The organism is Rhizobacter sp. Root1221 (assembly GCF_001425785.1).
Classification (GTDB): Bacteria; Pseudomonadota; Gammaproteobacteria; order Burkholderiales; family Burkholderiaceae_C; genus Rhizobacter.
Genome location: NZ_LMDI01000034.1, coordinates 1 through 112,478, shown reverse-complemented (window position 1 = coordinate 112,478; position 112,478 = coordinate 1). Strand labels below are relative to the sequence as shown.

General features: G+C 69.1%; 102 protein-coding genes and 1 riboswitch (1 of these 103 running past the window's edge). Of the genes, 52 read left to right on the top strand and 50 right to left on the bottom strand.

Going from position 1 to position 112,478, the window contains the following annotated elements; genetic code table 11:
• Both ASC87_RS21395 and ASC87_RS21390 read right to left on the bottom strand, forming a co-directional pair.
• Positions 1 to 1,717: the 5' portion of an ATP-binding protein gene (locus tag ASC87_RS21395; RefSeq protein ID WP_056667081.1), read on the bottom strand. Its footprint begins 1,571 nt before the window's first position; only the first 1,717 of its 3,288 coding nucleotides appear in the window; it begins with the start codon at positions 1,715 to 1,717; the stop codon falls past the left edge of the window.
• A gap of 32 nt (positions 1,718 to 1,749) precedes the next feature.
• Entirely contained in the window at positions 1,750 to 4,380 is a 2,631-nt protein-coding gene (locus tag ASC87_RS21390; RefSeq protein ID WP_082568823.1) for a TonB-dependent receptor, read from the bottom strand.
• Between the two features lie 213 nt (positions 4,381 to 4,593).
• On the opposite strand from ASC87_RS21390, the gene ASC87_RS21385 reads away from it, so the two are divergent.
• A complete protein-coding gene (locus tag ASC87_RS21385; RefSeq protein WP_056667078.1) occupies positions 4,594 to 5,820 on the top strand; it encodes a DUF445 domain-containing protein in 1,227 nt (408 codons plus the stop codon).
• Between the two features lie 12 nt (positions 5,821 to 5,832).
• On the opposite strand, the gene ASC87_RS21380 is transcribed toward ASC87_RS21385, so the two are convergent.
• Positions 5,833 to 6,963, bottom strand: coding sequence for a glycerophosphodiester phosphodiesterase (locus tag ASC87_RS21380; RefSeq protein ID WP_056667075.1), 1,131 nt, complete (start codon positions 6,961 to 6,963; stop codon positions 5,833 to 5,835).
• A gap of 94 nt (positions 6,964 to 7,057) precedes the next feature.
• Between ASC87_RS21380 and ASC87_RS21375 the strand changes: the two genes are divergently transcribed.
• Both ASC87_RS21375 and ASC87_RS21370 read left to right on the top strand, forming a co-directional pair.
• Positions 7,058 to 8,272 carry an MFS transporter gene (locus tag ASC87_RS21375; RefSeq protein WP_056667071.1) on the top strand — a complete coding sequence of 405 codons (1,215 nt, stop codon included), beginning with the start codon at positions 7,058 to 7,060 and terminating at the stop codon, positions 8,270 to 8,272.
• A gap of 413 nt (positions 8,273 to 8,685) precedes the next feature.
• Positions 8,686 to 9,660 (top strand): hypothetical protein, encoded by a 975-nt coding sequence (locus ASC87_RS21370; protein ID WP_056667068.1) that lies wholly within the window; start codon positions 8,686 to 8,688, stop codon positions 9,658 to 9,660.
• Positions 9,661 to 9,722: 62 nt separating this feature from the next.
• On the opposite strand, the gene ASC87_RS21365 is transcribed toward ASC87_RS21370, so the two are convergent.
• A complete protein-coding gene (locus ASC87_RS21365) occupies positions 9,723 to 10,556 on the bottom strand; it encodes a c-type cytochrome (protein ID WP_056667065.1) in 834 nt (277 codons plus the stop codon).
• A gap of 59 nt (positions 10,557 to 10,615) precedes the next feature.
• Between ASC87_RS21365 and ASC87_RS33320 the strand changes: the two genes are divergently transcribed.
• From ASC87_RS33320 to ASC87_RS21350, 3 genes are read left to right on the top strand one after another with little or no spacing between them, the layout of a single operon-like run.
• Positions 10,616 to 11,008: a cytochrome c family protein gene (locus tag ASC87_RS33320; RefSeq protein WP_056667061.1), complete on the top strand. Its 393-nt coding sequence runs from the start codon at positions 10,616 to 10,618 to the stop codon at positions 11,006 to 11,008.
• On the top strand, positions 11,005 to 11,910 hold the full coding sequence (coxB, locus tag ASC87_RS21355; RefSeq protein WP_056667057.1) for a cytochrome c oxidase subunit II: 906 nt from the start codon (positions 11,005 to 11,007) through the stop codon (positions 11,908 to 11,910). The genes ASC87_RS33320 and coxB overlap by 4 nt, the downstream gene beginning before the upstream one ends.
• Positions 11,907 to 14,414, top strand: a complete 2,508-nt coding sequence (locus ASC87_RS21350; protein WP_056667054.1) for a cbb3-type cytochrome c oxidase subunit I — start codon at positions 11,907 to 11,909, stop codon at positions 14,412 to 14,414. The genes coxB and ASC87_RS21350 overlap by 4 nt, the downstream gene beginning before the upstream one ends.
• Here the strand turns inward: ASC87_RS21350 and ASC87_RS21345 are convergent.
• A complete protein-coding gene (locus ASC87_RS21345) occupies positions 14,404 to 15,519 on the bottom strand; it encodes a metallophosphoesterase (RefSeq protein ID WP_056667621.1) in 1,116 nt (371 codons plus the stop codon). The genes ASC87_RS21350 and ASC87_RS21345 overlap by 11 nt on opposite strands.
• A gap of 88 nt (positions 15,520 to 15,607) precedes the next feature.
• Between ASC87_RS21345 and asd the strand changes: the two genes are divergently transcribed.
• The 3 genes from asd (at position 15,608) to ASC87_RS21330 (ending at position 19,037) form a co-directional block, all read left to right on the top strand.
• Positions 15,608 to 16,453, top strand: a complete 846-nt coding sequence (gene asd / locus ASC87_RS21340; RefSeq protein WP_056667051.1) for an archaetidylserine decarboxylase — start codon at positions 15,608 to 15,610, stop codon at positions 16,451 to 16,453.
• 11 nt (positions 16,454 to 16,464) lie between these two features.
• A complete protein-coding gene (locus ASC87_RS21335; protein ID WP_056667046.1) occupies positions 16,465 to 17,571 on the top strand; it encodes a ChuX/HutX family heme-like substrate-binding protein in 1,107 nt (368 codons plus the stop codon).
• Between the two features lie 68 nt (positions 17,572 to 17,639).
• Positions 17,640 to 19,037 (top strand): lyase family protein, encoded by a 1,398-nt coding sequence (locus ASC87_RS21330; protein ID WP_056667043.1) that lies wholly within the window; start codon positions 17,640 to 17,642, stop codon positions 19,035 to 19,037.
• Between the two features lie 5 nt (positions 19,038 to 19,042).
• Here the strand turns inward: ASC87_RS21330 and ASC87_RS21325 are convergent, their stop codons facing one another.
• The gene (locus ASC87_RS21325) at positions 19,043 to 19,456 is read right to left on the bottom strand and encodes a copper chaperone PCu(A)C (RefSeq protein ID WP_056667040.1); all 414 of its coding nucleotides are present in this window, start codon (positions 19,454 to 19,456) and stop codon (positions 19,043 to 19,045) included.
• A gap of 54 nt (positions 19,457 to 19,510) precedes the next feature.
• Between ASC87_RS21325 and ruvB the strand changes: the two genes are divergently transcribed.
• Positions 19,511 to 20,566, top strand: coding sequence for a Holliday junction branch migration DNA helicase RuvB (gene ruvB, locus ASC87_RS21320; protein WP_056667037.1), 1,056 nt, complete (start codon positions 19,511 to 19,513; stop codon positions 20,564 to 20,566).
• Between the two features lie 190 nt (positions 20,567 to 20,756).
• Complete coding sequence (locus tag ASC87_RS21315) at positions 20,757 to 21,758, top strand: tripartite tricarboxylate transporter substrate binding protein (protein ID WP_056667034.1); 1,002 nt, start codon at positions 20,757 to 20,759, stop codon at positions 21,756 to 21,758.
• A gap of 24 nt (positions 21,759 to 21,782) precedes the next feature.
• Here ASC87_RS21315 and ASC87_RS21310 read toward each other — a convergent pair whose 3' ends face one another.
• The 5 genes from ASC87_RS21310 to ASC87_RS21290 all read right to left on the bottom strand — a co-directional run bounded on the left by ASC87_RS21310 (position 21,783) and on the right by ASC87_RS21290 (position 26,876).
• Positions 21,783 to 22,457 (bottom strand): histidine phosphatase family protein, encoded by a 675-nt coding sequence (locus ASC87_RS21310; RefSeq protein WP_056667031.1) that lies wholly within the window; start codon positions 22,455 to 22,457, stop codon positions 21,783 to 21,785.
• Positions 22,454 to 23,080, bottom strand: a complete 627-nt coding sequence (locus ASC87_RS21305) for a YbhB/YbcL family Raf kinase inhibitor-like protein (protein WP_056667026.1) — start codon at positions 23,078 to 23,080, stop codon at positions 22,454 to 22,456. The genes ASC87_RS21310 and ASC87_RS21305 overlap by 4 nt, the downstream gene beginning before the upstream one ends.
• A gap of 20 nt (positions 23,081 to 23,100) precedes the next feature.
• Complete coding sequence (locus ASC87_RS21300; protein WP_369820782.1) at positions 23,101 to 23,421, bottom strand: DUF1840 domain-containing protein; 321 nt, start codon at positions 23,419 to 23,421, stop codon at positions 23,101 to 23,103.
• A gap of 93 nt (positions 23,422 to 23,514) precedes the next feature.
• Complete coding sequence (locus ASC87_RS21295) at positions 23,515 to 25,599, bottom strand: bifunctional diguanylate cyclase/phosphodiesterase (protein ID WP_056667018.1); 2,085 nt, start codon at positions 25,597 to 25,599, stop codon at positions 23,515 to 23,517.
• A complete protein-coding gene (locus ASC87_RS21290) occupies positions 25,596 to 26,876 on the bottom strand; it encodes an HD-GYP domain-containing protein (RefSeq protein WP_056667015.1) in 1,281 nt (426 codons plus the stop codon). Before ASC87_RS21290 ends, ASC87_RS21295 begins: the two co-directional genes overlap by 4 nt.
• A 404-nt stretch (positions 26,877 to 27,280) precedes the next feature.
• On the opposite strand from ASC87_RS21290, the gene pcaF reads away from it, so the two are divergent.
• On the top strand, positions 27,281 to 28,483 hold the full coding sequence (pcaF, locus tag ASC87_RS21285) for a 3-oxoadipyl-CoA thiolase (protein ID WP_056667011.1): 1,203 nt from the start codon (positions 27,281 to 27,283) through the stop codon (positions 28,481 to 28,483).
• 40 nt (positions 28,484 to 28,523) lie between these two features.
• Here the strand turns inward: pcaF and ASC87_RS21280 are convergent, their stop codons facing one another.
• The gene (locus ASC87_RS21280; RefSeq protein WP_056667008.1) at positions 28,524 to 30,692 is read right to left on the bottom strand and encodes an IgaA/UmoB family intracellular growth attenuator; all 2,169 of its coding nucleotides are present in this window, start codon (positions 30,690 to 30,692) and stop codon (positions 28,524 to 28,526) included.
• Between the two features lie 124 nt (positions 30,693 to 30,816).
• Here ASC87_RS21280 and ASC87_RS21275 point away from each other — a divergent pair, with 124 nt between their 5' ends.
• Positions 30,817 to 31,119: an antibiotic biosynthesis monooxygenase gene (locus ASC87_RS21275; protein WP_056667005.1), complete on the top strand. Its 303-nt coding sequence runs from the start codon at positions 30,817 to 30,819 to the stop codon at positions 31,117 to 31,119.
• On the opposite strand, the gene ASC87_RS21270 is transcribed toward ASC87_RS21275, so the two are convergent.
• From ASC87_RS21270 to ASC87_RS21255, 4 genes are all read right to left on the bottom strand, one after another.
• Positions 31,120 to 32,097, bottom strand: coding sequence for an AEC family transporter (locus ASC87_RS21270; protein ID WP_056667002.1), 978 nt, complete (start codon positions 32,095 to 32,097; stop codon positions 31,120 to 31,122).
• A gap of 27 nt (positions 32,098 to 32,124) precedes the next feature.
• Positions 32,125 to 34,965 carry a hypothetical protein gene (locus ASC87_RS21265; RefSeq protein WP_235582235.1) on the bottom strand — a complete coding sequence of 947 codons (2,841 nt, stop codon included), beginning with the start codon at positions 34,963 to 34,965 and terminating at the stop codon, positions 32,125 to 32,127.
• Positions 34,966 to 35,433: 468 nt separating this feature from the next.
• Positions 35,434 to 35,808: a hypothetical protein gene (locus ASC87_RS21260; RefSeq protein ID WP_056666997.1), complete on the bottom strand. Its 375-nt coding sequence runs from the start codon at positions 35,806 to 35,808 to the stop codon at positions 35,434 to 35,436.
• A 48-nt stretch (positions 35,809 to 35,856) separates the two neighbouring features.
• Entirely contained in the window at positions 35,857 to 38,445 is a 2,589-nt protein-coding gene (locus tag ASC87_RS21255; RefSeq protein ID WP_056666995.1) for a DNA topoisomerase III, read from the bottom strand.
• A gap of 139 nt (positions 38,446 to 38,584) precedes the next feature.
• Here ASC87_RS21255 and ASC87_RS21250 point away from each other — a divergent pair, with 139 nt between their 5' ends.
• Genes ASC87_RS21250 through ASC87_RS21240 form a run of 3 tightly spaced genes read left to right on the top strand, consistent with a single transcriptional unit; the run spans position 38,585 to position 40,642 of the window.
• Positions 38,585 to 39,085: an SET domain-containing protein gene (locus tag ASC87_RS21250; protein ID WP_056666992.1), complete on the top strand. Its 501-nt coding sequence runs from the start codon at positions 38,585 to 38,587 to the stop codon at positions 39,083 to 39,085.
• A 4-nt stretch (positions 39,086 to 39,089) separates the two neighbouring features.
• Complete coding sequence (locus ASC87_RS21245) at positions 39,090 to 39,992, top strand: biotin--[acetyl-CoA-carboxylase] ligase (protein ID WP_056666987.1); 903 nt, start codon at positions 39,090 to 39,092, stop codon at positions 39,990 to 39,992.
• Positions 39,986 to 40,642, top strand: coding sequence for a hypothetical protein (locus ASC87_RS21240; RefSeq protein ID WP_056666983.1), 657 nt, complete (start codon positions 39,986 to 39,988; stop codon positions 40,640 to 40,642). Before ASC87_RS21245 ends, ASC87_RS21240 begins: the two co-directional genes overlap by 7 nt.
• Before the next feature lie 78 nt (positions 40,643 to 40,720).
• Here the strand turns inward: ASC87_RS21240 and gap are convergent, their stop codons facing one another.
• Both gap and tkt read right to left on the bottom strand, forming a co-directional pair.
• Complete coding sequence (gene gap / locus ASC87_RS21235; protein WP_056666981.1) at positions 40,721 to 41,719, bottom strand: type I glyceraldehyde-3-phosphate dehydrogenase; 999 nt, start codon at positions 41,717 to 41,719, stop codon at positions 40,721 to 40,723.
• Positions 41,720 to 41,776: 57 nt separating this feature from the next.
• Complete coding sequence (gene tkt / locus ASC87_RS21230) at positions 41,777 to 43,813, bottom strand: transketolase (protein WP_056666978.1); 2,037 nt, start codon at positions 43,811 to 43,813, stop codon at positions 41,777 to 41,779.
• Positions 43,814 to 43,912: 99 nt separating this feature from the next.
• Here tkt and speD point away from each other — a divergent pair, with 99 nt between their 5' ends.
• Complete coding sequence (gene speD / locus ASC87_RS21225; RefSeq protein WP_056666974.1) at positions 43,913 to 44,278, top strand: adenosylmethionine decarboxylase; 366 nt, start codon at positions 43,913 to 43,915, stop codon at positions 44,276 to 44,278.
• 251 nt (positions 44,279 to 44,529) lie between these two features.
• Positions 44,530 to 45,249, top strand: coding sequence for an N-acetylmuramate alpha-1-phosphate uridylyltransferase MurU (murU, locus tag ASC87_RS21220; protein WP_255359129.1), 720 nt, complete (start codon positions 44,530 to 44,532; stop codon positions 45,247 to 45,249).
• Here murU and dmeF read toward each other — a convergent pair.
• A complete protein-coding gene (gene dmeF / locus ASC87_RS21215; protein WP_056666968.1) occupies positions 45,221 to 46,165 on the bottom strand; it encodes a CDF family Co(II)/Ni(II) efflux transporter DmeF in 945 nt (314 codons plus the stop codon). The two genes, murU and dmeF, sit on opposite strands and share 29 nt — an antisense overlap.
• Before the next feature lie 185 nt (positions 46,166 to 46,350).
• Here dmeF and ASC87_RS21210 point away from each other — a divergent pair, with 185 nt between their 5' ends.
• Positions 46,351 to 47,211, top strand: a complete 861-nt coding sequence (locus ASC87_RS21210; RefSeq protein WP_157604182.1) for a hypothetical protein — start codon at positions 46,351 to 46,353, stop codon at positions 47,209 to 47,211.
• Positions 47,212 to 47,267: 56 nt separating this feature from the next.
• Positions 47,268 to 48,647: an aminopeptidase P N-terminal domain-containing protein gene (locus ASC87_RS21205; RefSeq protein WP_056666963.1), complete on the top strand. Its 1,380-nt coding sequence runs from the start codon at positions 47,268 to 47,270 to the stop codon at positions 48,645 to 48,647.
• Here ASC87_RS21205 and ASC87_RS21200 read toward each other — a convergent pair.
• From ASC87_RS21200 to ASC87_RS21160, 9 genes are all read right to left on the bottom strand, one after another.
• Entirely contained in the window at positions 48,592 to 50,268 is a 1,677-nt protein-coding gene (locus tag ASC87_RS21200) for an FAD-dependent oxidoreductase (protein WP_082568820.1), read from the bottom strand. The two genes, ASC87_RS21205 and ASC87_RS21200, sit on opposite strands and share 56 nt — an antisense overlap.
• Complete coding sequence (locus tag ASC87_RS21195; RefSeq protein WP_056666956.1) at positions 50,250 to 51,800, bottom strand: polyamine aminopropyltransferase; 1,551 nt, start codon at positions 51,798 to 51,800, stop codon at positions 50,250 to 50,252. The genes ASC87_RS21200 and ASC87_RS21195 overlap by 19 nt, the downstream gene beginning before the upstream one ends.
• 90 nt (positions 51,801 to 51,890) lie before the next feature.
• On the bottom strand, positions 51,891 to 52,112 hold the full coding sequence (locus tag ASC87_RS21190; protein ID WP_056666953.1) for a DUF350 domain-containing protein: 222 nt from the start codon (positions 52,110 to 52,112) through the stop codon (positions 51,891 to 51,893).
• A gap of 46 nt (positions 52,113 to 52,158) precedes the next feature.
• On the bottom strand, positions 52,159 to 53,754 hold the full coding sequence (locus ASC87_RS21185; protein ID WP_157604181.1) for a DUF4178 domain-containing protein: 1,596 nt from the start codon (positions 53,752 to 53,754) through the stop codon (positions 52,159 to 52,161).
• Positions 53,755 to 53,818: 64 nt separating this feature from the next.
• Complete coding sequence (locus ASC87_RS21180; RefSeq protein ID WP_056666950.1) at positions 53,819 to 54,865, bottom strand: SPFH domain-containing protein; 1,047 nt, start codon at positions 54,863 to 54,865, stop codon at positions 53,819 to 53,821.
• A 72-nt stretch (positions 54,866 to 54,937) separates the two neighbouring features.
• Positions 54,938 to 55,633, bottom strand: a complete 696-nt coding sequence (gene epsI, locus ASC87_RS21175) for an exosortase-associated protein EpsI, B-type (protein WP_056666947.1) — start codon at positions 55,631 to 55,633, stop codon at positions 54,938 to 54,940.
• Entirely contained in the window at positions 55,630 to 56,541 is a 912-nt protein-coding gene (xrtB, locus tag ASC87_RS21170; protein ID WP_157604180.1) for an exosortase B, read from the bottom strand. Before xrtB ends, epsI begins: the two co-directional genes overlap by 4 nt.
• 7 nt (positions 56,542 to 56,548) lie before the next feature.
• Entirely contained in the window at positions 56,549 to 57,472 is a 924-nt protein-coding gene (locus tag ASC87_RS21165) for an EpsD family peptidyl-prolyl cis-trans isomerase (RefSeq protein WP_056666945.1), read from the bottom strand.
• 208 nt (positions 57,473 to 57,680) lie between these two features.
• Positions 57,681 to 58,181 (bottom strand): FxDxF family PEP-CTERM protein, encoded by a 501-nt coding sequence (locus ASC87_RS21160; protein WP_082568818.1) that lies wholly within the window; start codon positions 58,179 to 58,181, stop codon positions 57,681 to 57,683.
• 270 nt (positions 58,182 to 58,451) lie between these two features.
• Here ASC87_RS21160 and ASC87_RS21155 point away from each other — a divergent pair, with 270 nt between their 5' ends.
• Positions 58,452 to 59,597 carry an FAD-dependent monooxygenase gene (locus tag ASC87_RS21155; RefSeq protein WP_235582234.1) on the top strand — a complete coding sequence of 382 codons (1,146 nt, stop codon included), beginning with the start codon at positions 58,452 to 58,454 and terminating at the stop codon, positions 59,595 to 59,597.
• Here ASC87_RS21155 and ASC87_RS21150 read toward each other — a convergent pair.
• On the bottom strand, positions 59,554 to 60,411 hold the full coding sequence (locus ASC87_RS21150; protein WP_082568817.1) for a carbon-nitrogen hydrolase family protein: 858 nt from the start codon (positions 60,409 to 60,411) through the stop codon (positions 59,554 to 59,556). The two genes, ASC87_RS21155 and ASC87_RS21150, sit on opposite strands and share 44 nt — an antisense overlap.
• 220 nt (positions 60,412 to 60,631) lie before the next feature.
• Here ASC87_RS21150 and glnE point away from each other — a divergent pair, with 220 nt between their 5' ends.
• The 3 genes from glnE to ASC87_RS21135 are packed head-to-tail and all read left to right on the top strand — an operon-like array spanning position 60,632 to position 64,915.
• Entirely contained in the window at positions 60,632 to 63,421 is a 2,790-nt protein-coding gene (glnE, locus tag ASC87_RS21145; protein ID WP_082568816.1) for a bifunctional [glutamate--ammonia ligase]-adenylyl-L-tyrosine phosphorylase/[glutamate--ammonia-ligase] adenylyltransferase, read from the top strand.
• Positions 63,421 to 64,017, top strand: a complete 597-nt coding sequence (gene rrtA / locus ASC87_RS21140) for a rhombosortase (RefSeq protein ID WP_157604178.1) — start codon at positions 63,421 to 63,423, stop codon at positions 64,015 to 64,017. Before glnE ends, rrtA begins: the two co-directional genes overlap by 1 nt.
• Positions 64,010 to 64,915: a DMT family transporter gene (locus tag ASC87_RS21135; protein ID WP_056666934.1), complete on the top strand. Its 906-nt coding sequence runs from the start codon at positions 64,010 to 64,012 to the stop codon at positions 64,913 to 64,915. The genes rrtA and ASC87_RS21135 overlap by 8 nt, the downstream gene beginning before the upstream one ends.
• On the opposite strand, the gene ASC87_RS21130 is transcribed toward ASC87_RS21135, so the two are convergent.
• From ASC87_RS21130 to ASC87_RS21120, 3 genes are all read right to left on the bottom strand, one after another.
• A complete protein-coding gene (locus ASC87_RS21130; RefSeq protein WP_056666932.1) occupies positions 64,912 to 65,346 on the bottom strand; it encodes a ribosomal protein L7/L12 in 435 nt (144 codons plus the stop codon). The two genes, ASC87_RS21135 and ASC87_RS21130, sit on opposite strands and share 4 nt — an antisense overlap.
• 61 nt (positions 65,347 to 65,407) lie before the next feature.
• Positions 65,408 to 65,881 (bottom strand): D-glycero-beta-D-manno-heptose 1-phosphate adenylyltransferase, encoded by a 474-nt coding sequence (gene rfaE2 / locus ASC87_RS21125; protein WP_056666929.1) that lies wholly within the window; start codon positions 65,879 to 65,881, stop codon positions 65,408 to 65,410.
• Between the two features lies 1 nt (position 65,882).
• Positions 65,883 to 66,764 carry a ferritin gene (locus tag ASC87_RS21120; RefSeq protein ID WP_056666925.1) on the bottom strand — a complete coding sequence of 294 codons (882 nt, stop codon included), beginning with the start codon at positions 66,762 to 66,764 and terminating at the stop codon, positions 65,883 to 65,885.
• A gap of 179 nt (positions 66,765 to 66,943) precedes the next feature.
• Here ASC87_RS21120 and ASC87_RS21115 point away from each other — a divergent pair, with 179 nt between their 5' ends.
• Positions 66,944 to 67,510 (top strand): glutathione peroxidase, encoded by a 567-nt coding sequence (locus ASC87_RS21115; RefSeq protein ID WP_056666922.1) that lies wholly within the window; start codon positions 66,944 to 66,946, stop codon positions 67,508 to 67,510.
• An 888-nt stretch (positions 67,511 to 68,398) separates the two neighbouring features.
• Here ASC87_RS21115 and corA read toward each other — a convergent pair.
• The gene (gene corA / locus ASC87_RS21110; protein ID WP_056666919.1) at positions 68,399 to 69,361 is read right to left on the bottom strand and encodes a magnesium/cobalt transporter CorA; all 963 of its coding nucleotides are present in this window, start codon (positions 69,359 to 69,361) and stop codon (positions 68,399 to 68,401) included.
• Positions 69,362 to 69,898: 537 nt separating this feature from the next.
• Between corA and hpf the strand changes: the two genes are divergently transcribed.
• The 3 genes from hpf to hprK all read left to right on the top strand — a co-directional run bounded on the left by hpf (position 69,899) and on the right by hprK (position 71,895).
• Complete coding sequence (gene hpf, locus ASC87_RS21105) at positions 69,899 to 70,237, top strand: ribosome hibernation-promoting factor, HPF/YfiA family (RefSeq protein ID WP_056666916.1); 339 nt, start codon at positions 69,899 to 69,901, stop codon at positions 70,235 to 70,237.
• 211 nt (positions 70,238 to 70,448) lie between these two features.
• On the top strand, positions 70,449 to 70,919 hold the full coding sequence (locus tag ASC87_RS21100; RefSeq protein ID WP_056666912.1) for a PTS sugar transporter subunit IIA: 471 nt from the start codon (positions 70,449 to 70,451) through the stop codon (positions 70,917 to 70,919).
• A gap of 25 nt (positions 70,920 to 70,944) precedes the next feature.
• The gene (gene hprK, locus ASC87_RS21095) at positions 70,945 to 71,895 is read left to right on the top strand and encodes an HPr(Ser) kinase/phosphatase (RefSeq protein WP_056666911.1); all 951 of its coding nucleotides are present in this window, start codon (positions 70,945 to 70,947) and stop codon (positions 71,893 to 71,895) included.
• A 36-nt stretch (positions 71,896 to 71,931) separates the two neighbouring features.
• On the opposite strand, the gene fur is transcribed toward hprK, so the two are convergent.
• A complete protein-coding gene (fur, locus tag ASC87_RS21090; protein WP_056667609.1) occupies positions 71,932 to 72,360 on the bottom strand; it encodes a ferric iron uptake transcriptional regulator in 429 nt (142 codons plus the stop codon).
• A gap of 151 nt (positions 72,361 to 72,511) precedes the next feature.
• Between fur and ASC87_RS21085 the strand changes: the two genes are divergently transcribed.
• The 9 genes from ASC87_RS21085 (at position 72,512) to ASC87_RS21045 (ending at position 81,647) form a co-directional block, all read left to right on the top strand.
• Positions 72,512 to 73,069 (top strand): outer membrane protein assembly factor BamE, encoded by a 558-nt coding sequence (locus ASC87_RS21085; protein ID WP_056666907.1) that lies wholly within the window; start codon positions 72,512 to 72,514, stop codon positions 73,067 to 73,069.
• Positions 73,066 to 73,875, top strand: a complete 810-nt coding sequence (dapB, locus tag ASC87_RS21080) for a 4-hydroxy-tetrahydrodipicolinate reductase (RefSeq protein ID WP_056666905.1) — start codon at positions 73,066 to 73,068, stop codon at positions 73,873 to 73,875. The genes ASC87_RS21085 and dapB overlap by 4 nt, the downstream gene beginning before the upstream one ends.
• A 20-nt stretch (positions 73,876 to 73,895) precedes the next feature.
• Positions 73,896 to 74,552 (top strand): MotA/TolQ/ExbB proton channel family protein, encoded by a 657-nt coding sequence (locus ASC87_RS21075; protein WP_056666902.1) that lies wholly within the window; start codon positions 73,896 to 73,898, stop codon positions 74,550 to 74,552.
• 23 nt (positions 74,553 to 74,575) lie between these two features.
• Positions 74,576 to 75,007 carry a biopolymer transporter ExbD gene (locus tag ASC87_RS21070; RefSeq protein WP_056666898.1) on the top strand — a complete coding sequence of 144 codons (432 nt, stop codon included), beginning with the start codon at positions 74,576 to 74,578 and terminating at the stop codon, positions 75,005 to 75,007.
• A 71-nt stretch (positions 75,008 to 75,078) separates the two neighbouring features.
• On the top strand, positions 75,079 to 77,376 hold the full coding sequence (locus ASC87_RS21065; RefSeq protein ID WP_056666895.1) for an ATP-binding protein: 2,298 nt from the start codon (positions 75,079 to 75,081) through the stop codon (positions 77,374 to 77,376).
• 154 nt (positions 77,377 to 77,530) lie between these two features.
• Positions 77,531 to 78,412: a transglutaminase family protein gene (locus tag ASC87_RS21060; RefSeq protein WP_235582233.1), complete on the top strand. Its 882-nt coding sequence runs from the start codon at positions 77,531 to 77,533 to the stop codon at positions 78,410 to 78,412.
• 16 nt (positions 78,413 to 78,428) lie between these two features.
• Positions 78,429 to 78,508: riboswitch (S-adenosyl-L-homocysteine riboswitch) on the top strand.
• 86 nt (positions 78,509 to 78,594) lie between these two features.
• Positions 78,595 to 80,022, top strand: coding sequence for an adenosylhomocysteinase (ahcY, locus tag ASC87_RS21055; protein WP_056666892.1), 1,428 nt, complete (start codon positions 78,595 to 78,597; stop codon positions 80,020 to 80,022).
• Between the two features lie 18 nt (positions 80,023 to 80,040).
• Positions 80,041 to 80,805, top strand: a complete 765-nt coding sequence (locus tag ASC87_RS21050) for a TlyA family RNA methyltransferase (protein WP_056666889.1) — start codon at positions 80,041 to 80,043, stop codon at positions 80,803 to 80,805.
• 8 nt (positions 80,806 to 80,813) lie between these two features.
• Positions 80,814 to 81,647 (top strand): methylenetetrahydrofolate reductase, encoded by an 834-nt coding sequence (locus ASC87_RS21045; RefSeq protein ID WP_056666886.1) that lies wholly within the window; start codon positions 80,814 to 80,816, stop codon positions 81,645 to 81,647.
• Positions 81,648 to 82,139: 492 nt separating this feature from the next.
• Here the strand turns inward: ASC87_RS21045 and ASC87_RS21040 are convergent, their stop codons facing one another.
• On the bottom strand, positions 82,140 to 82,712 hold the full coding sequence (locus ASC87_RS21040; protein ID WP_056667605.1) for a 5-formyltetrahydrofolate cyclo-ligase: 573 nt from the start codon (positions 82,710 to 82,712) through the stop codon (positions 82,140 to 82,142).
• A 44-nt stretch (positions 82,713 to 82,756) separates the two neighbouring features.
• On the opposite strand from ASC87_RS21040, the gene ASC87_RS21035 reads away from it, so the two are divergent.
• Complete coding sequence (locus tag ASC87_RS21035; protein WP_056666881.1) at positions 82,757 to 83,140, top strand: TfoX/Sxy family protein; 384 nt, start codon at positions 82,757 to 82,759, stop codon at positions 83,138 to 83,140.
• Positions 83,141 to 83,191: 51 nt separating this feature from the next.
• Positions 83,192 to 83,800: a hypothetical protein gene (locus ASC87_RS21030; RefSeq protein ID WP_056666879.1), complete on the top strand. Its 609-nt coding sequence runs from the start codon at positions 83,192 to 83,194 to the stop codon at positions 83,798 to 83,800.
• Between the two features lie 5 nt (positions 83,801 to 83,805).
• Here ASC87_RS21030 and ASC87_RS21025 read toward each other — a convergent pair whose 3' ends face one another.
• Positions 83,806 to 84,345 (bottom strand): 5-formyltetrahydrofolate cyclo-ligase, encoded by a 540-nt coding sequence (locus ASC87_RS21025; RefSeq protein WP_056666876.1) that lies wholly within the window; start codon positions 84,343 to 84,345, stop codon positions 83,806 to 83,808.
• A gap of 45 nt (positions 84,346 to 84,390) precedes the next feature.
• On the opposite strand from ASC87_RS21025, the gene ASC87_RS21020 reads away from it, so the two are divergent.
• Genes ASC87_RS21020 through ASC87_RS21005 form a run of 4 tightly spaced genes read left to right on the top strand, consistent with a single transcriptional unit; the run spans position 84,391 to position 89,341 of the window.
• Positions 84,391 to 86,448: a lytic transglycosylase domain-containing protein gene (locus ASC87_RS21020; RefSeq protein WP_082568814.1), complete on the top strand. Its 2,058-nt coding sequence runs from the start codon at positions 84,391 to 84,393 to the stop codon at positions 86,446 to 86,448.
• On the top strand, positions 86,445 to 87,398 hold the full coding sequence (locus ASC87_RS21015) for a complex I NDUFA9 subunit family protein (protein WP_056666873.1): 954 nt from the start codon (positions 86,445 to 86,447) through the stop codon (positions 87,396 to 87,398). The genes ASC87_RS21020 and ASC87_RS21015 overlap by 4 nt, the downstream gene beginning before the upstream one ends.
• A 27-nt stretch (positions 87,399 to 87,425) precedes the next feature.
• Positions 87,426 to 88,109 carry a glutathione S-transferase family protein gene (locus ASC87_RS21010; RefSeq protein ID WP_056666871.1) on the top strand — a complete coding sequence of 228 codons (684 nt, stop codon included), beginning with the start codon at positions 87,426 to 87,428 and terminating at the stop codon, positions 88,107 to 88,109.
• Positions 88,106 to 89,341 (top strand): multifunctional CCA addition/repair protein, encoded by a 1,236-nt coding sequence (locus ASC87_RS21005; protein WP_056666869.1) that lies wholly within the window; start codon positions 88,106 to 88,108, stop codon positions 89,339 to 89,341. Before ASC87_RS21010 ends, ASC87_RS21005 begins: the two co-directional genes overlap by 4 nt.
• An 82-nt stretch (positions 89,342 to 89,423) precedes the next feature.
• On the opposite strand, the gene ASC87_RS21000 is transcribed toward ASC87_RS21005, so the two are convergent.
• Positions 89,424 to 89,618, bottom strand: a complete 195-nt coding sequence (locus ASC87_RS21000; RefSeq protein ID WP_056666865.1) for a DUF2905 domain-containing protein — start codon at positions 89,616 to 89,618, stop codon at positions 89,424 to 89,426.
• Positions 89,619 to 89,625: 7 nt separating this feature from the next.
• Positions 89,626 to 90,735, bottom strand: a complete 1,110-nt coding sequence (locus ASC87_RS20995; RefSeq protein ID WP_056666862.1) for a class I SAM-dependent methyltransferase — start codon at positions 90,733 to 90,735, stop codon at positions 89,626 to 89,628.
• Positions 90,736 to 90,753: 18 nt separating this feature from the next.
• On the opposite strand from ASC87_RS20995, the gene ASC87_RS20990 reads away from it, so the two are divergent.
• The 4 genes from ASC87_RS20990 to ASC87_RS20975 are packed head-to-tail and all read left to right on the top strand — an operon-like array spanning position 90,754 to position 93,467.
• Positions 90,754 to 91,539: an SDR family oxidoreductase gene (locus ASC87_RS20990; protein ID WP_056666860.1), complete on the top strand. Its 786-nt coding sequence runs from the start codon at positions 90,754 to 90,756 to the stop codon at positions 91,537 to 91,539.
• A gap of 1 nt (position 91,540) precedes the next feature.
• Positions 91,541 to 91,939: a dihydroneopterin aldolase gene (locus ASC87_RS20985; RefSeq protein ID WP_056666858.1), complete on the top strand. Its 399-nt coding sequence runs from the start codon at positions 91,541 to 91,543 to the stop codon at positions 91,937 to 91,939.
• Between the two features lie 2 nt (positions 91,940 to 91,941).
• Positions 91,942 to 92,850, top strand: a complete 909-nt coding sequence (gene ttcA / locus ASC87_RS20980; protein ID WP_056666854.1) for a tRNA 2-thiocytidine(32) synthetase TtcA — start codon at positions 91,942 to 91,944, stop codon at positions 92,848 to 92,850.
• Between the two features lie 23 nt (positions 92,851 to 92,873).
• Complete coding sequence (locus ASC87_RS20975) at positions 92,874 to 93,467, top strand: DUF4136 domain-containing protein (protein WP_056666852.1); 594 nt, start codon at positions 92,874 to 92,876, stop codon at positions 93,465 to 93,467.
• Positions 93,468 to 93,518: 51 nt separating this feature from the next.
• On the opposite strand, the gene ASC87_RS20970 is transcribed toward ASC87_RS20975, so the two are convergent.
• Positions 93,519 to 94,352: a DUF6279 family lipoprotein gene (locus tag ASC87_RS20970; protein WP_157604176.1), complete on the bottom strand. Its 834-nt coding sequence runs from the start codon at positions 94,350 to 94,352 to the stop codon at positions 93,519 to 93,521.
• 40 nt (positions 94,353 to 94,392) lie between these two features.
• On the opposite strand from ASC87_RS20970, the gene glmU reads away from it, so the two are divergent.
• Positions 94,393 to 95,766, top strand: coding sequence for a bifunctional UDP-N-acetylglucosamine diphosphorylase/glucosamine-1-phosphate N-acetyltransferase GlmU (gene glmU / locus ASC87_RS20965; protein ID WP_056666846.1), 1,374 nt, complete (start codon positions 94,393 to 94,395; stop codon positions 95,764 to 95,766).
• A 74-nt stretch (positions 95,767 to 95,840) separates the two neighbouring features.
• On the opposite strand, the gene ASC87_RS20960 is transcribed toward glmU, so the two are convergent.
• The 4 genes from ASC87_RS20960 to tsaB all read right to left on the bottom strand — a co-directional run bounded on the left by ASC87_RS20960 (position 95,841) and on the right by tsaB (position 100,538).
• Positions 95,841 to 98,279, bottom strand: coding sequence for a bifunctional diguanylate cyclase/phosphodiesterase (locus ASC87_RS20960; RefSeq protein ID WP_056666843.1), 2,439 nt, complete (start codon positions 98,277 to 98,279; stop codon positions 95,841 to 95,843).
• 221 nt (positions 98,280 to 98,500) lie between these two features.
• On the bottom strand, positions 98,501 to 99,334 hold the full coding sequence (locus tag ASC87_RS20955) for a uracil-DNA glycosylase family protein (protein WP_056666839.1): 834 nt from the start codon (positions 99,332 to 99,334) through the stop codon (positions 98,501 to 98,503).
• Positions 99,334 to 99,819, bottom strand: coding sequence for a ribosomal protein S18-alanine N-acetyltransferase (gene rimI, locus ASC87_RS20950; protein WP_056666835.1), 486 nt, complete (start codon positions 99,817 to 99,819; stop codon positions 99,334 to 99,336). Before rimI ends, ASC87_RS20955 begins: the two co-directional genes overlap by 1 nt.
• On the bottom strand, positions 99,816 to 100,538 hold the full coding sequence (tsaB, locus tag ASC87_RS20945) for a tRNA (adenosine(37)-N6)-threonylcarbamoyltransferase complex dimerization subunit type 1 TsaB (protein WP_056666831.1): 723 nt from the start codon (positions 100,536 to 100,538) through the stop codon (positions 99,816 to 99,818). The genes rimI and tsaB overlap by 4 nt, the downstream gene beginning before the upstream one ends.
• A gap of 74 nt (positions 100,539 to 100,612) precedes the next feature.
• Between tsaB and dacB the strand changes: the two genes are divergently transcribed.
• Positions 100,613 to 102,028, top strand: a complete 1,416-nt coding sequence (dacB, locus tag ASC87_RS20940; protein WP_056666828.1) for a D-alanyl-D-alanine carboxypeptidase/D-alanyl-D-alanine-endopeptidase — start codon at positions 100,613 to 100,615, stop codon at positions 102,026 to 102,028.
• A 16-nt stretch (positions 102,029 to 102,044) separates the two neighbouring features.
• On the opposite strand, the gene ASC87_RS20935 is transcribed toward dacB, so the two are convergent.
• The 4 genes from ASC87_RS20935 to purE all read right to left on the bottom strand — a co-directional run bounded on the left by ASC87_RS20935 (position 102,045) and on the right by purE (position 105,687).
• Positions 102,045 to 102,995 (bottom strand): hypothetical protein, encoded by a 951-nt coding sequence (locus tag ASC87_RS20935; protein ID WP_056666825.1) that lies wholly within the window; start codon positions 102,993 to 102,995, stop codon positions 102,045 to 102,047.
• Between the two features lie 52 nt (positions 102,996 to 103,047).
• Positions 103,048 to 104,028, bottom strand: a complete 981-nt coding sequence (locus ASC87_RS20930; protein ID WP_056666822.1) for an L-threonylcarbamoyladenylate synthase — start codon at positions 104,026 to 104,028, stop codon at positions 103,048 to 103,050.
• 14 nt (positions 104,029 to 104,042) lie between these two features.
• Complete coding sequence (locus tag ASC87_RS20925) at positions 104,043 to 105,143, bottom strand: 5-(carboxyamino)imidazole ribonucleotide synthase (protein WP_235582242.1); 1,101 nt, start codon at positions 105,141 to 105,143, stop codon at positions 104,043 to 104,045.
• 79 nt (positions 105,144 to 105,222) lie between these two features.
• On the bottom strand, positions 105,223 to 105,687 hold the full coding sequence (gene purE / locus ASC87_RS20920) for a 5-(carboxyamino)imidazole ribonucleotide mutase (protein ID WP_056666814.1): 465 nt from the start codon (positions 105,685 to 105,687) through the stop codon (positions 105,223 to 105,225).
• Between the two features lie 111 nt (positions 105,688 to 105,798).
• Between purE and ASC87_RS20915 the strand changes: the two genes are divergently transcribed.
• A complete protein-coding gene (locus ASC87_RS20915) occupies positions 105,799 to 106,740 on the top strand; it encodes a tetratricopeptide repeat protein (protein ID WP_056666809.1) in 942 nt (313 codons plus the stop codon).
• 120 nt (positions 106,741 to 106,860) lie between these two features.
• On the opposite strand, the gene ASC87_RS20910 is transcribed toward ASC87_RS20915, so the two are convergent.
• From ASC87_RS20910 to fba, 3 genes are all read right to left on the bottom strand, one after another.
• Positions 106,861 to 107,967, bottom strand: coding sequence for a hypothetical protein (locus ASC87_RS20910; RefSeq protein WP_056666806.1), 1,107 nt, complete (start codon positions 107,965 to 107,967; stop codon positions 106,861 to 106,863).
• Positions 107,968 to 107,971: 4 nt separating this feature from the next.
• Entirely contained in the window at positions 107,972 to 108,880 is a 909-nt protein-coding gene (locus ASC87_RS20905; RefSeq protein WP_157604174.1) for a phosphoribosylaminoimidazolesuccinocarboxamide synthase, read from the bottom strand.
• A gap of 99 nt (positions 108,881 to 108,979) precedes the next feature.
• The gene (gene fba, locus ASC87_RS20900; protein WP_056666800.1) at positions 108,980 to 110,044 is read right to left on the bottom strand and encodes a class II fructose-bisphosphate aldolase; all 1,065 of its coding nucleotides are present in this window, start codon (positions 110,042 to 110,044) and stop codon (positions 108,980 to 108,982) included.
• A 278-nt stretch (positions 110,045 to 110,322) separates the two neighbouring features.
• On the opposite strand from fba, the gene ASC87_RS20895 reads away from it, so the two are divergent.
• On the top strand, positions 110,323 to 111,339 hold the full coding sequence (locus tag ASC87_RS20895; RefSeq protein WP_056666797.1) for an ATP-binding protein: 1,017 nt from the start codon (positions 110,323 to 110,325) through the stop codon (positions 111,337 to 111,339).
• Between the two features lie 155 nt (positions 111,340 to 111,494).
• Entirely contained in the window at positions 111,495 to 112,331 is an 837-nt protein-coding gene (locus ASC87_RS20890) for a YdiY family protein (RefSeq protein ID WP_056666794.1), read from the top strand.
• The last annotated feature ends 147 nt before the right edge of the window (positions 112,332 to 112,478 follow it).

Genomic DNA, 112,478 nt, shown 5'->3' with positions numbered 1-112,478 from the left:
TGCGCTCGTGCGAGGCCATCACTTCCGCGTCGTCGGCGATCTGCCGCTGCGCGAGCGCCGCAGGGAGCAGCTCCAGGTCGGATTTGCCGGCCATCGCATCGGCGGAGTGCCCACGCGCCTGTGCATGGGCCTGGTTCACCACCAGGTAACGGCTGCCGGTGTCCTTGAACCACGCCCACATGGGCAGCATGTCGATCAGGGTGCGCAGGTAGCGTGCCTGCTGGCGCAATTCGCCCGTTCGCGCCTGCACGCGCTGCTCGAGGCCGGCATTGAGCGCGCGCACGTCGTTCTCGGATTGCCGCAACTGCAAGTTGAGCGCCTGGAGTTGGTGATGCGAATGACGCAGCCGCGCCATGAACACCGCACCACCCGCGAGGACGAACACCACCGCCGCCAGCAGGGTCCACAGCCAGCGCTGCTGCAGTTCGCGCTGGCGCAGCTGCGCCACCTGCTGCTCGTTGCGCCGCGTGAGCTCGTCGATCGCGCGCTGCTTGCCTTCGGTTTCGTAGCGCCTGATCATCTGCACCATGCGCTCGCCAGCCCCTTCCTTGGTCATCTGGGCGGTCAACTGGCGCGCCTGGCTGCGCAGTTCGTAGGCGCGCTGGAAGTCGCCCGCGCTCGCCGCAATGTCCGCCAGGCGGTTCGCGCTGCCGCTCTTGTAGATCGCAAACCCGAGTTCCTTGGCGATCTCGTAGGCGCGCTCGGCCACGGCCTTGGCGCCAGCCATGTCCCCCAGGGTCTGGCGATTCTCGCTCTCGAAATTGAGGCCGAACCATTGGCCGATGCGGTTGGGATAGGTCCGGAAGATGGCCATGGCCCGGCCAATCTCCACCGCCGCTTCGGCATGACGCTTCTGGCGGCTCAGGTTCGTCGCCAACTGGTAAAGGCCGAACGCCTCGGCAAAGGGCCCCCCGACCTCCCGGAACATCGCCAACGCCGTGCGCGACAGCCGCTCACCATCCACCAGGTCCCCGCTTGCCAGTGAGGCGCCGGCCAATCCCGACACGGCAAACCCCTCGAGCATCTTCGACTGCGCTGCCTTGGCCTGCTCACGCATGTGCTGATAGTGTTCCCGCATCTCTGCGGGCCGCCCGCTTTGGTCGTAGGCAACGGCCAATCCCTGGTGGGCGTAGGTCATGGCCAGCGCGTTGTTCGACCTCCGGGCGATCTCCATGGCCTGCACGGCAATCGCGGCCGTTTCGTTGAACTGCTCGAAACGCCGGTACATCACGGTCGTGCGCAGCATGGCTTCGCCCAGGAGGTCGGGCCTGTCGATGCCTTCGAGCACGGTCACGCTGTGCTGCGTGGCCCGGACCAACTCGTCGAGCCTCCCCTGGTTGATGGAGTTCAACGCGGTGTTGAGGTCGGCTTCGGCCTGGCCGATGCGGTCGCCCTGGCTGGCCGCGATGTCGAAGGCTTCCTTGGCGTGCTCGGCCGCAGCGTCCGTCAGGCCCAGGTAGGTCTCGGTTCGCGACAACACGTTGAGCACGCGCGCCCGGTCGACCGCGGAGGCATCTTGCGGCAACGAAGCCTGCAGGCGCTGGGCCTCCTTGTAGGCGCCGGGCACATCGTTCTCGGCCAGCAGGCGCACGCGGGCCGCCTCGGCGCGCCACTCGTCGATCGTGGCCCCACGCGCGGCGCTGCCGAGCCATGGCAGCAACGCCACGGCCAGCATCAGGATCATCTTCAGCCGCAGGCCGGCCCTGCTGCTGGTCATTCTTGAGGGCATCAATGCACGATGTGGCGGACTCACCAGAACCTCACGGTCAGCGCCCCGATGATCTGGCGATCGTTGAGCCACACGCTTTGGGGACGCGTGTCCGCGCCATAGTAGGAGCGACGCATCGTGCGCAACAGATTGGTGCCCTCGAGGGTCAGCGTGACCTGCTCGTTGTAGCGATAGCGCAGCGACGCATCGACCCAGGCATAGGCGGCGGTATACGAAGGCACCTGTCCGAGCCCGACGATGTTGGTGAGGCCGCTGAGGAATTTGCTGCGCCAGTTGTAGGCGACACGCGCCGAAATCCTGCCCATGTCATACATCCCGATCAGGTTCACGCTGTGGCGCGACAGGTTCTGCAGCGGCATGGAGGCGCCACCCGGTGCCAGCGAGGTGCGGCTGTCGACATGAGTGTAGTTCGCCTGCAGGCCGAGGCCCCGCAGGGGTTCCGGCAGCGCATCATAGAACTGTTGGTAACCCAGCTCGAACCCCTTGATGTCCGCGGGCAGGCTGTTGCGCGGACGGGTGACGCGATAGGTTTCGCCGTCGTGCACCTCGTCGCTGCTTTCATTGGCGACGAAGCCGTCCACCTTCTTCCAGAACAGCGTGCCGTGGACCGCGGTGGTGGGACTGAAGTAGCGCTCGACCGCGAAGTCGAGGTTGGTCGCGCGCACCGGCTTGAGTTCCGGGTTGCCGGCCAGGCCCTGGTTGAGTTCGGGGTTCACCGGGTTGCGCAGCAAGGACAGCGACGGTGACATCTGGTCGAAGTTCTGCCGCGTGATGGTCTTGGACGCTGCCGCCCGCAGCACCAGGCCCCCCTGGCCGGCGTAGCGCAGCGACATGCTTGGCAACCAGTCGGTATAGCGGCTGTCGACGTCGATCGGCGCCACGCCACCGGCTCCGGGCATCGATTGGAAGCCCGACGACGATTCCTGCGTGCGCACCACACGCAGGCCCATCTCGCCTTCCAGCGGCAGCGTGGGCGCCTTGAGGCGGGCCGTCAGGTAGGTGGCCTGGGTCCTTTCGTCGAAGTTCCAGGTGCCCAGCGGTCCACCGGCATCGGGCAGCGGCGTTGCCAGCCCGATCGCCTCGCGCAGTGCCCCGGGGTCGCGCGCCAGGTCAAGGTTGCCCACCATGAACTCCGACAGGCTCTGCGAGCCCTCGCCCGGCATGAAACCATAGGGGTTCGGCATCACCAGCGTCGGGCGATCGGCCGCCGACAGGCCGGTGATGGTGGCGTCGCCGAAAATCAGGCCCGTGCGATTGGAGGCGCGGCGCCGCGCCACGCGCACGCCGGCCGACACCGACTTGAGCACCCCGGCAGTGGCCTCGTGCTCCAGGTCGAGCCGCCAGGCGGTCAGTGCGCCATCGAACGGCCGCTTGCGGAAGGCATGGCTGGCGAAGCTGAAGTTCGCCGGATCGTTCAGGTTGGTGCCGCTCACGCTGGTGCCGGGCACACGCGTCGTCAGGTCGTGGGTGAAGGCGGCGGCCGTGCCGCCAAACAGCGGCCCGCTGAAGAACAGGTCGTTGAAGCTCCTCGTATGGCTCACGTCGCCCGTGACGCGCAGCGCGTCGCCCTGCCAGTCGCCCCCCACCGCGAACTGGCGCGTGCGGTCGACCGTGTCGCGTGCAAAACTGAGGACGGACATCGGCGCATTCGTCCAGGTCACGCGGCTCACGTCGTTGGTGCCGGGGAACAGTTCCAGGCTGCCGGGTTCTGCCGTGCCGGATGCGCCGACATTGATCTGATGCGAGTCCTGCCGCGTGTGAAGCTGCGCATAGCTGGCCTCGGCATGCCACTCGAGCGCCGGCGTCGGCCGCCACTGCAGCACGAGATCGGCCGCGGAACGCCGGCGCTCGCCGATGCTGCGGGTCTCGGAGGTGCCGCTCGGCGCGACGATCGTCTGGCCGGCGACCAGGTTGGTGCGCGGCACAGGCGTGCCGCTGCTCTTCTGGTCCTCCCGAAATGCGCGCCGCTGATGCGCCAGGCTCAACAGCGCGCCGAACTCCCCCGCGGACTCGAGGTTCCAACGCTGGCTCGCCAGCACGGACACCTGGGGTTTGGCGGTCCCGACGAGGTCGCCGTGCACCATCCGTGCCGATGTCACCAGCGTGCGGCCAGCGAAGTCGAACGGCCGCCGCGTGCGCAGGTCGATCGTGCCCCCGATCCCCCCCTCGAGTTGACCGGCCGTCGACGTCTTGAAGACATGGATGGCCGAGAGCATCTCGGACGGAATGTCGGCGAAGTCGAGCGCCCGCCCGGGGCCGGCCGTGAACACTTCGCGGCCGTTCAGCAATGTCACGACCTGGCTCAGGCCGCGGATCGAAACCGTTCCGCCCTCGCCCCGGTCGCGCGTGATCTGCACCCCGGTCACGCGCTGGAGCGCATCGACCACGCTGAGATCGGGCAACCTCGCGATGTCGTCGGCCACCACGGCATCCACGATTTCCATCCGCTGCCGCTTGGTGTCCTGTGCGGTAGCCAGGCTCGAGCGCACGCCGGTCACGACCACCCGGGGCAGTTCGGCGCTGTCGATGGGATCGCTGGCAGCCACCGGAGCAGCAGCCGCCGGCTGGGCACGTGACTCGCCCGCGTACTCCAGGGCCAGCGCGGCTGCAACGCACCCATACTGCCAAAACCGCGAGGAAGTGCTGCGCATCAAACTTTTACCTCTGACAACGACCTTATCTGTTCAAGCCGTGCGTTCCAATCGGGGAAAGTGAGCATCAACATGAATCTTGACGGACAGGATGGCGCAGGTCCGCCACGCGATCGTGCGCTCCGCAATGCCGTTCATCAGGCACCTCAGGCACCTCAACGCCATTCGCCGGAGCCGCCGTTGCCGACACACCGTTCCAACGACCTCGCTCGAATGAAGTGGATCGCGATGGCGCTGCTGGCCGGCGCCGCGATCGTCTACGCCGTCGCGTCGCTGCTGCAGGCGCGGCACCCCGCCTGGGGTTACGTGGCCGCGTTTGCCGAGGCGGCGATGGTGGGTGCGCTGGCCGACTGGTTCGCGGTGGTGGCACTGTTCCGCCACCCGCTCGGGCTGCCCATCCCGCACACCGCCATCATCCCGAGCAACAAGGACCGCATCGGCGAGAACCTCGCGGTCTTCATCTGCTCGAACTTCCTCGGCACGGCGCAGGTGCTGGAGAAGCTGCGCGGCTTTCGCGCCGGCGACAGGCTGGCCGGCTGGCTGGCCAACCCGGCCCATGCGCAGCAGGTGTCGGTGCACCTCGGCGCGCTGCTCACGCATGCGCTGCGGGCCCTCGACGACGAACCGGTGCGCCACTTCTTCCGCACCACGGTCATCGCGCGGCTGGACCGGGTCGACAGCACGCGGCTGCTGGGCGAGATGCTGGACGTGATGACCGCCGACGGCCGCCACCAGCAGGTACTCGACGCGGCGCTGAGGCAGCTGGGCCACGTGCTCGACGACGAGACGCTGAAACGCGAGGTGGCCGAGGTGGTGGCCGCCGAGGTGAAGTACCTGCGGTTCGTGGGACTCGACAACGCGGCCGGCCGGTTCGCCACCGAAAAAATGGTGGCGGGCGTGGTGCGCCTGATCGGCGAGATGGGGGCCGACGCCGCCCACCCGCTGCGCCAGCGGTTCGATACCTTCATGGGCGGGTTCATCAACGACCTCAAGCACGACCCGGCGATGCGCGAGAAGGGCGAGCGCCTGAAGGCCGAATTGCTGGGGCACCCGCAACTCGCGGCCTACCTGCACGGGTTGTGGAGCCAGGTGATCGAGTGGACCCGCCAGGACCTGGCGCGCGACGATTCGACGCTGCGCGCGCGCGTGGCCGACGCCACCCGTGCGCTCGGCGAACAGCTGCAGAAGGACGACGCCATGCGCGGCTGGATCGACGCCCAGCTGCTGGCCACCGCACCGCGCTGGATCGACCACTACCGCGAGGACATCCGCCGCTACATCGTGGACCGCGTGGCCAGCTGGAACGCCGACGACATGACCGGAGAGCTCGAACGCAACATCGGCCGCGACCTGCAGTTCATCCGCATCAACGGCACGCTGGTGGGCGGGCTCGCGGGCCTGCTGATCCACACCGTCACCGAACTCCTGCGGGGCGGGTGACGGCAGCGTGCGTCACTTGAAGCTGTCGATGGCCTGGCGGCCGAGGAACGGCTGGTCGGTGAAGAACCCGTCCATCCCCAGGCGCAGGAACGCATGGATCTGCCCGGCGAGGTCGCCGTAGGCGGCCGGGTCGGCGCCCGCATCGAACTCGTTCGGCAGGAAGGCGTTTTCGGCCCGGAACGTCCAGCCGTGCACGACGAGGCCGGCCTGATGGGCGTCGGCGACGAGGGTGGTGGGTGTGCCGAGGCGGCCGTTGACGAGCGGGATCATCAGGTTCGTGTTCACGCCCACGCCCTGGGCGTAGGTCGCGATGTCGGCCAGGCCGGCGGGCTTGGCCAGGTCGGCGTACGTGCGCGGGTCGCCGCTGAGCACGAAGTCGTATGGTTTGCCGGACCCGTTGAGCAGCTGTGCGAGGGGCACGCGGGTCAGGCGGGCGAGCTTGCGCAGGTTCTGCGTCTCGAACGACTGGATGATCACCGGGGCGTTCTTGCCGGTGTAGCCGTAGCGGTGGAGCAGGCGCACGAGCGGTTCCTCGAGGGGTTGGCCGATGCCCTGGAAGTAGCTCGGGTGCTTGGTCTCGGGGTACACGCCCACCGGGCGCTTGCCGCGGCGGCCGTCGTTCGCGCGGGCCACCAGCTGCAGCACCTCCTCGAACGTGGGGATCTCGAACTGGCCATCGAACCGGGCGTTGGCCGGGCGCACCTGGGGCAGCCGCTCGCGGGCGCGCAGTGTCTTCAGCTCGGCCAGCGTGAAGTCCTCGACGAACCAGCCGGTGATGGCCGTGCCGTCGATGGACTTGGTGGTCTTGCGGTCTGCGAACTCGGGGCGGTCCACCACGTCGGTGGTGGCCTCGCGCACCGTACCGTCGGCGTTCAGGATCGCGATGGCGTTTTCGTGGCGGGCCACGAGCACGCCATCCTTCGTGATCACGAGGTCGGGCTCGACAAAGTCGGCGCCCTGCTCGATGGCCAGCCAGTACGACGTGAGCGTGTGTTCAGGCACGTAGCCGCTCGCGCCGCGGTGGCCGATCAGCAGCGGCTTGGCCGGCACCGGGGGACGATCGTGGCCGTGGGCAGAGGCAGGGGTGACGAGGGCGGCGGCCAGCGCCAACGCGGCGAACGAACGGAGGGAGCGGAGGTTCATCGGTGGGTTCCTCGGGTGCGGATCTCGGGACGATACGAGGCCCCGGTGACGGCGGCATGACCTATCCTGCACCCCCTCCCCGGAAACCTCAAGCATGTCCCGCCCCGCGCTTCGCACGATCTTGCCGCTGTCGCTCATCACCTGCACCAGCATGCTCTCGATGGACCTGTACCTGCCCGCGGTGCCCTCGCTGCAGGCGGCCATCGGCACGAGCGTGACCCTGGCCCAGGCCACCATCGCGGTGTTCCTCGCCGGGCTGGCGGCGTCGCAGCTGCTGTGGGGCGAGGCGCTGACCCGGCTCGGCCCGCGCCGCTGCGTGATGCTGGGGGTGGGTGGCCTGGCCGCGGCCAGCGCCGGCTGTGCGCTTGCGCCCGACATCGGCTGGCTGCTCGTGATGCGGTTCGTGCAGGGCGCCGCGGCCGGGGCCGCCACGGTGGTGGCCCCGTCGGTGGTGCGGGCCACGCTGGACGACATCGACGCAGTGCGCGGCCTGGCCGCCATCTCGATGATCGAGTCGATCATCCCCGCGGCCGGGCCGGTGCTCGGCGCCGCGCTGCTGCTCGTGACCGACTGGCGCGGCACGTTCTGGGTGCTCGCGGCCGTCACGTTCGCGGTGATGCCGTTCGTGGTGCGGGTGGCGCCGCGCGAAATGCCCGGGCTCGATCGCACGGTCAAGTCCGGGTACGCCCTGATCCTGTCGAACCGCAAGTTCGTGCGGGTCGCGTTGTCACATGCGTTGTGTTTCGGTGCGCTGCTGACGTTCGTCGCCAGTGCGCCGCAGATGGCCGTCAACGCGTTCGGTCTCGGCAACGCGGCGTTTGCCACGCTGCAGGTGTGCAGCGTGGCCACGTTCATGGTGATGGCAAGCCAGTCCGGCCGCATCGCGAAGGCCCTCGGCCCGGCCGGGGCCATCCGCCTCGGGGCCGCCTTGCACGTGGCGCTCTGCGCGGCGCTGCTCGCCGGGTCACTGCTCATGCGGCTGCCGTTTGCGGTGGTGGTGCTGTTCTGGTGCGGCTTCTGCGGCGCCCTGGCCGTCCGCGGCCCGGCAGCGTTCAGCGAGGCCCTGGCGTTGCCTCCGTCGCAGATGGGGCGGGCGTCGGCGATGATGATGCTGGCCATCCTGCTGGCCGGTGCGTTCGGCACGCAGGCCGTGGCGCCGTTCCTTGCCGGACCGTCCACCGCGCCGCTGGCCTTCGCCATGCTGGTGCTGTGCGGCGCGAGCGCGTGGCTCGTGTCGCCTTACCCCGGACAGCGCCTGCGGCACAGGGAAAATGCCCCGGGATCGGCTCATGACCATTCAGCCGATTAGGTCAATTGTCTCAAAGCGTATTCGACGTGAGTATTTCCTCGACCGTATTCCGATAAAACACGGAATTCCCATCTCCCCGATGAACTGTCAACCCCTGGCGATTAGGGGGACCGGCCGGCCGAAGCCCAATGTAGAGTCAAGAATACCTCGCCACAGGATGCGCCACGGCGGGCGCCCTTGATATTCAATCCCGGAACACGAGATCCGACGCCGGAAATATTCGACTCGTTCATTCTGTCTGGCTCGGATGGCGCTGGTATTCAAAAGCAGGGAGGAAATAATCTCCTGATATGGTCAACCAGCACGGCAGATGCAGTTTGAAGGACAGATCATGGCAGCAACAGGATTTCCCCCATCACCCATTCTGAGTGGCTGTCGCCTGCGCGGCGGGGCGCTTTACCGTGGTGAGTAGCGTGGCGAAGGCCCAGGACGCGCCAAGCCCCTTCATCTTCACCGACGCTCACATCGGCGCGATCCTGTCACCAACCACTTGCGTGCGACTGCTCGCCGCCGCCATGGCGCGGGCAGGTTCCCGGCCGCAGGCCGTGAGGCACGTCGAGCAGGCCTCGGGGCATGCGAAGGTGTTCGGCTGGGGGGATGCCCCAGGGGGCGACGACGGGCATCACGGTTTTCGCTGTTACTCGAGCCAGCAGGCACACGGCCGGAACATCGATGTCTCCACGCTCTATCGCACCTCCGATGGCGCGCTGGTTGCGCTCCACGTCGGACGCGAATTGGGGGCTTGGCGCAACGGTGCGGCAGGGGCGCTGGCTGTCCAGGCCGCCTGCGGCGCCGATGACACGCCGCTGGACCTCCTGATCATCGGCGCCGGCTTGCAGGCGTACACGCAGCTTGCCTGCATCGCGGCAAGCCGGCCCGTGGGATCCGTCCGCATCGTTTCGCGAAGCGACGTTGCCGTGGCGCGATTCATCCGCCGATGCAGCGAAACACTGTCACTGGACGTGTTGCCAGCGGGCCCATCGGTCGATCCGCGCGGTGCTGATGTGATCGTGTGCGCCACATTCGACGGACGCGACCTGTTGAAACTCCAGCGGCTGGATGACGTGGTGCACATCAATGCCATCGGTGCCAAGGCGTTGGCACGCAGCGAGATCGGTCGCGAGGTGTACGCCGCCATGGACTTCCGCCTCTGCGACAACCTGGCGCAGCTCGCGTCCGACTGGGACACGCTGGAGGTCAGTGCGTCGGGTTGCAAACTGGCCGATTTCGCAGCACTGGGGCCCTCACTGCCACCCATTCCTCGCGGCCGGTCGATCTTCCTTTGTCGAGGCATCACCGGCTTCGAGGTCGAGCTCCTGGCCTCGATGCACACGGCCAGCGCGAAAGCGGCCTACCCACTCAGGGCTGCAGGTGTCCCGTCATGGTGAACACCCGGCTCCTGCGCAGCGCCAACTGATCTGCCTGCGCTGGCATCGGCCAATGACCGGCGTCATTTCAATCCGAGCAGGTAGTCCGCCATCTGGCGGGCGTGTTCGTTGCCCACCTGCAGCGCCGGCATCGCGGTGCCGGGCTTGACCGACGCCGGGGACTGGATCCACCGCACGAGGTTCTCCCGGGTGTTGGGCACCACGCCGGCGATGGTGGTGCGCCGGCCGAATCCGGCGAGCGGCGGCCCCACCAGGGGTTCGGAATCGACGGCGCCGGGGATGTCGTGGCATGCGGTGCAGGCGTGCTGGCGCAGCGCGAGGAGCGCCTGCTCACGCGCGCTGCGCTCGTGCGCTGGCAGCGCGCGGGCCGGGTCACCGGCGGGGCATGGGCCCGCCGAAGCCGCCAGCGTGCCGTAATCCGCCGCGCTGAGCGCGGGCAGGCGGTCCAGGAACGCCACCACGGCCCACAACGTCTGGTCGGTGAAACGAAACTCCCACGCCGGCATGCCGCTCATCTTGATGCCGTGGCGGGTGATCCAGTACAGCTCACGCGGCCGCCAGCGGCGCGTGGCATCGACGAGCGGGCCCGGCAACGGCTGCATGCCCTGGCCCGCGGCACCCTGGGCCACGCCGGGTGCCCCATGGCACACCACGCAGTGGTCGCGGAAGCAGGCCGCCCCCTCGGCCACAAGCGCCGGGGCGGCGAGGGGTGGTGGCACGATGTCCGCCGCCCTCCGGCGCACCGATGCATGCATCGTGGACTCCATCAGCGAGTACAGGAACTGCGTGTGCTCCTTCGTGGCGCCCACGTCATACAGCCCGGACGTCACAACGGCCGTGGCGGCACCGGCCGTGGCCACGGCGGCGGCAAGCGTGCCCCACAGGATCCTGCTCATGCCGGCATGCCAGCAAGACACGCGCCTCCCGGGCACGCCAATTGTTCCTGGACACTCAGATGACCGACTTCCGCCCCTGCCTGCCGCTGGCCCTGCTGCTGGCCCCGCTGCTGCTGGGCGCGTGCGGGCGCGCGGACCCCGCCCCGGATGCGCGCTACACCCGCGTCGACGGTGCCGACGCGCCCCGCGGCCAGCGCCTGCTGGCGCAGTACCAGTGCGGCCGGTGCCATGTGATCCCCGAGGTGCCCGCGGCCGCCGGCACCGCCGGCCCGCCCCTCACCGCGTGGGGACGCCGCAGCTACATTGCCGGACAAGTGCAAAACGAGCCGCAAATGTTGCAGCGCTGGTTGCGTTCGCCCGCCTCGCTGGTGCCCGGCACCGCGATGCCGGACCTCGGTGTCACCGGCACCGACGCACGCGACATGGCGGGTTACCTCATGGCCCTGCGATGAACCCGGCGTCCACCCAGGCAGACGTGCTGGCCGAGGTGGCCTGGGTGCTCATCGGCGGCGGCACGCTGGTGTTTGCCGCCACGATGGCCGTGCTCGCGATGGCGGTGCGCCGGCGCACCGGTCCGGTGTCCACCCGCCGCTGGATCGTCGGGGCGGGGCTGGTGGTGCCCGGGGTGGTGCTCGTCGCGCTCGGTGCCTACAGCACCTGGCGCACCGCGGGCCTCGACGCCCCCGCGCCACCGGGGGCCCTCGTGGTCGGGGTCACCGGGCGATCCTGGTGGTGGCAGGTGCAGTACACCGACCCCACCACCGGCCGCCCGGTGGCCACCGCGAACGAACTGCGGCTGCCGGCGGGGCGCCCGGTGCACCTCGGGCTGGCGAGCGACGACGTGATCCACAGCTTCTGGGTGCCCGCGCTCGGCGGCAAGATGGACCTGGTGCCGGGCCGCGTGAACCGCCTCGTGATCACGCCCCACACCCCGGGCACCTACCGCGGCGCCTGTGCCGAGTTCTGTGGCGAACAACACGCGCGCATGGGGCTTCACGTCGTGGTGCTGCCACCCGCCGACTTCGACCGCTGGCTCGCCGGGCAGGCACAAGCCGCCGCCCCGGCGGTGTCCGCATTGGCCGAGCGCGGGCAGCGCCTGTTCTCCAAGCGCGCCTGCGCACAGTGCCACACGGTGCGCGGCACTTTCGACGGCGGCACGGCGGGCCCCGACCTGACCCACGTCGCGAGCCGCCTGCACCTTGGTGCCGGCACCCTGGCCAACGGGCCCGGCGCGATGGCCACCTGGGTGGCGCACGTGCAGCGGCTCAAGCCCGGCGCCCGCATGCCGTCGAACGCCCACCTGCCTCCGGCCGACCTGGACGCCCTGGGCGCCTACCTCGAGGCGCTGCGATGACCCTGCCCAACCAGCTGCCCCGCCCGCCCGGCGAACTGCCACGCCTCGAGGCCGTGTGGCGGATGCCCTCCGGCTGGGGCCGTTTCACCGCCGTCAACAACACGTACATCGGCAAGCTGTACATCGCCACCGCGTTCGTTTTCCTCGTGCTGGCCGGCGTGCTCGCGCTGCTGATGCGCGCTCAACTGGCGTTGCCCGGCGGCCAGCTGATGGGCGCCGGCACGTACCACCAGGTGTTCACGATGCACGGCACCGTGATGATGTTCCTGTTCGCGGTGCCGGTGGTGGAGGCCGTGGCGGTGTACCTGCTGCCGAACATGCTCGGCGCTCGCGACCTGCCGTTCCCGAGGTTGTCGGCCTATGCGTACTGGGCCTATGCGTTCGGGGGTGCGGCCTTCTTCTGCACGCTGTTTTTCGGTGTCGCGCCCGATGGCGGCTGGTTCATGTACCCGCCGCTGACCAGCCGCGTGCACTCGCCCGGGCTCAATGCGGACTTCTGGCTGCTGGGCATCGGGTTCATCGAGATCTCGGCCATTGCGGGCGCCATCGAGCTGATCGTCGGCATCCTGATGACCCGCGCGCCAGGCATGACCCTCGCGCGGATGCCGGTCTACGCGTGGGCGATGCTGGTCGTGGCGCTGATGATCGTGTTCGCGTTCCCCGCGGTGATCGCCGGCACCATGCTGCTCGAACTGGAACGGGCCTTCGACTGGCCCTTTTTCATCGCCGAACGCGGCGGTGACCCGCTGCTGTGGCAGCACCTGTTCTGGTTCTTCGGCCACCCGGAGGTCTACATCATCTTCCTGCCCGCGGCCGGGCTGGTGTCGGCGATGCTGCCGGCGCTGGCCCAGACACCCCTCGTGGGCCACCGCGCCATCGTGTGGGCGCTCGCCGCGGTGGGCCTGATCAGTTTCCTGCTGTGGGCCCACCACATGTTCACCGCGGGGCTCGGCGGGTTGTCGATGAACATCGTGTCGGCCGCCAGCCTGGCGGTGGCCCTGCCCACGGCGGTGCAGGTGTTCGCGTGGATCGGCACGCTGTGGCGCGGCACGGTGCGTTTCGACACCCCCACGCTCTACGTGCTCGGGTTCCTGTTCACGTTCGTGTTCGGCGGGCTGACCGGCGTGATGGTCGCCATCCTGCCGTTCGACTGGCAGGTGCACGACACCTACTTCATCGTCGCCCACCTCCACTACGTGCTGATCGGCGGGGTCCTCTTCCCGATCCTCGGCGCGCTGTACCACTGGGCTCCCCTGGCCAACGGGCACCGCCTCGGTGAACGCACGGGGCGCCGCGCGTTCTTGCTCGTGTTCGCCGGGTTCCATCTGGCCTTTTTCCCGATGCACATCGCCGGATTGATGGGCATGCCGCGGCGGGTCTACACGTATGCGCCAGGCCTGGGCTGGGACCTGCCGAACCTGCTGTCGTCGGTAGGCGCGGTGGTGCTTGCGGCCGGCATCGCCGTGGTGCTGGTGGACGCCGTGCGCACCTTGCGCCGGCCGGACCAACCCCACGGCAACCCGTGGAACGCCCCTACGCTCGAATGGCTGCCGTCGGAGAACTACGGCACCCGAAGCATCCCGCAGGTCACGTCGGCCGACCCGCTTTGGCACCAGCCCGGCCTCGCGAACGAGGTGGTGGCCGGCCAGCACTGGCTGCCGGGCTCGGCCACGGGCCGGCGTGAGACGCTGGTCACGTCACCACGCGAAGCCACCCTGTCGCACGTGCTGGTGCTGCCGGGCCCGAGCAGGCTGCCCGTGCTGGCGGCACTGGGCACGGCCGCGTTCTTCTTCCTGCTGACCCTGAAGTGGCTGGTACCGGCGTTGGCCTTCGGGGTGCTGACCATCGGCGCCACGATCGGCTGGTTGTGGGAGACCGACCGCTCGCCGGGCGCCGCCACCGCCCAGGTGGGCGACCACGTCCGGCTGCGGGTGGGCGCCACCGGCATGCGTTCGCACGCCTGGTGGGCGATGGTGATCCTGCTGGTGGTGGATACCACCGTGCTCGCGTCGATGGCGTTTGCCCACGTGCACGTGTCGATGGCCGCGGTGACGTGCCCGCCACCCGGCGGCACGTTGCCCGCGTTCGGTGCCGTGGTGGCCTCGGCACTGGCCTTCGTGGCCAGCGCGGCAGCGATGGCGTGGGCCGGCCGCGGACGGCACGAACGGCCGGTGGGCTGGGCCGGGCTCGCCGCCATCGGCCTGGCGGCCGTGCTGGCCGCCGGGGGTTTCGGCTTGCAGCTCGACGCGCACCGCGTGGCAGGCCTCGTGCCCACCGCCACGGCCTGGGGGGCCACGGTGGCCGCGCTGCTGGGCTACCAGGGGTTCCACGTGGCAGTGATGGCGCTGGTGGCGATGTTCTGCGCGGCGCGCATCGCCCGCGGCCTCCTGCGGCCCCACCAGCACGGCACGTTCGACAACAGCGCGCTGCTGTGGTGGGGCGGCTGCGCGCAGGGGGTGGTGGTGGCGTTGCTGCCCCACGCCACCGCGTGGGTCATGCGCTGACGAGGCGCAAGCAGGTGATTTCCGACGGAGCCCCGAAGCGTTTGGGCGGCCCCCAGTAGCCGGTACCCCGGCTCGTGTAGACCCACAGGTCCTTCAGCTTGTGCAGCCCTGCGGTGAACGGCTGCTGCAGCGGCACGAAGAAATTCCAGGGAAAGAACTGGCCGCCATGGGTGTGGCCGGACAGTTGCAGGTGGTAGCCCGCGCCGGCCGCGAGCGTGGCGGTGCGCGGCTGGTGCGCCAGCAGCAGCCGGGCGCCCGCCCGGGCCGGCGACCCCGCAATGGCGCCCACCGGGTCGCTGCGGTGCGACGGGTCGAAGTGGTGGGCCGACCAGTCGGCCACGCCGGCCACCACCACCTGCCCCGCGCCATGGTCGAGCACCACGTGTTCGTTCATCAGCACGGTGAGCTTCAGGCGGCGCAGCTCGTCGATCCACGCGTGGGCGCCGGCGTAGTACTCGTGGTTGCCGGTCACCACGTAGGTGCCGTGGCGCGAGGCCAGGCGGCCGAGCGGGGCCACGTGGTCGGCCAGTTCGGCCACCGTGCCGTCCACCAGGTCGCCGGTCACGGCCACCATGTCGGGGTTCAGGCCGTTCACACGGTCAACGATGGCCTGGACGTAGCGGGCCTTGATGGTGGGGCCCACGTGGATGTCGGTGATCTGCGCGATGGTGAACCCCTCGAGCGCGGCCGGCAGGCCCGCGATGGGCACGTCCACCCGCACCACCGCGGCCGTGCGGCGGGCGTTCAGGAAACCAGCCGCCGTGGCCACCACGGCGGCAGCGAGCACGGCCACCGCCGAACCGGACACCCACGTGCCTGGCAAACCGCCGAACGGCCAGGCGGCCAGCAGCACGGCGTCTCGCACGAAGGTCAGCACGAACACCGAGGAAAACAGGCCCATCAGCAGCAGCCCCACCCACGCGGCGGTGTCGGCGAAACGGCGCGAACGCCACCGGGTGGCCAGCAGGCCGAGGGGCATGAGCGCGGCGGACGCCACCAGCAACATCCCGAAGGCGATGTGCCCGGCGGGCAGGTCGGGCCCCAGCCGGAGGCCGAGGTACAAGTGCAACACGGCCGACAACGCAAACAGGAACAGGCGGGTCATCGACCCCATGTGCGGGCCGTCCCTGCGGATTCAATGGCCGGGGCGGCGGCCGATACAATGCGGCCCCTCTGTGTTCCCAGGCTGTCCCATGTCCGATCGACTCGCCGTGTTGCCGCAATACCTGCTGCCGAAGCAAGCGCTGACCGCGTTCGGCGGCCGCGTCGCCTCCACCCCGGCGGGCCCTGCCACCACGCGCCTGATCGAGTGGTTCATCAAGCGTTACAACGTCGACATGACCGAGGCCGCCCACGGCGACCCGGCCGGCTACAAGACCTTCAACGAGTTTTTCACCCGCGCGCTGAAACCCGGCGTGCGCCCCATCGCCAAGGCCGACCTCGTGTGTCCGGTGGATGGCGCGGTGAGCCAGCACGGCCGCATCGAGGGCGACCAGATCTTCCAGGCCAAGGGCCACCGCTACTCCACTTCGGCGCTGGTGGGCGGCGACACCACGCTTGCAAAGCAGTTCGAGAACGGCCACTTCGCCACCATCTACCTGAGCCCGCGCGACTACCACCGCATCCACATGCCGTGTGACGGCCGGCTGCGCCGCATGATCTACGTGCCCGGTGCGCTGTTTTCGGTGAACCCCACCACCGCCCGTGGGGTGCCCGGCCTGTTCGCACGCAACGAACGGGTGGTGTGTGTGTTCGACTCGGCCCGCGGCCCGTTCGTGCTGGTGCTCGTGGGTGCCACCATCGTGGGCAGCATGGCCACCGTGTGGCACGGCGTGGTCAACCCGCCCCGCACGCGCGAGGTGCGCGAATGGACCTACGACGGCAAGCAGGTGGCGCTCAAGAAGGGCGAGGAGATGGGCCGCTTCCTGCTCGGCTCCACCGTGGTGCTGCTGTTCCCCGACCTGCCGCTGGCCTTCAACCCCACCTGGGCCCCGCAGCGTGCGGTGCGCCTGGGCGAGTTGATGGCCAACAAGACCTGAGATCCACCCCGATGCGCCGACTGCTGCCCCTCGCCCTCATCCTGACGCTGGCGGCCTGCCAGTCGGCCCCGCCGGCGTCCGCCCCGCTGCCCGAACGCCTCGCCGCCGCCAAGGCCGGCCAGCCCCGCCTGTCGGCCCGCGATGCTGCCGCGAAGCTCGGGGTGTCGGAGGCCGAGGTGATCGCCACCGGTCAGCACGGCACGGCCGTGCGCCTGCAGGACGGGGGCGACGCCGCCCGCACCATCCTGCGCCGTGCGCTGGACCTGGGCGAGGTCACGGCCCACACCCGCAGCGACAGCGCCGTGCTCGAACGCACCGGGGTGCCCACCCGCCTCGCCGATGCCGGCGCCGAGTCCGTCGGCGGGTATCTGGGCGGCCCCATCGACCTGCGTTTCGAGTTCCCCGTCTGGCGCCACGCGTTCGCCGTGACGCCGCCGCCGGGCCGCAACGGCCAGGTGCAGCGCAGCCTGCAGTTCTTCGACGCGCAGGGCACGCTCGTCTTCAAGCTGACGTCACGCGACCCGGACCGCGCCGAGGTGTTCGACCGCCTGGTCGCCGACCTGCGCCAGCCTGCACCGGCACCGCTCGCGCTCGTCCAGACCCCGGCCGCCCCCGCGGCCACACCCGATGCCGCGGTGGACCGCGCCGGCCTGCAGGCCGCGTGGCGCGAGATCGACAACGTGCACCGCTTCCCCGAACTGCTCACGCGTTTTGGCGTGGATCGCGAACAGGCCCTGCGCCTCGCACCCGCCGGCGCCGCCGAACCCCTCAAGCCGAAGGCCATGCGCCAGCTGCTCACCGGCGCGGCTGAACAGGGTGTGCCCCTGATGGCCTTCGTGGGCAACGGCGGCGTGACCCAGATCTTCAGCGGCGCCATCCACAAGACGGCCGTGGGCGGTGACTGGTTCCTGGTGCTCGACCCGGGACTCAACCTGCGGCTGAACGAAAACGACATCGTGCGCGGCTGGCGGGTCACCCGCGGTGGCATCGTGTCGGTGGAGTTCTACGATCGCCAAGGCCGCCTGGCCGTCACGTTCTTCGGCGTGCGCGAACGCGGCCAGCCGCAGCCGGACGCGTGGCGCACCCTCTCCAAAGGCCTGCCCGGCGCCGCGTCTTAAGGCCTCCGGGCGCGCAGGGCGCCCGGGTTCGGAGGACACTGCGGTTCCCCCGGGCCCCAGGAGCCAGCATGTCCACTTCTTCCTCCGCCGCCAAGACGCGCCTCGAGCGCGACAGCATGGGCGAACTCGCCGTGCCGGCCGACGCGCTCTACGGCGCACAGACCCAGCGGGCGGTCAACAACTTCCACATCAGCGGCCAGCGCATGCCGGTCGGGTTCGTGCGGGCGCTGCTGCTCGTGAAGGCCGCTGCCGCCCGTGCCAACGTGTCGCTCGGCGCGTTGCCCCCTCCCCTCGGCGACGCCATCGGCGGGGCCATCCACCAGTTGCTCGCGCTGCCTGACAACCAGCGCATGGAACACTTCCCCGTCGAGGTGTTCCAGACGGGGTCGGGCACCAGCACCAACATGAACGCGAACGAGGTGATCGCCACGCTCGCGGCCCGTGCGCTCGGTTCACCGGTGAGCGCCAACGACCACGTGAACGCGAGCCAGAGCAGCAACGACGCGATTCCCACCGCGCTGCACGCCAGCACCGCGATCGCGTTGCACAACGACCTGCTGCCCGCACTCGACCACCTGCAGACCATCCTGCGGGCCAAGGGCCGCACGGTGTACGAACACGTCAAGACCGGCCGCACCCACCTGATGGATGCGATGCCCGTGCGCCTGAGCCAGGTGCTCGATGGCTGGGCACAACAGGTGGAAGACGCCGCGGGCCACTTGCGCGCCACGCTGCCGGCGCTGCAACGGCTCGCACAGGGCGGCACCGCGGTGGGCACCGGCGTCAACACCGACCCCGACTTCGCCGAGAAGTTCGCGGCCGAGCTGAGCACCGCCACCGGCCTCAGGTTCACGCCCGCGCCCAGCTTCTTCGCGGTGATGGGCGCCCAGGACAGCATCGTGGCCACGTCCGGCCAGCTCAAGACCACGGCGGTGGCCTTGATGAAGATCGCCAACGACCTGCGCTGGATGAACTCGGGCCCGCTCGCGGGCCTCGCCGAGATCGAACTCGAGGCGCTGCAGCCGGGGTCGTCCATCATGCCGGGCAAGGTGAACCCGGTGATCCCCGAGGCCACGGCGATGGTGGCCGCGCAGGTGATCGGCAACGATGCGGCCATCACGGTGGCGGGGCAGTCCGGCAACTTCGAGTTGAACGTGATGCTGCCGGTGATCGCGCGCAACGTGCTGGAGTCGATCCAGCTGCTCGCGAACACGAGCCGGCTGCTGGCCGACAAGGCCGTGGCCACGTTCAAGGTCAACGAGGCGCAGCTCAAGCACGCCCTGTCGCGCAACCCCATCCTCGTGACGGCGCTGAACCCGCTGATCGGTTACCTGAAGGCCGCCGAGATCGCGAAGATCGCCTACAAGGAAGGCCGGCCCATCCTCGACGTGGCCGACGAGCACACCGACCTGGGCCGGGCGCAGCTGGAGACGCTGCTGGACCCGGTGAAGTTGACCGGGCCGTAGACCGGTCAACGCACGCTTACCGTCACCTTCACGTCGCCGGCCTTCTGGAACTTCAGGGTGGCCGGGAAGGTGTCGCCCGCCTTCAGCGGGGCCTTCAGGCCCATGAACATGATGTGCAAACCGCCCGGCTTGAGCTCGACCTTCTGCCCGGCGGGCACGTCGATGCCGTCCACCTCGCGCATGCGCATCACGTCGCCGTCCATCGACATCGTGTGCAGCTCGGCCGAGGCCGACACGCCGGCGCTCACCGACAGCAGCCGGTCGGGCGCCTTGCCGGTGTTCTGGACCTGCAGGTAGCCGCCGCCAGCCATCTGGCCGGGCACGGTGGCGCGGGCATAGGGCTGCTCGACACGGATGTCCGCCCAGGCGGTGGTGGTGGACAGCGCCAGCAGCAGGGCGCCGATGGATTTCAGGTTCATCGCGATTCCTCTTCCAGGGAGCCCGCATTGTCGGTCAACCGGGATAATGCAGGCATGAGCATCCAGACCGACGAATTCGAACCCGTGCGCCGGGTGGTCAGCGCCGCACCGGCCTCGCCGAACGAGGAGGCCATCGAACGGGCGTTGCGCCCGAAGGGCCTGGCCGAATACGTGGGCCAGGTGAAGGCACGCGAGCAGCTCGAGATCTTCATCGGTGCCGCGAAAAAGCGCTCGGAGGCCATGGACCACGTGCTGCTGTTCGGCCCGCCGGGGCTCGGAAAGACCACGCTCAGCCACATCATCGCGAACGAACTGGGCGTGAACCTGCGCCAGACCTCGGGCCCGGTGCTCGAAAAGCCGAAGGACCTCGCCGCGCTGCTGACGAACCTCGAACGAAATGACGTGCTGTTCATCGACGAGATCCACCGGTTGTCGCCGGTGGTCGAGGAAATCCTGTACCCGGCCCTCGAGGACTACCAGATCGACATCATGATCGGCGAAGGCCCGGCCGCACGCTCCATCAAGCTCGACCTGCAGCCGTTCACCCTCGTGGGCGCCACCACCCGTGCCGGCATGCTGACCAACCCGCTGCGCGACCGCTTCGGCATCGTGGCGCGGCTCGAGTTCTATACCGACGAGGAACTCGCGCGCATCGTGTTCCGATCGGCCGGCCTGCTCAACGTGGGCACCGACCAGGAGGGCGCATTCGAGATCGCGCGCCGTTCGCGCGGCACCCCCCGCATCGCCAACCGGCTGCTGCGCCGGGTGCGCGACTATGCCGACGTGAAGGGCGACGGCCGCATCAACAAGCCGCTGGCCGACCGTGCGCTGAAGATGCTCGACGTGGACCCGCAAGGGTTCGACGTGATGGACCGCAAGCTGCTCGAAGCGGTGATCCACCGCTTCGACGGTGGCCCCGTGGGCCTCGACAACGTGGCCGCGGCCATCGGTGAGGAACGCGACACCATCGAGGACGTGATCGAGCCGTACCTGATCCAGCAAGGGTTCCTGCAGCGCACGCCGCGCGGGCGCATCGCCACGCTGGCGGCCTACCGCCACCTTGGGGTCACGCCCCCGAAACGGGCGGGCGGGAACGACCTGTTCGACTGACGTTGGTGCCCCGCGGCCAGCTGTCAGACCGAACACGATATGCTGTCAATTGGCCGTCGCAGCTTCAGCCCCCGGGGTTTCCCCGGCCTGCCCGGCTGCCGTTCGCCACAACACTCGCCGCACGGATCTTCCGCCCGCCGCGTGGCGGCCGGCTCGATCGACATCACAACCTGGAAGGAGCGTGTGGCCCATGTGGACTCGTCGCAACAGCATCTTGAGCGCGGGCTGCCTGGCCGTCAGCGGACTCCCCACGTTCGCGCGGGCACAGGCGGCCCGCGCCCGCACGCCGGGTGCCCAAGGCGAGGCGTTCCCGCGCCTGAAGATCTTCGTGCCCGCCGGCGCAGGGGGCGGCTGGGACCAGGTGGGCCGGCACCTCGGGTCCGCGTTGCAGTCGGCCGGCGCCGCGCAGCAGATCGACTACGAAAACAAGGGCGGCCAGGGTGGCATCGTGGGCCTCGAGGAATTCTCAGTGCGCCACGCGGGCGACCCCGGCGCCCTGATCATCGGCGGCCTTGTCATGGTGGGCGCCGTGGCCTTGTCGCACAAGGAAGCGCTGTTCAAGCAAGTGGTGCCCATCGCCCGGCTGACGAGTGACTACCTGGTGCTGGCCGTGCCCACGTCGTCCCCGTTCCGAACGTTCAAGGACCTGGCGGCCAACCTGCAGCAGCGGCCCGACCGCGTCACGTTCACCGGCGGCTCGGCCGGCGGCGTGGACCACATGCTCGCGGCCATGTTGCTCCGGGCGCTGAAAACCGACGTGGCGGCACTGCGCTACACGCCCACCAGCAGCGGCAAGGACGCCGTCGCCGCGCTGCAGCGCGGCGACGCGACCGTGGCCATCTCCGGCTACAGCGAGTTCAAGGCTGCCTTCGATGCCAAGCTGTTGCGGCCGCTGGCGGTGTCGTCCCGCCGCGGCAACTTCGGCATCGCATCCCTGCGCGAGCAAGGCGTGGAGACCGACCTCGCCAACTGGCGCGGCGTGTTCGCGTCGGCCAACACGCCGCCCGATCAGCGCGACACGCTGGCCCGCGCCGTCATCCGTGCGACCGAATCGGCCGCATGGCGGCAATCCCTGCAAGACAACCAGTGGATCGGGTCCACGCTGACGGGCAAGGAGTTGCAGAACTTCATCGCGCTCGAACAGTCCATGGCGTCCGCCGTGGTATCCCTGCTGAAGCTCGAGAAGACCTGACGGGCCCTGGTGCAGTGTTTCACGCTATGCGGCGTGCCCCACGCGGTCGGCCGGGCCGGCCGCGTCGTTGCTTTCGTCGCGGGCCACACCGTCGAGGTGTTGGGTGTCGCTCCAGCCGATCAACGTGAACCCTTCGGGTGTGTACAGCAGCCGGTTGATGCTGGCGTTGCCCAGCAGCCAGGACCGGGGCGCCTGCAGGTCGACGCGCGTGGCCAGGCGGTACAGGCAGTCCATCACACCGCCGTGCGCCACGAACGCAATGGTTTCGCCCGGGTGGGCCGCGGCCAGGCGCGTGGCGGTGGTGGCACAGCGGTCGTAGAAGACACGCAGTGATTCGCCGCCCTCGGGGACGAAGTCGGGGTCGCGCTTGCGCCAGCGCATCGACGCCTCGGGCCACGCGGCTTCGATCTCGGTGAACGTGCGGCCCTGGAACACGCCGAAGGCGCGCTCGCGCAGCCCCATGTCCTTCACGAGCGGCAGGCCCGCGCCACGCCCCACGGCCTCGGCGGTTTCGTGCGCCCGCAGCAGGTCGCTCGTGTAGATGGCGCTCAGGCCCTCGTGGGCCACCGCGCGCGACAGTTGCCCGGCCTGCCAGCGGCCCGTGGCGTTGAGCGGGATGTCGAGCTGGCCCTGGATGCGGGTGTCGACGTTCCAGGCGGTTTCCCCATGGCGGATGGCGAGGATGCGGGTGGGGTTCACAGCAGGCGGGCGTTCAGCGTGTACGTGGCGGTGATCGCGGCCTGGCCGATCACGTGGGGGGCAATGGCGGCGCGCACCTGCGGGCCGGTGAACGCGCCATCGACGGCCACCTTCGGCACCGACAGCGCGTACAGCGTGAACACGTAGTGATGCGGGATGGCATCGTTGAACGGCGGGAACGGCCCGTCGTAGCCGAAGTACTGGCCGGCCATGGCCGGGTCCCCGGCGAACCAGCCCGTGAAGTCGTTCAAGCCGTGGCGCGCACCATGCAGCGTGGCCGGGCCGGCCTTGCCCTTCGTGGTGAACCCGTCTCTGAACTCGCCCCGGGCGATCTCGCGCGCGGAGGCCGGCAGGTCCACCAGGGTCCAGTGGAAGAAGTCGACCCGTGGCAGGCTGGCGGGCACTTCGCGGCCCGGCTGGTTCACGTCGTCGCCGCGGCTCGGCACGTCGGGGTCGTGGCAGGTGAGCACGAACGATTGCGTGCCCGCGGGCACGTCGGACCACGCGAGGTGCGGGTTCACGTTGTCGGAGAACGTGGCCTGGCCCGTGCCGTCGGGCTGGCCGGCGGCGAAGCGGGTGGGCAGGCGCTGCCCGTCGGTGAAGTCGTCGCTGTGCAGTTTCATGGTGATGTCCTCAGAGACTGTCAGACGCCCCAGACGATGTCGTGCCCGGCCGGGTGCGCGCGTTTCATGAGCTCGACGAGCGGCCACGCACGCTGGCGCAGCGTGACGCCTTCGCGCGGACCCAGCGGTTTGCCTTCCGCCTCGGCGTCCGCCTCCTGCTGCTTGCGCGCGGCTTCGTCGGCCAGCACGGCCTGTTCGATCGCGGCAATGGCGGCCGGCATCCCGGCGGGCTCGATGATGCCCTTCGGCGACGACCCCTTGCCGATCAGGCGCAGCACCTCGTCTCCGTTGGGGCCCATCATGATCACGTCACTTCCGGCCTTGGATTTGAATTTGTACATCACGCGGCAGTCTCCTCGGGTTGGGACGAACCACGATTGTGCCCGGTAGCCTTTACCCCGGTGAACGTCGGGATGACCAGGCGGCGCGGGGCGCTAACCTTTCACGAGCCGCACCGAAGGCTTGGTGACGGCCGGAGCCGAGCGGCCGAGGCGTTGCTCGAACGCGTCCACGTCGAGCGCCGGCGAGTACAGGAACCCCTGGAACTCGTGGCAGCCGGCGTCGAGCAGGAACTGGCGCTGCGGCTCGGTCTCCACCCCCTCGGCGATCACGCGCAGCTGCATCGCGTGGGCCAGTTGCACGATGGCGTTCACGATGGCCATGTCGCCGCCGTCGCCCGGCAGGCTGCGGATGAAGCTGCGGTCGATCTTGAGCCGGTCGATCGGGAAGCGCTTGAGGTACGCGAGGCTCGAGTAACCCGTGCCGAAGTCATCGATGGCCAGCATGACACCGAGTTGCTCCAGCGCCTTCAGCCGGTGCAGTGCGTCTTCGGCATCGTGGATCAGGATGGATTCGGTGAGTTCGAGTTCAAGCAACTGCGGCGGCAGGCCGGCGGCCTTCACGGTGGCGGACACCCGCTCGATGAAGTCCGCCTGCTGGAACTGCAGCGCCGACACGTTGATCGACACCGGCATCTCCCAGCCGGCGTTGCGCCACTCGACGGCTTGCCTGACGGCCTGCGCCAGCACCCAGTCGCCGATGGCGATGATGAAACCGCTCTCTTCGGCCAGCGGGATGAATTCGGCCGGCGATACGTCGCCCAGCACCGGGTCGCGCCAGCGGATCAACGCCTCGGCACCGATCACGCGGCCCGTGCCGAGGTCGATCTGGGGCTGGTAGTGCAGGCGGAACTGGCCGCTGACGAGCGCCTGGCGCATCGCGTGGTCGATCTGCATCTGCGAACGCGGTGCGGCGTCGGCGTGCGGCTGGTGGAAGCGGAAACTCGCGCGGCCCAGTTCCTTCACGCGGTGCATCGCGGCGTCGGCGCGGCGCATCAGTTCGTCGAGGTTGTCGCCGTCGTCGGGGCACAGCGCCACGCCGATGCTGCAAGTGACGGTGAATTCGATCGCGTCCATGCGGAATGGCCGCGACATCGCGTCGATCACGCGCCGCGCGGTGGCCTCGGCGCCGGTGGCGTCGGCCTTGTGCACGAGCAGCACGAATTCGTCGCTGCCGAGGCGGGCCACGGTATCGAGGCTGCGCAGGCAGCCCTTGATGCGGTCGGTGACCTCGAGCAACACCCGGTCGCCGAACCCGAGGCCGAAGGTGTCGTTGATGTGCTTGAAGCGATCGAGGTTGACCACCATCAGCGCAAACGAATGCCCGTTGCGCTGCGACATCGCCAGCGCGAACTCCACCCGGTCGGCCAGCAGCCGGCGGTTGGGCAGGCCGGTGAGCGGGTCGGTCTGGCTCAGTTCCTCGATGCGCTGGCTGGCCGCGAGTTTTTCGGTGATGTCGCGGAACGAGAACACCCGCCCGATGGGCTGGCCGCGGCTGCACTGCGGCAGGGTCACGCGTTCGATCACCTGGCCCGAGTGCAGCGAGAACACATCGCTCGTCTGCAGCAGCGTGGCGTCCTGGATGGCGGCGAGTCGGCGTCCGTAATCCGCGGCATCGACCACGCTGCGCCGCATCCACGCCTGCACCGCCGCGTCGTCTCGCTGGGTGAGCAGGTCTTCCGGCAGGTTCCACAGCGCGGCGAACCGGCGGTTGAAGCCGCGGATGGCGCCGCTGAGGTCGGTCACGAGGATGCCATCGGCGGTGGATTCGAGCGTGGCCCGCAACTCCGAAAGGCGGTGTTCGAGTTCGTCCTGCGTGGCCTGGTGGGCGCTGCGGTCGTGGAAGACGACGACGTAGATGGCCTGCCCGTGGGACTCGACGCGGTTCACGCGCCGCGTGACGGGCACGACCGACCCGTTGAAGCGCCGCACGAGGGATTCGGAAATGATGGCGTCCTGCCAGCCGTTGGCCACGCTCTGCCAGAAGGCCAGGTCTTCGGGCGTGGCGCTCAGCTCGGCCGCGGTGCGCGACAGCAGCGTGCCGGGGTCGACCCCGAGCAGGGTGCCCGCCGCCGCATTCGCCCCGACGATGCGCAGCGTGGTGGCATCCACCAGCCATACCGCATCGAGCAGCCCCTCGATCAGGATCGACCAGGCTCCCCGCGCGTCGGGTGCGGTCATGAAAGGGCGTCCTCGGGCTCGTGGTTCGGTTCGAAGTAGTAGGCGATGCGCGGACGCGGCGACAGGTACGTGAGGGTCTCGCTGGGCAACTGCTGCGGCTTCAGGCTGCGGCGGATGCCGAGGCGCGGTTCACGCTCGAGGTTGAGCAGCAGCGCGTCGTCGCGCGGCACCTTGGGGTCGTGCACCAGCACCGTGGGTTTCAACGGCCGGGTGGAGTTGACGGACATCACGAGCGCGTAGCGGTCGTCGGTGAGCTGCACGGTGGAGCCCGGCGGGTACACCCCCATCATGCGGATGAACGCGCCGAGGATGGCGGTGTCGTAGCGGTTCTTGCCCTGCGCGAACAGCAGCGACAGGGCCTCGTGGGGGGTCAGCGCACGCGACGGCACATGCGGGTTGCACATGTTGTCGTAGCGGTTCACCAGCGACACGATGCGCGCCGCGGTGGTCATGCGGTCGCTGTTGAGCTTGAGCGGGAAACCGCTGCCGTCGGCCTGTTCGTGGTGCTGCGCGATGACCAGCGCGGCACCCGGCTGCAGGCCCATCTTGCGCGAGAGCGTGACACCGTGCGCCACGTGCTCCTGGTAGAACTGGTTCTCGGCCGCCGTGAAGTGCTCCTCGCGGTGGCGCACGCGCTCGGGCAGCTCGAGCTTGCCGATGTCGTGCATCAGCGACCCCACCCCGAGGTCCATCATCTCGGACTCCGACAACCCGAAGGTGCGGCCCATCAGCAGCGAGATGACCGTGACGTTGACGGCGTGGTGGGACGCCTTGTCGCCCGCCGCGTCGGTCAGCAGGCGGATGCACATCTCCTGGTCGCCCAGCATCTTGTCGACGAAGGTGCGGCCGAGCGCTTCGGCCTGCTCGCCGGCCCGCTCGGGCTGGCTCGGCACCAGTTCGGTGACCTGGCGGCACGCGCGGGTGGCCTCGGCGAACTGCCGCTCGCACAGCGTCAGGCGGGCCCGTGACGCGGCAAGCGCCTCGCGGTGACGGCGAGCCTGCGCAGCCTGGGGCGTTTCCGCCCGGGCTTCCGCCACCGGCGCGGGTGCCTCGACCACGGCGACGGCGGCATCCGCCGGGTCGGGGTCGCTCTTGTCGGGGCTCCACCGGATGCTCGCCTTGCCCAGGCCACGGATGGTGGCGATCTGGTCGGCCGAGGAAATCTTGAAGCTGCTCATCGGAAACGGATGCGCCATCCAGCCCACGTCGAGATGGATGAACATCCCGACGCGGAGCTTCTGGACCTCGATCAACGATGGTGGCAAGACGTCTTTCATCCCGTGAACCGCGTGGGCCGGCACAAAATCGCGGCTGGTAAGGCGTTGTCGGCCGTCACGCCCCGAGACTTGAGGTTAAGTCCGTGCGGACACCCGCGCACCTGACACAAATGACAGGGCCATCTCATGGCAAGACCGGTCCGGCGTGCAGGCCATTCCGCATGACGGAACGCGAGGCGCGGCCGGCATGTCCGTGGGCGATTGGCGGCCATCGCGTGCCGCAGGCCGCACGGCCGTCGCCCGGGTGACGAAGTTGGCGTTTCAGGCGACTTAAACTCGAGGCACACCCTCGCCCACGGCCCGTGCCGCGCCCAGAAGGCGCCCCGCCCGCCGTCACCCGACCGCCGCATCGCATCCACACCCAGCGCCGCAGCCACCCTGACCGTTTCATCCTGGAGCTTTCCATGTCCCACGCGTTCATCTGCGATGCGATTCGCACCCCCTTCGGCCGCTACGGCGGCGCCCTGTCGTCCGTGCGGGCCGACGACCTCGGCGCCATCCCGCTGAAGGCGCTGATGGCCCGCAACCCGAAGGTCGATTGGGCCGCCGTCACCGACGTGATCTTCGGCTGCGCCAACCAGGCCGGCGAGGACAACCGCAACGTTGCCCGCATGTCGAGCCTGCTGGCCGGCCTGCCGCTGGACCTGCCCGGTTCCACCGTGAACCGCCTGTGCGGTTCGGGCATGGACGCGGTGGGCACCGCCGCACGTGCCATCAAGAGCGGTGAAGCGCAGCTCATGGTGGCGGGGGGTGTTGAAAGCATGAGTCGTGCCCCCTTTGTGATGCCGAAGGCCGAGTCGGCGTTCAGCCGCAACAACGCCATCTACGACACCACCATCGGCTGGCGTTTCGTCAACAAGCTGATGAAGGAACTCCACGGCGTCGACTCGATGCCGGAGACGGCCGAGAACGTGGCCACCGACTACAAGATCGACCGCCTCTCGCAGGACCGCATGGCCCTGGCGAGCCAGCTCAAGGCCGTGGCAGCGCAGAAGGCCGGCTTCTTCGACGCCGAGATCACCCCGGTGACCATCGCGCAGAAGAAGGGCGACCCGATCGTGGTCTCCAGGGACGAGCACCCCCGCGAAACGAGCCTCGAGGTGCTGGCGAAGCTCAAGGGGGTGGTGCGCCCGGACGGCACCGTGACCGCCGGCAATGCCTCGGGGGTCAACGACGGCGCGTGCGCGCTGCTGCTGGCCAGCGAAGCCGGCGCCGCGAAACACGGCCTGACACCGCGCGCCCGCGTGGTGGGCATGGCCACCGCCGGCGTGCCCCCGCGCATCATGGGCATGGGCCCGGCCCCGGCCACGCGCAAGGTGCTGGCCTTGACCGGCCTGACACTCGACCAGATCGACGTGATCGAGCTGAACGAGGCGTTTGCCGCCCAGGGCCTGGCCGTGCTGCGCGACCTGGGCCTGAAGGACGACGACGCGCGCGTGAACCCGAACGGCGGCGCCATCGCCCTCGGCCACCCGCTGGGGGCCAGCGGTGCCCGCCTGGTCACCACCGCCATCAACCAGCTGCACCGCACCGGTGGGCGGTACGCGCTGTGCACCATGTGCATCGGCGTGGGCCAGGGCATCGCGGTGATCGTCGAGCGGGTCTGATCGAACGGCCCTTCGGGGCCATCCTGAACGGGTCAGCCTCTCAGCCGAGGAAGGCGGCGGTGGGCCACCGCTCGTCGATGAACGCGCCCACCGCCCGGCTGCGACCCCGCGCCGCGCGGAACCTCAGCCCGAACAGCACCCCGTGCAGCACGAGCAACCCCAGCCCCAGGGCCAGCCACCCGGCCCGCATCAACGAAGGCCACGGGTCGCCCAGGCGGCGCAGCGCATCGATCTGAAGCACCGTGGCCCCGCCAGGCCCCGTGTGGCGCCCGACGAGCAGGCCGTCCACGTCGAACGGCTGACGTAAATGGTCACTTTGTGAGCCATTGAGTTGATCGATGAACGCGAGCGCACCGGTCTCCTCGGGGGGCGGCGGCAGGTGCGTGTCCCCGCCCGGCAACACGTCGAGCAGGACGACGCCGGCCTCGGGCGCCTGGCGGGCGGCCAATGCGGCCGCGACCAGCGCGCCCGCACGCTGGTCGGCCACCGCGCGGGCAGCCTGCAGCACGCCGGACACCGCGCTGGCACGCATCACGGCCACGCCGCGGTCGCCGGTGAGTTCACCGCTGGCGGCCTGCCGCACCCAGCCGGCCCAGTCCTTGGGCGCCTGGGGATCGTCGACCATCAAGCCGTCGACCAGGCCGGTGCGCAAGGTGTCGCACGGACCCGACGCGGTGGCACACGCCGCTTCGACCGAACGCACGAGGTCGGCGAGGCCGGTCACGAGCTTCGGTGCATTGGCCGAGGCCTGGTAGCGGGCGAGCGGATCCCCGCCACCCATCAGCTGCAGCTGCAGCATCAGCTCGAGCCGCGGATCGCTGCGTGCGTGGAGGAAGTCGCCCTCGTGCAACGACCGCGTGAGGGCGTCCACCTCGATGGGGGCCGTGACGGCGCCGGCAGCCCCCCAGCGCAGGCGGGTGCAATCGATGCGCGGGGCGTGGCCCGGATCGGCGCGCCAATCGCACTCGGCCTGCCCGAACAGGTGCACCGGCGTGCCGATGGCCGGCCGCTGCGCGGCCAGCCGGTCCGGCCGGTCGAACGACTGCGGCTCGCCATGCCGGATCCACGCGCTGGTGAGCACGAGGTCGTTGGGCAGGTCGTCGGCCCACATCGGCAGCGCGGCCACCGCGACCGCGCCCACCACCGCGAGCAGCGCGTGGCGCCCCCAGTGCACGGGTGAGAACCGGGTCACCTCGTCATCGATGGACAGGGCGCGGCCGAACCGCACCGCGGTGTGGCCATCGACCCGCATCTCCACGTCCACCGGGCCTTCGGGCGGTGTGGCCCACCTCACCTGCCAGTGCGCCGGCAGTTCGAGCGGGAACTTGTCGCCCACGAACCAGCGCACGAGGCCCACGCCCGTGCCACCCTGCGCGGGCAACGCGATGGCGGTGACGTGACCACGCACCCGGTTGACCTTGCCCGGCCCCGCGGCACGCCGCCGGCCCCAGACCCACCACACGGCCAGCACCGCGAGACCGCAGGCCGGCACGAACCAGAACATCCGGGACCCGGGGTCCACGACACTGGCGATGCCGAGGGCGACAAACGCCAGCACCCACAGCAGCGCCGGCACCAGGCCCACGCCCGGCCCCGACCGCGCGGCCACCTCGGCGGGCGTTTCGGCGCGCTGGCCGAGGATCTCGACCCGCAGCGACTCGCGCACCGTGTCGGCCTGCTCGCCATCGGGCATCGGCGCCACGTCGGGCACCTCACCCGCCTTGCCGGTCTGCCATTGCTGGTCCTGCTGCTGGCGGCGCAACGCGCGGGCGCGCCCTCCCAGCAGGTCGAACGATCCGTTGAGCCCCACCACCAGGGCGAACTTCTCGGTGAAGACCACCTCGGCGCGGTTCGTGGGTTCGAGGAAGTCGCGCGCGTCGTACGGCAGGATCACCTCCACGCCACCGATGGTGTCGTGCATGGTTTCACCGCCCTGGCCCGTGGTCAGCCCGTGGCGCACGTACTCGCCGTGGAGCACGAACACGCCGTCGCGCCGCAACGGCATGGCCTGTCCCGGCCGGGATGGCTCGAACAGGAACGGGGCGAGCGCGACGGATTCTTCGAGCGACAGCGGGCGCTCGGGGCGCCCGTCGGTCTGCAGCGTGCGCAGCGCCTGCTTGTTGTCACCCCGGCGGCTCCAGTAGACCGCGGCGCTGTAGAGAGACCAGCCCAGCACGGCGAGGAAAAGCAACAACTTGAGGGTGAGCATGGCGCCAGGCAATCAAGGGACAAAACGGAGGAGCGTCATTGTGGTGGGCAGCCGCGTGCGGCGCCCTCCCCTTGATGGGGGGCGGCAGGCCCTATGCTTGAGGTTTCCCCCCTGGAGCCCATCCATGATTCTCGAAGTCGCCGACATCCGCATCCACCCCGGCCAGAACGCCGCGTTCGACGAGGCCATCCAACGCGCTGTCGAAACGCTGATCGCGAAGTCGCCGGGCTTCCACGGCTACAAGGTCAACCGTGGCATCGAGTCGCCGGAACGCTACCTGCTGACGATCTACTGGGGCACCCTGGACAACCACATGAAGGACTTCCGCGAAGGCCCGCTGTTCCCGCAGTGGCGCGCCATCGTGGGCCCGTTCTTCGCGGCGCCGCCCGTGGTCGAGCACTTCGACCTGGTGGCCCGTTCGACCTGATCAGCCCAGCAGGCTCAACACCCACAGCCACAGCGGGGCCGTGGCCGCGAACACGGCGGTCGAGACCACCACCGTGGCGGTGGCCTCGGCTTCCAGCGTGCGGTACCGCTGCGAGAAGATCAGCGCGTTGTTGCCCACCGGCAGCGCGCCGGCCATCACCACCACCGCCAGCGGCAGCCCGGTGAGGCCGAACACCCAGTGCCCCACCACCAGCACGGCCAGCGGCAACACCGCGAGCTTGAGTGCGGACAGCGCCAGCGCACCGCGCAGCGCCCCCTTCAGCCCGTAGTAGGCGAGCGACATCCCGATCAGCACGAGACACAGCGGCACCACGGCCTGGCCGAGCTGCAGCAGCGTTTCGTCCACGAGGCCCGGCAGCGGCAGCGACAGGGCATTCCACGCGAGGCCCGCGAGGATGGGCAGCACCACCGGGTGGATGATCGTGTTGCGGGCGGTGGCCAGCAGCATGCGGCCGAGGTGGGTGTCCTCCGTGCCTTGGCGGGCGCGGTCGCGGGCCAGGTCCATCTCGACGAGGGCGGTCAGCACCGTGAGCAGCGTCAGCGCGTGCAGGCTGACGATGGCCACGTGGATCGACAACCCTGCTTCACCGAACATCGCCGCGGCCATCGGGATGCCCATCTGCACGCTGTTGCCGAAACACGCGCTGATGGCCCGCACACACGGCCCGGCCACCGGCTCGCCCGGCTGGAGCCGCCAGCGCAACACCGCGTAGACCCCGGCCATCAACACGAGCACCGGCACGAAAAACGCGACCAGCGTGCCCCAGGGCATCGCCGCCAGATCGAGCCGCGCGGTGGTGCGAAACAGCAGCGCCGGCACGAAGATGTAGTACGCCGCATTCCCCAGCGTGCGCGCCGGGTCGTTGTCACCCAGCCACTTGAGCCGGCCCACCACGTAACCGAGCGCGATCACGCACAGGATGGCGAGGAGCTTGAGAAGGACAGGCGCGAGGGACATCGCCACGGAGTATCGCCCGAGGCGGGCCTACCCTCCGTGCGGTTCGTGCTTGACAGGCTCTGAAGGCGGCACCGGCTCCTGGAAGTTGGCCAGGAAGTTGTCGCCATAGTCGACGAGCACCTGGGCCTCGGGCTGATCGCCATCGAACAGGTTGTCCAGCGCCACGAGCGCCAGCAATCTTTCCCGGTGGGCACGGCCTGCGCTGCCTGTCAGCGACGCATCGAACTCGACGAACATCGCATTGAGCCGTCGACGATCGAACGCGGGCTCGCCCGCATCCGGCAGCAGCGCGGTGTTGGCGAACGCCACGCTGTTGGCTGCCCCCAGTGCCGAGTACATCATCAGCCTCTTGCCCATCGGACGCGTGTCGATCGCATAGTGCGCGTAGTCAGGGTGCGTGTCTTCCGTGCGCGCCAGGTCATCGTCATTCTCGACCAGCGCGCCCATGTAGAAGCCCAGGATGCGCCCGTTGGAAAGCGTGGGCCGTTCCTCCGACTTCGGCGAACGCGGCACGAACAACCCGTACTGGCCGATCAGCGCGTGCTCGTGCGGTTGCACATCCGACGCTTCCAGTCGACGCGGCTGCAGGCGTGGCTGCTGCCGGGGTTCCTCGCGAACAAGGCGCATCAGTTCGCTGGCCGCATCGCGTTCGAGCCGCGCCACCGCCTCCTGAAGACTGCTGGAATCGAGGCGCAGCCGACCATCCGATTTGGCCATCGCCCGAAAGTAGCTTCGAAAGCCGCTGCTGAGCGCCATGGCCTCGAGACGAACGTTCGGATGGCAAGCCCCGTCCGGCCCGGCGTAGCGGTCATGCACGCGGCCCAGTGGGTCGATCGGGCTGCGCAGCGGAAACTTGTTGTCGTGATCCAGCCTCGGCTCCATCCGGTGGCGAACCAGGACGCGGTCGTTCAAATCAAGATGCGCATGCCACTCCGCGCGATCGGCCGTCAGGTCGCAGTATTCCCCGAGTTGGCGATGGAAGGCCGTGCGTGCCTGGTCCAGTTCGGTCTCCACAAAGACGGAGGGCCGCGGCCCCGGTGCGTGCCAGTCGGCGGACACCGGCTCGGACTTCACGGCGTCTCCCGGGATGCCCTCGCCCCGCCCCAGCTCGCCGCCCTCGAACCGAGGGGTGCGCGCGCGCCGGGGTATCACGCCAATGTCGATCCTGGGCGCCAGGGTGCCGGAGGAGGAAGGGGCGAGCGCACCCGGACCAGCCGCCACCACCGGCAGGGGACGCGGCCGCCCGCTGCGCTGCCGTTGTCCGGCCCAGGCGGAATGGAGCCCCTCGCGCATCGAATCGAGCAGATTGGCCGGCGTTTCCGCCTCCAACGCGCCGGAGGTTTCGCCAAGCCTGGCCTGCCGCCCTCGCTGTGCCAGCAAGCGATATCCGTCGTCGGCGCCGGCAAGATCCTGGATGACACGCAACGGCCCGAACAGCTTTTTCCTGGCATCGGAATTGGCGGGGACACTTTCCCTGAACTTGTCGAGCAACAGTTTGGCCCGGCCCCGGGTCTGCGGCTCTTGATCGCCACGCTGCATGAGGCCCCACTCCCACAGCCCGCCGATGTCCTTGCCGAGCAGGTATGCGCTGAAGTGGGCCAGTGCATGTCCCTGGCTCTTGACCGCCGATGCGGACGCCTTGCGACGCTCGAACTCCTTCGCGACCTGCCCGATCAGATCATCCTCCCGAGGAGGCAGCATCTCCCTCAGCCGCATGCCGCTGGACAAATCCAGGTGATCGAGTTCGGCGGCGGAAGGGTGTCGGCGCCCAACGTCCAGGCGCCAGAGGTCATCGAGCCCCGAGCGGGTGTAGTACGCCACATCCGCGCCTGTATCGGATTCGAGGAAGGCCTCGAATTGCGCGAGTTCCTTCGGTTCATCATTCTTCCAGCATGGCAGGAAGGCCCGCAGGGAATCTTGCCCCAGGGACTTGGCGAGGCGTGCCAGCGCCTTGATGCGCATGGCGACCACGGCACGCGTGGACAGTCCGGCGCCTGCATAGACGTGGTTCAACAGCCAGGCATCATCCTGTCGTGCCCGGAACCACCCCACGGACTCGGCACGCACCGTCAGGATGTGAGGCGCGGGCGGCGCGGCGGGTCTTGATGGACGGGACGGGGCAGCTCCCAGGCTGCCGACATAGGTGTTCGATCCCAGGATCCGGATTCGCAGTTGCGGTTCGACTCCGGCTTGCGCCTGGAGCCTGTCGAGAATCGCGAGTTCCCGCTCCCGCGGCACGCCGAAGCCGTTCATGAACAATTCGCGCGCTTGCGCCTCACGGCCATCGCGCTGCATCTGGAGCCAGCCCGAAAGTCCCCCATGACCGGCGAGCAGCAAGTCGCTGCTGAAATAGATCAGGGACGGAACGGCACGGTTGCGTCGCGCATCCCGAATGAGGGTCTGCTCCGGCGGCGGCAGCAGAGGCAGCAGCTGCGCGCTGTCCAGCAGGGCCGGAAACGACGTGTCGGCGCCCGCCTGTCGTGCGTCGAGTTCCTCGGCAGGCATGCCGGCGAGTGTCTGCACGGCTTCATGCAGCGACTGCTGCACCGCCGTGTCAGCCAGCGCCTGCAGGTACGCGTCAAGCAGCGCCTCCGCCCGCAGGATGTTCACCGGTTCGTCACCGTTCCATCGGCCAAGGAAAGCAGCGAAGCTGTCCGTGTCGTCCACTTGCACAAGGTGGTCGGCAAAGCCCCGCAACGCGCGCTGGCAAGCGGGAATCTCCTTCAGCGTGGCGCCCAATGCCCTCAGCGCCACGGGCAACACGTGGTCGACGAGCGCCGCGTCGCGCAGTCGGCTGCGGTGCCAAGACGCGCCCGCACCAACCACGTGCAGCGCCGCGGCGCCCTCGCGTCCGACCGGATCATGCAAAGCGGGATCCAACGCATCGGCCCGACGGAGCGACGACAGCCGCGCAGCAGCACGAGATGTCAAACCCTCGAGATCCGCCGTCGGCCGCAATTCGGTACGGGCCCTCACACGGCGCGGCCCACCCCGTTCGTCACCCGCCCCATCGCGTTGGCGGACACTTGACAGGCGATTGATGCGATCCATTGGCGGGACGCGGGCACCCGCGCCTACTTTGCGTTGGCCGCAAGCCTAAGCCGAGGCCGGAGGCGGGATCGGACGAGACCCGAAGGTCAATGCATCCGCGCGAAGGAAAGCCAGCGCAACGACAAAAGCGAGTCAAGAGGCAAGCGAGCAAAGCCCCGAAGCGAGAACGCCAGGAAGGCGAGCGAAGCGACGCCGCAGATCAAGCTACCGCCGAGCCCGGGTCCCCCGGGCGACCGCGGGCGCCCCCCTCGGGGGGGCAGGAGCGAAGCGACGTGGGGGGCCCACCTATTCCTGGAGCACGAGCTTGCAGTTCGCCACGACCTTGCCCTTGGCCGTCACCACCTCGTTCTCGATCACCACCGACCGCACGTCGGTGCCGACGATCTGGGCGAACTTCTGCGTAGCCTCGATCACGCACGACTGCTTGATGTCGGCGAGGGTCTGGTTGTCCTTGCCGATGTACGAGTGGGCGATGACGGGCTTGTCCTTGCCGCCGGGGGCGGCGCTGCGCGCGGCCTGGATCAGGTCCTTGGCTTCCTTCGATTCCTTGGCGGCCTCCGCAGCCTTCTGGGCCTCGGCAATGGCCGCCGGCATCTGCACGCTCACACACCCCCCCAGCACCAGCAGCAGCGGTGCCACGCACGTCATCAGCAGTTTCATGGTCTTCTTCTTTCGATCAGCAACAACGTTGGAATGAGTCGGCCTCCCTCAGGCCGCTTTCTTCGCAGCCGTCTTGGCCGCGGTCTTCTTGGCCGGCGGCGCTTTCGCGGCACGCGGCTGGAACTCGAAGCTCACCTTGCCCTCCTTCTTGTCGAACGCGAGGAACGCCTTGAACTTGCGGCGCGTCTTGTTCGACACGAAGTTCTCGAGCAGCTCGGTCTTGCCGGTGTCGAGCAGCTTGGTCATCTGCTCGCGGATGACCGGCTGCTGCAGGATGATCTTGCCGGTCTTGAAGTCGCAAGTGACGTGCGCACCCACGCTGTGCTCGCACACGTAGTTGGCCCCGTGTTCGAACACACGGCCCTGGCACTTGGGGCAGGGCCCGAGCGACTCCTGGTCGGAGAAGTCGACCGGCTCGCCCGACTCGCCGTCCTTCTTCGCGTCTTCGCCGAAGTCGAACTCGAGCTTCCAGTTCTTGATCTCGTCGTCGAACGTGAGCTTCAGTTCGGCCGTGAACGGCCACCCGGCCTTGGAGCGGAACCCCTCCAGCGGACCGATGCGCTTGTTCGCGAGGAACTGCTCCACCTCGGCCAGCTCGAAGCTGCGCCCGCCCGGGATCTTGCCGATCGAGAAACCGCAGCCTTCGCCCGCGCCATCGGTGCCGGTGCAGGTGAAGCGGCGGTAGTTTTCCTTGACCACGCCGCCGCAGTTGGGGCACGGGGTCTTCAGCGTGGCGTAGTCCCCCGGGATGGTGTCGCGGTCGTATTCCTTGGCCTTCGCCACGATGCGCTCGGTCATGGCCGCGATCTCGGCCATGAACCGCTCGCGGCTCAGGCGCCCCTTCTCCATCTCCGACAGCTGGTGCTCCCAGTTGCCGGTGAGCTCGGGCTTGGTGAGGTCTTCCACACCGAGGCCGCGCAGCAGCGTGGTCAGCTGGAAGGCCTTCGCGGTGGGCACCAGTTCGCGGCCGTCGCGGATCATGTACTTCTCGAGGATCAGCCCTTCGATGATGGCCGCACGCGTGGCTGGCGTGCCGAGGCCCTTCTCCTGCATGGCCTCGCGCAGTTCGTCGTCGTCGATGAGCTTGCCGGCCCCTTCCATGGCGCTCAGCAGCGTGGCTTCCGAGTAGCGCGCGGGCGGCTTGGTCTTCTGGGCGTTGAGGTCCACGCTTTCGGCACGCACCATCTCGCCGTCCGCCACCGCCACCAGGTTGGCATCGTCTTCCTGCACCTCGCGGCCGTACACCGCGAGCCAGCCCGGCTTGACCATCACCTTGCCGTTGGTCTGGAAGTTGTGCTGCTTGCCCGCGACGGCCACCGTGCTGATGCGCGTGGTGACCAGGAACTCGGCCGACGGGTAGAACACCGCCAGGAAGCGCTTGACGACCATGTCGTACAGCTTGGCCTCGATCTCGGTGAGGCTCTTCGGGGCCTGCAGCGTGGGAATGATGGCAAAGTGGTCCGACACCTTCGCGTTGTCGAAGATGCGCTTGTTGGGCTTCACGTAGCCCTCCTTGACCGCCTTGCGCGCGTGCGCAGACAGCGCCTGCAGCGGGCCCGGCAGGTCTTCGGTGGCGAGCATCTCCATGGTCTGCTTCACCACCGGCACGTAGTCTTCCGGCAGGGCCTTGCTGTCGGTCCGGGGGTACGTCAGCACCTTGTGCTTCTCGTACAGCGCCTGGGCAAGCGACAGCGTGGTCTTGGCCGAGAAGCCGAAGCGCGAGTTGGCCTCGCGCTGCAGGCTCGTCAGGTCGTACAGCTGCGGAGCGCTTTGCGTGCTGGGTTTCGATTCCTCGGTGACCGAGGCCGGCTGGCCGCGGGCCGCGTCGGCGATGGCCTTGGCATCGGCTTCGTTCCACAGCCGGTCAGCGCGCAGCTCGGGATCGTCGGGGTTCTTCTTCCACTTGGGGTCGAACCACTTGCCGTCGTACTCGCCGGCCTGGGCGGCGAACGTGGCCTTGATTTCCCAGTAGTCACGCGACACGTGGCGGCGGATCTTTTCTTCCCGCTCGACCACGATGGACAACGTGGGCGTCTGCACACGGCCCACGGTGGTCAGGAAAAAGCCGCCGTCGCGCGAGTTGAACGCCGTCATGGCGCGGGTGCCGTTGATGCCCACGAGCCAGTCGGCCTCGGAGCGGCAGCGGGCGGCATCGGCGAGCGGCAGCATCTGCTGGTCGGTGCGCAGGTTCTCGAACCCTTCGCGGATGGCCGCCGGCGTCATGCTCTGCAACCACAGGCGCTTGACCGGGTGCTTGCTCTTGCTGTGCTGCTGGATCAGGCGGAAGATCAGTTCCCCTTCGCGGCCCGCGTCACAGGCGTTGATGATTTCGCTGACGTCCTTGCGCTTGACGAGCTTGACGATGGCGTTCAGCCGCCCCTTGCTCTTGTCGATGGGGTTGAGCTCGAAATGCGGCGGAATCACCGGCAGGTTGGCGAAGCTCCATTTGCCCCGCTTGACGTCGTATTCTTCCGGCGCCTTGATCTCGAGCAGGTGGCCGACGGCCGACGTGACGAGATGGTGCTCGCCTTCGAAGTACTCGTCGTGCTTCTCGAACTTGCCGGCAACGGGGGTCAACGCGCGCACGATGTCCTGCGCCACGGAGGGCTTCTCGGCAATGATGAGGGTCTTGCTCATGGCTCTTTCTGCTGTCCAAACGTCGCTGTCGCGAGTGCTTCTCTACAATCCGGCTTCAGCGCGTGTATATACGCACGCGCCCGCAGGTACGCGCACACACCCACGCGCACCTACGATTTCAATGTACCCAAAGACGATGATGACGCAAGCCCGCGCCGCGAAGCCCCCCAAATCCCGCCCCTCCGCCCCCACCAATGGCCGGCGAATCCAGGTCCGCCGCTCGGGGGTCCATGGCAAGGGGGTCTTTGCCGTCGCCGAGATTCCTCCCGGCGACGTGGTCATCGAATACAAGGGCGAGGTCATCACCTGGCCCGAGGCGTTGCGGCGCCACCCGCACGACCCGAGCCAGCCGAACCATACCTTTTATTTCCACGTCGACGAGGAACATGTGATCGACGGCAACGTCGACGGCAATGCCGCGCGCTGGATCAACCACGCCTGCGAGCCCAATTGCGAGGCCGACGAAGTCGAGGGCCGGGTGTTCATCAAGGCGCTGCGCCCGGTGCTGCCGGGCGAGGAACTGTTCTACGACTACGGCCTCGTGATCGACCAGCGTTACACGAAAAAGCTGAAGAAGGAATTCGAGTGCCGCTGCGGCACCACGGGCTGCCGTGGCACCATGCTCGCCCCGAAGCGCTGATCCCATGACACTGCTGTGGAACGCCGAGTCCCTCTGGGAAGACCTCGAACCCCTGTTGCCCGGGCTGAGCATCGAGGTGGTCGCGGAGGCCGTTTCCACCAACACGACGCTGCTCGATCGGGCGCGGGCGCCCGCCGCTGACGAAGGTGGCACCGACCTGGCGCTGGTGCGCCGCAGCCGCGAAAGCGCGGCCTTCGGGCACCGCGCGGCCGACGTGCTGCCGTGCCTGCTGGTGGCCGAACACCAGACCGGCGGCCGCGGCCGCCTGGGCCGTTCCTGGGCGTCCGACCGCGGGGCCTCGCTGACGTTTTCACTGTCGCTGCCGCTCGCCGCGGCCGACTGGTCGGGCCTGTCGCTCGCCGTGGGCGTGGCGCTCGCCGACGCACTCGACGCAGGCCGCACCGCTCCGCGCATCGGGCTCAAGTGGCCCAACGACCTGTGGCTCCTCGACGGCACGGGCGCGGGCCGCAAGCTCGGGGGCATCCTGATCGAATCGGTCGCCGTGGGCGACCAGCGCCTGGCCGTCGTGGGCGTGGGCCTCAACGTGTTGCCACAGCCGGCGGGCGCCCCGTCCGGCCTGACCCACGGCTACGGCTGCCTGCAGGAAATCGAGGCCGGCCTGTCGGCCCCGGCCGCGCTCGGTGTCGTGGCGCGCCCCCTGGTGCAGGCCCTGCTCGACTTCCAGCGCGACGGCTTCGCCCCGTTTGCCGACCGCTTTGCCGCCCGCGACCTGCTGCGCGGCCAGGCCGTCACCACCACCCTCGCCGACTTGCCCCACGGGGTGGCCGATGGCGTGGGCCCCGACGGCGCACTGCGCGTGCGGGTGCCCGACGGCACCGTGCGCAGCGTCAGCAGCGGCGAGGTCAGCGTGCGGCTCCAGGGCCCGGCGGAGGAAACGCCATGCTGAGGCTGCTGGTGGGGCTGCTGCTGCTTGCCAACGTGGCGTTCTACAGCTGGAGCCACGGCTGGCTCGACCAGTTCGTGGGCGTGCGCGCCCAGGGCGACCGTGAACCCGGGCGCCTGGCGCTGCAGGTGGAACCGCAGCGGGTGCGGGTGGTGACCACCCCGAGCACGCGGGTTGCGGCCGCGGCCCCTGACGGCGTGTGCATGGAAGTGGGCCCCTTCTCCCCGGCGCAGCTCGCGCCGGCCGAAGCCGCGGTGCTGGCCGCGCTGCCGCAGAACCGCCTCGACAACGTGAAGCGCGAGACCCCGGCGGTCTGGATCGTGTTCATGGGCCCGTTCGCCGACCGCGACGCGCGCGTGAAGAAGGCGGACGAACTCAAGCGCATGAAGATCGCGTTCGAGGACATCCGCCAGGTGCCCGAACTGGGCGATGGCCTGTCGCTCGGCCGCTTCGACAACCGCAACGCGGCCGAACGCGCCGTGGCCGACCTCACCGCCAAGGGCGCGCGCACCGCCCGCGTGGCCCAGTACGCCGCGGCGCAGGTGGCCCACACGCTGCAGGTGGCCGACGTGACCCCGGTGCAGCAAGCCCAGCTGGCAGCGCTGCAAACCCCCGGGCTGGCGGGCAAGAGCTTCGCGGCCTGCACGCGCTGACGCCACATCCAGTCATCCCGGCGTAAGCCGGGACCCATGGCCCCAGTGGGCCCCGGCTTACGCCGGGGTGACAAACATTTACTTGGCGACGACGCGGGCCATTTCGAGCACCTTGTTCGAGTAGCCCCATTCGTTGTCGTACCACGACACGAGCTTCACGAACGTGCTGTCGAGGGCGATGCCGGCTTCGGCATCGAAGATCGACGTGCGCGGGTCACCACGGAAGTCGGTGGCCACCACCTTGTCTTCGGTGTAACCCAGCACACCCTTCAGCGCGCCTTCGGACTGGGCCTTGAACTCGGCGCAGATGTCCTTGTACGAGGCTTCCTTGACGAGTTCGACGGTCAGGTCGACCACGGACACGTCCGACGTGGGCACGCGGAACGACATGCCGGTGAGCTTCTTGTTCAGCTCGGGGATCACGACACCGACGGCCTTGGCCGCGCCCGTGCTGGACGGGATGATGTTCTCGAGGATGCCGCGGCCGCCGCGCCAGTCCTTGTTCGACGGGCCGTCCACGGTCTTTTGCGTGGCGGTGGTGGCGTGCACGGTGGTCATCAGGCCACGCTTGATGCCCCACTTGTCGTTCAGCACCTTGGCAAGCGGCGCCAGGCAGTTCGTGGTGCACGAGGCGTTCGAGATGATGGCCTGGCCGGCGTACGTCTCATGGTTCACGCCGTACACGAACATCGGGGTGTCGTCCTTGCTCGGGGCTGACAGGATGACCTTCTTGGCGCCAGCGGCAAGGTGCTTCTCGGCGGTTTCCTTCGTGAGGAACAGGCCGGTGGATTCGACGACCACGTCGGCGCCCACTTCACCCCACTTCAGCTCGGCCGGATCCTTCACCGCGGTGAGGCGGATCTTCTTGCCGTTGACGACCAGCGTGTTGCCATCGACGGAGACTTCACCGTCGAAGCGGCCGTGCACCGAGTCGTACTGGAGCATGTACGCAAGGTAGTCGGGCTCGAGCAGGTCGTTGATCGCCACGATCTCGACATCCTTGAAGTTCTTCACGGCGGCGCGGAACACCATGCGGCCGATGCGGCCGAAACCGTTGATACCGATCTTGATCGTCATGTCTTTCTCCAGTACGAGGATAAAAAAAACGTTGAAGCCCGCCGAGCCTGGTAAGGCTCAGCGCGTCTTGCCCAGCACGACGCGGACGGTGTCCACGACGTTCTCTGCAGTGAACCCGAAGTGCTTGAACAGCACGCCGGCAGGTGCCGATTCGCCGAACGTGTCGATGCCAACGACGGCCGACACACCGTACTTCCACCAGCCGTCGGTGGAACCCATCTCGACGGCCACGCGCGGCAGGCCCTTCGGCAGCACGCTGGACTTGTACGCAACGCTCTGGCGGTCGAACACCGAGGTGCTGGGCATGCTGACGACTCGGGCGGCGATGCCCTTGACGGCCAGCAACTGCTGAGCGTGCAGCGCGAGGCCAACTTCGGAACCGGTGGCGATGATCACGACCTGGGCCTTCTTCTTCAGGCCCACCTCGCTCGGCTCGGCGAGCACGTAGGCACCCTTCGAGATGTCCTCGAGGCCCGACTTCGGCGCGTAGGGCAGGTTCTGGCGCGACAACAGCAGTGCGGACGGACGGTCCTTGGTCTGCAGCGCGGTGGCCCAGGCCACGACCGTCTCGGCCGTGTCACCCGGACGCCACACGTCGAGGTTCGGGATCAGGCGCAACGAGGCAGCGTGTTCGATGGACTGGTGCGTGGGGCCGTCTTCGCCGAGGCCGATGCTGTCGTGCGTGAACACGTGGATCACGCGCTGCTTCATCAGCGCGGCCATGCGGATGGCGTTGCGGCTGTAGTCGCTGAAGGTCAGGAACGTGCCGCCGTAGGGGATGTAGCCGCCGTGCAGCGCCACGCCGTTCATGATCGCGGCCATGCCGAACTCGCGCACGCCGTAGTTGATGTGGCGGCCGCCGTTGGGCTTGCCGTCGGCATCGAAACGCAGCGCGGGCGTGCTGCTGGTGTTGGTGAGGTTCGAACCCGTCAGGTCGGCGCTGCCGCCCAGCAGTTCGGGCATCGCGGCGGTGAAAGATTCGAGCGCGAGCTGGCTGGCCTTGCGGCTGGCCACGGTCTCGGCTTTCGCGTGGGCGGCCACGGCGGCGTCCACGGCCACTTGCGCGAAGTTCTTCGGCAGTTCGCCCTCGACCCGGCGCACGAACTCGACGGCGAGTTGCGGGTGGGCCTTGGCGTAGGCTTCGAAGGCATCGACCCACTGGGTCTCGGCCTGCAGGCCCGACAGGCGGCCGTCCCACTGCTCGTAGGCCGCTTCGGGGATCACGAAGGGCTCGTGGCCCCAGCCCAGCGCTTCACGCGTCAGCTTGATTTCCTCGTGGCCGAGTGCCTCGCCGTGGGCCTTGGCGGTGCCCTGGCGGTTCGGCGAACCCTTGCCGATGGCCGTCTTGCAGACGATCAGCGTGGGCTTCACAGCCGACGTCCTGGCTTGCGCAATGGCGCGGTCTACTGCGTCGACGTCGTGGCCGTCGACCTGGTCGATCACGTTCCAGCCGTAGGCCTCGAAACGCTTGGCGGTGTTGTCGATGAACCAGGGGGTGACCTGGCCGTCGATCGAGATGCCGTTGTCGTCGTACAGCGCGATCAGCTTGTTCAGCTTCCAGGCGCCGGCCAGCGCGGCGGCCTCGTGGCTGATGCCTTCCATCAGGCAACCGTCACCGAGGAAGACGTACGTGTGGTGGTTCACGATGGTGTGGCCATCGCGGTTGAATTCGTTCGCGAGCAGCTTCTCGGCCAGCGCGAAACCGACGGCGTTGGTGACACCCTGGCCCAGCGGGCCGGTGGTGGTTTCGATGCCGGGGGTGATGCCCACTTCGGGGTGGCCGGCGGTCTTGCTGTGCAGCTGGCGGAAGTTGCGGAGCTCGCTCATCGGCAGGTCATAGCCGGTGAGGTGCAGCAGCGCGTAGACCAGCATGGAGCCGTGGCCGTTCGACAGCACGAAGCGGTCGCGGTCGGCCCAGTGCGGGTTGGCCGGGTTGTGGCGCAGGTGACGGCCCCAGAGGGCGACGGCGATGTCGGCCATGCCCATGGGGGCGCCGGGGTGGCCGCTGTTGGCCTGCTGGACGGCATCCATCGCCAGGGCGCGGATGGCATTGGCCATCAAGGAAGGGTCTTGAACGGAAGCGGTGGTGGCCATGCGGGTCCTGCAGGGGTCGGTGGGGGAAAACCCGGCATTTTACCGGCCTCGGGGGACCCGCCCGTTTCAGGGTTTGCGTGGGCCGATAATCGCGTCGACATGAACGGATTGCACCTGACCGCCGACCTCCGCGATTGCGCCCCCTCCACCGCGGCGCTGACCAACGTCGATGCGCTGCGCGCGCTGTGCCTCGACGCCGTGCGCGAGGCCGGTCTCACCCCGGTGGGCGAGCTGTTCCACCGCTTTCCCGGCGCGGGGGGCGGCACCGGGGTGGTGCTGCTCGCCGAGTCGCACGTGGCGGTGCACACGTGGCCCGAGATGAACGCCGTCACGCTCGATGTCTACGTCTGCAACTTCGGCGCCGACAACACCGCCCGCGCCCACACGCTGATGAACCACCTGCAAGCCCATTTGCACCCAGGTCGAGTCGAGCGCCACACATTGCATCGAGGAACCGCCCCATGACCCAGGCGATCAAGCCACCACCGAGCCCGGGTCTCCCGGGCGACCGTGGGCTCCCCCTTGGGGGGCAGGAGCGAGAGCGACGTGGGGGCCAACAGTTGCCGAGCCCGGGTCTCCCGGGCGACCGTGGGCTCCCCCCTGGGGGGCAGGAGCGAGAGCGACGTGGGGGCCAACAGTTGCCGAACCCGGGTCTCCCGGGCGACCGTGGGCTCCCCCTTGGGGGGCAGGAGCGAGAGCGACGTGGGGGCCAACAGTTGCGGGCGATTGTCCTGGCGGCGGGGCGGGGAAACCGCATGCGGCCGTTGACCGACCACACCCCGAAGCCGCTGCTGAAGGTGCACGGCAAGCCGCTGATCGAATGGCACCTGGAGGCACTCGCGCGCGACGGCGTGCGCGAGGTGGTGGTCAACACCGCGTGGCTCGAAGACCAGATTCCCGCCGCGCTCGGCGACGGGTCGCGGTTCGGGCTTTCCATCCGCTACTCGATGGAGGGCCGCGACCACGGCGACGCGCTGGAAACGGCCGGTGGCATCGCGAAGGCGCTGCCTTGGCTTGCCGACGGGCCGGACAGCGCGTTCTGGGTGGTCTCGGGCGACATCTTCTGCCCCGGGTTCCGGTTCGATGCTCCCACCGGCGCGGCATTTGCCGCCGGCGGCCGGCTCGCCCACGTGTGGCTCGTGCCCAACCCGCCCTTCCATGAGAAGGGTGACTTCGGCCTCGGTGCCGACGGCTTCGGCCTGGCCGACGGGCCGGGGCCCGATGGCCGCCGCTGGACCTACTCGAACCTCGCGCTCGTGCGGGCGTCGTTGTGCGCGCACCTCGTGCCGGGCACCCGCGCGGCACTCGGCCCGCTGCTGTTCGACGGCATGCGCCAGCACCGCATCACCGCCGAGGTGTACGGCGGCACCTGGGAAAACGTGGGCACCCCCGAACAACTCGCCGCGCTCAATGCGCCGCGTGACGGCAGCGGTTGACCTCGACGGACACGTGCACGAGTTCGTCGTGCACCGCCAGGCGGGCCCGGTAGTCGGCCGGGGCCAGCGGGGCATCCGCCACCAGGCTCACGATGGCCGCGAACTGCGCGCGGCCCACACGCCACACGTGCAAGTCGGTCACCCGCGCGTCACCGTCGGCCTCGATCGCCTCGCGGATCTCGGCGGCCACCGGGTGGTCCATCTCGCGGTCAAGCAGCACCACGGCCGACTGCCGCAGCAAGCCCACGGCCCACACGCCGATCACCACCGCACCGGCCATGCCGACGACGGGGTCGAGCCACGTCCAGCCGAACCACACCGCGCCCAGCAGCGCGGCGATCGCGAACAGCGAGGTCACCGCGTCGGCCAGCACGTGCACGTAGGCGGCGCGCAGGTTCAGGTCGGTGCCATGCACATGGCCGTGGGGGGCGTGGTCATGGCCGGGGTGGTGGCCGTGCGCACCGCGCAAGAGCCAGGCCGATACCAGGTTCACCGCGAGCCCCAGGCCGGCCACCACGAGCGCGTCGAACGCGGCGATGGGTTCGGGCCGCCACAGCCGCATCGTCGACTCGGCGACGATGCCGATCGCCACGAGGCCCAGCGCCAGCGCGCTGGCGAAACTGCCCAGCACCTCGATCTTCCAGGTGCCGAACGCATAACGGGGGTCACGCGCGTGCCGGCGCGACAGCCCGTAGGCGAACACCGCCACCCCGAGCGCCAGCGCGTGGGTGCCCATGTGCCAGCCGTCGGCGAGCAGCGCCATCGACCCGGTCCACCAGCCGGCCGCCACCTCGGCCACCATCGTCAGGATCGTCAGCGCGAGCACCCAGCGGGTGCGGTGTTCGCCCTGGCTGTTGCCGTGGTCGAACACGTGGGTGTGGGTCCACGGCCCGAGGTCGTGCTGGTGAGTCGACATGGCGGATTCCTTCGGAAATGGCAGCAGCCGACGTCGGAAGACGGCTACACCTCGTTAAGAATTGAGTCATCTTAGCCACACTTCCGCAGGCCAAAACCGGCACGGGTGCGCAACCCGGCCGCGCGCGGGGCATCCCAGGCAACCACCCTCTTTCCGGGCTGCGCCCTTCTTGGTACCGTCACAGCGTGATCACCCTTCCTTCCCTGCCGCGCCGCCCCGCCGTGCTGGCCACGATCGCCGCGGCCCTCGTGGCCATCGGCCTCGCCGTCGCGCTGTTGCCCGCTACCCATTCGCGCTGGTGGCTGCCAGCCGGTGTCGTGCTGTCCATCACCGCCCATGTGTTGCTCGCACGCGCCCTGAAGGCCATCCTCGCGTCCATCTCCCCGCTGGCCAGCGGCGCACCCGAGGCCGCCACCTACGAGCGGTCGGTCTACGGCACGCCGGGACGCAACACCCTCGAGATCGCGGGCGCCGCCGTGCTGTCCGGGGTGCTCGCCGGCACCGGCATCACCCTCGGGGCCGGGTGGGCCGTGGGCGCGGGCTTCCTGGCCCTGGTGGTTGCCCTCGCGCTCGACGTGCAACGGTGGGAGCGGGTGGCCGCCAGCGCCGACTGGGTGTGGTTCCAGCGCGGCTACGGCCAGAAGGTGCACCAGGTGGCCATCGACAACATCCGCGACATTTCCATCCACGAAGACGACGCGGGCGGCTTTTCAATGCGCCACGGCACGCACAACCGCGTGTGCCGGCTGAACCTGCGCATGGCCGACAAGCGCATCGTCGCGCTCCCCAAGACCGATGCCTTCGCCGACCTCGACGACGTGGAATCCGTGGCCAACCACATCCGCACCCGCCAGCAGCTGATGGAAGAACTGGCCGCGCGGCGCGGCGGCGGGGCCCGCTCCGAAACCGCCCCTGCGCCCGCAGCGGAAGCCCCCGCCCCCGACGACAAGGCCATGTTGCGCGAGTTGAAAAAACTGCGCCGCGCCGCGTCGAAGGACGGTGTGCCCACGTTGCAGTCCGAAATCGGGCGCCCCCCCCAACCCTAGGGCCGACACCCTTCGGGGGGGATACCGGCGCCCAGGACGACCATGACAATCGGTCCATGAAAGTTCCTCCGTACCGCGAGCGGCGCTGCCAGCTGGCCCAGCGGCTCCACCTTGCCGGCGGTGGCATTGCCATCTTGCCCACCGCGCCCGAGCGGCGCCGCAACGGTGACAGCGACCACCCCTTCCGCCACGACAGCCATTTCCACCACCTGAGCGGCTTCGACGAACCGCAGAGCTGGCTGGTGCTTCGCAGCGATGGCCACAGCGTGCTGTTCTGCCGCACGCACAGTCCCGAACGGGCCATCTGGGACGGCCCGCGCCTCGGGCCCGAACAGGCCCCAGCGGTTCTAGGGGTGGACGAGGCCCACCCGTTGGAGCGGCTCGACGAGCTGCTGCCCGCGCTGATCGCCCAGTCGCCCGTGGTCTGGAGCGTGTTCGCGGCCGCGGACCACACCAGCGGCGCGCTCGCCCGGTGGACCGTTGCCGCGGCCTTGCTCGGTGACTCCACCCCGGCCGCGCACCAGGACCTGGGGCCGCTGCTCGACGAGATGCGGCTCATCAAGGACGAGCACGAGATCGCCACCATGCGCCGCGCCGCCGTCATCTCGGCCGGCGCCCACGCGCGCGCCATGCGCTACTGCGCCGGCCGCTTCCGCGCCAACCCGGCCGCCGCGGTGCGCGAGTACGAGATCGAGGCCGAGCTGCTGCACGAGTTCCGGCGCCACGGCGCGCAAAGCCCGGCGTACCCGTCCATCGTCGCGGCCGGCGCCAACGCGTGTGTGTTGCACTACGCGGCGGGCAACGCCACGCTGCGCGCTGGCGAGTTGTGCCTGATCGATGCCGGCTGCGAACTCGACGGCTACGCGAGCGACATCACCCGCACCTTCCCCGCCACCGGCCGCTTCGACCCGGCACAGCGCGAGCTGTACGAGATCGTGCTGGCCGCGCAGGATGCGGCGGTGGCCGTCACCCGGCCGGGCGCACGCCAGCGCGATGCCCACCATGCCGCGGTGAAGGTGCTGGCGCAGGGCATGCTCGACACCGGCCTGCTCGACCGCCAGAAGGTGGGTGACGTGGAGGCCGTGATGGCCACCGGCGCCTACCGCCAGTTCTACATGCACGGCACGGGCCACTGGCTCGGCCGCGACGTGCACGACGTGGGCGAGTACCTGGCGCTCGACGAGCCCCCGTTGGAACAACCCGACGAGGAAGGCCGCACGGTGGTGCGCCAGCCGTCGCGGCTGCTGCGCCCCGGCATGGTGGTCACGCTGGAACCGGGCCTCTACGTGCGGCCTGCGCCGGGCGTGCCCGAGCGCTTCTGGCACATGGGCATCCGCATCGAGGACGACGCGGTGATCACCCCCACCGGCTGCGACCTGATCAGCCGCGAGGTGCCGGTATCGGTGGCCGAGATCGAGGCGCTGATGCGCGGCTGAACGCCGCCACCACCTCACGGCCGGCCCGCTGGCCGTGGGCGAAGGCCTCCTCGAACACCGAGTACCCCGACAGGTCGCTGTGCGCGAAGCCGACACGGCCGTGGGCGTGGGCCAGCGAGGCCAGCGCCGCACTGCCCCGCACGCCGGGCACCGGGATGCTCATCGCATGGCCATAGCGCATGAGGTCCACCTGCCGCACCTTCGCGGGCAGGTCGGGGTGGGCCACCGCGAGATCGGCCACCACGGCATCGGCCCAGGGCGCCCAGTCGGGCGCCAGCAGGCGCGCACGCTGCGCCTGCAGCTCGGCCGGCGAGTTCCCGCCCAGTGCCCAGTACGCCGTCAGCACCGTGGGGCCCGGGTGCGGCCGCGTCGACTGGTGCATCGCGTCGACGTACCCGAGCAACGCGCTGCCGTGGATCACGTTGTCCCACGCCGGCGGGGCGCCCGGCGGGTCGTCGAGTGCATCGACCACGTGCAGGTTCGCCACCAGCCACGGCGCGTGGCGCATCTGCGCCACGGCGGCCGGCAGTGCAGGCGGCGGCGCGGCCAGCAGCCGCGTGGCCACGAACAGCGGCGTGGCCAGCACCACGTGCCGCGCGGTCCAGCGTTCCACGGCCTGGGCGTGGTCGTCCCACACGTCCACCACCACCGCATCGCGGCCCGCCTCCACCCGCAGCGCGATGCGCCCGGTGTGCAGGCGATCCTGCAGCGGGGCGGCCAGGCGTTCGGTCAACCAGCCGTTGCCTTGCGGCCACGTGAGCACGGCATCGCGTTCGCCGCCATCCGCCCCGGGGGCGTGGAAGCCGTGCCGGCTCGCGAAGTAGTGCAACCCGGCCCACGCGGACACCTGGCCCAGGCCCGCGCCGAAGTCGTCGCGGCAACAGTAGTCGAGGTAGGCCCGCAGCAGCGGGTGGGTCAGCGATTGCGCATCGAGCCAGGCGGCCATCGTGACCGCGTCGAGTGCGGCATGGGCCGGGGTCCACGGCAACCGCGTGGTGGGCAGGGAAAATCCGGCGGTGCGTCCCGCCTCGTCCACCGCGGCGCTGAAACGCCGGTAGGCGTCGAGCGCGGCGGTATCGCCATCGGGCACCGGCAGCAGGCCCTCGTGCCAGTGGCCCTGGTAGAACAGGCGCTCCTGCGGGCTGTGGCACAGGTGCCGTTCATCGAACACCCAGCGGCCGTGTTCGTGGCGGCACAAGCCGAACGATTCGAGCAGTGCATACAGGTCGGTGTCGTGGTCGGGGGGCACCGGCAGGTAGTGCGCGCCGAGCGGGCACGCGAACCCGGCCAGGCGGTGGCCGCGGCTGTTGCCACCGGCGGTGTCTTCCAGCTCCAGCACCTGCACGTCGTCGATGCCGGCAGCGGCCAGTTCACGTGCGCAGGTGAGGCCCGCCACCCCACCACCCACCACCAGCACCCCGGCCTGCCGCGACACCGACGGTGCGGGCAGCCGGCCGCTCTTGCCCAGGTCGCGCACGCGGTGGCCCCGCGTGTGGGACGCGCCCACCCAGCCACCGGTCCAGTGCGGCCCGCGCGAGGGCTCGCACCCGATGAGAGGCAGTGCGGCCGCGGCCAGCACCGCGCGGCGCGTGAGCCCGGCCATCAGTGCGCCTTGCCCCATTCCTGCTCGAACGTCTGCACCAGCACCTGGTTCGACAGGCGGTTCACGTCGGCCGGCACCCGCGACATGTCGGGCGGGAACTGGAACAGCGCAGGCAGCCCGTCCAGCGTGAGGAAGCGCAAGCCGGCAGGCAACACCTGGGGCGTTCGGAACGGCCGCCGGCTCGCGAGGATGAACCCCCATTCACCAAAGCTCGGCACGTGGGCGTGGTACGGGGTGACGGTGAGCCCGGCAGCCTCCAGCGTCTGCGCCACCGTCCAGAAGCTCTTGCGGGCGATCAGCGGTGACGTGGTCTGCACCACCGCATACCCGCTGGCCGACAGGTGCTGGTCCACCAGCGTGTAGAAGCTCGTGGTGTACAGCTTGCCGATCGAGAAGTTCGTGGGGTCGGGGAAGTCCACCACGATCACGTCGAACGTGCCGGGGTTCTGCTCGAGCCACGCGAACGCGTCGTGGTTCACGATGTGCACCTTCGGCGACCGCAACGCGTCGCCGTTCAGCGCGCGCAGCATCGGCTGGTCGGCGAACAGCTGGGTCATGTGCGGGTCGAGTTCGACCAGCGTGACCGACTCGACCGACGGGTACTTCAGCACCTCGCGAACCACCATGCCGTCGCCACCGCCCAGCACCAGCACCCGCTTCGGCGCCCCGTGGGCGGCCATGGCCGGGTGCACGAGGCTCTCGTGGTACCGGTACTCGTCGCGCGAGTGGAACTGCAGGTTGCCGTTCAGGAACAGGCGCACACCGGCCTTGCTGGCCGTGACCACCACCCGCTGGTAGCGGCTCGTTTCGCTGTAGACGATGCGGTCGGCGTAGAAGCGGTCCTCGGCCCAGGTGCTGATGCGGTCGGCACCCGCCATCGCGGCCAGCAGCGCGGCGATCACCGCGAGGCACGACAGCACATGCCAGCGCAGGCCGCGCAGCTCGCCGCGGAACAGCCACAGCGCCCACACCGCCACCGCGGCGTTCAACAGGCCGAAGAACGCGCCGGTGCGCACCAGGCCGAGCGACGGCACCAGCACCAGCGGAAAGGCCACCGACACGGCGAGCGCCCCGAGGTAGTCGAACGTCAGCACCTGCGACACCAGGTCCTTCAGCGCGTAGCGTTCGCGGAAGTGGCGCTTCAGGATGCGCATCACCAGCGGGATCTCGAGCCCCACGAGGATGCCCACCACCAGCACGAGCCCGTACAGCGCCACCCGGAACGACGACGCCGCGGCCGTCTGCAGCGCGAACAGCGCCGCCGGCATCAGCCCGCCCACGAGCCCGACGAGCAACTCGATGCGCAGGAAGTGCGCCACCAATTGCCGGTCGAAGTGGCGCGACAGGTACGAGCCGATCCCCATCGCGAACAGGTACGCCCCGATGACGGTGGAGAACTGCAGGATCGAGTCGCCGAGCAGGTAGCTCGCGAGCGCCCCGGCCGCCAGCTCGTAGACCAGCCCGCAGGCGGCCACGACAAACACCGAGACCAGCAGCGCGACCTCGGCAGGGCGCACGCGCGCCGGTTCAGCAGCAGCCGACGGATTCATGGGGACGATTCGTGTTGTCACCCCGACGAAAGTCGGGGCCCACCGTGGGCAATGGGTCCCGGCTTCCGCCGGGATGACGGGAAAGTAGGTTCAGTGAATAGCGGCAGCGACGATGAGGCCGATGGCGATGCACATCGCGCCGACGACGATGGCGAGCGCCACGTTCTTCTTCTCGACGATCTCCGCCCACAGGTCATACGGCGTGAGCTTGTCGACCACGATGAAACTGATCCAGAACACCAGCACGCCGATCAGCGCGTACAAGATGGACCCACCGAACACACTCGGCTTCAACCATTCGATTCCGAACATGAGGACCTCCTCCGGGATAGCTGTCTATTGAACGCGAAAGCCGGCCTCACTTGTGGCCGCCCCCGCTCGAGAACCCGCCCCAGGAGCCGCCACCGGTGCGGCTGCTGCTGCGGCTGTTGTTGAGGCAGGTCTGGTATTCCAGCGACGACTGCCCGTACACGTCGAGCTCGCGGCGGCAGTTGTCGCGGCTGCCGCAGCGGAACATCATCAGCACCACCACGAGGATGAATCCCCACAGGAAGAGCTTGGCGAGCCATGACCCGCCGCTCGACGTGGGGGTCACGTCGCGCTCCAGCGCCGCGGCCTTGTCCGGGGCCAGGCGGAAGGCCTTGCGCACCGTCTCGGCCGACAGCGCCTCGCCCGCGGACCACACCACCTCGTGGGTGTCACCCTCGCGCGTTTCCTCGCGGTTCAGGCGCCGCGTGCCACTCAGGTAGTCGGCGTTGTCGGTGAGCTGGTTGCGTTGCAGCTGCCAGTAGAACTCGCCCAGCACGTAGGTAACCGCGCCCTTGTACCGGTACATGCGCCGGTACACCTGGCCCTGGTACTTGACCTTGTCGCCCTGCCCCTCGGGCACGCCGGTGACGGGGGCAGACCAGCTCCAGCCATCCTCCGCGTCGATCAGGAACGCAAAACCGGCCGTGCGGTGGTACAGCAGGTACTCGCGCCAGAACGACTGTTCCTCGTCCTCGGCCTCGTCGGGCACCTCGCAGCGCTCGGCGTAGCCCACCACTTGCCACGACAGGGCCTGTTTCGCGCCGAGCTTGAGCGTGCCGGACGTGCCGAGCGGGATCAGCGGCTCGCTGCCGTTTTCCTGCGCGTAGTGGGCCAGGTCGCCGCCCACGCCCTGCGACACGTCGACCACCGCATGGCACTGGTGGCACACGATGGATTGCGTGGTGGACAGCTTGACCTCGAGCGCCGCGCCGCAACTCGGGCATTCGATGCCGCGGGCCTTCAGCGTCTTTTCCGCACCACCGCCTCCGCCTCCGCTGCCGTCGTTCAGGCCCACGAGGCGCAGGTCGGCCAATTGCACCGACCGGCCCACGGACCACAGCGGCTTGTCCTTCTGGCTGTAGTCGAGCGTGCCCACCTCGTCGCCCGCGGCACGCAGGTCGGCCACGACAAACCCGCGGTCGAGGTTGGGCGGATGTGGCAACTCGCCCTGGGCGGCGATCAGCTTGGCGACCGTGACGGACGCGACGTGCCAGCGGCGCCCACCCACGGTGAGCGCGTTCCCGACGATGAGTTTGTCGCCGGTGGGCAACACCTCGTTGACCGGCTGGTCGAAACCCAGCACGTAGGCGCCGTTGTCCTCGCTCAGCCAGCCGCTGCGGCCGTTGTCGAAGAGGGCATGCCACTCGTTCCAGGTGCCCTGGCCGTAGCGGTACTGCAGCCGCCCGACCAGCGCGAACCCCTCGCTCTGGGCCACGCCGGTGACCCCGAGCTGCAGCGGCGAGTGGTCGTCGAACAGGTCGGCGCTCTGGCCGATCTTGCGCAGCGCGTCGCCATCGCGCACCAGCGTGCTGCGGCAGAACGTGCACACCGCGAACGCCGACGCGGACGAGCGGAAATCAACGGGCGCGCCACAGTTCGGGCACGCCGCACGGTAGGCGCGTTGAGGGGAGGATTCGATCGTCAAGGGAAGGCGGTCCCGGAAACCAGGGTGGGAACGTCGGGCCGGGGCGCACCCCGGCGGGGCGGTGTCACACCAGCTTCTTCAGCAGTTCCGCTTTCTTGGCGTCGAATTCTTCCTGGGTCAGGATGCCCTTGGACTTCAGCTCGCCGAGTTTCTCGAGCGTGGCCATCACGTCCTCGGGCTTCACGCCGGCGGCCACTGCAGCCGCAGCGGCGACAGGGGTTGCCGCGGCGGGCGGCTGCAGCCCCTGCGACAGCTGGCCGGCCAGCACCTGGCCGAGCGCCACGCCAGCGCCGAGGCCCATGGCGTCGCCCGCGATACCGCCGCCCTGGCCCGCCCCTTCGGCGAACTTCGGGATGGCCTGGGCCGTCTGGTACTGCATGAACTTGCCCATGTCGCCACCGACCATGCCCATGCCGATCTTCTGGTCGAGGATCTTCTGCAGCTCCTCGGGCAGCGACACGTTCTGCATCGTCACGGCCTCGAGCTTCAGCCCGATGGCCTCGAACGACGGCGCGGTGGCCTCCAGCAGCGCCTTCGCGAACTCGACCTGGTTGGCCGCGAGGTCGAGGAACGCGACACCGCTGGACGCCACGGCGTCCGAGATGTGCTGCAGCATCAGGCCGCGCAACTGGCCATCGAGGTCGGCCACGGTGTACACGTCACGTGTGCCGGAGATCTCGGTGTGGAACTTCTTCGCGTCGACGACGCGGTAGCTGTAGTTGCCGAACGCGCGCAGGCGCACGGCACCAAAATCCTTGTCGCGGATGGTCACCGGCTGCGACGTGCCCCAGCGCTGGTCCACCTGCTGGCGCGTGCTGAAGAAGTACACGTCACTCTTGAACGGGCTCTCGAACAGCTTGTCCCAGTTCTTCAGGTACGTCAGCACTGGCAGCGTCTGCGTGGTGAGCTTGTGCATGCCGGGGCCGAACACGTCAGCCACCTTGCCTTCGTTGACGAAGACAGCCACTTGCGATTCGCGCACCGTCAGTGAACCGCCGTACTGGATTTCGTTGCCGGCCATGGGATAGCGCCAGGCGATGACACCGTCGCCGGACTCGGTCCATTCCAGTACGTCGATGAACTGCTTCTTGATGAAATCCATCAGGCCCATGTCGCGCTCCCCGTGAAGATATGTTGAATCATAGGGCCATCCGAAACCGGACCCCGTTCCCCCTGAAGTGGGTCAGGGTGCGGCGGGTTTCCCGATGACACGCACCCGCAACGCCTCGGGCACCGCGGCCACCAGCTCGGAGGCAAACGCCGCCTGGCGGGTCCACGCCCGTTCGGGATCGGTGTCGAACGACGAGACCCGAACCAGCATGCCGTCGAGGATCTGCCCCTGCAGCCCGAACTTCAGCTGGCGCCAGCGGAATGCCCGGCTGTCGTTTTCGACCACGTCGCCCAGCACCGTCCAATACGTGATGGGTTCCGAGCGGCTCGAGTGGGTGGCCAGCAGGCGCGAACCCGGCAGGGCCCGGCCGGCCACGGGCAGGTCGAGGCGCTGCAGCCGCGTGATGACAAACCCGCTGCCCGGGTAGCAGACCTCGGGGCGGTGCACCTGCAGCCCCACCGACTGTTCGGTGCCATAGGCCACCGACAGCATCATGCGTTCACCGCTCGGGTGCACGTAGATCCGTTCGAGTACCTGGTCGTAGATGCCATAGAAACGGCCCGCCTCGTCCGCCGGGCGCACCAGCGCACCGGCCACCGGGGCGGTCTGCCAGTCGCCGAAGCGCGCCGGGAACACGGATTCGAGCTTGACGGGCGGCCGCTCGTCGGCGAGCCGCCGGGTGGGCTTGGCCACCACGGCGAGCGCCGCGGCACCGCCCATGGCGGCGGCCAGCACGAGGGCCTTTCGGCGCGCGAGGGAAAGCGTCATTTGGCGAACCGTTCCGGCAACACCGCGCCGAGCAGGCGGTCGAAGCCCATGATGAACACGAGGGCCACGGCGAACAGCACCATGCCGGCGAAGCCGTGCACGAACCCCTGCCCCACCTCGTCGCCGAGGTGGTACGTGATGAGCACGAGGATGATGACGCGCACGACGTTCGCGCAGAACGCCACCGGCACCACCATCACCGCCAGGATCACGCTGCGCACGGCCGAGCGGTAGGCCATCAGGTTCGTGTACAGCAGCCCCATGGCCTCGAGCGTGAACATGGTCTGCAACCCCGCGCAGGCTTCCGCAACGAGCAGCTGGTATTGGCCGATGGTGATGACCACGCCCGAGCGGCCGATGGGGTAGCCGAGGGCGGACATCGCGGTGGTGGCCACCACCGACACCGCGGACTTGAGCGGGCTGGTGATCGCCATCACGGCCGCGTACGGCAAGGGCACCACGAACATCAGGAAAAAGAGCGGGAACCAGATCTGGCGCACCCCTGCCCAACCGCGGTAGTAAAGCGGGATGGCGGCGAGCACGAACACCTGGGAGATCAGTTCGAGCCGCACGAACTGCTGCGTGCGCCCGAACACGTACATCAGCAGGCCGAAACCCAGCACCAGCGCCGTGCTGCGCGGTGCGCCGGGTTGGTCCAGGCGGGCCACGTCCTCGCGCTTGCGCCACAGCAGCCACGCGCAGATCATCACCACGAGCGGCTCGTGCCCCTGGCTCTGGCCAGACCAGAAGCCGTACAGCAGGTCCCAGTAGGTGGGAACGTAGAGCAGCAGCACGCCCATCACCACGAGCACCGCGGCAACGGGGTCGAGCGGCGCCAGCAGGCGGTCCGCCCAGCCGGCGGGGCGGCGGGGGGTGGTGGCGGTGGCGAGGTCGGCCATGGCGGGCATCAGCCTCTCAGGGCGCGGACGCGGCGGGCGGCGCCTCCGCCGGGGCGGCCGGCGCGCTGGCCGCGGCGTTCACGAGTTCGGCGTAACGGCCCTGGTACTCGATCTTGGCCTGCTCACGCAGCGCTTTCACACCGTGCTGCAGCGTGGTGCGCTTGCGGTCGTTGATGAGGTAGCTGGCGATCAGGCGCTTGGCCGGTGCCGGCGCGATGGGCGACAGCTGGGCGCTGATCAGCGTCAGCACCCGGCCGGCGCCTTCGCGCACCTGCATGATGGACTGGCCTTCCTTCAGCGCGGCGAGCTGGTCCAGCAGGCCGAGCGGCACATCCTCCGCCGAAATGGACGTCTGCCGCGAAGAGAACCGCACGGACTCGGCGCGAAGCACCTCGTTGAGCTTGTCGACGCTGGTGGTGGCTTCGAGCTTGGCCTTCAGCGCCGCGACGTTGTCGGCCGGGAGGGCCACGGTGGTTTCCTGCAGCGAGTACAGGCGGCGCTGGCTGAACAGGTTCGGGTGCGAGTCGTAGTAGCGGTCGATCTCGTCGCTCGACGGTTCGGTGACCTTGTCGCTCAGGCGTTCCAGGTAGACGCGGGCCAGCACGTCGCGCTTGGCCGCCTCCATCATCTGCACGACCCGCGGGTCCTGGTCGAGCTTGTCCTTGCGGGCGGCCTGGGCGGTGAGTTCCTGGTCGACGAGGGCCTCGATCACGCGGCGCGCCGCGGCATCCTGCTGGCCCGCCGGCACGTTGGCCGCCTGGCGGCGCAGCATCAGGTCCACCTGGTGGACGGACACTTCCTCGCCATTGACCTTCACGGCCACCTGCGACGGGGCCTTCTTGTCGTCGCCCTTGCCGCAGGCGGCGGTCACCAGCGAAAGGCACAGCACGGCGGTCAGCAGGGTGGTGCGGCGGGCGACGGAGGAGATCAGCAAGGGCATGGAGGTTTTCCTGGGCCGGGGACGAAAGACGGGAGCGTAACGCCTTGGGCGCCGGGTGGCATCCCGAGTCTGGGGGGCGAGCATGGCACAGCCAAGTAGGCCCCACCGGGAATTCACGACTGCAGAGCAGGGGCTGGTGAGCAGGCGTGAAAAAGGCGGATCGAATGATCCGCCTGGGGTGACCGGCGCCGCGAGCGGCGCCGTGGGTTCACTTGGCCGACTGCTTGCGGCGGCGGGCCACGAAGCCCATGACACCGAGGCCCAGCGCCATCATCGCCAGGGTTTCGGGTTCCGGCACCGGCGCAGCGACCGCTTCGGCGCGGACCGTGCCGAGGTAACCGACGAGGCCCAGCCCGGTGGCCTGGCCACTGACGGTCAGGCTGTAGGTGCCAGCCAGCAGGTTGCTGAAGGAGAACGTCTCCGGGCTGCTGTCCGTCACCGCGCTGGACAGGCTGCCACCACTCAGCGACAGCGAGGTCAGCGAGATGCCACCCCAGTCGGTGAGGTCGTATGCCAGCGTGCCGCCGTACGAACGGCCGTTGTCAGCCAGGGTGAAGTTGAAGACGTCCGTGAATGTCTGGCCCCAGCCGAACGTGTTGCCGAACACTTTCGTCTGTTCGGTGCTCAGCGTGCCCAGATTGAACGTCGCGGCTTGCGACGCCCCGGCTGCCGCAAGTGCAACCGCCACAGCCAACATTTTCAGTTTCATGTACTACCTCCAGATGAATTGCTTGGCAGAGAATGCCTGACCAGAATGTGCCATGTCATGCGAAGCGGTGTGGCTGTTCGACCCCCGCGGGCACGGGGGACAATGCGGGACACGATGCCCCCTGTTCAGGGGTGCGCGAAAAACCACTTGTTGGACACAAGGCATCCATTCGTGACACGCCTCACAAAAACTACCGCCTTGCACGATTTACCGGAACTTTCGACCGCTATTGCCGTCGTAGGTGCCGGCCCGGTCGGGCTGACGTTAGCCTTGCAAGCTGCGCGCCTGCTTCCAAACGCCCGCGTTTGTGTCTTCGACACCCGCCCGGCCGACGCCCCGGTGGCCGCCGACGCGCGCACGCTCGCCCTGTCGCTCGGCAGCGTGCAGATCCTCGAACGTTTGAAGGTGTGGCCGCGGATCGCCGCGAACGCAATGCCCATTCGCGCCGTGCACGTGTCGCAGCAGCAACCGGCGCTGCTGGGTCTCACCGTGGGGTCGGACCGCGAGCCCGCGCTGCACATCCGCGCCGAGGACGAGCGGGTGCCGCAGCTTGGCGCCGTGGCCTCGTACGGGGCCATCGTGGCACCACTGCAGCACGCCTGGTTCGCCGCGTGCGCGGCCGAACCGGCACGGCTGGCCGCCCGCTTCGGCACGCCCGTGAGTGCGCTGAAACCGGTTCCCGGCGGGGTCGAGGTCGATGCCGGCGTGGCCGAGCGTTTCGACCTCGCCGTGGTGGCCGAGGGCGGCGTGTTCTCGGACCAGGCCCGCAAGGCGGTCACCCGCGACTATCACCAGACCGCGTGGGTCGGCACGGTGACACTGGCCGGCGGGGAACGTGGCGTGGCCTATGAACGCTTCACCCCGAACGGCCCCGCCGCGCTGCTGCCGCTGCCCGACGGGCCCGACGGCGCACAACGGGCCTCGCTCGTCTGGTGCGTGCCGTCGGATGACGACCCGGTGGCCCCGCTCGACGACACCCAGCGGCTTGCCGTGCTGAACACGCTGTTTGCCCAGGGCACCGGCCGCCTCGTGGGGCTGTCGCGGCTGAAGTCGTTCCCGCTGGGGTTGAACGCCGAACGCAGCCTCGTGGCCGGCCGCACCGTGCGCATCGGAAACGCCGCCCAGACGTTGCACCCGGTGGCCGGCCAAGGCCTGAACCTCGGGTTGCGCGATGCCTGCGAGCTGGTGGCCCAGCTGGGCCGCCACGCCGACATCGACACCGCGCTGCGGCGCATCCAGTGGCAACGTGCGCCCGACCGCTGGGCGATGATCGCTGCCACCGACTTCCTCGCCCGCAGCTTCACCTGGCAATTCCCCGGCCTCAGCACGCTGCGCGGGCTGGGCCTGGCGGCGCTCCAGGTGGCGCCGCCGCTCAAGTCGTTGCTGGCACGCCAGATGATGTTCGGCCGTCGGTGACGGGCCCGTCGAACGCGGCCCGCCGGTGCGACAGCGCCGGCAACTGGGCGCGCACGCCCTGGATGCGCTCGCGCGACAGCGTGGCCAGCACCACCCCCTCACCCTCCTCGCGCATCGCCAGCACCTCGCCCCACGGGTCGGCCACCAGGCTGTGGCCGAACGTGCGCCGGCCGTTTTCGTGCAGGCCACCCTGGGCCGGGGCGATCACGTAACACTGGTTTTCCACTGCCCGCGCCCGCAGCAGCAGCTCCCAATGGGCCCGGCCAGTGGTGTGGGTGAAGGCCGACGGCACGGCCAGCAGGTCGCACGGTGGCACCGTGAGCGCACGGTACAGCTCCGGGAACCGCAGGTCGTAGCAGATGCTGAGGCCCACCCGCAGCCCCTCGGCCTCGAACGCGACCGGCTGGCTGCCAGCGTCGAGCACGGCCCCCTCGTCGTACCGTTCACGGCCGTTGTCGTAGCGGAACAGGTGCATCTTGTCGTAGCGCGCGGCCAGCGTGCCGTCGGGAGCGAACACGTTGCAGCTGTTGAGCACGCGCCCGGGTACGGCGGCCCGCAGCGGCAGCGTGCCGCCGATCACCCACACACCATGCGTGCGCGCCGCGGCGGCCAGCGCGGCCTGGATGGGGCCGTCGCCCGGCGTTTCCGCCAGGGCGATCTTGTCCTGGTCGCTGTGCCCCATCAGGCAGAAGTATTCGGGCAGGGCCACGATGCGGGCGCCCGCCTGGGCCGCCTCCGCGATCAGCGCGCCAGCACGCTCGAGGTTGCGGGCCACGTCGGGGGTGGACACCATTTGCAGGGCGGCGATCAGCATGGTGGTCTCCCTGTGGTTGTCATCGTGCCCAAGCTTACGCCGAAGCGGACGGCGCGAAAACGTGAGGGACGACACATCACGTTGCATCCCCGTGCGTTTCCCCGGGTGTCCCCGCCCAGCAGAGGGTTTGGTTGTGGGGCAGAATCCGGCGAAATCCCTGGCCACGCCGCGTTTTCAGCCCGTTCGGCCCGTACGCGAGAGGGCACGCCTGCAACACCTCATGGTTACTGAGTCCACATCCGCCGCGAAACCGGCCCTGACGGCCCTTGCCGCGGCACCCGGAATCGGCGCCTTGGCCGAGCACAGCCGTTTTGTCCAGCGCGTGCGCCGACGTTATGCCGACGACCTGCCGCTCCTCGCCCCCGGCCTGCCCGACACCGGACGCATCGGCGCGCTGATCGACCTGCTGGTCGCGCGCGGCCGTGCGCTGCCGAGCGCCATGCGGGTGGCGCGGCACCTCGTGCTGGAACGCCTGGCGGTGCTCGACATCGAGCAGAACGCGGCCATGGAAGACATCACCCGGGCCATGACCGCACTGGCCGAGGTCACCCTCGACCGCGCGGTGATCCAGGCCTGCGCCGACCAGGACGCCCGTTTCGGCCCGCCACTCGACGAACAAGGCCGGCGCATCGAGTTCTGGGTCGTCGGCATGGGCAAGCTCGGCGCACACGAACTCAACGTGTCGTCCGACATCGACCTGATCTACGTCTACGAAGATGCCGGCCAGACCACGGGCCCGCGCAGCGTGTCCGCCCACGAATACTTCACCGAAGTGGCCCGCAGCCTCTATGCGCTGATCGGCGACGTCACCGAAGACGGCAACGTGTTCCGCGTGGACCTGGCGCTTCGCCCCAACGGCAACTCCGGCCCACCGGTGGTGAGCCTGTCCATGCTCGAGGAGTACTTCCTCGTGCAGGGCCGCGAGTGGGAGCGGTTCGCGTGGCTCAAGAGCCGCGTCGTGGCCCCGTTCGAGAGCCTGCGCAGCGGCCGTGCCATCGCGCTGCGCGACACGGTCACCGCGTTCGTCTACCGCAAGTACCTCGACTACGGCGTGTTTGAGGGCCTCCGCCAGCTGCACCGCAAGGTGCGCGACGAAGCCCAGCGCCGGGCCGCGGGCCGGCCCGAGCGGGCCAACGACGTCAAACTCTCGCGCGGCGGCATCCGCGAGATCGAGTTCATCGTGCAGCTGCTGCTTGTCGTGCGCGGCGGCCAGTTCCCCGAGATCCGCACCCGCTCCACGCTGAAGGCGCTGCAGCGGCTCACCACGGGCGGGCTGATGAAACCGGCCAGCGCTGAACGGCTGGCCGAGGCCTACACGTTCCTGCGCCGCCTCGAACACCGCATCCAGTTCCTCGACGACCAGCAGACGCACCTGCTGCCCACCGCCGACCACGACCTCGCCTGGATCGCCGCCAGCATGGGCCTCGCCGCGTGCGACGCCGACACCTGCGAACTGCTCGACACCCTGTGCGAAACGCGCGAGTTCGTCGCGATGGAATTCGACGCGCTGCTGCACGACGGCCAGGCGCCGGCGGGTGCAGCGTCCGCGAACGGCTGCCGCAGCTGCCGCCCCGCGCCGCAGCCGGTCGACAGCGAAGAATTCATCGAACAGCTGCCCGCGCCCATCGCCGAACGGGTGCGCCCCTGGATCGACCACCCGCGGGTTCGGCTGCTGCGCGACGAAAGCAAGCAGCGCCTCGCGCGGCTCGTGATGCGCGCCGCCCAGGCGGTCAAGGCCGGCACGTGCAGCCTGGAAGCTGCCACCCGGTTCATCGACTGGCTCGAACCCCTGCTGCGCCGCGAGAGTTACCTCGCGCTGCTGGTGGAGCGCCCCGAGGTGCAGGTGCGCCTGCTGCGCCTCCTGGGCCTGGCCCGGTGGCCGGCCCAGTTCCTGATGCGCCACCCGGGTGTGATCGACGAACTGGCCGATGAACGCCTGCTGCACGGCCGCTTCGACCGTGACAGCTACATCGCCGACCTGGAGGCCCGCCACGTGGCGTGGGCCCGCTTCAATCAGGCCGATGAGGAATCGCTGCTCGACACGCTGCGCCGCGCGCACCACGCCGAGGTGTTCCGCACGCTGGTGCGCGACGTCGAAGGCCACATCACCGTCGAACAGGTGGCCGACGACCTGTCGGCCCTGACCGATGCCACGCTGCAATGTGCCGTGCGCTGGGCCTGGAACCACCTGCGCCAGCGCCACCGCGACAACCCGGTGTTCGCCATCATTGCGTACGGGAAGCTCGGCGGCAAGGAACTGGGCTACGGCAGCGACCTCGACGTCGTCTTCCTGTTCGACGACGCCGACGAACCCGACCGCGACCGGGTCCCCGAGATCTACACCGCGTTCGTGCGCAAGCTGATCAACTGGCTCACCACCCGCACCGCGGCGGGCGAACTGTTCGACATCGACACCGCGCTGCGCCCCAACGGCAACTCGGGCCTGCTGGTCACGTCGCTTCAGTCCTACGAGAACTACCAGGTGGGCCGGGGCAGCAACACCGCGTGGACGTGGGAACACCAAGCCGTCACACGGGCCCGCCTGTGTGCCGGCGACGTGTCGCTCACGCCCCGGTTCGAAGCCGTGCGCCGCGCCGTGTTGTGTGCCGCGCGCGACCCCGCCGCGTTGCGCACCGAGGTGGCCACCATGCGCGAACGGGTGCGCTCGGCCCACCCGGTCAAGCCGCAACTCTTCGACGTCAAGCACAGCCCCGGCGGCATGATGGACGTCGAGTTCGCGGTGCAGGTGCTCGTGCTCGCCGAAAGCGCGAACCACCCCGAGCTGCAGGACAACGTCGGCAACATCGCGCTGCTGCAACGCGCCGAAGCCTGCGGGCTGCTGCCCGAAGGCGTGGGGCGCGAGGCGGCCAACGCCTACCGCGAGCTGCGCCGCGCGCAACACCGGGCGCGCCTCGACGAAAAGCCCACGCAGTTCGAGCACAGCCTGCTCGCGGCCGAACGCGACGCCGTGCTGGCGTTGTGGGCCGCCGTGTTCCCGCCCGCGGCCTGATGCACACCCGCCTGCGCACGCCCGGCGTGGCCTGGGTGGCGCTTGCCGCGGTGCTGGCGATCGGGGCCGTGCTGGCCCAGGTGGCCGCCACGCCGGCCGTGCTCGACTGGCAACCCGATCGCTGGCTCGCCCAACCGTGGCGCTGGTGGACGGCCGGGTTCGTGCACCTGAGCACGTCGCACTTCACGGCCAACCTGCTCGCGGTGGCCTTGCTGGCGGCGTTCGGCATGGTGGGCGGGGTGCCCCCGCGCACCGCACTCGCCTGGGCGGTGGCCTGGCCGCTGACCCACGTGGCCCTGCTGTGCATGCCGTCGCTGCGGCATTACGGCGGACTGTCCGGGGTCGTGCATGCCGGGGCCGGCGCCGCGGCGTTCTACCTCGGGACGTCCGGGCCGCGCCGCCAGCGGCTCGTGGGTTTCGCAGCGCTCGCGCTGCTGCTGGCCAAGGTGCTGTCCGAGACCCCGTGGCGCGCCGCGGTGCAGGTGTCGCCCCACTGGGACATCCCCATCGCCCCCATCGCCCACCTGACCGGTGCGGTGGCGGGTGTCACCTGCGCCGCCGCCGCCGAATGCTGGCACCGCCTGCACCGTGCCTGACCGCCACCCCCACCTCGACCGCCTGGCCATCGTGCTCGTGGTCGCCTGCAGCTTCCTGTGGGGGCTCAACCAGGTCGCGGTGAAAGGCATCGTCCACGAGGTGCCGCCGCTGGTGCAGGCCACCATTCGATCGCTGCTGGGTGCGGTGCTCGTGCTCGCGTGGGCCCTCGCGCGCGGCATTCCGATGTGGCGCCGCGACGGCACGCTGGCCGGCGGCCTGGTCGCCGGCGCGCTGTTCGGCGGCGAGTTCGCGTGTGTGTTCCTCGGGCTGCAGTACACCACCGCGTCGCGGATGATCGTGTTCATCTACATCGCCCCGTTTGTCGTGGCGCTCGGCATGCCCTTCATCTCGCGCGCCGAGCGGCTGGCGGCACACCAGGTCGGCGGCCTGCTGCTTGCGTTTTCGGGCGTGGCGCTGGCATTTGCCGAAGGGTTCACGCAGCCCGAGGCCGGGCCGCGGCAGTGGCTCGGCGACACGCTGGGGGTGGTGGCCGCGGTGCTGTGGGGCGCCACCACGCTCGCGATCCGTGCCACACCGCTCGCGTCGGCCGCTCCCGAAAAGACCCTCGTCTACCAGTTGGGCGTGTCGGGGGCGCTGCTGCTGGCCGGGTCGCTGGCGCATGGAGACGCCTGGACGGTTGCACTCTCGGCCACCGCCTGGGCGTCGCTCGGGTACCAGTCCGTGGTGGTCGTCTTCGTGAGTTACCTCGTGTGGTTCTGGCTGGTGCGCCACTACCAGGCCACGCAGCTGTCGGCGTTCACGCTGCTGACGCCGGTGTTCGGGCTGATGCTCGGGGTGTTCGTGCTGGGTGAGCCGGTCACCATGCGCCTGGTGGCCGCGTTGGCCGGGGTGGTGGCGGGCATTGCGCTCGTGAACCGGCGCCGGGCGGCCGCTTAGCGGCGCCAGACGAACCAGGCCACCAGCGCCAGCAGCACCACGGCCGCCAGGGCCCAGCCGGCGGCACTGCGGCGCGGCACCTCGCCGGGCGAACGCATCGGGTCGATGGCCGGGTGGGTTCGCCGATGGGCCTCGACCATGTCCATGGCTTCCTTGAGCCCCATGCCGGACGTTTGGCGCAACAGCCGGATGGCCTCGATCGCATGGCCTTGCTGGATGGCCGCAAGCACAGGTGGCGGCAGCGTGCCGTGCCATGGCGCGGTGGCCTCCGGCGGCCGCGCGGGGCCGGACCGGTGCCGGTCCACGGCGTCCTTCGCCTCCTTCAGGCCCAGGCCGGTGGCGTCGCGCAGCAGCTTGATGGCCTCGATCGTCTGGCCGCGTTGCAAGGCAGCCAGCACCGCGGGCGGGAGCGGGTCGGGAACATGTGGCATTGGGGGGGCTCTCTCGGACGGCTGAATGTCGTGCCAGTGTAGGCACGGCAGACGCAGGCCGTCAGCCCTTGATGCGGGAGACGAGGTTGGTCGTGGAGTAACCGTCGACGAAGGACAGTGCGCAGGCGTCACCGCCCCAGCTGCGCACCCACTTCGTTTCCTCGAGCGCCTCGATGTCGTAGTCGCCGCCCTTCACGTAGAGCTGCGGGCGCACACGCTTGAGCAGTTCCACCGGGGTGCGTTCGTCGAACAGCACCACGAGGCTCACGCTCTCCAACGCCGCCAGCACGCAGGCGCGGTCGGCCTCGGCGTTGAGCGGGCGGTCGGGGCCCTTGCCCAGCTGGCGAGCGGAGTGGTCGCTGTTGAGCCCCAGCACGAGGCTGCCACCCAACGCGCGGGCCTGCGCCAGGTAGCTGACGTGACCACGGTGGAGGATGTCGAACACCCCGTTCGTGAACACCACCGGCTGAGGCAACGCCGCAACCCGCGCGGGCAGGTCGGCGGCGGTGCAGAGCTTGTCGAGGAAACTCGCCACGTCAGGCGGTCAGCGGGTCGGTGCCCGAACGGCCCTTGTTCGCGGCGGCGGCCAGCGCGGCAGCCGTCACTTCCTTGCGGTAGCGGTTGAGTTCCTGGACGCTGGCGAAGCTGCGTTCGAGCAGCAGGCTCATGTTGTGCAGGATGCGGTCGACCACCTTGGTTTCCCACACGGCATCGAACTGGATCTGCTTGTCGAGCCATTGCTCCAGCCATTGGGGGTTGGGCAGGCGGCTCTGGATGGTGTCGCGCGGGAACAGCTTTTCGTTCACGTGCAGGTTCGTGGGGTGCAGGGCCTGGGCCGTGCGGCGGGCGCTGGCCATCAGCACCCCCACCTTGGCAAACGCGGCACGGGCCTCGTCGCCGAACTTCTGCATGGCCCGCTTCATGTAGCGCAGGTAGGCGCCACCGTGGCGGGCTTCGTCGCGCGCCAGCGTTTCATAGATGGCCTTGATGACCGGCTCGCTGTGCCATTCGGCGGCGCGGCGGTACCAGTGGTTCAGGCGGATCTCGCCGCAGAAGTGGAGCATCAGCGTCTCGAGGGCCGGGGCCGGGTCGAATTCGAAGCGCACCTCGTGCAGTTCGGCCTCGGTGGGGACCAGGTCGGGACGGAAGCGGCGCAGGTATTCCATCAGCACGAGCGAGTGCTTCTGTTCCTCGAAGAACCAGACGCTCATGAACGCGGAAAAGTCGCTGTCATCGCGGTTGTCGCGCAGGAACATCTCGGTGGCCGGCAATGCGGACCACTCCGTGATGGCATTCATCTTGATGGTCTGGGCCTGCTCTTCCGTGAGCTGGCTGCCGTCGAACTGATCCCAGGGGATGTCCGTGTCCATGTTCCAGCGGACGGCTTCGAGTTGTTTGAAGAGTTCGGGATACAGCATGGTTCAGCCCAATGTGAGGGTTTCTTATTCTAGACGGCGCTCCGTGACAGTTCGGGGCAGGCCCGCGGAAGTCAAGGACATCCCGGTGAACGCCGCATCCGGATCGCGCCGCGCCGCGTACGTGGGCGCCAGAGAAGTGGCATCCTGAACGGATCCCTCGTTCCTGCTGGAGACCTTTCATGAACCGCCCCCCACTCCCCCGCCTGTTCCTGTGGTTCGCGCTGCTCGCGGGCCCGGGCGCCGCCTCGGCCGCCTGCCCCGCGCTGCTAGACCGGCAGATCCCGCGCCTGCAGGACGAGAAACCGCAGAACCTCTGCCAGTACGCCGGCAAGGTCGTCGTGGTGGTCAACACCGCGAGCTTCTGCGGCTTCACGCCCCAATACAAGGACCTCGAGGCGCTGAACGAACGCTACGGCCCGCGGGGTCTCGTGGTGCTCGGGTTCCCGTCGAACGACTTCGGCAGCCAGGAGCCTGGCTCGAACAAGGAAATCGCCGACTTCTGCGAGAACACCTTCGGGGTCAAGTTCCCGATGTTCGTGAAGAGCCGGGTGACCGCCTCGGCCGGCGACCAGCTCAACCCGCTGTTCGCCGACCTGCGCCAGCGCACCGGCGCGTCACCCAGGTGGAACTTCCACAAGTACGTCATCGCCCGCGACGGCCAGACCGTCCAGAGCTTCGGCTCCATGACCAAACCGCAGGACCCCGCCTTCGTCCAGGCCATCGAGAAACTTCTGGATACGAAATGAACACGCACGGGTACGCAATTTCTTGAGCGTCCGACGGAACTCGGCCAGCGGCATCGCATCGAAAAGGCTGTTCGCGTGGTGCACCCTGGGGCACCACCGCCATTTTTCCTGCCGCACAGCCGGTCGGCCTCGCCGACTGCAATCCCGAGAGGGCTTTCTCCCTCCCTCCTCCCTCCCTACTTCCTCCCGGGGCGCTGTGCGGCATTCTTTCTTCCCGGCAGCGACGCAAAGCGAAGCGCCAGGTCAAGCCACCCGCGAGCCCGGGCGGACCCAACATCACCAACGGTGCTTTCGCCCGCACAGCCCTGTCGTCCCGCGCAGGCCTGGATCTCCGCCTTCTCGCTGAACAGCAGCGTTCCCGTGCACCGCTGGAGATCCCGGCCTGCGCCCAGTGCTGTCCGGGGAAAGTTTGAGCGCTGAGCGGTAAGTTGTTGCGGGGGTTGGTAATTCGGGATAAATCCCGGAGCGCCAACTGAATCAGCAACAGGGCCGCGCAACATGCGCAAAGTAAGCCGAATCAGGCAGAGGGCCTGATCCTGAGAGACCGGCTCTGCGCAAACGCCAATGCGTTTCCCCGCACAGCCCTGTCGTCCCGAGGCCGGGATCTCCACCTTCTCGCTCAACAGCAGCGTTCCCGTCCACCGCTGGAGATCCCGGCATTCGCCGGGATGACCGAGATTTTCCCCGGACAGCAGCGAGCGAAGGCCGGAACGAAGGCAGGCAGGCACACAGGGCGAGCGACGCGCAGCGAGCAAAGCCCCGAATCGCGAACGCCAGGCAGGAGGCGAGCGAAGCGAAGCCGCAGATCAAGCTACCGCCGAGCCCGGGTCCCCCGGGCGACCGCGGGCTCCCCCATGGGGGGACCGGCGCGAAGCGCCGTAGGGGGCCCTATTTCAACCAGCCCTTGCGCCGGAAGTACCAGAACGGCGACACGATGCTCAGCAGCATCAGCCCGATGGCCACCGGGTATCCGAAGCGCCACTCGAGTTCGGGCATGAGCTTGAAGTTCATGCCGTAGATGCTGGCGATCAGCGTGGGCGGCAGCAGCGCGACGCTGGCCACCGAGAAGATCTTGATGATCTTGTTCTGGTTGATGTTGATGAAACCGACGGTGGCGTCCAGCAGGAAGTTGATCTTGTCGAACAGGAACGCGGTGTGGCTGTCGAGCGAGTCGATGTCGCGCAGGATCTGGCGCGCTTCCTCGAACTGCTCGGCGTTGAGCATGCGGCTGCGCATCATGAAGCTGATGGCGCGCCGCGTGTCCATCACGTTGCGGCGAATGCGGCCGTTCAGGTCTTCCTCGCGGGCGATGGCAGCCAGCGCCTCGCCGGCGGCCTGGTCGCCCACGTCCTGCTTGAGCACGCGGGCGCTGACCTTCTCGAGGCTGTCGTAGATGCCTTCGAGGGCATCGGCGCTGTACTCGGCATCGGCGTCGTACAGCTTGAGCAGCACGTCCTTCGCGTCCTCGATCAGGGCGGGGATGCGGCGCGCGCGCAGGCGCAGCAGGCGGAACACCGGCAGGTCTTCGCCGTGGATCGAGAACAGCACTTTGTTGTGCAGGATGAAGGCCACGCGCACGTTGCGCGGGGTTTCGTCGTCGTCGATCAGGAAGTCGGAGCGGATGTGCAGCTCGCCGTTGTCTTCCTCGTAGAAGCGGGCGGATTCTTCCAGGTCGTCGTCGACGATGTCCTGCGGGATGCTGAGGCCGAAACGCTGCTCGATCCAGCCGATTTCATCGGGCGACGGGTTTTCGAGGTCGACCCAGACCGGGTGCACATCGGCGAGCGCCTCGAGGCGCTCGATCTCTTCTTGAAACAACCGGCCATTGGCCAGCGTGAACACATTCAGCATGCAGGGGCTCCAACGGATTCCCCGATGTGGTCATCGTGCATCGGGGGCCAGGGAATGAGGGCGGGGGGCGAGACCGTCTCACTCCGGGCCGCATCGGGGCGCGTGGCCTCGCCGATGGGTGTCGGAGCGGACGGTCAGCGAGAGTGAGGGCTGTCCACGTCGGGTTCCAGGAAATTGCGTCAGCCGAAATTATGTCACCGGCTCGCCCCACTCGGCCCAAGGTGGTGCGGGACACCCCCGGATTTACCCCGAAATGAGGATGCGACCCTTGAAAAACGCCCCTTTTCCGCACTCCCCGCAAGCGATGCAGATCGGACATGTTTTCATGCGTGTCGCTGCCTTGTCACACGGACGAAACGGGCGCACACTGATTTCAACGACCTCGGGTTTCCCCAGCGCTCCACACGCCTCCCTCCTTCTGGAATCCCGCTCCTTCCCTCACTCCCCCTCCCCGCCTTCCCACGCCCATTCCTCACCCGTCTTGCGGTCACGCATTCCCTTGTTCCGGTTCCCTCACCCCCTGCGAAAGGAGTCTTCATGAACTTGACGATCAGCGGCCACCACCTCGACGTCACACCAGCCTTGCGTGAGTACGTGCTCACGAAGCTGGACAGGGTCACTCGCCACTTCGACCAGGTCGTCGACATCACCGTGTTGCTCTCCGTGGAGAAGAACAAGGAGAAGGAACGCAGGCAGAAGGCCGAGGTCACGGTCCATGTGAAGGGCAAGGACATCTTCGTGGAGCAAAGCCACGAGGACCTGTACGCCGCCATCGACCAACTCATGGACAAGCTGGATCGGCAGGTCTGCCGACACAAGGACAAGCTGCAGGATCACCACCACGTCGCGGCCAAGCGCATCGACGCCACGGCCTGATCTTCACGGCTCGGATGGAGCGGCCTTCGGGCCGCTTTTTCGTTTTCAAGCCCGAAATACGTGCGCTTCGGGTGCTGCAACGCAGCAACAACAGTGCACAATTTCACTTCTGATCCAATGTCGTGCATAGCACCTGCTGCCAGCAGGCTCGTAGAATTTGGGAACTGTCACCAACAGACCCGGCCCGCATTGGGCAAACAGTGACCCGCAGATGAACCGACTTGCCGCGATCTTGCCGCCCAGCAATGTGCTGGTGGATGTGGATGCCACCAGCAAAAAACGCGCATTCGAGCACGCGGGGCTGCTGTTCGAGAACCAGCACGCCATTGCGCGTGCCACCGTGACGGACAACCTGTTCGCCCGCGAACGCCTGGGCTCCACCGGCCTCGGCCACGGCGTGGCCATTCCGCACGGCCGCATCAAGGGCCTGAAGAACCCGCTGGCCGCCGTCGTGCGCGTGCAGCAGGCCATCCCGTTCGATGCGCCCGACGACGAACCCGTCAACCTGCTGATCTTCCTGCTGGTGCCCGAAGCGGCCACGCAGCGCCACCTCGAGATCCTTTCCGAAATCGCCGAGATGCTCGGTGACCGCGAACTGCGCGAACGCCTCAAGACCGAGGACACCGCGGCCAAGGTCCACGAGCTCATCTCGAACTGGGAACCGCTCAAATCGGTCGCCTGACCCCGCTCCACAACCCCCTCAGCGCGTGAAACCATCCGTCATCAGCGCCGAGGCGCTGTTCGAAGAGCACCGCCCCGCCCTGCGCTGGGAGTGGATTGCCGGTCACGCGCACCCGGAACGCCGGTTCGACGAAGCCGCGGTGCGCAACGCCCAATCGGCCGCCGACCTGGTGGGTTACCTGAACTACATCCACCCGTACCGGGTGCAGCTGGTCGGGCGCCGCGAAGTCGCCTACCTCCAGGATTCCTCGCCGGAAGACCAGGAGCGCCGCATCCAGCGCATCGTCACGCTCGAGCCGCCAGTGGTGATCGTGGCCGACGCCCAGTCGCCCCCCGACCGCCTGGTGGCACTGTGCGACCGCGCCGACATCCCGCTGTTCGTCACCGACGAATCAGCCGGCCACGTGATCGACGTGATGCGGGGTTACCTGAGCCAGCTGTTCGCCGAGCGCACCACGCGCCACGGCGTGTTCATGGACATCCTGGGCGTGGGCGTGATGCTCACCGGGGAATCGGGCCTGGGAAAAAGCGAGCTGGGCCTCGAGCTCATCTCGCGCGGCCACGGCCTGGTGGCCGACGATGCGGTCGACCTGTACCGCATCTCCCAGACGGCCATCGAAGGCCGCTGCCCGGAGTTGCTGCTGAACCTGCTCGAAGTGCGCGGCATCGGTCTGCTGGACATCAAGTCCATCTTCGGTGAAACCGCCGTGCGCCGGAAGATGCGCTTGAAGCTGATCGTGCACCTGGTGCGCAAGGAAACGCTCGAGCGCGATTTCGAACGCCTGCCCTACGAGCCGCTCAACGAGGACATCCTCAACGTGCCCGTGCGCAAGGTGGTGATCGCGGTGGACGCGGGCCGAAACCTGGCCGTGCTGGTGGAGGCCGCCGTGCGCAGCACCATCCTGCAGCTGCGCGGCATCGACACCTACCGCGAGTTCATCGAACGGCACCAGAAGGCGATGCAAAAGGCCGGCTGAAGCCCGGCAGGCCCGCGAGGGGCCCCGGCCCGGCGGTCACTTCGCCTTGTATTCGCAGTTCTTCTTCGTGCACACGGCGTAAAGCGCCAACGCATGGTCCTGCAACTCGTAGCCGCGGCTGTGTGCCACGTTGTGCTGGCGCTTCTCGATCTCGGCGTCGTAGAACTCTTCCACGCGGCCGCACGTGACACACACCAGGTGGTCGTGGTGCTTGCCCTCGTTGAGCTCGAACACCGCCTTGCCGGACTCGAAATGGTTGCGCGACAACAGGCCGGCCTGCTCGAACTGCATCAGCACCCGGTACACGGTGGCCAGGCCGATGTCGGCCCCTTCCTGCAGCAGCGCCTTGAACACGTCCTCGGCCGTCATGTGGCGCTGGGTGGTGTTCTGGAACACTTCCAGGATCTTGATGCGGGGCAGCGTGGCCTTGAGGCCACTGCTCTTGAGTTCTTCGGCGTTTGACATGGCGGACATCGGCAGTCGGGACGGCAGGTGAGTTTCCCACACCCTTGGCGGGACGGGGGTTTGAGGCGGGCAGGGCGCGGCAGGTGGGAGGAAGCCTGCCGCTAGAATCATCGAATCATATCGAGGTTGCAGTCTCTCGCTGCCCATCACCATGCGCTCTTTCCGTATCCGTGTCCAGCCCGCCCGGGCCTCGACACTCGCACTGCTGGCGCTGGCCGTGACCGGCCTGTCGGGCTGCAACTCCCTGCTGTCCAGCGACAACTCGCTGCTGGGTTTCATCACCCCCTACCGCATCGAGGTCGTCCAGGGCAACGTGCTCACCAAGGAGCAGGTCGCCCTGGTGAAACCCGGCCAAAGCCGCACCCAGGTGCGCGACATCCTCGGCTCGCCGCTGCTCACCGACACCTTCCACGCCGACCGCTGGGACTACGTCTTCACCATCCGCCGCCAGGGCACCGAGCCGCAGCAGCGCCAGGTGGTCGTCCGCTTCGACGGCGACACGCTCAAGAGCGTCGAAGGCGCCGACGCGCTGCCCGCCGAACGCGATTTCGTGGCCTCCATCGACACCGAAAAGCCGCCGCGCAACCCCAGGTCCCTTGCCATGACCCCCGAGGAAATCAAGGCGCTGCCGGTGCCCGCGAAGACCGCGCCCGCCGCGTCCGCGCCCGAAGGCCCGGTGCGCGCCTACCCGCCACTGGAACGCACATGACCTCTCCGCTGAACATCGCCATCGCCGGCTCGTCCGGCCGCATGGGCCGCATGCTGATCGAGGCCGTGGCCAACGCCGACGACTGCCAGCTCTCCGGCGCCCTCGACCAGCCCACCAGCGCCGCCCTCGGCCTCGACGCCTCCGGGTTCCTCGGCCGCAACAGCGGCGTGGCCATCACGGCCGACCTGCGCACCGGCCTCGCCGGCGCCCAGGTGCTGATCGACTTCACCCGCCCCGAAGGCACGCTGGCCCACCTGGCCGTGTGCCGCGAACTGGGCGTGGCGGCGGTCATCGGCACCACCGGCTTCACCGACGCGCAGAAGGCCGAGATCGCCGAACACGCCCGGCACATCGGCATCATGATGGCGCCCAACATGAGCGTCGGCGTCAACGTCGTGCTCAAGCTGCTCGACATGGCCGCCCGCGCGTTGAACCAAGGCTACGACATCGAGGTCATCGAGGCCCACCACCGCCACAAGGTCGATGCCCCGAGCGGCACCGCCTTGAAGATGGGCGAAGTGGTGGCCGAGGCCCTCGGCCGCGACCTGAAAACCTGCGCGGTGTACGGCCGCGAAGGCGTCACCGGCGAACGCGACCCGTCCACCATCGGGTTCGCCACCGTGCGGGGCGGCGACATCATCGGTGACCACACCGTGCTGTTCGCCGGCACCGGCGAACGCATCGAAATCACCCACAAGAGCAGCAGCCGCGCCACCTACGCGCAGGGCAGCCTGCGGGCCGCGCGGTTCCTCGCGTCGTCGGGCCCCGGCCTGTTCGACATGAACCACGTGCTGGGCCTCGCCTGACCTGACTTGCCCCGCCCTGCATGACCGGCGCCTGGCAATTCTGGCAACACGGCGACGGCGTCACGCGCGCCGTGGCGCTGCTCCTCCTGCTGATGTCGGTGAGCGCCTGGGTGCTCATCTTCTGGAAGGGGTGGTTGCTCGCCCGCGTGCGCACCGACATCGGCCGCGCCGTGCCGGCGTTCTGGTCCGCGGCCTCGCTGGGCGCAGGCCGCGACCAACTGGCCGCGTTCGACCGTGAAGGCACGCTCGCACCACTGCTCGACGCCGCCACTGCCACACCGCCGGCCGGCACGCTCGAGGCCCACGGCCTGATCGAATCCCAGCTCACGCGCCGCCTGCGCGATGCGCTGCACCGGGTGCTTGCGCAGCTGCAGTTCGGCCAGGTGGTGCTCGCGTCCGTCGGCAGCACGGCCCCGTTCATCGGGCTGTTCGGCACCGTGTGGGGCATCTACCATGCGCTCGGCAGCATCGCCATCAGCGGCACCATCACCATCGACAAGGTCTCCGGCCCGGTGGGTGAGGCCCTCGTGATGACTGCCGCGGGCCTGGCCGTGGCCATCCCCGCGGTGCTGGCCTACAACGTGTTCGGCAAACAGATCGGCAGCTGCGAGGCCGACCTGGAAGGGTTCGCGCACGACCTGCGCGAAATGGTCTCCGACACCGCCGTGTCCGCCTGAGAACCTGGCCGGAACCTCACGCCGTGGCCTTCGGACGCCTCGAACGCACCGCCCGGCCCTCGCCGATGAGCGACATCAACATGACGCCGCTGATCGACGTGATGCTGGTGCTGCTGGTGATCTTCATGATCACCGCCCCGCTGATGACCGCGAGCCTGAAGCTCGACCTGCCCAAGGCCGAAGGCACCTCGCAGGCCGACGTGCCCGTTTTTCTCGCGGTGGCCATCGATGCCCGGGGCCAGCTGTTCGTTGGCGACCGGCCCATCCCGGCCAGCGACTTCAAGGCCCACGTCGAACAGGCCGCGCGCACCAACCCGCAGACGGAAGTGCAGTTGCGCGCCGACAAGACCGTGCCGTACGGCCGGGTGGCCGAACTGATCGGCACCGTGCAGGCGGCCGGCCTGAACCGCATCGGGTTCGTCGCCGAGCCGGCCGCGAAGGCGGCCTCGCAGTGACGACCTGACCGGCCCTGGCCCCCCATGGGCCGCGGCCACGTGGGGCGGACCCTGACCTTTCGGCGCCACCCGTGCGGCACAATCTGGCCACCGCCCGCCAGGGTTCCCTCACGTTCCGCCCCCCCTTGTTCCGCACGCTGCGAGCGCAACTGATCGTGGGCAGCGTGACCATCTTCGTGGTCACGCTGGGGCTGCTGCTTTGGAATGCGAACAACCTCGTCACGAAGGCGATGCTGCGCCAGTTCGATGCCGAGGCCGAACAGCTCCGCCCGCTGCTGAACGCGGCCATTTCGCCGCTGCTGGCCACCCGCGACTACGCCACGCTGAACGCCGTCGTGAAGCAGAGCGTGTCCGGCCGCGGGCTCGCCTACCTCGAGGTCATCGATGCCCAGGGGGAACAGGTGGCGGCCGGCGGGTCCATGCCGTCGAGCCGGCCCGCACTCGACGTGGCCATGCCCCTCGTGATCGAGGGCCAGCCCCTCGGCGCCCTGCGGTTCGGCATTCCCACCGAGGCGGTGGACGAGGCCCGGGACACGATGTCGCGCAACGGGCTCGCCATCGGCGGGCTCGTGCTGGTGCTTGGCACGGCACTGCTCGCGGTGTGCATGTCCTGGCTGACGAAGGGGCTGCGCCGCCTCGCCGAGGCGAGCCAGGACCTCGCCGCCGGCAAGCCCGGCCAGGCCATCCCCGACAGCCCCGTGCTGGAAGTGCGCCAGGTGTCGGATGCGTTCAAGCGCATGGCCCAGGCGGTGCAGGAACGCGAGTCGTACCTGCGTTCGGTGATCGAGACGCTGACCGAAGGCCTGATGGTCACCGATGCCAAGACCCGCCAGGTGCTCGACCGCAACGAGGCCGCCGCCTCGATGTGCCGGGTCTCGCGCCGGCATTCGTCCGACATGAAGGGCGCCTTCCAGGGCTTGCGCCTGCTGCGGCCCGACGGCACCGACATTCCGCTCGACGAACGCCCCACGCACCACGCCCTGGTCACCGGCGAGCCGGTGCGCAACCAGCTCTGCCACCTCGTGCGGCCCGACGGCACGTCGGTGTGGGTGTCCGTCAACGTGTCGCCGCTGTTCCGGCGCGGTGAAGCCACGCCGTACGCCGCCGTGACGTCGTTCACCGACGTCAGCCGCCACGTGCTGGCCGAACAGGCGCTGCGGCTGGCCAACGAGGAGCTCGAGCAGCGCGTGAGCGAGCGCACCGCCGAACTGCGGCAGGCCAAGGAACTGGCCGAACGGGCGAGCCACGCGAAGTCCGACTTCCTCTCCCGCATGAGCCACGAGCTGCGCACACCGCTCAACGCCATCCTCGGGTTTTCGCAGCTGCTGCAGCTCTCGCACCACCCGATGCCCGAGACGAACGCCCAGAAGGTCAAGCAGATCGAGATGGCCGGCTGGCACCTGCTGGAGCTGATCAACGAGGTGCTCGACCTGTCCCGCATCGAGGCCGGCGCGATGACCACCACGCCTGAATCGCTGGACCTGTGCGCGGCCATCGCCGAATCGGTGACGCTGGTCAGCACCCAGGCCGCGGCCAAGGACGTGCGGATCGTGGACCTGTGCCCGGCCGATGGCCGCAGCTGGGTCACGGCCGACCGCAAGCGCCTGAAACAGGTGCTGAACAACCTGCTGTCGAACGCGGTGAAATACAACCGCACCGGCGGCCGGGTGACCATCACGACGCACACCACCGGGACCGGGCGCGTGCGGGTGCGTGTGACCGACACCGGGCGGGGCATGAGCGCCGAGCAGCTGTCGCGCCTGTACGAACCCTTCACCCGGTTCGAGCGGGCCGGCGACACGGTGCAGGGCACCGGCATCGGCCTCGTGATCACGCGGCGGCTGGTCGAGCTGATGGACGGCCGCATCGACGCGGTGTCCGAGGACGGCGTGGGCTCCACGTTCAGCTTCGAGCTGCCCGCGGCCGACACACCGGCCGGCCGGCCGGCCCCCACCTTGCCGCCGATCCCCCCGTTCGCGCCCGAAACGCTGCAGTCCGACACCCGGCAACTGCTCTACGTGGAAGACAACCCGTCGAACGTCGAGTTGCTGCGCCATGTGCTGGCGTTGCGCGCGGGGCACGTGCTCCAGGTGGCCACCGACGGCCTGACCGGGTTCGACATGGCGGTGACCAACCCACCCGCGCTCGCCATCGTCGACATCGACCTGCCCGGCATCGACGGCCTCGAGTTGTGCCGCCGCCTGCGTGCCCACCCGCGCACCGCGCAGTTGCCGCTCATCGGGCTCAGCGCCAATGCGATGGGGGCGGACGTGGACCGGGCCCACGCGGCCGGCTTCGACGTGTACCTGACCAAACCCCTCGACGTGGCCCGCCTGTTCGACGAAATCGACCGGCTCGCCAGCGCCTGACGACACCGCCCCCTCCCCAGGCGCCACCTGCCGCACAAGGACGGTGCGCCTGCAGCCGGTGGTTGTCCTACCTCGGGTTGCGCCGGGGGCCGATGGGCCTCGCGGGCCGCGGCCAGTCCAATGACGTGTCCCCCTCGAACCGACAGGCCCAGCCATGAACACTCCCGTCCTGGACGCCCCGCTGCCCCGCACGGCCGAACCGTCCCCGCCGGCCATCCACATGGCCACCGATGCCGACATCCCCGCCGGAAAGCGGTTCGACGTCGACTGCGAGCTGGCCTACGACCTGACCGGCGATTGCGACTTCCTGTTCCAGATCCACGCGCTGAACGGCATGGGCCAGCAGCTGATCTCCGAGTCGCTGGAGGTCACACCCGCAGTGGCCACCCACATCTTCGAGGATCCCACCGTCCACCACCGCTTCCTGCGCCTGCGCGCGGGCGCCGGGCCGCTGACACTGCGCTACCGCGCCCAGGTGCGCCGGTTGCCCGACCCCGACGCCTCCGAGGCGGTGGAACTGCCCATCGCCGACCTGCCCGACGACATCCTGCACAACCTGATGCCCACCCGCTACTGCGAGTCGGACCTGCTGGGACGGGCCGCGCAGAAGCTGTTCTGCGGCCACCCGCCCGGGTTTGCCCGCGTGCAGGCCATCTGCGACTGGATCCACGACAACATCGACTACCAGGTGGGCGCCACCGTGGTCACCACCACCGCCCGCGACGTGTTCCTGTACCGGGCCGGCGTGTGCCGTGATTTTGCCCACCTGGGGATCACGTTCTGTCGCGCCTTGAACATCCCCGCCCGGCTGGTGGTGGGGTACGCGCGGTTCGACGACCCGCCGCCCGATTTCCATGCCGTTTTCGAGGCCTACCTGGGCGGCCAGTGGGTGCTGTTCGACCCCACCCGCATGTCGCCGATGGCGGAGTTGATCCGCATTGCGATGGGCCGCGACGCGAAGGACGTGGCGTTCGCCACGATCTTCGGCCCGGCGGTCATGACCCGCATGAATCCATGCCTTTCCTCGCCCGACTGACGGTACAATGCCCGGACTTTCCGAGGAGCGTTGCAAGGCCGCCCACCCCAGGCGCCCCAGGCTCGGAAGCTTGATCTGCAACCGCGCTCACCCGCACGTCGACCGTGTCCGTGGGTGAGTGAGCCGAACGCTTTTCGCTCCCCTTGCCGCGCGTGCGGGTTCCCAACACAAGGAGCCTGTCCATGAACGCTGTTCTCAAACCCGCCGCCGACCACGCGATCGCCGACCTCTCGCTCGCGAACTGGGGCCGCAAGGAAATCCGCATCGCCGAAACGGAGATGCCGGGCCTGATGTCCATCCGCGAGGAATTCGCGAAGACCCAGCCGCTCAAGGGCGCCCGGGTCACCGGCAGCCTGCACATGACCATCCAGACCGCCGTGCTGGTCGAGACGCTGCAAGCCCTCGGCGCCGAAGTGCGCTGGGCGTCGTGCAACATCTTCTCGACGCAAGACCACGCCGCCGCGGCACTGGTCGCCGAAGGCACGCCAGTGTTCGCGCACAAGGGCGAAACGCTCACCGAGTACTGGGACTTCACCCACCGCATCTTCGACTTCGGCCCGAAGGGTTCCACGGGCGAAGGCCCGAACATGATCCTCGACGACGGTGGCGATGCCACGCTGCTGATGCACCTCGGCCAGCGCGCCGAAAAAGACCAGTCGCTGCTCGAGAACCCCACCAGCGAAGAAGAGACCTGCCTGTTCGCCGCCATCAAGGCGAAGCTGGCCGCCGATCCCACCTGGTACACCCGCAAGAGCGCCGAGATCATCGGCGTGACGGAAGAAACCACCACCGGCGTGCACCGCCTGAACGAGATGAGCGCCAAGGGCTCGCTGCTGTTCCGCGCGTTCAACGTGAACGACTCGGTCACGAAGAGCAAGTTCGACAACCTGTACGGCTGCCGTGAATCCCTCGTGGACGGCATCAAGCGCGCCACCGACGTGATGATCGCCGGCAAGGTTGCCGTCGTGGCCGGCTACGGCGACGTGGGCAAGGGTTCCGCCCAGGCCCTGCGTGCCCTGAGCGCCCAGGTGTGGGTCACCGAGATCGACCCCATCAACGCACTGCAGGCCGCGATGGAAGGCTACAAGGTCGTCACGATGGAGTACGCCGCCGACAAGGCCGACATCTTCGTCACCACCACGGGCAACAAGGGCATCATCCGCCACGAGCACATGGCCGCGATGAAGGACCAGGCCATCGTCTGCAACATCGGCCACTTCGACAACGAGATCGACATCGCGTCGATCGAGAAGTACGAATGGGACGAGATCAAGCCGCAGGTCGACCACATCAAGTTCCCCGACGGCAAGAAGATCATCCTGCTGGCCAAGGGCCGCCTCGTGAACCTCGGCTGCGGCACGGGCCACCCGAGCTTCGTGATGTCATCGAGCTTCGCGAACCAGACCATCGCGCAGATCGAACTCTTCACGCGCCCCGACGCCTACCAGGTGGGCAAGGTGTACGTGCTGCCGAAGATCCTCGACGAGAAGGTCGCGCGCCTGCACCTGAAGAAGGTCGGCGCCATGCTGACCGAACTGACGGACGAACAGGCCGCCTACATCGGTGTCGACAAGAAGGGCCCGTACAAGCCCGACACCTACCGCTACTGAGATCCGGAAGTACCTTCGATGCGCATCGACCAGCTCATTCTCCAGAAGGGCCTCGCCCCCACCCGCTCCGCCGCCCAGCGGCTCATCGAGCGGGGGGCGGTGCGGTGGTTCGGGCCCAAAGGCTGGTCGGTGCCCAAGAAGGCCGGTGAAGACGTGCCCGACGGCTGCCAGCTCGAGGTCACCGACACATCCGAACTCAAGTTCGTGTCACGCGGTGGCTTGAAGCTCGAAGGCGCCCTCGACCACTGCAAGATCGACGTCACGGGCCTCGTGTGCCTCGACGCTGGCCAGAGCACCGGCGGGTTCACCGACGCGCTGCTGCAACGGGGTGCCGCCAAGGTGGTGGGCATCGACGTGGGCCACGGCCAGCTGCACCCGCAGCTCGCCGCCGACCCGCGGGTGCAGGCCTTCGAGGGCGTGAACGCCCGCGACGTGGCCGGCACCGCGTTCGCGGCGGCCGTCGAACCGCAGAGTTTCGGGTTCGTCACGGGCGACCTGTCGTTCATCTCCAGCACCCACGTGCTGCCCACGCTCGTGCACTACCTGGCGCCGCTCGGCCACCTGCTGCTGCTCGTGAAGCCGCAGTTCGAGTTGCAGCCGCACCAGATCGGCAAGGGCGGCATCGTGCGCGACAAGGCACTGTTCCAGGAAGTCGAGACCCGCATCCGGCAGGCCTGCCGGCAGCAGAGCCTGCAGCTGCGGGCGTATTTCCAGAGCCCCATCACGGGCGGCAACGGCAACACCGAATTTTTCGTGTGGGCCCAGGCGGTTCAACCGCAGTGAGATCGACGATGACCTCCAACTTTCCCGTCAGCCTCGAATTTTTCCCCGCCAAGACACCCGACGGCGTGGCGAAGTACGCCGCGGTGCGCCGCGAGCTGTATGCGCTGAAGCCGGCGTTCTGCTCGGTCACCGCCGGGGCCGGCGGCTCCACGCACAAGGGCACGCTGAGCATGGTGCAGGACATCTTCTCGGAAGGTGTCGAGGGTGCCCCGCACTTCACCTGCGTGGGCGCCAGCACCGACTCCATCCGCGACGCGCTGGCCCAGTTCCGCGACGCCGGCATCCGCCGCATCGTCGCGCTGCGCGGCGACCTGCCCAGTGGCTACGGCAGCTTCGGCGAATTCCGCTACGCCAGCGACCTCGTCGCGTTCATCCGCGCGGAAACCGGCGACCACTTCCACATCGAGGTGGCCGCCTACCCCGAGATGCACCCCCAGGCCAAGTCACCGCAGGCCGACCTGCAGGCCTATGCGGCCAAGGTGCATGCCGGCGCCAATTCGGCCATCACGCAGCTCTTTTTCAACGCCGACGCCTACTTCCGCTTCCTCGACGAGGCCCGCAAGCTGGGCGCCGACGTGCCGGTGGTGCCGGGGGTCATGCCCATCACGAACGCGAGCGGCCTGATCCGTTTCGCCGACAACACCGGCGCCGAGATCCCGCGCTGGATCCGCCTGCGGCTGCAGTCGTACGGCGACGACGTGGAGTCCATCAAGGCCTTCGGCCTCGACGTGGTGACCGACCTGTGCGAGCGCCTGCGGGCCGGTGGCGCTCCGGGCGTGCACCTGTACACCATGAACCAGAGCGGCGCCTCGCTGGCGCTGTTCAAGCGGCTGGGCTGGTAGCCCCGCCCCCCCCCCCCGGCGAACGCCGGGACTCACAGTGCGCTGCGAGTTGTGCTTGTTCTCTGGCGAGGCCGCGCCGGGTCTCGGCCCGGCAGCCGAGTCCCTTCTTTTTCTGGTGAAAAAGAAGGAACCAAGAAAACACCTCAACACCAGCTTCCCAGACCTTTGCNCGCTTCGGCTGAGCGGGACTCGCTCGGTGTACGCCGAGGACTCGATCAAGCCAGGACGTCTCTCCACGCCCTGACTCCCGGGGTCTGCCTTCCCAGGCACCGAACCACCCGAGCCACTCGCGTCACCCTGGACGGGTCTCCGGCTTGGTCATCGATACAGCCGGGTACTGGGCACGGAAAGCCTCGTCATTCATTCGCCCAGAACTACCGGCGCGGCCTCGCCTGAGAGGAAACGCGACTCGCAGCCACCAGTGGCCCCCGGCGTGACAGAAATTGATCCCGGACAGCAGTGAGCCTTCGTCTGGACGACAGCGGGAGGCACTCACCGCGCGTACATGACGCCGTCTTCCGTGATCATCACGTCCAGCGGCTCTTCATCGGGCCGCGCCCGCAGCAGCGGCAGGAACCCGTGCGCATACCCCACCCCCACCGTCAGTGGCCTGGGTGACAGCGACGCCACCGTCTGGTCGTAGAACCCGCCCCCGTACCCGAGGCGCACGCCCCCCGGGCCGTAACCCACGCAGGGCAGCAGCAGGATGCCGGGCTGGAACACGTCGGTGTCCTTCGGCTTCGGGATGTCGTGGGCATCGAGTTCCATCGGGCAGCCCGGAAACCACACGTGGAACTTGAGCGATTCGGTGGCGCGGTCGGTCACCGGCAGGCCGATGCGGCGGGGTGACCCTTCGGGCCCGCCCTCGCTCCAGCGGAACAGCGCCGGCAGCGGGTCGAATTCGCCCTTGATGGGCCAATACGCCCCAATCGAGGATTCCTTGCGGGTCACGAGCCAGGTGCGCAGCACATGCTGCAGCTGCACCGCGCGCTCGAGCCGGTCGGGCAGCGCCTGGCGGTCCTTGATCAGTTTCTCGCGGAGAGTGTCGCGTTCGTTCGGAGTCATGGCCATCCCGTGTCGATCAGCCGACATTGTGCAAGACTCTCCCGATGCCTGCGCCCTTGCCCGACTACGTCACCCACAGCGTGGAACTCCTGTCGCCCCTCGGCGCCGTGCGCATATTGCGCATGTTCGGTGGCTTCGGGCTCTACGTCGACGACGTGTTCATGGCCCTCGTGGCCAACGAACAGCTGTACCTGAAGGCCGACGACACCACCCGCGGGCGGTTCGAGGCGGCAGGGTGCCGCCCCTTCGTGTACGAAGGGGGCAGCAAGACGGTGACGATGAGCTACTGGACCGCCCCCGACGATGCGCTGGAGTCGCCCGCGCTGATGCTGCCTTGGGCGCGCCTGGCGTTCGAGGCCGGGCTGCGCGCCCGGGCCGCGAAAACACGCACGAAACGCCCGCCGACGAGGGGGAAATCGTCGTCCTAGAATTGGCGGCAACCAAACTAGCGCGGTCATCCACCGCCCCGGGGGAGATCCGTGTTCCGTTCGCGCCCGATTCAACGCCTTCTCGGCACGCTCGCCCTGCTGACGGCGCTCGCGCCCGTGGCCGGTGCCGTTGCGCAAACCATCCACACCTGCGCCACCCCCGACGGCCGCCGCTACAAGACGGACCTCCCCTGCCCCGCCCCCTCCGGAATGGGGCAGCTGGGCGGCAACACCACGCCAGCCCCCGCACCACCCCTGCCACCCCGCGCCGCGCCGCGCCCTCCGCCGCTGTCCGCCGACCAGAACGAACTCGCGGCCAACTGCGCCGCCCTCGGCGAAGCGATGCGCATCGGGCTGGCACAGGGCCTCGGGCATGACCACGTCACCTTGCTGCGCCGGGAATGGCAGCGCCTCTGCGGGGACAGCGGCGCGAACGCGCAGGACCCGCCCGGCGATGTCCGCAACGCAGAGAGCGAACGCCGGCTCGCCGAGAAGAATGCCGCGTTGCAATCCGCGGCCGAGCGGCAAGAACAGGCCGACCGGTGCGCGCTGATGCGCAAGAACCTGGCCACACGCAGGCAACGCCCGAACCCCACGGCCGGCGACCAGGCCGACCTGCAGCGTTTCGAGGCCACGTACCGCGAACGCTGCCCCGGCTGACCCGGTCAGCCCACCACGCCGGACTCGGTGACCACCAGCATCAGCGGGTGGTCGTGGCGCTCCGGCTTGAACGCCCCGGGCTCGATGCGCCCCACCGACCACGCCACCCCCACCGCCGTGGTGTCGGGGTGGGCGGCCAGGTAGCGGTCGAAAAAACCGCCGCCGTAACCGAGGCGGTAGCCGTCGTCGGTGAATCCCACGCAGGGCACCAGCACCACGTCGGGCACCGCCGGGGCGCCGGTGGCGGTGAGGATGCCGCAGCCGTCGCGTTCGGTGGGTTCGGCGCCGTCCCACAGCCGGTACTGCATCGCCGGCGGCTCTCTGCGTGCAAAGGGCAACGCCAGCGGCACCGCGCTGTCCCCTTCGTCCACGCGCCAAGGGCGAGCTGCGTTAAATTCGGACCGCACCGGCCAGTAGACCCCCAGGCATTCGGGCGCCAGTTGGGCCAGCACTTCGGCCAACCGGTCTTCGAGCGCGCGGGTGGCGTCCGCGGCCCGCGGTGACAGGACAAATCGCTCACGCTCGGCCAGCAGGTGCTGGCGCAAGGCAGTTCGCTCGGGAGCCGGGCTGTGAGGCGGCATGATCAACCCATGAAAGACACGTTGAAGAACTTCAAACGAGTATATGAGCGGCCCGGCGTGGGCCGTGCGATCGCCGGCCTGGCGATGGCGGCCGCGTTCGCGCTGTCCGCCGCCCCGGCAGCGGCCCAGAACGGTTTCGGCAACATCCTCGACGCGCGCGACGCCCTGCGCAAGGGCGACCGCGCGCGGCTGGCGTCGTTGCGTGCGGCCGCCGTCGGCGAACGCCAGGCGCTCGCGCCCTGGGTCGACTACTGGGACCTCAGCAGCCGCATCAACCTCGTGCAGGCCGACGAGGTAGAGGCGTTCTACCAGCGCTGGTCCGGCTCCTACGTGGAAGACCGGCTGCGAAACGACTGGTTGCTCGAACTGGGCCGCCGCCGCGACTGGGCGGCCCTGTCGGCCGACTACCCGCGGTTCCGGATGAACGACGACCGGCAGGTGGCCTGCTACGCGCTGCTTGCCGACCACCTGGCCGGCAAGGACGTGCGCGACGCCGCCCGCGCCGCATGGTTCGCGCAGAAGGATGCCGACGACGGCTGTGCCCTGCTCGCCACCACGCTCTTCGAGGCCAAGCAATTCGGCGCTGCTGACGCCTGGCGCCGCGCCCGGGTGGCCGTGGACGCGAACAAGCCTCGCGCGGCCCGCCTGGCCGTCCAGCTCGTGGCGCCGTCGTTTGCCGCCGAGGTGCCCGACCTGGTCGACAACCCTGCGAAATACCTGGCCAGGAAAAAGGCCACGGCCGACCGCACCACGCAGGAGCTCGTGACCCTCGCGCTGATGCGCCTGGCGGCCACCGACCCCGACGCCGCCGTCAGCCTGCTCAACACCACGTGGCGCGAGTCGCTGCGTCCCGAGCAAGCCGCCTGGGCCTGGTCCACCGTGGGCAAGCAGGCCGCGATGCGGCTGATGCCCACCGCGCCCAGCTACTTCCAGCAGGCCGAGCTGATGGCGTCGAAGACCGACCTCGAGCTGGTCTGGGCCGACGAAACCCTCGCGTGGAAGGCCCGCGCCGCGCTGCGCAACGACGGTGGCCCGCGCTGGCAGCAGGTGATCCAGGCCATCAACGCGATGGACCCGGTCGCCCAACGCGACGCCACGTGGGTGTACTGGAAGGCCCGTGCGTTGCAGGCACTCGCCCGCGATTCCAGCGACCCGGCCGCGATGGCCGCGCAGAGCCACGAGATGTTCGGCAGCATCGCCGGCCAGTACCACTTCTACGGGTCGCTGGCGGCCGAGGAGCTGGGCCGGCCCATCACGATGCCCCCCGTGCCGGCCCCCGTGCCCACCGCCGACCGCGAGGCCGCCGCGCGCGAACCCGGCATCGCCCGCGCACTGCTGCTGACCACCGCCGGCCTGCGCAACGAGGCGAACCGCGAGTGGAACTTCACGCTGCGCGGCATGGACGACCGCACGCTGCGCGCCACCGCCGAGGTGGGCTGTGAACGCCAGCTGTGGGACCGCTGCATCAACACGAGCGACCGCACGAAGGCCGACATCGACATGGCCCAGCGCTTCCCCGTCCCGTTCCGCCGGGAGATGGTGGCCCGCGGCCGCGAGATCGGCCTCGACCCCGCGTACGTGTATGGCCTGATCCGCCAGGAATCGCGGTTCATCGTGGACGCCCGTTCCGGCGTGGGTGCGGCCGGGTTGATGCAGCTGATGCCGGCCACGGCACGCTGGACCGCCAAGAAGGTCGGCATGCCCTTCACGCCCGACATGATCACCGACCGTGATGTGAACCTGAAGCTCGGCACCAGCTACCTGAAGCTGGTGCTCGACGACCTGGACGGTTCGCAGGCCATGGCCGCCGCCGCGTACAACGCCGGCCCGAACCGGCCGCGCCGCTGGCGCGAGGGCCCTCGCCTGGAACCGGCGATCTGGGTCGAGAACGTGCCGTTCGGTGAAACCCGCGACTACGTCAAGAAGGTGCTGTCGAACGCCACCTTCTACGCGGCGCTGCTGAAGGATCCCAATGCCACCGTGGCCCCGTCGCTGAAGGCGCGGCTGGGCCGTTCCATCGGACCACGCGAAGCGGGGCTGCCGGCCCCGGATACGGAGTTGCCGTGAACAAGATCCTGGTGCTCGGCGGAACGGGTTTCATCGGCCAGAGCCTGTGCGAGCAGCTCGTCACCCGCTTCGGGGGCGCGGGCCCGCGCATCGAGGTGCCCACGCGCCAGATCCAGCGGGGCCGGCGCGTGCAATACCTGCCCACGGTCGACGTGATCGCCGCCGACGTGAACCGCGACGAGGACCTGCGGCGGGTCGTGGCGGGCAGCGACGTGGTGGTGAACCTGATCGCCCGGCTGCACGGTTCGCAGGCGGAGTTCGACCGCACCCACGTGGACCTGCCCCGCCGCCTGGCCCAGGCGTGCCGCGCGAACGGCGTTCGCCGTGTGGTGCACGTCAGCGCGCTGGGGGCGGCGGCCGGCGCGCCGTCGATGTACCAGCGCACCAAGGCGGGCGGCGAGGCCGTGCTGGCCACGTCGGGGCTCGACGTGACGGTGCTCCGGCCGGCCGTCGTGTTCGGCCCGCTCGACCACTTCATGAACCTCTTCGCGCGCCTGCAGGCCGTGTTGCCCGTGATGCCGCTTGCCGGCGCCTCGTGCCGCCTGCAACCGGTGTGGGTGACCGACGTGGCCGATGCCCTCGTGGCGGCCATCGAACGGCGCGACACCATTGGCCAGGTCTACGAGCTGGCCGGACCGAAGACCTACACGCTCGCCGAACTGGTGCGGCTGGCCGGCCGCTGGTCGGGCCACGAGCGCCCGGTGTTCGGCCTGCCCGGCCCCCTCGCGAAGCTGCAGGCGCTGGCGATGGAGTGCCTGCCCGGCGAGCCGATGATCTCGCGCGACAACGTGGATTCGCTCAAGACCGACAACGTCGCCACCGGCCGCGTGCCCGGCCTCGCGGCGCTCGGCATCACGCCATCCGCGCTGGAATCGGTGATGCCCATGCTGCTGGCCCGGCGCGACAGCGTGGCGCGTCTCGACACATGGCGCCGCGGCGCGGGCCGCTGAACCCATTCACCCAGGGAGAAACCAAAGATGAAGCTCTACATCGGCAACAAGAACTACTCGTCCTGGTCCATGCGCCCGTGGGTGCTGCTGACCGAAGCCGGCATCCCGTTTGAAGAAGTGGTGCTGCGCTTCGACTCGTTCGACCCCCACTCGGCGTTCAAGACCGAGATCCTGAAGCACAACCCCACCGGCCGCGTGCCGGTGCTCGTCGACGGCGACTTCCCCGTGTGGGACAGCCTCGCCATCGCCGAGTACGTGGCCGAGCGGTTCCCCGAGAAGAACCTTTGGCCGGCCGACCCGCGCCAGCGCGCCCGCGCCCGCAGCGTGTGCGCCGAGATGCATTCGGGCTTTGCGGCGCTGCGCGAACACTGGGGCATGAACATCGAGGCGCACCTGGCCGACGTGGGCGCCCGGGTGCTGGCCGAACAGCCCGCCCTGCGTGCCGACCTGGACCGCATCGTGTCGATGTGGACGCAGCTGCTCGCGCAGTCGGGCGGGCCCATGCTGTTCGGCCACTTCACCATCGCGGATGCGTTCTTCGCGCCGGTGGTGACCCGCCTCGTCACCTACGGCGCCCCGGTGCCGGCCGCGGTGAAGGGGTACGTCGACCGTGTGCTGGCCTTGCGCAGCGTCTCGGCCTGGTACCGCGACGCGCAGGCCGAACACGACTTCCTGCAGTTCGAAGAAAACTACCGCACAGGGCGCGCATGAAAAAGTGGCTGGTCGGCGGGTCCGTGCGCGACGCCCTGCTCGGGCGCCCGGTGAACGACCACGACTGGGTCGTGGTGGGCGCCTCGCCGCAGGAGCTGCTCGACCAGGGTTACCTGCCTGTCGGCAAGGACTTCCCCGTCTTCCTGCACCCGCAGACGAAGGAAGAGGTGGCCCTCGCGCGCACCGAGCGCAAGACGGCCCCCGGGTACCACGGCTTCGCGTTCCACGCCGACCCGGGCGTGACCCTCGAGGACGACCTGCAGCGCCGCGACCTGACCATCAATGCGATGGCACAGGACGAGGACGGCCGCATCGTCGACCCGTACCACGGCCGCGCCGACCTCGACGCGAAACTGCTGCGCCACGTGTCCCCGGCCTTTGCCGAGGACCCGGTGCGCATCCTGCGCCTGGCGCGGTTTGCCGCCCGGTTCGACGGGTTCACCGTCGCCCCCGAGACCGAAGCGCTGATGGAACAGATGGTCGAGGCCGGCGAGGTGGACGCGCTCGTGGCCGAACGGGTGTGGCAGGAGATCGCCCGCGGGCTGATGGAAGACCGCCCGTCGCGGATGTTCGAGGTGTTGCGGGGCTGTGGGGCGCTGGCCCGCCTGCTGCCCGAGGTAGACCGCCTGTGGGGTGTGCCCCAACCCGAGGCCCATCACCCGGAGATCGACACCGGCGTGCACCTGATGATGGTGCTCGACGCCGCCGCACGGCTTGGCGCGCCGCTCGCGGTGCGGTACGCCTGCCTGGGCCACGACCTCGGCAAGGGCACCACCCCGCCCGACGAATGGCCCCGCCACATCGCCCACGAGGCCCGCAGCGTGACCCTTGTCGAAGAGATGAGCGAGCGGCTGCGGGTGCCTGCCGACTGCCGGGAAACCGCCGTCACCGTGGCCCGCGAACACGGCAACGTGCACCGCAGCGCCTCGCTGGATGCCTCCGCCATCGTGCGCCTGCTGGACCGCTGCGATGCGTGGCGCCGGCCGGAGCGGTTCGCCGACGTGCTGCTTGCGTGCGAGTGCGATGCGCGCGGGCGGCTCGGGCTGGAAGGTGAGCCCTACCCGCAGCGCGAGCGGCTGCTGGGGGCGCTGAAGGCGGCCCGCGGCGTGGACACGGCCGCGGTGGCCGCGCAAGCGACCGAGCAGGGACGCCAGGGCCCGGCGATCGCCGACGCCATCCGGCGGGCACGGCAGGATGCCGTGGGGGTGTTCCTGCAACCGCTGGCCCCGTAGAGGCATCCCGGCGAAGGCCGGGATCTGCCCGAACCGGTGGAGATCCCGGCCTGCGCCGGGACGACAAGGTGTGTGACACCTGTCAGATGAACTTGCCCACCAGCAGGATCACCACGCAGATCAGCACGCTGCTCGCGAACGGCAGGAAAAACTCCCGCCCGAACAGCCGGAAGCGGAAGTCGCCGGGGAGCCGACCTAGGCCGATGCGTTCGAGCCAGCGGTGGAACTGGCCGAACAGCATCAGCACGATGAACACCCCGATCAGCCAGCGGATCATGGTGCGCTCACAGCCGGTGTGACCGGTCGCCGCGGGCGAACCCGAGCGCCGCGGTGGTGAAGGCCGGGTCGCAGCCCCGGGCGAAACCGATCACCTTGAAGAGTTCACCCATCTCGTGTTCGTTCAGCAGGGTCTGCACCGGCAGGTTGGTGCGCAGGTCGCCGCCCTGCATCAGGTCGAGGATGCCGCAGTTGAACAGGAAGTTCGCCTGCGACGTGTAACCCAGCACGTCGAGCCCGGCGTCCTGCCCGGCCAGCGCGATGCCGGTGAAGTTCACGTGGGCGGTGATGTCCTTCTGGCCCACCAGCACCAGCGGGTCGGGGTCGGCCAGGTGGGCGTGGTGGCACATCAGCGTGCCGCCGCTGCGTTGCGGGTGGTAGTACTCGGCCTCGGGGAAACCGTAGTCGAGGAAAAACGCCGCCCCGCGTTCCAGCCGGTCGGCCAGCGTGGCGATGAAGGCTTCGGCCTGGGGGTGCACCTCGGTGACGGTGCCGGGCACGAACGGGCCGTCGCCGGGCGGCACCCGGTCGGTGGGGCGGTCGGCCCAGCCGAAGCCGGCGCCGTCGGTCACCACACCCCGTTCCTGCCACCCCGCGCCATCGAAGTGCAGCAGCTGCACCGGCATCGCGTCGAGCACCTCGTTGCCCACCACCACGCCGGCCAGCGTGTCGGGCAAGGTGTCGGCCCACTGCACGCGGTCGCCGAAGCGGGCCAGCCGCTCGCGCTGGCGGTCGCGCAGGCTGCCGGACAGGTCGACGATGACGTACCGCTCGACCACCGGCCCCAGCGCATCGAGCAGTTGCTCGGCGAGCGCCCCGGAGCCGGCCCCGAACTCCCACACGGCCTGGGTGCCGCTGGCCAGCAGCGCCTCGGCCACCTGGCGGGCGAGCGCTTGTCCGAACAGCGGTGACAGCTCCGGCGCGGTGACGAAATCGCTGCCGGATTGCGGCATGAGGCCGAACTTGCGGCTGTCGTTCGCGTAATAGCCCAGGCGCGGGGCGTACAAGGCCAGCGCCATGAAGCGGTCGAACGGCAGCCAGCCCCCGGCGCGGGCGATGGCCTCGTGGATCAGGCGGGGAAGGGCCGCCGATACACTGACAGACTCGTTGGATTGCATCCCGCCATTGTAGGAACCATGACCCCTCGTCCCGTTGCCCTGGTCACCGGCAGCGCCCGCCGCCTCGGCCAAGCCATCGCGCTCGACCTCGCCGCGGCCGGTTTCGACGTTGCCGTGCACTACCGTCACTCCGAGGCCGACGCACAGGCCACCGTGGCCGCGCTGCGCGCCGCGGGCGCCCGTGCGGAGGCGTTTGCGGCCGACCTGGGCGTCGAGGCCGAATGCCGCGCGCTGCTGCCGAAGGTGCTGGCTCACTTCCCGCGGCTGGACGCGGTGGTCAACAACGCATCCACGTTCGACTACGACGAACCCGCCACGTTTTCGTACGCCGCGATGGACACCCACTGGCGCGCCAACACCGGCCCTGCCGTGCTGCTGGCCCAGGCGTTCCACACGCACCTGCTGGCCACCGGGGGCACGGGCTGCGTCGTGAACCTGCTCGACCAGAAACTGTGGAACCCGAACCCGGATTATTTCTCGTACACGCTGTCCAAGGCGGCGCTGCAGGCGGCCACCGTGATGCTGGCCCAGGCGTTTGCGCCACAATTGAGGGTGTGCGGCGTGGCACCGGGTGTCACGCTGTTGTCGGGTGCGATGACCGACGGCGAATTCGCTGGCGCGCACGGCCTGACCCCGCTGAAACGCTCCTCGCTGCCCGCCGACATCGCCCGCACCGTGCGTTTCCTGATCGATTCCCCTGCCATCACCGGTACCACGCTGCTCGTGGACGGCGGCCAACACCTGCAGCCCCAGCCTCGCGACGTGATGTTCCTCGCGCGCGACGCGGCCGCCCCGAAAGAATGACATGCATAGCCTCCTGAGCCACCCGAGCCTGATGGACTGCCGGAGACTCTTCCTGCGCAACTACGAGGTCTGGATCAACATCGGTGTCCACGATTTCGAGAAGCGCGGCGAACAGCGGGTGCTGATCAACGTGGACCTGTACATCCCGCTCGCCCAGTCCACGCCCACCCAGGACGAACTGCACGAAGTGGTCGACTACGACTTCATGCGCCGCTCCATCGCCCAGCGCGTGAAGCAGGGCCACATCCACCTGCAGGAAACGCTGTGCGACGACGTGCTGGCGCTGATGCTGGCGCACCCGCTCGTGAAAGCCGCCCGCGTGTCCACCGAAAAGCCCGATGTGTACCCCGACTGCGAAGCCGTGGGCTGCGAGGTGTTCGGGCTCAAGAAGGACATGTGACCATGGCTGCCGTGATCGAAACCACCGGGACCGACCGCGCGAAGGCGGAATTCGAGACCAACAAGCTCTCGAAGCGCCTGCACCGCCTGGCCGGACAGGCCATCACCGACTTCAACATGATCGAAGAAGGCGACAAGGTGATGGTGTGCATGTCCGGCGGCAAGGACAGCTACGCGATGCTCGACATCCTGCTGAACCTGCAGCAGCGCGCGCCCATCCGCTTCGAACTGGTTGCCGTGAACCTCGACCAGAAGCAGCCGGGCTTCCCCGAACACGTGCTGCCGGAGTACCTGACCGCACGCGGCGTGCCGTTCCACATCGAGAACCAGGACACCTACTCGATCGTCAAGCGCGTGATCCCCGAGGGCAAGACCACCTGCGGCCTGTGCTCGCGGCTGCGCCGCGGCATCCTGTACCGGGTGGCCGGTGAACTCGGCTGCACGAAGATCGCGCTCGGCCACCACCGCGACGACATCCTGCAGACGCTGTTCATGAACATGTTCTTCGGCAGCAAGCTCAAGGGCATGCCGGCCAAGCTCGTCAGCGACGACGGCCGCAACGTCGTGATCCGCCCGCTTGCGTACGTGCCCGAGGTGGACCTGGAGCGCTGGGCCGCGCACCGCCAGTTCCCCATCATCCCGTGCACGCTGTGTGGCAGCCAGGACAACCTGCAACGGGTGCAGATCAAGCAGATGCTCCGCGACTGGGACAAGCGTTTCCCCGGCCGTGTCGACAACCTGTTCTCGGCGCTCGGCAACGTGGTGCCGTCGCACCTGATGGACCGGAACCTGTACCCGTTTGCCACGATCCAAGCGTCAGGCGTGGCCGACCCGCAGGGCGACCGCGCGTTCGACGAAGACGAGGGCTGTGCCCCGCCCCCGCCCGCGTCGATCATCACCGTGCAACGCTGAGGCCCCAGACAGGAGCAACGACCATGTGGAAAACCCCCGCCGTGCTCGGCATACTGGCCCTGGGCCTCGCGGGCTGCGCCGGATTCAACAACGTGGAGAGCGACGTGTCCACGTTCAGCAAGTGGCCCACCGGCCGGCAACCGGCCACCTACACGTTCGAGCGGCTGCCGTCGCAGCAGGCCCGCGAGAAGGAGCAGGACCGGCTCGAGGCCGCGGCCCGCACCGCGGTGGAGGCGTCCGGCTTCAAGCCTGCGGCCGACCCCAAGTCGGCGGACGTGACCGTGCAGCTCGGCGCCCGCGCCAGCCGGGCCGACCGATCGCCGTATGACGACCCGCTGTGGTGGCGTGGCGGCCTCTACTACTCACGCTTCGGGCGCCACCCGTTCTACGGCCCCCAGGTGATGTACCACTTCGACAACCCGCGGTACGACCGCGAGGTGGTGGTGCTGATCCGCGACCGACAGTCGGGCGAACCGCTGTACGAGGCGCGGGCCACCAACGACGGCAACACCCCCGGCGGCACGGCGCTGCTGGGCGCCATGTTCCAGGCCGCGATGACCGACTTCCCGCACAACGGCGTGAACCCGCGCCGCGTGTCGGTGCCGCTGCCGCGCTGACGCCCAACGCCCCCACGGGGGCGGGTCGGGCACAGCCCGGCCCTGGGGCCCTCAGCGGCTCATCGCGCGAAAGTCATCCGACCAGCCCTTGAGCCGGTCGGCGGCCACCTGGCGCTGTTCGCGGCTCATCGCGTTGTGCACCTGCGCGCCCACCATGCAGTTGTAGGCCCGCAGGCGCTCGTCGTACTGGCGGTAAGCCTCGCGCGGCGACCGCTGCACCCGCGCCACCAGCGCCCGCAACGCCGCCTGGGCCTGCTCGGGTGGCGCCTTCTCGGCCAGCAGCGCCCGCACGGTGGCCAGCGCATCTCGCTGGCGCTGCTGGCGTTCGGCGAGCCACACCTCGGGGGCGAACGGCGATGCGGCCACGAGCCGGGTGATGCGCTCGACCTGCGCCTCGTCGAGCCCGCCGTACAGTGATTCGGTGCGGTCCACCACCCGTTCCACGGCCGCCTCCAGGCGGTCCTTCGGATCGGGCTGCAGGTAGTCGTCGCGGAAGTTGGCGTTGACCTTGTTGTACTTGCGCTGCACGTGCTGCAGCTGGCCCGGCGACAGCGACATCACCGCCGAGGCCGCCGCCGGCAGCGCCCGTTCGATCACCGGGCCGGTGCGCGCCACCACCTCGTCGTACCACCCGCACACCTGCGCCGGCGTGATGGGCTCCGGCGCCAGCACCTGGGCCCGCGCGCGGGTGAGCAACTGGGCGTAATCGGGCAGCTGGGTGGCGCGGTGCCAGTCGAACAGCGCCCCCAGGTCCTCGCGCATGCGGTCGGTCTGGGTGTCGTTGAAATCGAAGTAGCCATCGAGCCACCAGTACACCAGATCGGGTGCCTGGCCATAGGCGAACCGGAGGGCCCCACACCCCGAAAGCAGGGTGGTCAAAAGCATCAGCACACCGATAATTGCCGACTTCGTACAAGGATGCTGCATGGCGCTCGACATCGTGATCATGGCCGCGGGCAAGGGAACCCGCATGAAATCCAGCCTGCCCAAGGTGTTGCACAAGCTCGCCGGACGCAGTCTATTGCAACACGTCCTCGACACCGCCGCCACGCTCGGGGCCGATCGCATCATCACCATCACCGGCCATGGGGCCGAACTCGTCGAAGCCGCCGTGCAGGCGCCGCACCTGCAGTTCGTGCGCCAGATGCCGCAACTCGGCACTGGCCATGCGGTGCAGCAAGCCGTGCCCGCGCTGCACGCCGAAGGCATCACGCTCATCCTGAACGGCGACGTACCGCTCATCCGTGCCGAAACGGCGCGGGCGCTGGTCGAGGCCTGCGATGGCACGCGCCTCGCGCTGCTCACCATCGACCTGGCCGACGCCGCCGGATATGGCCGCATCGTGCGCGAGGGTGACTCGGTGCGCGCCATCGTCGAACACAAGGACGCCACCCCCGCCCAGCGCGAGATCCGCGAGGTCTACACCGGCATGATGGCCGTGCCCACGGGGTTGCTCAAGCGCTGGCTGTCGCAACTGAAGAACGACAACGTGCAGGGCGAGTACTACCTCACCGACATCGTGGCCATGGCCGTGGCCGACCAGGTGGCCGTGGTGGCTGCGCAGCCGGTGGCCGAGGTCGAGGTGCTGGGGGTCAACAGCCCCGTGCAACTCGCCGAACTCGAACGCCTGCACCAGCGCGCGCTGGCCGTGCGGTTCATGGACGCCGGCGTGCGCCTGGCCGACCCGGCCCGCTTCGACGTGCGCGGCACCCTCACCTGCGGCACCGACGTCGAGGTCGACGTCAACTGCGTGTTCGAAGGTGACGTGAGCCTCGGCGACGGCGTGCGCATCGGCGCCAACTGCGTGATCCGCAACGCCCGCATCGCCGCCAACGCGGTGATCCACCCGTTCACCCACATCGACGGCGAAGCGCTCGGCGTAAAAGTGGGCACCGGCTCGCTGATCGGCCCGTTCGCGCGCCTGCGCCCGGGCGCCGACCTGGGCAACGACGTGCACATCGGCAACTTCGTCGAGGTGAAGAATTCCACGCTGGCCAACGGCGCCAAGGCCAACCACCTCGCCTACCTGGGAGACGCCACGGTGGGCGAACGTGTCAACTATGGCGCCGGCAGCATCACCGCCAACTACGACGGCGCCAACAAGCACCGCACGGTGATCGAAGCCGACGTGCACGTGGGCAGCAACTCGGTGCTCGTGGCTCCGGTCAAGCTGGGCGCGGGCGCCACCATCGGCGGTGGCTCCACCATCACGAAGGACGTGCCGGCCGGTGCGCTCGCAGTGGCACGCGGCAAGCAGGTGGTGCTGGAAGGCTGGCCGCGGCCGGTGAAGAAGAAGTGAGCGTTGTCAGCCCATTGGCGAAGGCCGGGACCCATCCCCGCGGTGGCCCCCGGCGTTCGCCGGGGTGACAAGCTTCAACGCACCGCGGCCATCGCGTCCAGCGCCCACGCCTCGAAGGCGTCCGCCGTCAGCGGCGCGCTGATCAACAGCCCCTGCAACTCATCGCACCCGGCCTCCGCCAGGAACGCTCGCTGCGCTTCGGTTTCCACACCCTCGGCGATCACCTTCAAACCAAGGCCGCGCGACATCTGGATGATGGCGCGCGCGATGGCCCCCGATTCGGTATCGCCTGGCAGGTCGTGCACGAAGGCGCGGTCGATCTTCATCTTGTCGATGGGCAGCTCCTTCAGGTGCGACAGCGACGAGTAGCCGGTGCCGAAGTCGTCCACCGCGATGCGCATGCCCATCGCCTTCAGCTCGGACAGCTTGCGGCGCACCTCGGGCAGGTCGTCCATCAGCATGCGTTCGGTCAGCTCGAGTTCGAGCAGGTCACCGGTCACCCCCTCCTCCTGCAGCACCTGTCCGACCAGTGCCGTGAACCCGCTGGTCTGGAACTGCACGGTGGAAAGGTTCACCGCCACCGGCGCGTGGCGCACGCCGGCTTCGAACCACCTGCGGGCGCACCGCGACGCCTCGCGCAACGCCCACTGGCCGAGCGGCAACATCAGGCGCTGCTGTTCGGCCAGTTCGATGAACGCGTCGGGCAGCAGCAGGCCGCGTTCCGGGTGGTTCCAGCGCATCAGCGCCTCGGCACCCACGAGCGCCCCGGTGGTGGCGTCGATCTGCGGCTGGAAGTGCAGCACGAACTCGCCGCGCGCCAGGCCCTGGGTCATCTGGCTTTCCATCACGAGTGCGTCAAGCGCGGACCGTGCCATCGCCGATGTGAAGAACTGGTGGTTGGCCCGCCCGCGCGACTTGGCGAGGTACATCGCCGTGTCGGCATTCTTGATCAGCGCATCGGCCGTGCCGGCGTCGTGCGGGAACATCGAGATGCCGATGGACGGGGTCACCGAGATGAGGCGGCCGTCGACGTTGACGGGTACCTCGATGGCCGCGAGCAGCTTGTTGGACACCTCCTCGACGTCGACCCGCTGCAGGGTGTCGGGCAGCAACACGATGAATTCGTCGCCACCGAAGCGGGCCACGCGGTCGGTGGTGCGCAGGCAGTCGGTGATGCGGCGGGAGACGGTCTGCAGCAGCGTGTCGCCCACGAGGTGTCCGAGCGAGTCATTGACCCGCTTGAAGTGGTCGAGGTCGATGAACAGCAGCGCGAACTGCGAGTCGGCCCGGCGCGCGGCGGCGATCTGGTGCGACAGGTCCTCCATCAGGCTCACGCGGTTCGGCAGCCCGGTGAGTGCGTCGTGGTGCGCGAGGTAGCGGATGTGCTCCTGCGCCGCGTAGCGCTCGCGGATGTCGCGCACGAGGGTCATGCGAACGCGTTCGCCCTTGTGCCAGATGCTGCGGCCCATCAGCTCCACCGGCAGGCGGCTGCCATCCTTGTGCAGCAGCGCACTTTCATACGGCACTTCCTCGGCGGCGCGGATCATGTCGGCCACCTTCGCACGCTGGTCGGGCGCCACGAGGTCGAGCGTGCGGGCCCCGACCAGTTCGTCGTGGGTGTACCCCACCAACTGGCACGCCGCGGGGTTGACGTCGGTGATGACACCGTCCTGCAGGAACGCGATGCCTTCGGCCGACGCCTGCATGAACTTCGACAGGCGCTGCTGAGTTTCCTGCAGGGCACGTTCGGCCGCACGGTGGCGCGTGATGTCGGAGATCAGCACGAACGCGGTCGTGGGCTCGCCGTCGGGACCCAGGTGCGGGATCAGGTTCACCTCGAGCCACTGCGTGTGGCCGTCCTTCGCCGTCAGTTCGCGCTCGTACGACGCCGTGGTCTTGTCGCGCATCACGATGTCCACGTAGGGCTGGATCTCGCGCGCCGCGGCGTCACCGATGATCTCGCGGAACGTGTGGCCGAGGATGGTGCGTTCGTCCCACCCGAAGGTTTCGGCGTATTGCCGGTTCGCGAAACGGCAGGCGAACGTGCGCGCCTCGAAGTTGGCGATGAGCACCGGCACGTTGTCGGCCAGCAGCTGGAACTGGTCTGCCCGATCGCGCGCCTGCACCTCGCTGCGCACCCGCGCAGAGACCTCGTGGAACACACAGCGGTACTCGGCGGTGGCCGGGTCCCAGCGCGCCTGGCCGTCGAGCCAGGTGCCCCCGGGCGTGGCGGGCGTTTCCTTGACGGCGAGGGTGATGCCGAAATCACGGCGGCGCGGCAACTGCTCGTGCAGCTCTGCGAGCGACGCGGGGGACAGCAGCGCCGACCACACCCAGCCGTCGTGGGTTTCGTGGGCGATGCCGAGCAGGTCCGTGAACGCCCGGTTCGCTTGCCGCAGTGCACCATCGTCCGCCAGGCATGCCAGCAGGCAGGGCCAGGCGTCCGGCCCCGGCAAGTCGCTGTCGAGCAGGGCTCGGTGATCGTTCATCGTCGTGTGGGTGGGTTGGCGCACGAGATCGATCCAGGGCTCCCCAGGCCCGGTCCCTCGGCAACCCATGATACCGGCCGGTTTCAGAGGCTGAGAGTTTTTCGAGCGTGCCCGAGCAGCGCACCAAAAGGCGGCCGATCTAGGCGCGAAGCGCAGCCATAGCTCGGGCTATGGCGAGCATTCGCAACGACGAGCGGCCGTCTTTTGGGGTGATGAGCGGGCATGATCGAAAGACTCTCAGCCTCTCAGCCAGCGGCGTCTAGAATTTCGCGGGCCAGGCACAGATCGTCCCAGGCCCGGCCCTTGTCCTCGGGGTTGCGCAGCAGGTAGGCCGGGTGGTACGTGACGACCAGCGGCACCCCTTCATACGTGTGGACCCGGCCGCGCAACCGCCCGATGGGCTCGGTACTGCGCAACAGGCTCTGCACCGCGAACCGCCCCATCGCGAGGATCACGCGCGGCTTCACCAGCGCGATCTGCCGCACGAGGAACGGCTCGCACTGCGCCAGCTCCTGCGGTTCCGGGTTGCGGTTGGACGGCGGCCGGCACTTCACCGTGTTGGCGATGTAGACCTGCCGCTCCGGCGACTCGGCCTGGCGGGTGAGGCCCACGGCCCGCAGCATGTTGTCGAGCAGCTGGCCCGACTTGCCGACAAAGGGTTCCCCCTGCCGGTCTTCCTGTTCACCGGGGGCTTCGCCCACGATCATCCAGTGCGCGTGTTCGTGGCCCACGCCGAAGACCGTCTGCGTGCGCCCTTCGCAGAGGCCGCAGGCGGTGCAGCCGGACACGGCGTCGCGCAACGCGGGCCAGTCCATGGACTCGATGCCGGCAGGACGGGTGCCCAGCACCACCTCACGCCGCGGCGGGGCCTGCACCGGGGCCGGTGCAGGGGCCACACGGGCCACCATCGGAGCGGGTGCGGGGGACGGGGCCGGCGAGGAGACTGGCGGCGCCGGCGCGGGTGCCACGCGCGCAACAGGCGGCGGCGCAACGGCCGGCGCAGGCGCAGGCTCGGGCCGCATCCAGACACGGATGCCCATTTCCTCCAGCATCATGGTCTGGCGTTCGCTGAAACCCATCACTGTTCCGACTCCACCTTCAGGCTCATCACCGCCGCATCTTCCCGCCCCGGCTGCCCCGGCGGCAGCGGGTAATAACCACGCCGCACCCGGATCGGCTGGAAACCGTAGCGGGAGTACAGCAACTTCGCGCGCACGTTGCTCTCACGCACCTCGAGCCACAGTTCGTGGGCGTGGTGCTCGCGGCACAACACCACCAGGCGGTCCAGCATGAACCGGGCAATGCCCTCGCCCTGCCGTGCCGGCGCCACCGTGATGTTCAGCAGGTGCATCTCTTCCACCCCATCCATCGCGATGAAGTAGCCTAGCAGCACCTGTTGTGCATCGACGAGCAACCAGGCCTCGTACCCCGCGGCGATCGAATCGATGAAGTTGCCGCGTGTCCAAGGGACCGGGTAGGCCACGTTTTCGATGGCGAGCACGGCATCGAGGTGCCGCACCGCCATCGGCATCCATTGTCGTTGATCGTGGAGGAGTGCGTTCACGCGCCCGCTCCGTCGCGGGCCTCGCGGGCGGCTTCACGTTCCGCCGTGGTCTGGGCTACCTTGTCGCGCACGTACACGGGCAAGGCCAGCGCGGCGTCCACGGCCACGCCGGCATGCCATTGCTGCAGCGCCACGCGCAGCAGCGCCTGCACGCGCGACAGCGCTTCGGGCACCCGCTGCGTGCCGGCACCCAGCGCCAGCACCGCCTCGAACGGCACGAGGGCCGACCCCGCGGCCACTGCCGGCGGCGCCGCGCGCCAGCGGGCGGCGAGCACGGGCGGGTCGAGCAGCGCGGGCGCCTCCCGCACGGCCCAGCGGTCGCCCGCCCAGTCGTAGGCCCCGGCATAGACCTGGTCCATGCGGGCGTCCATGGCCACGTGGACGGTGTCACCGCCCCCGAGGGCCGCGCGCGCATCGTCGGCCACGAGCATCAGGCTGTCCACCGGCACCACCGGTTTGCCAGCACCCAGCGCCAACCCCTGCGCTACCGAACATGCGGTGCGCAGGCCGGTGAACGCGCCCGGGCCTGCGCCGAAGGCGATGGCGTCCACACCGGCCAGCGAAACGCCGGCCTCCGCGAGCAAGGCCATCACGTCGGGCACGAGCCGCGCCGATGCCAGCGCCCCACCGGCGGACTCCCGCACGAACACCCCGGCCGGGGTGTGCAAGGCGAGGCTCATCAGGTCGGTGGAGGTGTCGAAGGCAAGCAGCGTCGTCATGCCATCAAGTCTAGGGCCTGTTCGCGTGACGGAAGCCCATGCAGACGGGTGTCGGGCCATGCGATCATCGATCCATGCCAAAGTCGACCCCGATGCGGGCGGTTGCCCTCACCGCCAGCCTGATCATGGCCGCGCTGCCCGCTGTGGCGGGGCCGGCCCCCCTCCCCCCCGAAGTCGAAGCCGCCCTCGCCCGCGGCCAGGTGCCGAAGGACGCACTGGTGGCGCTGGTGCAGGAGGTGGGCCAGCCCGCCTCGCGCCTGGCCTGGCAGCCGCACCAGCCGGTCAACCCCGCCTCGTTGCAGAAGCTGCTGACCACCAGCGCCGCGCTCGACCTGCTGGGCCCGGCCTGGACGTGGAACACGCCCGTCTGGATACAGGGTGAGGTGGCCGACGGCGTGCTGAAGGGATCGCTGGTGATCAAGGGCTCGGGCGATCCCAAGTTCGTGATCGAGCGCCTGTGGCTGTTGCTGCGCCGCGTGCAGCAGCTCGGCGTGCGCGAGATCCAGGGTGACATCGTGCTCGACCGCAGCGCCTTCACGGTGCCGCCGCACAACCCGGCCGCGTTCGACAACGAACCCTACAAGCCGTCGAACGCGGGCCCCGACGCGCTGATGCTGAACTACAAGTCGGTCACCTACACCTTCACCCCGCAGCCGTTGCGCGGCGTGGCCACGGTGGGCACCGACGTGCCGCTCGCCGGCGTGCGCGTGGACACCACCGTGCCGCTGCTCAAGGGCCCGTGTGACGACTGGCGCGGCGACCTCCGCGCCGACTTCACCGACGCGACGCGCGTGCGGTTCACTGGTGGGTATGCGGCCAGCTGCGGCGAACGGCAATGGCCGGCCGCCTACGGTGACCCGAAGAGCTACAACGAACGGGTCATCGCGGGCCTCTGGCGCGACCTGGGCGGCCGCCTCACCGGCCGCGTGCGCGACGGGGTGGCCCCCACGGTGGCCCCCACGTTCGAGGTGGCGTCGCCATCGCTCGCGGACACCATCCGCGACATCAACAAGTTCAGCAACAACGTGATGGCGCAGCAGCTGTTCCTGACGCTTGGCGCCACGCAGCGCGGCACGGGCTCGCCCGAGCAGGCGCGCGACGTGGTGCGCCAGTGGCTCGTGGACCGGTTCGGCGACAACGTGGCCGGCACCGTGGTCGAAAACGGGTCGGGGCTGTCGCGCGATTCGCGTGTCACCGCGCAGCTGCTCGCCCGCGTGCTGCAGGCCATGTGGGCCGGCCCGGCAATGCCCGAGCTGATGAGCTCGCTGCCGGTGAGTGGCATCGACGGCACGATGCGCCGCACGCGCAATGCCAGCACCGGCCGCGCGCACCTGAAGACGGGCTCGCTTCGCGACGTCACCGGCATCGCCGGCTACGTGCTGGCGGCCTCGGGCAAGCGCTACGTGGTGGTGGGGGTGATCAACCACCCCAACGCGGCGGCGGCCCGCCCGGCGCTCGAAGCGCTGGTGCAATGGACCGCAGCCGATTGAGGATGCGACCGCCGGGTCAGAGCGGGTTCGCGCGCAGGCGGCCCACGGCGTCGCTGCCCAGCTGGCTGTGCGTGAGCAGGCCGAACTGGATATTGCCGGCCCACAGGTAGCTCGCGTTCGCGATGGTGGTGCACGTGGGCAGGTCATCCACCTCGAACGGCACGCCAGCGGTGTTGCACGCCGCGTCGGTGTAGTTCGTGAAGCCGCTGTAGGCCGCGTCAATGTTGCGGCGGTATCGCTCGACCTGCTGGTCCACCTCGAGCACCGCACCGTTTCGGCCACCGCCGGTCGAGTCTTCGCTCACGCGGTCGATCAGTCCGTTGTTGAACGATCTGCTCAGCTGGCTCAGCGCGGTGGCATTCTGGACATTGCGCAGGCCGAGCGGGGCCAAGCCCAGGTCGGGCACGGTGGTGAACAACACCTTGGCGCCAGTGGCGGTGACGGCGAGCACCACCGACCCGAATGCGCGCCCGCGTTCGAACGCGGCGGCATTCATGGCTGCCAGCTGGCTCGAATCCGGGTTGGCGGTGCCTGCCGTGATCTCGATCACGTCGTAGGCGCCCACCATCAGCGTGACGAGGTCGCCGGACTGGAGCGGCGTGGCCGCGACGGCCGCGGCCACGTCGGCCACCTTCGATTCCTTCACGGCCCTCATGACCGCGCTGGGGCGCGCCGCCGTGTTCGTGCATTCACCGAACGTGAGGCCGTATTCACCTGCCACGCGCTGGACCCAGATGGGGCTCGTGGCGCACGGCGCCGCGGTGGCCACCGACGTGTTGTTGACGGTGTACTGCGTGCCGTCGGGGCGGATCAGCGAGTTCTCGTCGCCGAACGTCACGATGCGCGAGGCTTGGAACTTCTCTTCCTGCTCGCCACCTCCGCAGGAGGCCAGCAGCACGGCACCGAACAACGCCGCGGCAAGGCGGGTGCGGGCGGAAATTTTCGACAGATCTCGCGCAAACTTCATGAAAACTCCAGAAACATTCAAGGGGCAGGCAGCCGGAAACGTGACCCGGGGATCACGACGCGGCGGCCCGCGATAAACGGTCGCGCACGCCGTCCCATTCGGGGCCCGGCGGGGGCGCTTCGACCCAGATCAGATGCACGCCCTGGGCGTCGAGTTCGCGCAGAACGGTAAATAGTTCGTGGGCGGCCCGGTCGGGCTGGTCGGGCATGGCCCGGTACAACGCCGGACCTGCCGATTTGCGCGGCACGGTGCGGCAATATACCGCCAGCTTCAATGCCGCGCCGTCGAGCATCTCGAGCGCGGTCTTCAGCATGGCGCCTTCCATCAGGCGCAGCTTGGCGCGTGGCGCGTAGTGGGCCTCCAGCGTGCCGGACGCGCGCGGCGCCGCCTGGTCGCGGTCGTGCAGGGTTTCGCCAGCCGCCGCTTCGAGCTGGGCGCGGGTCAGCACGCCGGGGCGCAGCAGCACGGGCCGGCCCCGCGAACAGTCCACGATGCTCGACTCGATGCCCACGTCACACGGGCCCCCATCCAGCACCAGCAGACCGGCCTCGAATTCCTCGACCACGTGTTCGGCCCGCGTGGGGCTGATGCGCCCGAAACGGTTCGCGCTGGGCGCCGCCACACCGGCCACACCCCGCTCGCGCGCGGCCACCAGCAACGCATGGGCTACCGGGTGGCCCGGGCACCGCAAGCCGATGGTGTCCTGCCCGCCGGCCGCAGCGGCAGCCATGCCGGGTGCGCGTGGCACGATCACCGTGAGCGGACCGGGCCAGAAGGCCTGCACGAGGCGCTGCGCCACGTCGGGCCAGCGGGATGCAAAGGCCCGGGCGTCTGCCGCCTCGGCCACGTGCACGATCAGTGGGTGGTCTGCCGGGCGGCCCTTGGCCGCGAACACCTTGGCCACGGCCGCGTCGTCGTCGGCCCGGGCGCCGAGGCCATACACGGTTTCGGTGGGCACGCCCACCAGGCCGCCATCGGCCAGCGCCTGGGCGGCGCGCGCAATGGCGCCCGGATCTCGGCCGTCGAGCAACACGTCAACGCTCCCAGTCACCAGGGCGCGAGGCCCAGGATGGCCGCCGCGCGCAGCGCTGTGTCGCGGGCGGCTGCGGGTGTGGCCGCGGTCACGTTCAGGTGGCCCATCTTGCGGCCCGGCCGCGCGCTGGCCTTGCCGTACAGGTGCAGGTGCACGCCCGGCAGCGCCAGCACGCCGGCCCACGGCGGTTCGACCGCGTGGGCCGCACCGGCCGGGAACCACAGGTCGCCCAGCAGGTTCAGCATCACCGCGCTCGAGTGCAGGCGCGGCGCCACGAGCGGCGTGCCCGTGAGCGTGTGCACCTGCAGGTCGAACTGGGAGCGGTCGCAGGCGTCCACCGTGTAGTGGCCGGAGTTGTGCGGGCGCGGGGCCATCTCGTTCGCCACGAGGCTCCCGTCGGCCAGCACGAAAAATTCCACGCACAACACCCCCACGTACCCGAGCGTGGCGGCGATCTTCTCGGCTGCGGCGATGGCCTGCTGCTGCACGTCGGGCGTCACGTCGGGTGCGGGCACCTGCGTGACGGCGAGGATGCCGTCACGGTGCAGGTTCTGCTGCAGCGGGAAGTGCACCACGTCGCCGGCAGCACCGCGGGCGACGATCACGCTCACCTCGTACGCGAGCGGCAGGCGCTTCTCCAGAACGCACGGCACCTGCTTCAGCGCCGCCCAGGCGGCGGCCAGTTCCTCGCGGGTGCCGACCCGGGCCTGGCCCTTGCCGTCGTAACCGAGCCGCGCGGTCTTGAGGATGCCCGGCAGCAGGTCGGCGTGGACCGCGGCCAGCTGGGCCGCCGTCTCGATCACCGCGTGCGGGGCACACGGCACACCGCACTTGACGATGTGGGCCTTCTCGACGGCGCGGTCCTGGCACGTGGCCACGGCATCCCCCGATGGGGCCACCGGCCGCGTGGCGGCGAGCGAGCGCAGCGCCTCGGCCGGCACGTTCTCGAATTCAGTGGTGACGGCGGCGGACACGCGGGCGAGTTCGGCGAGGCCGGCCTCGTCGCGGTAGCCCGTCTTCACATGGTGGTGCGACACGGTGCCGGCGGGGCTGTCGGCATCGGGGTCGAGCACGGCCGTGAAGTAGCCGGCGCGTTGCGCGGCGTGGACGAACATGCGGCCGAGTTGGCCGCCGCCGAGCACGCCGAGCGTGGCACCGGGGGCGATGTAGGGAGTCTTGGACACGAACGGAGGCTTACTTCAGGTCAGCGGTCATGGCGCGGGCCACTTCGGTCTGGCGGGCGCGGTACGCCTCCAGCCGGGCGCGCAACGCCGGATCTCCGGTGGCGAGCATGGCCACCGCGAACAGCGCCGCATTGGCGGCACCGGCCGTGCCGATGGCAAACGTGGCCACCGGGATGCCCTTGGGCATCTGCACGATGGAATGCAGCGAGTCGACACCCTGCAGGTGGCGGCTGGCCACGGGCACGCCGAGCACCGGCACGGTGGTCTTGGCCGCGATCATGCCCGGCAGGTGCGCTGCACCGCCGGCACCGGCGATGATGGCGCGCAGGCCGCGGCCGGCCGCGCTTTCGGCGTACGCGAACATGTCGTCCGGCATCCGGTGGGCCGAGACCACGCGGGCCTCGAAGGGAATGCCGAACTCGGCGAGAATCTCGGTGGACAGGCGGAGGGTTTCCCAGTCGCTGCTGGACCCCATCACCACTCCTACCACGGGGGCGCTGCTCAAGGCTCGCTCCAAGTGCTGAACAGAACCGGATTGTAGGCGGCGCCGCGCCCGCCTTCCTCACTGCCCCACGGCCGAGACACCATGGACATCACCATTCAAAATTTCGAGACCGACCTGATCAACGCCTCCCTCGAGCAGCCGGTGCTGCTGGACATCTGGGCCCCGTGGTGCGGCCCGTGCAAGCAACTGACCCCCGTGCTGGAAGCACTGGAGGTGGCCTACGCCGGCCGGTTCAAGCTCGCCAAGCTCAACGCCGACGAACAACCCGAGATCTCGGGCCAGCTGTCGCAGATGTTCGGCGTGCGCAGCATCCCGTTCTGCGTGCTGTTCAAGGACGGCCAGCCGGTCGACGGGTTTGTCGGCGCCCTGCCCGAGGCCAAGCTGCGCGAATTCCTCGACAAGCACGTGCCCAGCCCCGAAGAGGCCGAGGCCGGCGAGGAAGCCGCGCTGGCCGGTGAACTGCTGGCCGAGGGCAACCCGGAAAGTGCGCTGGAGCGGCTGCAGGAAGCCGTCGCCATCGACCCCGCCAACGACGTGATCCGCTACGACTACCTGCGGGCGCTGCTGATGATCGGCCGCGCCGCGGAAGCCCGCCGCGCGTTCGAACCGGTTGCCAGCAAGGTGCTGCTCGACGCCCGCCTGGCCGCCGCCGGCCACTGGATCGCCGCGCAGGAACAGGCCGCCACGGCCCGTTCGCCGGAGGCCCTGGCGGCCGCCATCGCGGCCAACAAGCGCGATTTCGACGCCCGCTTCGAACTGGCCCAGACGCACTTTGCCGCGCAGCGATTCACCGAGGCCATGGACGAACTGCTCGAGATCCTGATGCGCGACAAGGCGTGGAAGGAAGAACTGGCCCGCAAGACCTACGTGGCCATCCTCGAACTGATGGCCAAGCCGGCGGCAGCCGCGAAGGCCGAGGCCGCGCCGAAGGGCGCCCTCGAAGTGTCCGGCAAGGTCAACACCGCCCCGGCCGACCCGGTGGTGGACCAGTACCGGCGCCGGTTGAGCATGACGTTGTTCTGAGCGCGGGGCATCCCGGCGAACGCCGGGACCCACTTGGCCAGAGTGAGGGGCGATGGTGAGGGCGGCGGCAGCTTCGGCATGCCGTGGCCCCGGCTTTCGCCGGGGCGGGGCCACAGCGTGTCAGGCCGCCAGCTTCTCCAGCAACCTGTTCAACCCCTCCACCACCGCCACCTGGTCGCGCTCATGGGCCCGCCAGTCGTGGCCGGCGCGCAGCGCGTGGCGTTCGGCGGTGCCGGCCTCACCCAGCTCGGCAAACACCCGGGCCAGCCGGCTGTGCGCCGCGGCACGGTCGTCAAGGTCGGTTTCGTGTTCGGTGGCCTGGGCCGCGGCGCGGGCGTCCTGCATGGCGCGGCGTTCGTCACCCACCTGCAGGCGGCACCATGCCATGTCGGCGCGCAGGCTGCCCTGCATGCGGGCCAGACCTTGCACCATGGCCTGGGCCATGTGCTGGTCGTAGAGCACCAACGCGTCGGCGCACTTGCCCTGCAGCGACAGGATCTGTGCACGCAGGATGGGCAGCAGCGCGTCGAGCGAGGCCGTGCCCACCAGCACATCGAAGTTGCCGGTGGATTCGGCGCTCATCAGCATCTGCGGCGTGACACCGCCGGTGCCGGACGCCGTCAGCGTCTGCTGGCGCGCATGGCTCGCGTGCAGCCACGCCATGTTGTGCATCAGCGCGCTGAGCGTGGCTTCGTCACCGTCGGTGGCGGCATGCTGGCGCGACTTGGTGTACCAGGGCTGGGCCAGGTCGTAGCGGCCGCCAAAGTGGTAGGCCTGCGCCACCACGAGGCACGCACGCGTTCGCACGCCATGGTCGGCGGCCTCGGACAGGGTCAGCGCCTCGCCCACGTGGCGCACCATCGCGTCGAAGTCGTACTGCGTGTAGTCCATGTGCGCGAGCCACGCGGCCGACAGCGCATGCAGCTTCATGTCGCGCGCGGCCCCGCTCAGCGCGTAGGCCCGGCGCATGCGGTCGTGGGCCGCGGGGGCGAGGTCGCTGAAGTGGCTGAGCAGGCCTTCGCCGAGGCTCAGCCAGGCGCTCATCACCGCGTGCGGATTGGCCGCGTACTGCATGTGCAGCGACGACAGCACCTGGCGCGCTTCGTCGAGGTGCCCCTGGCGCGCCAGGAACCCGGCCCGCTCCGCCCGCAGGCAATCCGCCTTCAGCGGATGTTTTGCCGCCGCGATGTCCGCATCGAGCCGGCTGAGCAGGCGCGAAGCCATCATCCGGTCACGCCGTGAGGCGCTGCAGCGCTTCGCGGTACTTGTCCGCGGTGTTCGCCACGACGTCGTCGGGCAGCGATGGCGCCGGTGCCTGCTTGTTCCAGGGCTGGCCGTTGACGCGGGCCTGTTCGAGCCAGTCGCGCACGAACTGCTTGTCGTAGCTGGGCGGGTTGCGTCCGGCCGCGAACGCGGCGTCGTAACCTTCGACCGGCCAGAAGCGCGACGAGTCGGGGGTGAGCACCTCGTCCATCAGCGTCAGCGTGCCATCGGCGTCGAGGCCGAACTCGAACTTCGTGTCGGCAATGATGATGCCCTTGGCCAGCGCGATCTCGGCAGCGGCGGTGTAAAGGCGGATGGACACGTCGCGCACGCGGGTGGCCAGGTCGGCGCCGATGATCTCCACCATGCGGTCGAACGAAATGTTCTCGTCGTGGTCACCCATCTCGGCCTTGGTGGCCGGCGTGAAGATGGGCTGCGGCAGGCGGCTCGCGTTTTTCAGGCCGGCCGGCAGCGGCACACCGCACACCGACTGGCTCACCTGGTACTCGGACCAGCCGCTGCCGGCCAGGTACCCGCGCACCACGGCCTCGACGGGCAGCGGCTTGAGGCGCTTGACCAGCATGGCGCGGCCCTTCACCTGCTCGCGTTCGCCAGGCGACACGACGGACTCGGGGTCGTCGCCGGTCAGGTGGTTGGGCACGATGCCGGTGAGGCGGTCGAACCAGAAGAGCGCCATCTGCGTCAGCAACGCGCCCTTGCCGGGGATGGGTTCACCCATCACGACGTCGAAGGCGCTCAACCGATCGGTGGCGATCATGAGCAGGCGATCGTCGCCGACCGCGTAGTTGTCCCGGACCTTTCCCTTGGCGAGCAACGGCAGGGAGCGGATCGTCGATTGGAGCAGTGCGGCAGTCATGACCCGGTACATCTGAAGAAACAAACAAGAAGGCCCGCATTCTAAGGCGCGGGCCTTCGCTTTCCCGGCGGTTCACCGTCACCAGGACGGTGACGCAGGTCAGTTGACGGTCTGCGCCAATTCGCCGGAGGTGTACTTCGCGGCCACCTGCACGAGCGTGAGCGGCTTGATCTTGCCCGCCTGGCCTTCGCAGTTGAACTCGACGTAACGCTGCTTGCAGATCACCTTCGCGGCTTCACGGGCGGGCTTGAGCCACTCGCGCGCGTCGAACTTCTCGGGGTTCTCGTGCAGGAACTTGCGCACGGCGGCCGTCATCGCGAGGCGGATGTCGGTGTCGATGTTGATCTTGCGAACGCCGAACTTGATGGCCTCCTGGATCTCGCTCACCGGCACGCCGTACGTTTCCTTCATGTTGCCGCCGTACTGGCGGATGGCCGCCAGCAGGTCCTGCGGCACGCTGGAGGAGCCGTGCATGACGAGGTGGGTGTTCGGGATGCGGGCGTGGATTTCCTTGATGCGGCTGATGGCCAGGATGTCCCCGGTGGGCTTGCGGGTGAACTTGTAGGCGCCGTGGCTGGTGCCGATGGCGATGGCCAGCGCGTCGAGCTGGGTGCGCTTGACGAAGTCGGCGGCCTGCTCCGGATCGGTCAGCAGCTGCTCCATGGTCATGGTGGCTTCGGTGCCGTGGCCGTCTTCCTTGTCGCCCTTCATGGTCTCGAGCGAACCCAGGCAGCCGAGTTCGCCTTCGACGGTGACGCCGAGCTTGTGGGCCATGTCGACGACCTTGCGGGTCACGTCGACGTTGTAGTCGTAGCTGGCGATGGTCTTGCCGTCGGCTTCCAGCGAGCCGTCCATCATGACCGAACTGAAGCCCAGGTCGATGGCGCCCTGGCACACCGCGGGGTTCTGGCCGTGGTCCTGGTGCATCACGAGCGGGATGTGCGGGTACGCCTCGGTGGCGGCGAGGATCAGGTGCTTGATGAAGGGTTCACCGGCGTATTTGCGGGCGCCGGCGCTCGCTTGCAGGATCACCGGGGCACCGACTTCGTCGGCGGCCGACATCACCGCTTGCACCTGCTCGAGGTTGTTGACGTTGAAGGCGGGGATCCCGTAACCGTTTTCGGCGGCGTGGTCCAGCAACTGGCGCATTGAAACGAGAGGCATGATGGCAGTCCAGAGAGTGAAAAACCTTGTGCGGTGCGCTCGGGGCGCACGACGAGCCGCTGGTTCCGCCTGGGCGGTAACCGCGCCGTGATGCGGTTGATTTTAGCGGCCTCGTTCGGTGGAAACCCGCAGCCTGCCCACGCTCGATCGAGGGGGACCCGCTGGATCGATGAAGCCCGCCGTCTGAAAACAACACCGGCAAACCGGTTCTTTTCCGGCTCAAGGCCCCTACCCGACCGGCCGACACTGGCCTCCTGTCCGTCAGGAATGCCCACTTCATGGCCCGCATCGACCTCCATTCCCTGTGCCTCTGGATCACCGCCGCGGCCGCGAACCACCCCACCGACCTCGTCCAGCACGTGGTTGAACGCACCGGACTCACCCGGGCCAGCGCCAACAAGGCCCTCGCGCGGCTCGTGGCCCTGACATGGCTGCAACGCGACGGCACGCCCCGCAAGCCGGTGTACCGGCCCGGCCTGCTGCGCCAGGTGGTGCAGCAGTACACCCTCGCCGGGCTCCAGGAAGACGTGCCGTGGTCGCGTGACTTCGCCCCGAATTTCACGCTGCCGCCCCACGTGCTGCAGATGACCCAGCACGCCTTCGTCGAGCTGCTGAACAACGCCATCGACCACAGCGAGGGCACCAGCGTGACCGTCTCGCTGCGCCAGACGCCCAGCCATGTGCAGTTGCTCGTGTCCGATGACGGCCGGGGCCTCTTCGACAAGATCGAAGCCGCCTTCGACATCGCCGACCCGCACCTCGCGATGCTGGAGTTGAGCAAGGGCAAGCTGACCAGCGAGGCCCGGCGCCACACCGGCCGCGGCCTGTTCTTCACGTCCAGGCTGGCCGACGTGTTCGACCTGCACGCCAACGAACTCGCCTTCCAGCAACGGGGCTGGGATGCTACCGGCTGGCGCCCGGGCCGCGCGCTCAAGCGCCGAGGCACCTCCATCTATGCCGCCATCTCGCTCGACACCTCGCGCACGCTCGAATCGGTGCTCAACGTCTGGAGCCTGGACGGCCTCGGGGTCGGTTTCGACCGCACCGTGGTGCCGGTGCGCCTGATGACGTCCGACTCGGTGGGGCTGGAGTCGCGCGCGCAGGCGCGCCGCGTGGCTGCCCGCCTCGGGGAATTCCAGCTCGCCGAGATCGACTTCGACGGGGTGGCCCGCATCGGCCATGGCTTCGCCGACGAGCTGTTCCGGGTGCAACCCGGGGTTCAACCAGGCCTGAACCTGTCACCAGTGAACATGTCGCCGGCCGTCGAGGCCATGGTGCGCAGTGTCCGGAATTGAATACCGCACCCGACAGCAAGCACGCACTCTCCAGACGAATACCGCACCGCAGCAAAGGGGTGTGACCGCGCCGTGCCCGACCCTGTCCCTATAGTGGTGGCCAGGCGGCCCATTCGGGCCGCTGTCGTTCCACCCATGCAGAACAGGAGTCGGCCATGCCACGCCGCCGCGGATCGCCCTCGATCGCCTTTGCCCTCGGGCTTGTTGCCCTGGCCTTCAGCGCCACACCCGCCCGGGCCCAGGTCACACCGATCGTGGTCGTTCCCGAAACCAAGCCGGCCCCGCCGCCGGCCGACACACCGGCGTTTTCGTCCGATGCCACCTGGCGCTTCGCCGCCAGCGTGGGCGGCACCAAGACCAGCGGCAACAGCAAGTCGAGCACGGTCAACCTGAGCGGTGAAGCGGTGCGCACCACCGACAACAGCAAGCTGAACCTCGCGATCCGTGGCCTCTACGCCGAGGCCAACGACAACCGCACGGGTGCCAACATCGCGTTCAGCAGCCAGTACGACCGCGACTTCTCCCGCGACTGGTTCGGATTCGGAAAGCTCGACCTGATGCGAGACCACCCGGCCAACATCGACATGCGGCAGTCCGCCTATGGCGGCGTGGGTTACCACCTGGTGCGCACCCCGGACCACAGCTGGGACCTCTCGGGTGGTGTGGGTTACACCGAAGACCAGTACGTGCGCCCCGCCAACGTGGCCGGTGCGCTGCGCGAGGAATACGGCCGCGTCGAAGGGGTGATCAGCGAGTCGTCCACCCACAAGGTGACCGAAACCACGTCGCTTCGCCAGAAGGTGGGCTACTTCCCCAACCTCAAGGAGAGCGGCGCCTTCCGCATGGTGTTCGATGCCGGCCTGTCGGTGGCGATCAACGCGTCGCTGAGCCTCACGGCCGGCTGGACGTACCGGTACGACAGCGATCCGGGCGTCGGCATCAAAAAAGGCGATGCCGTCTACGTCACCGGCATTGGCATCAAGTGGGACTGACTGGCTGAACGCCGGGGCTCAGCGCCTGCCTGCAGTGGGTCCCGGCGTKCGCCCACTACTGTCCGGAATAATTTCCCCCTCAGTTGAACAGGGGCGGTTGGGCGGCGGCGAAGGCTTGCGCGGCTTGCCTTCGTCGTCGATACAACT

What these genes read in the sequence shown, in the direction of transcription:
- ASC87_RS21390 (WP_082568823.1), bottom strand. Translation starts at nt 4,380, where the DNA reads ATGCGCAGCACTTCCTCGCGGTTTTGGCAGTATGGGTGCGTTGCAGCC.
- ASC87_RS21385 (WP_056667078.1), top strand. Translation starts at nt 4,594, where the DNA reads ATGAAGTGGATCGCGATGGCGCTGCTGGCCGGCGCCGCGATCGTCTAC.
- ASC87_RS21380 (WP_056667075.1), bottom strand. Translation starts at nt 6,963, where the DNA reads ATGAACCTCCGCTCCCTCCGTTCGTTCGCCGCGTTGGCGCTGGCCGCC.
- ASC87_RS21375 (WP_056667071.1), top strand. Translation starts at nt 7,058, where the DNA reads ATGTCCCGCCCCGCGCTTCGCACGATCTTGCCGCTGTCGCTCATCACC.
- ASC87_RS21365 (WP_056667065.1), bottom strand. Translation starts at nt 10,556, where the DNA reads ATGAGCAGGATCCTGTGGGGCACGCTTGCCGCCGCCGTGGCCACGGCC.
- ASC87_RS33320 (WP_056667061.1), top strand. Translation starts at nt 10,616, where the DNA reads ATGACCGACTTCCGCCCCTGCCTGCCGCTGGCCCTGCTGCTGGCCCCG.
- coxB (WP_056667057.1), top strand. Translation starts at nt 11,005, where the DNA reads ATGAACCCGGCGTCCACCCAGGCAGACGTGCTGGCCGAGGTGGCCTGG.
- ASC87_RS21350 (WP_056667054.1), top strand. Translation starts at nt 11,907, where the DNA reads ATGACCCTGCCCAACCAGCTGCCCCGCCCGCCCGGCGAACTGCCACGC.
- ASC87_RS21345 (WP_056667621.1), bottom strand. Translation starts at nt 15,519, where the DNA reads ATGACCCGCCTGTTCCTGTTTGCGTTGTCGGCCGTGTTGCACTTGTAC.
- asd (WP_056667051.1), top strand. Translation starts at nt 15,608, where the DNA reads ATGTCCGATCGACTCGCCGTGTTGCCGCAATACCTGCTGCCGAAGCAA.
- ASC87_RS21335 (WP_056667046.1), top strand. Translation starts at nt 16,465, where the DNA reads ATGCGCCGACTGCTGCCCCTCGCCCTCATCCTGACGCTGGCGGCCTGC.
- ASC87_RS21330 (WP_056667043.1), top strand. Translation starts at nt 17,640, where the DNA reads ATGTCCACTTCTTCCTCCGCCGCCAAGACGCGCCTCGAGCGCGACAGC.
- ASC87_RS21325 (WP_056667040.1), bottom strand. Translation starts at nt 19,456, where the DNA reads ATGAACCTGAAATCCATCGGCGCCCTGCTGCTGGCGCTGTCCACCACC.
- ruvB (WP_056667037.1), top strand. Translation starts at nt 19,511, where the DNA reads ATGAGCATCCAGACCGACGAATTCGAACCCGTGCGCCGGGTGGTCAGC.
- ASC87_RS21315 (WP_056667034.1), top strand. Translation starts at nt 20,757, where the DNA reads ATGTGGACTCGTCGCAACAGCATCTTGAGCGCGGGCTGCCTGGCCGTC.
- ASC87_RS21305 (WP_056667026.1), bottom strand. Translation starts at nt 23,080, where the DNA reads ATGAAACTGCACAGCGACGACTTCACCGACGGGCAGCGCCTGCCCACC.
- ASC87_RS21300 (WP_369820782.1), bottom strand. Translation starts at nt 23,421, where the DNA reads ATGTACAAATTCAAATCCAAGGCCGGAAGTGACGTGATCATGATGGGC.
- ASC87_RS21295 (WP_056667018.1), bottom strand. Translation starts at nt 25,599, where the DNA reads ATGACCGCACCCGACGCGCGGGGAGCCTGGTCGATCCTGATCGAGGGG.
- ASC87_RS21290 (WP_056667015.1), bottom strand. Translation starts at nt 26,876, where the DNA reads ATGAAAGACGTCTTGCCACCATCGTTGATCGAGGTCCAGAAGCTCCGC.
- pcaF (WP_056667011.1), top strand. Translation starts at nt 27,281, where the DNA reads ATGTCCCACGCGTTCATCTGCGATGCGATTCGCACCCCCTTCGGCCGC.
- ASC87_RS21280 (WP_056667008.1), bottom strand. Translation starts at nt 30,692, where the DNA reads ATGCTCACCCTCAAGTTGTTGCTTTTCCTCGCCGTGCTGGGCTGGTCT.
- ASC87_RS21275 (WP_056667005.1), top strand. Translation starts at nt 30,817, where the DNA reads ATGATTCTCGAAGTCGCCGACATCCGCATCCACCCCGGCCAGAACGCC.
- ASC87_RS21270 (WP_056667002.1), bottom strand. Translation starts at nt 32,097, where the DNA reads ATGTCCCTCGCGCCTGTCCTTCTCAAGCTCCTCGCCATCCTGTGCGTG.
- ASC87_RS21260 (WP_056666997.1), bottom strand. Translation starts at nt 35,808, where the DNA reads ATGAAACTGCTGATGACGTGCGTGGCACCGCTGCTGCTGGTGCTGGGG.
- ASC87_RS21255 (WP_056666995.1), bottom strand. Translation starts at nt 38,445, where the DNA reads ATGAGCAAGACCCTCATCATTGCCGAGAAGCCCTCCGTGGCGCAGGAC.
- ASC87_RS21250 (WP_056666992.1), top strand. Translation starts at nt 38,585, where the DNA reads ATGACGCAAGCCCGCGCCGCGAAGCCCCCCAAATCCCGCCCCTCCGCC.
- ASC87_RS21245 (WP_056666987.1), top strand. Translation starts at nt 39,090, where the DNA reads ATGACACTGCTGTGGAACGCCGAGTCCCTCTGGGAAGACCTCGAACCC.
- ASC87_RS21240 (WP_056666983.1), top strand. Translation starts at nt 39,986, where the DNA reads ATGCTGAGGCTGCTGGTGGGGCTGCTGCTGCTTGCCAACGTGGCGTTC.
- gap (WP_056666981.1), bottom strand. Translation starts at nt 41,719, where the DNA reads ATGACGATCAAGATCGGTATCAACGGTTTCGGCCGCATCGGCCGCATG.
- tkt (WP_056666978.1), bottom strand. Translation starts at nt 43,813, where the DNA reads ATGGCCACCACCGCTTCCGTTCAAGACCCTTCCTTGATGGCCAATGCC.
- speD (WP_056666974.1), top strand. Translation starts at nt 43,913, where the DNA reads ATGAACGGATTGCACCTGACCGCCGACCTCCGCGATTGCGCCCCCTCC.
- dmeF (WP_056666968.1), bottom strand. Translation starts at nt 46,165, where the DNA reads ATGTCGACTCACCAGCACGACCTCGGGCCGTGGACCCACACCCACGTG.
- ASC87_RS21205 (WP_056666963.1), top strand. Translation starts at nt 47,268, where the DNA reads ATGAAAGTTCCTCCGTACCGCGAGCGGCGCTGCCAGCTGGCCCAGCGG.
- ASC87_RS21200 (WP_082568820.1), bottom strand. Translation starts at nt 50,268, where the DNA reads ATGGGGCAAGGCGCACTGATGGCCGGGCTCACGCGCCGCGCGGTGCTG.
- ASC87_RS21195 (WP_056666956.1), bottom strand. Translation starts at nt 51,800, where the DNA reads ATGAATCCGTCGGCTGCTGCTGAACCGGCGCGCGTGCGCCCTGCCGAG.
- ASC87_RS21190 (WP_056666953.1), bottom strand. Translation starts at nt 52,112, where the DNA reads ATGTTCGGAATCGAATGGTTGAAGCCGAGTGTGTTCGGTGGGTCCATC.
- ASC87_RS21180 (WP_056666950.1), bottom strand. Translation starts at nt 54,865, where the DNA reads ATGGGCCTGATGGATTTCATCAAGAAGCAGTTCATCGACGTACTGGAA.
- epsI (WP_056666947.1), bottom strand. Translation starts at nt 55,633, where the DNA reads ATGACGCTTTCCCTCGCGCGCCGAAAGGCCCTCGTGCTGGCCGCCGCC.
- xrtB (WP_157604180.1), bottom strand. Translation starts at nt 56,541, where the DNA reads ATGCCCGCCATGGCCGACCTCGCCACCGCCACCACCCCCCGCCGCCCC.
- ASC87_RS21165 (WP_056666945.1), bottom strand. Translation starts at nt 57,472, where the DNA reads ATGCCCTTGCTGATCTCCTCCGTCGCCCGCCGCACCACCCTGCTGACC.
- ASC87_RS21160 (WP_082568818.1), bottom strand. Translation starts at nt 58,181, where the DNA reads ATGAAACTGAAAATGTTGGCTGTGGCGGTTGCACTTGCGGCAGCCGGG.
- ASC87_RS21150 (WP_082568817.1), bottom strand. Translation starts at nt 60,411, where the DNA reads ATGCTGATCGCCGCCCTGCAAATGGTGTCCACCCCCGACGTGGCCCGC.
- glnE (WP_082568816.1), top strand. Translation starts at nt 60,632, where the DNA reads ATGGTTACTGAGTCCACATCCGCCGCGAAACCGGCCCTGACGGCCCTT.
- rrtA (WP_157604178.1), top strand. Translation starts at nt 63,421, where the DNA reads ATGCACACCCGCCTGCGCACGCCCGGCGTGGCCTGGGTGGCGCTTGCC.
- ASC87_RS21130 (WP_056666932.1), bottom strand. Translation starts at nt 65,346, where the DNA reads ATGCCACATGTTCCCGACCCGCTCCCGCCCGCGGTGCTGGCTGCCTTG.
- ASC87_RS21120 (WP_056666925.1), bottom strand. Translation starts at nt 66,764, where the DNA reads ATGCTGTATCCCGAACTCTTCAAACAACTCGAAGCCGTCCGCTGGAAC.
- ASC87_RS21115 (WP_056666922.1), top strand. Translation starts at nt 66,944, where the DNA reads ATGAACCGCCCCCCACTCCCCCGCCTGTTCCTGTGGTTCGCGCTGCTC.
- corA (WP_056666919.1), bottom strand. Translation starts at nt 69,361, where the DNA reads ATGCTGAATGTGTTCACGCTGGCCAATGGCCGGTTGTTTCAAGAAGAG.
- hpf (WP_056666916.1), top strand. Translation starts at nt 69,899, where the DNA reads ATGAACTTGACGATCAGCGGCCACCACCTCGACGTCACACCAGCCTTG.
- ASC87_RS21100 (WP_056666912.1), top strand. Translation starts at nt 70,449, where the DNA reads ATGAACCGACTTGCCGCGATCTTGCCGCCCAGCAATGTGCTGGTGGAT.
- fur (WP_056667609.1), bottom strand. Translation starts at nt 72,360, where the DNA reads ATGTCAAACGCCGAAGAACTCAAGAGCAGTGGCCTCAAGGCCACGCTG.
- ASC87_RS21085 (WP_056666907.1), top strand. Translation starts at nt 72,512, where the DNA reads ATGCGCTCTTTCCGTATCCGTGTCCAGCCCGCCCGGGCCTCGACACTC.
- dapB (WP_056666905.1), top strand. Translation starts at nt 73,066, where the DNA reads ATGACCTCTCCGCTGAACATCGCCATCGCCGGCTCGTCCGGCCGCATG.
- ASC87_RS21075 (WP_056666902.1), top strand. Translation starts at nt 73,896, where the DNA reads ATGACCGGCGCCTGGCAATTCTGGCAACACGGCGACGGCGTCACGCGC.
- ASC87_RS21060 (WP_235582233.1), top strand. Translation starts at nt 77,531, where the DNA reads ATGAACACTCCCGTCCTGGACGCCCCGCTGCCCCGCACGGCCGAACCG.
- ahcY (WP_056666892.1), top strand. Translation starts at nt 78,595, where the DNA reads ATGAACGCTGTTCTCAAACCCGCCGCCGACCACGCGATCGCCGACCTC.
- ASC87_RS21050 (WP_056666889.1), top strand. Translation starts at nt 80,041, where the DNA reads ATGCGCATCGACCAGCTCATTCTCCAGAAGGGCCTCGCCCCCACCCGC.
- ASC87_RS21045 (WP_056666886.1), top strand. Translation starts at nt 80,814, where the DNA reads ATGACCTCCAACTTTCCCGTCAGCCTCGAATTTTTCCCCGCCAAGACA.
- ASC87_RS21040 (WP_056667605.1), bottom strand. Translation starts at nt 82,712, where the DNA reads ATGACTCCGAACGAACGCGACACTCTCCGCGAGAAACTGATCAAGGAC.
- ASC87_RS21035 (WP_056666881.1), top strand. Translation starts at nt 82,757, where the DNA reads ATGCCTGCGCCCTTGCCCGACTACGTCACCCACAGCGTGGAACTCCTG.
- ASC87_RS21020 (WP_082568814.1), top strand. Translation starts at nt 84,391, where the DNA reads ATGAAAGACACGTTGAAGAACTTCAAACGAGTATATGAGCGGCCCGGC.
- ASC87_RS21010 (WP_056666871.1), top strand. Translation starts at nt 87,426, where the DNA reads ATGAAGCTCTACATCGGCAACAAGAACTACTCGTCCTGGTCCATGCGC.
- ASC87_RS21005 (WP_056666869.1), top strand. Translation starts at nt 88,106, where the DNA reads ATGAAAAAGTGGCTGGTCGGCGGGTCCGTGCGCGACGCCCTGCTCGGG.
- ASC87_RS21000 (WP_056666865.1), bottom strand. Translation starts at nt 89,618, where the DNA reads ATGATCCGCTGGCTGATCGGGGTGTTCATCGTGCTGATGCTGTTCGGC.
- ASC87_RS20995 (WP_056666862.1), bottom strand. Translation starts at nt 90,735, where the DNA reads ATGCAATCCAACGAGTCTGTCAGTGTATCGGCGGCCCTTCCCCGCCTG.
- ASC87_RS20990 (WP_056666860.1), top strand. Translation starts at nt 90,754, where the DNA reads ATGACCCCTCGTCCCGTTGCCCTGGTCACCGGCAGCGCCCGCCGCCTC.
- ASC87_RS20985 (WP_056666858.1), top strand. Translation starts at nt 91,541, where the DNA reads ATGCATAGCCTCCTGAGCCACCCGAGCCTGATGGACTGCCGGAGACTC.
- ttcA (WP_056666854.1), top strand. Translation starts at nt 91,942, where the DNA reads ATGGCTGCCGTGATCGAAACCACCGGGACCGACCGCGCGAAGGCGGAA.
- ASC87_RS20975 (WP_056666852.1), top strand. Translation starts at nt 92,874, where the DNA reads ATGTGGAAAACCCCCGCCGTGCTCGGCATACTGGCCCTGGGCCTCGCG.
- ASC87_RS20970 (WP_157604176.1), bottom strand. Translation starts at nt 94,352, where the DNA reads ATGCTTTTGACCACCCTGCTTTCGGGGTGTGGGGCCCTCCGGTTCGCC.
- glmU (WP_056666846.1), top strand. Translation starts at nt 94,393, where the DNA reads ATGGCGCTCGACATCGTGATCATGGCCGCGGGCAAGGGAACCCGCATG.
- ASC87_RS20955 (WP_056666839.1), bottom strand. Translation starts at nt 99,334, where the DNA reads ATGGGTTTCAGCGAACGCCAGACCATGATGCTGGAGGAAATGGGCATC.
- tsaB (WP_056666831.1), bottom strand. Translation starts at nt 100,538, where the DNA reads ATGACGACGCTGCTTGCCTTCGACACCTCCACCGACCTGATGAGCCTC.
- dacB (WP_056666828.1), top strand. Translation starts at nt 100,613, where the DNA reads ATGCCAAAGTCGACCCCGATGCGGGCGGTTGCCCTCACCGCCAGCCTG.
- ASC87_RS20935 (WP_056666825.1), bottom strand. Translation starts at nt 102,995, where the DNA reads ATGAAGTTTGCGCGAGATCTGTCGAAAATTTCCGCCCGCACCCGCCTT.
- ASC87_RS20925 (WP_235582242.1), bottom strand. Translation starts at nt 105,143, where the DNA reads ATGTTCGTCCACGCCGCGCAACGCGCCGGCTACTTCACGGCCGTGCTC.
- purE (WP_056666814.1), bottom strand. Translation starts at nt 105,687, where the DNA reads ATGGGGTCCAGCAGCGACTGGGAAACCCTCCGCCTGTCCACCGAGATT.
- ASC87_RS20915 (WP_056666809.1), top strand. Translation starts at nt 105,799, where the DNA reads ATGGACATCACCATTCAAAATTTCGAGACCGACCTGATCAACGCCTCC.
- ASC87_RS20910 (WP_056666806.1), bottom strand. Translation starts at nt 107,967, where the DNA reads ATGATGGCTTCGCGCCTGCTCAGCCGGCTCGATGCGGACATCGCGGCG.
- ASC87_RS20905 (WP_157604174.1), bottom strand. Translation starts at nt 108,880, where the DNA reads ATGACTGCCGCACTGCTCCAATCGACGATCCGCTCCCTGCCGTTGCTC.
- fba (WP_056666800.1), bottom strand. Translation starts at nt 110,044, where the DNA reads ATGCCTCTCGTTTCAATGCGCCAGTTGCTGGACCACGCCGCCGAAAAC.
- ASC87_RS20895 (WP_056666797.1), top strand. Translation starts at nt 110,323, where the DNA reads ATGGCCCGCATCGACCTCCATTCCCTGTGCCTCTGGATCACCGCCGCG.
- ASC87_RS20890 (WP_056666794.1), top strand. Translation starts at nt 111,495, where the DNA reads ATGCCACGCCGCCGCGGATCGCCCTCGATCGCCTTTGCCCTCGGGCTT.